The organism is Fictibacillus nanhaiensis, assembly GCF_042686385.1.
In the GTDB taxonomy this organism is placed as follows: Bacteria; Bacillota; Bacilli; order Bacillales; family Fictibacillaceae; genus Fictibacillus; species Fictibacillus nanhaiensis.
The window spans coordinates 2,477,497-2,590,896 of record NZ_JBHUPF010000006.1 but is presented as its reverse complement, the minus strand read 5'-3'; the positions used below and the strand labels follow the sequence as shown (position 1 = coordinate 2,590,896).

Below are 113,400 nucleotides of genomic sequence, written 5' to 3'. Positions count from 1 at the left end.
ATCTTCTTTTTCAACAAGGTGAGGTTGAACACTATAGATCTGTGGTGTTTCTTCACCGGCTACTTTTTGGTAGAGAAAGCGAACTTGTAATTTTCCAACATCAGCAGGATCTGTAGCTGCCGTTGACACCCATGGACTATCACTTTCTTGCATCAGTTGCAGATCTTCGTCACTAAGGTCGATTCCATATACTTTAATTTCCTCACGTCCTGCTTGTTGAATCGCACGTGTCACACCTTTAGCAAATTCGTCCCAAGGAGCGAACACCGCGTCAATGTCACCCTTTTTAGGATACTTTTGCAACAGGGCTTCCATTTGTGATTGTGTATCAAGCGCTGTATTCTGTGTTGCTGTACCAAAACGCGCGATCTCTTTGATCGAAGGATAACGTTTCTTGAAGGCTTCATACATAACGTTTCTTCTTTCCATTGGTGTGAAACCACCTACCCAAACGTATACGATCTCACCTTTTCCATTTAAGTCTTGCGCCATGCTTCGCAGAGCATTCCACGAAAGGCTATAATCATCCTGGTCGATAACGGTTACACCTGGTATGTTGATATCACTATCAAAAGCGACAACAGGAATTCCTGCTGCAACTGCTTTTTTTACACTTGGTGCGATCGCATCAGCACGACCATGATCAATTAAGATTCCATCTACTTGTTGGTTAACGGCTGTTTCTACATACGCTGCCATTTTTGAAAGGTCGTTATCAGCGTTATAGACCTGCACCTCACCACCGAACTCTTCCACTTGCTTCTTTACACCACTAATATATTGAGAGGAGAACGTCCCGATAGAGAACTGGTTGATTGAAGCGATTTTTAATGGCTTCTGAAGCTGTTCTGGAACTTTGCTTGACGTTGAAGCGGTATTTTTTTGTTTTGATTGCGACTCATTTGCGGCAGCTGGTTTGGATTCTGTCTTATTGGAAAGAGCATCTTGTTCATTTGTGCATCCTGTTAAGAACAAGGCAGTAGTAAGGCAAGCGGTTGCCAAGACTTTATAAGGTCTCAATGCTTTCATCCTCCTTAAGTGTAGATAGGGCTTCTTGATAATTACCGCTCACGATTCCTTTTTCTGTAATGATTGCTGATATGTATTCAGCGGGAGTTACATCGAAAGCTGGATTGAAGACTTTAATTCCTTCTGGAGCAATGCGAACTCCGTTTAGGTGCGTGACTTCTTCTTCAGGGCGTTCTTCGATCGGAATATCCTCGCCGCTAGATGTTTTGAGATCTAACGTAGATAGAGGACATGCTACATAAAAGGGAATTCCGAGTGCTCTCGCTTGAAGTGCAAGACCAAAAGTCCCGATTTTGTTAGCTGTATCCCCGTTTGCTGCCACGCGATCACATCCAACGATAACGGCTTTGATATTCTTTGTTTTTAAAGTGTGCGCTGCCATATTATCCGTAATTAGCGTCACAGCAATATCGTTTGCTTGAAGCTCCCATGCAGTTAAACGAGATCCTTGTAAGACAGGACGCGTTTCGTTCGCGTATACAGAAAGATTCCAACCCTGCTCTTTTGCAAGATGAAAAGGAGCTAAAGCTGTTCCGTATTTGCTTGTCGCGATAGCACCTGCATTACAGATCGTCATGACAGCATCTCCGTCTTGAAGAAGGGATAACGCGTACTCACCAATCTTTCTGCATGTATTTTCGTCTTCTTCTTGAATTAAAAGTGCTTCAGCTTCAATGTTTTTTTTCGCCTCTTCTACAGAAGCGGATCGTTTGGCAGATGCGACAACACGATCTAACGCCCAGAATAAATTAACAGCAGTAGGGCGAGAGGAGGCTAAATAATCTCTTTGTTTTTTCAATTTTGATAGAAATGAAAAATGATCAACCTCTTTTTCAGAATTACTCCAAAGTGCAAGTCCGAATGCAGCAGCGATTCCGATCGCAGGAGCGCCTCTAACTTTAAGCTTTGAAATGGCGTCCCATACGTGTTCAATCGTGGTTACATTTAAGTAAACCGTATGATGGGGAAGTTGTTGTTGATCTAATATAAGAAGGTGGTTACCTCTGTATCGAACAGAAGGAACCCACTTTTCAGCTACAGTCATAATTTAAGCACCTCTAATCCAGTCAGTAAGTTCTGTGATGTTTGTAAGTTTTCTCTGATTCTTAATCAGTTTTGCACCTAGCTCTAGGGCTGTTTTTTTATAAAAGAGCTCCACTTCTTTTTGGGGAATAGAGTCTAGATCAGCTACATGTGCAAGTCCGATCGTTCTTCGAATGATTTCACAACCAGCAAATCCAATCGCTTCTTGAAACGTTTTTTCTAAGAAATTTTCAAGAACACCCAAAATCTTGGCAAAAGGATCTGTCGCTTTCTCGTTCCAAAGCTGTGTGAATGTTTCACTGTATGTTTCCCAAGTTTTTTCGATGGTTTCTAAAAGATAAGTTTGTAAAGTCTCTCGATGAAACGGCTCTTTCGCATGAGCATTTTGAGAAAGGTGATTAAGAGCAAGGTTCGCTATGAAATGAGCGATATCAAATCCTGCTGGGCCATAGAACGCAAACTCAGGATCGATCACTTTAGTAGAATCGCTTTTCACAAAAATACTTCCAGAATGTAGATCACCATGAAGGAGGACTTCAGCTTTTGTTAAGAATGAAAGTCTGAGTTGAGCTACTTCTTTTAGAAGCTCTGTGTCGTTCCAAATGACATCAACTTCACTTTGAAGTTCAGCAGGGAAGTCGTTCGTTTCGATGTTGAAAAAAGGATCTGTGAACACTAAGTCTTCAGTGATCTTACACAGTTCAGGGTTTGAGAATCGTTTCACTTGTTCTTTCTTTTCAAACGGATGAAGATAAAAGTCGCTAGAATAAAAAGCTGTCTTAGCTGCAAACGTTCCAATGTCATTAGCAAGTTGTGGGTAGATCTGTCCTTCAATTAGCCCTTTTCGAAGAATGACATGATCAGATAAATCTTCCATAACCGTTACGGCAAGTGTTGAATCTGAATACAAAACTTTAGGAACTAAGTGAGGAACTGATTCGGCTTCTTTTAGTAAGGCTTCGCTCTCAATACGTGCACGGTCTAGTGTTAACGGCCAACTTTCGCCAACCACTTTTGCATATGGAAGTGCTTGTTTGACGATCACCGCTTTTTTAGAGAGTGCACTTTCTATATGAAAAACAAGGTTTAAGTTGCCATCTCCAATCTCTTTAACAAGCAGTTGGCTATGTTCGGATTCATCGAAAAATGCTAAAGGTTTTACCACATCAAGGACTGTCAGTTTATTTAACGGTTCATATGTAGGTTTTACTTGTACGCTCATTTTTGTTCCCCCCGGAAAGTTTTTTTACAAATAAAAAGAGCCTCTTTTCGTATAAGAAAAGAGGCTCGGAATGATGATTTCCCGCGCCTCTTATCTTAGCAAAACAAAATTGTTTCGCCGGAATTAGCACCGTGCCATACGCTGACTAAATCAGCGGCTCCCCATATAATGCGGGCGCCCCATCTTGCAATGGTATTACGGTCGGTTGCTGGGTTTCATCGGGCCATATCCCTCCACCTGCTCTTGATAAGAGACCAAAATTATTCGTTTTTTTAATGCGTAATAATATTCACGCAATTCATAATCGTTATACTACAACGTGATGTGAAGATCTGTCAACACAATTTTTCAAAAAGGTTTAATACAGGTCTGTTCGACGGTCGTTAAACACAGGAACCTTTTCGCGTACTTCGTCTACTAATTCAGGTGATATCTCTGCTGTAATGGTCTCCTCATCGTGTACAGATCCTTCAGCGATAATATCTCCCCAAGGGTCAATGATCAACGATTGACCGGCAAAGGTATTTTTAGGATCGCTTCCGACCCGATTGCATGCAACCACGTAGCATTGATTCTCTATAGCACGTGCGATAAGCAGAGCTCGCCAATGAGATTGTCTTTGAATGGGCCATTCTGCGGGAACGAATAAAACCTTAGCGCCGTTTAAGAAAGGAGCACGAATCCATTCAGGAAATCGAATGTCATAACAGATTGCAAGTGTGGAAAGGGTGCCATCGAGTGTAAACAGTGTACTGATATTCCCGGGAGAGATATACTTTTCTTCTTCCATCAATGTGATTAGATGAGCTTTTGAGTACGTAGAGATCGGTTCACCGTTTCGGCTGTAGGTGAGAGAAGTGTTAAATACTTCATCCTCATCACGGTAAGCGATAGAACCGCCAACAATATTGATATCAAGTTCTTTTGATAAGGAGCTTAACCAGTGCTTTGCTCTCTCGCCATTCTCATCGCTAATCTCATCTAAGCGTGTTAGGTCATATCCTGTATCCCATAGTTCTGGGAGAACAATCGTATCAGGTTGATGCTGAACAACTGCTTCACGAATTTTATTTTCAATGTGTTCATAGTTTTTTTTAGGATCGCCATAATGTATGTCGACTTGAATGCAGGCAATTTTCATGATTGTATCCTCCAGATTGTAAAAAAGTCTTTACAGAATTTCCTTAAGCGTATAACATAACTGATTAGAATTTCAAGAACATTCAAATTAGACTGGAAGTGATCGTCGTGAAACGTTTTGAACAGGCAGAAGTGATGGGGAAATTGCCAGAGCAATTTTTCGCCAAGCTTGTAAAAAAAGTATCTCACTATGTGGAGCAAGGCTATGACGTTATTAATCTAGGACAAGGAAATCCCGATCGACCAACGCCACAGCATATCGTTGAAGCATTGAAGGAAGGTGCAGAAAGACCTGACTTTCATAAATACTCCCCGTTTCGAGGACACGGATTCTTAAAGCAGGCTGCTGCCGATTTTTATCAAAGAGAGTATGGTGTGACCTTAGATCCTGATAAAGAAGTAGCTATTCTCTTTGGGGGAAAAGTGGGATTAGTAGAGTTATCACAGTGCTACTTAAACCCAGGAGATGTTGCCCTCGTTCCAGATCCAGGATACCCGGATTACTGGTCAGGTGTAGCAATGGCTGGTGCTTCGATGGAGACAATGCCTTTAAGAAAAGAAAATGAATTCCTCCCGAAGTACGATGATTTACATGAAACGGTCTTGAACAAAGCAAAGCTTATGTTCTTAAACTATCCGAACAATCCTACAGCAGGTGTTGCAACGGAATCATTTTTTAAAGAGACAGTAGAACTCGCTAACAAACATGATATTCTCGTTTGCCATGATTTTGCTTATGGAGCTATTGGATTTGAAGGACAGAAGCCGATCAGCTTTCTACAGACCGAAGGAGCAAAAGACGTAGGCATAGAGATCTATACCCTTTCTAAAACGTATAACATGGCAGGATGGCGCGTTGGTTTCGCGGTTGGAAATGAATCTGTCATCGAATCCATTAATCTACTTCAAGATCATTTTTATGTAAGCTTGTTTGGAGCGGTTCAGCATGCAGCAGCTGAGGCATTGAACGGCTCACAGCAATGTGTGGATGAACTGGTAGATACATATGAAAGACGCCGAAATGCATTCATCGGACGTTTGAATGAAAACGGATGGAACGTGGAATCGCCAAAAGGTTCCTTCTTCTGCTGGCTACCTGTACCTGAAGGGTATACATCAGAAACGTTCGCTGACTATTTGCTTGAGAAAGCACATGTCGTCGTCGCACCTGGCATCGGATTTGGAAGTGAAGGCGATCGATATGTACGTGCCGGCTTACTAACGTCAGAAGAACGTCTGATAGAGGCTGCTGATCGAATTACTAAATTGTTTTAGAAGTTTTATTTAATTCTTTATGCCTCTTTGATTAGTTGAATGGAGTGTAAGATGCGAGACTCCTACGGGACAGGCGGGCAGGTGAGACACTTAAGAGTGAAACGTACGAATGTGGCTCACCTTCTGCCCCGTGGAAAGCGAGTATCTGGAACGGAGATCAACATCTTTCAAAAACTTTAAAGCTTACTAATAAGATATTGAAGATTTTGGTTGACAGATCCTTCATACCCTGTCATAATCACAATTAAAATTATATTCTAACAATTTGCACTCTTATTAAGAGCAGGTGGAGGGACTAGCCCGATGAAACCCGGCAACCATTCAGTTAATTTTTCTTAACTGAAAACGGTGCTAATTCTTGCAGTCGAACGTTTGACTGAGAGATAAGAGGAAGCGGAACTGTCAATATGTAGACACCCCTTCCTCGTGAAGGGGTTTTTTGCGTTTTTGAAAGGAGAACTACGAACATGAGTAAAATTACAGCAACGTACTTGGTACATGATAAAAAAGAAAATCTATACAAAAAAGCGGAAGGCATTGCGCTAGGACTTACTGTAGGTTCATGGACTGATCTTCCTCAACTTGAGCAAGAACAGCTAAAAAAACATAAAGGTATCGTGGAAGAAGTCATTGAACTTCCTGAAGATCCACGTACAGATCAATTTTTAGGAAGTAAAAGAACTAGAGGCTTACTTAAGATTTCCTATCCATCAGCAAACTTTTCAAATGACATTCCCGCTATACTAACGACGGTTTTCGGTAAACTTTCGTTAGATGGTGAGATCAAACTCGTAGATTTAGAGTTTGATAAGAATCTAGAACAGCAATTTCCTGGTCCAAAGTTTGGGATAACTGGAATCCGAGATATCTTAGGCGTACATAACCGTCCACTTGTTATGAGTATTTTTAAAGGGGTGCTCGGAAAAGATCTATCATTCTTCAAACAACAATTATATGAGCAGGCTTTAGGCGGGGTAGATCTTGTGAAAGATGATGAAATTCTATTTGAGAACCCACTTACGCCTTTTGAAGAAAGAGTAAGAATCGCTAAAGAAGTTTTAAAGTCCGTTCATGAGCGAACTGGCGAAAAGACGCTCTACGCAGTTAACTTGACAGGCAGAACGAGTGGACTTCGAGATAAAGCGCGGCGCGCAGCAGAATTAGGTGCTAACGCATTATTGTTTAACGTACTATCCTATGGACCAGATGTATTACAAGAATTGGCAGAAGATAAAGAGATACCTCTTCCAATCATGGCGCATCCTGCACTATCTGGAGCTATAGGATCATCATCTCTCTACGGGATTGGTTATTCCGTTTTATTGGGTAAACTGCTTCGTTATGCAGGGGCAGATCTGGTGTTGTTCCCATCACCATATGGAAGCGTAGCCCTTGATCGTAACGAAACCCTAAGTATTGCGGGTGCCTTAACAACAGATAGCATCTCATTAAACAAGTCGTTCCCAGTTCCATCAGCAGGTATCCACCCAGGTTTAACACCGGTTTTATACAATGACTTCGGATTGGACAGTGTTATAAACGCAGGTGGAGGAATACATGGTCATCCAGATGGAGCAGCAGGTGGAGCACGTGCCTTCCGTCAAGCGATAGATGCCGTCGTTAAAGGGGAAGACTTTGAGAGTTTTGCAGAAAAACATCTAGAACTACAAAAAGCATTAGAGCTTTGGGGTGGTGTTCCAGTAAAATGACAACTCTACACCAATCGGTAATCTTTTGTGATTTTGATGGAACTGTAACTGAGAAAGATAATATCGTTGCGATCATGGAAGAATTTTCACCCGAGGGCTGGCAGCCGATCGTGAATGAAATCTTGAATGAAACCATCTCGATTCGAGAAGGAGTCGGTAAATTGTTTTCGAGAATCTCTTCGGACAAAAAGGAAGAGATCATTGAATTCGTTGTAACACGTTCTAAGATTAGAGACGGTTTTCAGGAATTTATCTCATTTACTCAAAGTGAGAGGATTCCACTTTACATCGTTAGCGGTGGTATTGATTTTTTTGTTCATCCTGTACTAGAGAACAAACTAGAAAAAGACTATGTTTTTTGTAACGCAAGTGATTTTACAAACGACATGATAAAAATCACTTGGCCGAATGTATGTGATGATCAATGTGACAATGATTGTGGATGTTGTAAACCGTCTGTTATAAGGCGGCTGGAAGAGAAGTTTCCCCGAGCTGAAAAGATTGTGATCGGGGATTCGATTACTGATCTTCAAGCTTCTAAGATGGCTGATGTTGTTTTCGCAAGAGATTATCTGATTGAAAAATGTGAAGAAAACCAAATACCATACACACCATTTGAAACCTTTCATGACATCATTCATGTCTTAGAGAAAAGAGGTGTAAAAAGTTGAGTAAACAACAGCGCTGGAATGAGCTTGCAGATGTTAAGGATGAACTGGCATCAAGAGACTGGTTTCCTGGAACCAGTGGTAACGTATCCATTAAAGTAAGCGATTCACCTCTCGCTTTTTACGTTTCTGCAAGCGGAAAAGATAAAACAAAACGTACCTCAGAAGACTTTCTTTTAGTGGATCAGTTCGGTGAACCGGTAGAAGAAACGCATTTGAAAGCTTCGGCAGAAACAGGTATTCATTGTGAAGTGTATCGGTTAACGAAAGCAGGCTGTTGTTTACACGTTCACACCGTGGATAATAACTTAATCTCTGAATTGTATGGTGATGCAGGAGAGATTACATTCCAAGGCCAAGAACTGATTAAAGCATTTGGGATATGGGAGGAAGAAGGCCGTATCACGGTTCCGATCGTTGAAAATTATGCTGATCTTTCGAAGCTGTCTGAAGCAGTGGGTACAGTAATCAAACAGGATACAAAAGCTGTCTTGATTCGCAATCATGGTATTACCGTATGGGGAAGAAATGCTTTTGAAGCGAAGAAACATTTAGAAGCTTTTGAGTTTCTTTTCTCTTACCACATCAAGTTACAAACTTTAAACGTTTTAAATAAAAATCAATCATTTGGAGGCGTTAAAAATGGCACAACTACGATTTCATGATAACAACGAAAGAATTGAAAAACAGAGTGAGGTAGAAGCGTATCTGAACTCTCAAGAAGTTATATACGAGAAATGGGACATTGAAAAACTTCCAGCGCATCTTCGTGAAAATTTCTCGTTAAGTGATAAGGACAAAGCAGAAGTGATTCAAACCTTCCGCAGTGAGATCGATGATATTTCTGAGCGCAGAGGATATGTGACAGAAGATGTTATCTCACTTTCTGATGCGACACCAAACTTAGATGAGCTATTGAAAAACTTCTTATCAGAACATCATCACACGGATGATGAAGTACGCTTTATCGTTTCTGGACATGGAATCTTTGCGATCGAAGGACCTAATGGAAGATTCTTCGATGTTGAACTTGAACCAGGAGACCTTATCTCTGTTCCAGAAAATTTCCGTCACTATTTCACGCTGCAAGAAGATCGTAAAGTAGTAGCGGTTCGCATCTTTAAATCAAAAGAAGGCTGGGTTCCAATCTACGATAAACAGCCCCAAGAAGCTCAATAATATACAGAGCACACCATTTCATTCGAACGAAATGGTGTGTTTTCTTTTGAAATAACAAGTTGGCGCTCGTCCGGTGGCTGACAAGCACGCTGGACGAGCGCTATACAGAAAATACGAGCAAAGAAAAAAGCATCAGACTTCAGTAGTCGATGCTTTTTTCCATTCCCTCATTATTCTTATAACTCTTTTGATTTTCTAAGATTGATTAAGCGATACGTGTGCAGGGCAATAACTTTTAACACCGCATATACTGGAACGGCTAGAATCAATCCAAGCAGACCACCTAGGCTTCCTGCAACAAGCAAGATCGAAATAATGGTAAGCGGGTGGATATCCAGCTTCTTACCCATAACTTGCGGAGAGATTACATTTCCTTCGATCTGCTGAGCGATAACCATAACGACTAGAACTTTGATCACCATCGCCGGTGAATCTACAATCGCTACGATCAATGCGGGAACGACTCCGATAATCGGTCCGAGGAACGGAATCACGTTTGTGAACATGGCGATTATAGCTAGAATCAGCGAGTAGTCGATTCCGATTACGAGATAACCGATATACAGCATTGTACCCACACAGACACTGACCAAGATCTGCCCTTGGATATAAGAACTAAGTGCGATGTCCATGTCTTTTAGAATTTTTGTTCCATTATTACGCTGTCTTTCAGGAAGTGTTTGAAGCACCATCTGTGGAGCTTTCTCACCTTCTTTAAGCATGTAATACAGTATAAAAGGTACGGTAACAAAAATCATAATAATGTTTGTAATGATTCCAATAAAGTTTGCGATGTTTGTACCAATTGTCTGAACACTAGTAGACAGATAAGCGGTTACTTTATCAGAGATTTCTTTTACATCAAACTGTTCACTTTCTTGGAAACGGCTTACCCATTCATTCTGCTGTAAATCATTCAGCTTAGATCGAATAGCATCGATTAAAGCAGGGGTATTCTCAATTAGATTACTAACCTGTCTTTGTAGAATCGGACCAATAGAATAGAACAGCAATACGAATAATCCGATCGCAAGCAGGTAGATGAGAAGGATGGATAATACCTTAGGAACTTTTCGTTTATGCAAAAACTGAACGACTGGCCGGAAAAGATAATAAAGAACACCGCCAAGCAAAAACGGAAAAAATAACGTTTGAACAAGAACGACGATCGGCCTGAAAATAAAATCAATCTTTGTTCCTACCAAAATAATTAGAAAAATGAGGAGAAATCCGTAACCGATACGAAAAAACTTCGACTGTGGCATTTAATGATCACCTTTATCTTCTGAAATATGTATTCATTATATACAACTTATAAGAACATACACAAATTTTTAAAAAACACCGGTACAAGGATAAAAGCATATGCTGAGTAATGGGCATACGTACTAGAAATGGAGTTTCTATAGAAAGGATGAAACCAATGTGCGGAATAACCGGTTGGGCAGATTGGAATCGTAACCTCACACATGAAAAAAATATATTAATCAAGATGGCCACACCTTTGTCAAAAAGAGGACCAGATGCACTCAATGTATGGAGTACCACACATGCAGGGTTTGGTCATGCTAGGTTAGCAGTAGTAGATATTGAAGGCGGCGTCCAGCCGATGACAAGAACAAAGAACCAGTGGAATTATACGCTTTGCTACAATGGAGAGCTTTACAACACAGAAGACCTACGAAAAGAACTTTTACAAAGAGGTTATACGTTTGAGGGACATTCCGATACAGAAGTTTTGCTTACTTCCTATATAGAGTGGGGAGAAAGCTGTATTGATAGGTTTAATGGTATATTCGCATTTGGAATTTGGGATGAAGAGAAGCAAAGTTTATTTGTAGCTCGAGATCGACTGGGAGTTAAGCCGTTCTTTTTTACGGAAAAAGGCGGAATGTTGTTATTTGGATCCGAAATAAAATCCATACTCGCTCATCCTGAAGTGAAGGCTGAAGTCGATCGTGAAGGATTACAAGAGGTGTTCGGACTAGGACCATCCCGTACACCTGGTAATGGTGTTTATAAAGGAATAAAAGAACTTCGCCCAGCACATGCTGCGACGTATTCTAAAAACGGTATGAAAATTTGGCGGTATTGGAACGTGGAAAGTAAACCACATCAAGACTCATTAGAAGACACGATTGAAAAAGTGAAGGTTCTTGTGACGGATGCAGTAACACGACAGCTGGTTGCGGACGTACCCGTGTGTACATTTCTTTCTGGAGGCCTCGATTCAAGTGCCATCACCTCAATCGCAGCTAAATATTTTAAAGAAGAAAACAAGGGTGAACTTCATACGTTCAGCATCGATTATGTTGATAATGAGAAGTACTTTAAAGCGAGTGATTATCAACCCAATTCAGATGCGTATTGGATCAATCAGATGGTTGAGGCTACAGGATCTGTTCATCATAGCTGCGTGATTGATAATGAACTGTTGATCAATCATTTGCGTGAAGCTGTCACAGTAAGGGATCTGCCAGGTATGGCTGATGTTGATTCTTCACTTTTATGGTTCTGTCGTCAGATCAAACCACAGTCAACCGTTGCTTTATCTGGAGAATGTGCAGACGAAATCTTTGGAGGGTATCCATGGTTTCATAAAGAAGAGCTCTTGAATCGTCCGATGTTTCCCTGGATGCGTTCAACGGAAGCGCGTCAGAACCTCTTGCAAGACTCGTGGGCTAGCAAACTGAATCTAGCTTCGTATGTGCAGCAACGATATGAAGAGACAGTGAACGAAACACCAACTTTAGAGGGAGAATCTAAAATAGAAGCGAGAAGAAGAGAGATCTTCTATTTAAATATGATTTGGTTCATGACGACTCTATTGGATCGCAAAGACCGTATGAGCATGGGAGCATCACTAGAAGTAAGGGTACCCTTTGCAGATCATAGAATTGTAGAATACGCATGGAACATTCCATGGGACATGAAAATGTTGGATGGGAGAGAGAAGGGAATACTTAGAAAAGCACTTACCGGTGTACTGCCGAATGATGTACTATATCGAAAAAAGAGTCCTTATCCGAAAACGTTCCATCCAGACTATACGAACGGTGTAAAAGATTGGTTAACGAGCATCGTCGCGAAAAAGAATTCACCTTTGTTTGAAGTGTTAAACCGAGCACGCGTTCAGGAAATCATTCAAACGAATGGAGAGACGTTTAAAGAACCTTGGTTCGGTCAGCTTATGACAGGCCCGCAATTAATGGCTCATCTTGCACAGATCGACAGTTGGTTAACTGATTATAATGTAAATATCATAGATTAAACACACAAAACCGGAAAACATATTGTTCTCCGGTTTTTGTATTTATGCAGTTGCTTCTTGTGGCACAATGAATTGTTTTTGCCACTTTCTCTTGCGCCATCTCGCCAACATAAATAGTCCACGAAGCCATTCATCTGCAGTGAAAGCTAGCCAAATTCCTATTAAGCCTAAGTCAAATGTTATTCCTAATAAGTAAGCAAGAGGAACACTTACACCCCACATAGAGATAACACCCATTATGACCGGAAACTTCACATCACCTGCAGCCCTCAAGCTTGATATGATAACAAGATTAAAAGATCGGCCAGGTTCTAGCAGCAAAGTTAAGTATAAGAGGATAGTACCTTCTTTAATAATCTCAGGATTGTCTGTAAAAATAGACAGCAGTGGCTTTGCGAATAGAGAAGCTACCCCTGCCATAAGAAAACTTATGATCATGGCATATGTCTGGCTTTTGAGACACATCTTATAAGCAGCGTCATATGATTTTGCACCTATCAAGTGACCGATTAATATTTGTGTACCTTGACCGATCGCTACAGCGAAAAGGAAGATAAACATCATGATATTAAACGTATACACTTTAGTCGTTAGTGCAGTTGTACCAAGTAGCGTAATAAAGAATGTGATCAGCATCTGAGATCCACTATATGAAAGGTGTTCTCCGGCTGATGGCAACCCGATTTTTAATACACTCTTAATATGAAGATGGAATAGTTTGAACGAGCTCGCAAAAGGCAGTGGTATAGAAGAACGCTTGAATAATAGATATAGAATGACAACTAAGCCTAAAAACCGACTAACAGAGGTTGAAATCGCAACACCTTCAACACCCAGTACTGGAAAACCGAAAGCTCCAAAGATAAATAAGTAGTTTCCAAATACATTTATGATGTTCATTCCAATCGTCACGTACATAGCATCTTTCGTAAAACCGTAGCTTCTAATCGCAGCCCCAATCGTCATGATGACCGATTGTATAAAAGAAAATCCTCCTACAATCATAAGATAACTCGATGCTTCCGCCATTAACTCAGATGGAGTATTCATCCATTTTAAAAACACATCTCCAAAGAGCAATAACGCCGCACTTAAGAGCAAGCCAAAAAGCAAGTTTGCTAAGATCGCAACGACAGCTACTTCAGCAGCAGTTCGTTCATGTTTAGCACCTATTGCCTGAGCAATAACAACACTTGCTCCTGTAGCAACAAACCCAAACATAACAATTACGATTGAAAGTAGTTGATTCGTAAGACCCACAGCGGCTACAGAGTGATCAGAATATTGACTGAGCATGAGAGTATCAGCGTTCCCCATTAACATATGAAGCATTATTTCAATAAATATTGGCCACGTTATGGCAAAAAGGGAAAGCTTAGCAGCTTTGTTGCCTTTCATGTAAATCCCTCTCCATCGTGTTTATATTGTATGGTTTTAACATTTACCTATTGTAACAGGTATGCGTACTTACTGAAATAAAATCCCCCCACTTTTTACAGTGAGGGGAAAACATTAATTTCTTCTATAGATACTGAAACCATATGCAGGAAGAGAGTCTGAGATGGATGACCCTAAAATAAGAGAGTAGCCTTCAGGAATCTCAATCGAAAGGTCCGCACTGTTTTCACTCGCATTCAAAAGAATCCAAATACTTTCTTCTTCTGTTGAACGTTCGTATACCAATGTTTGCTCAGTAGCATTAATAAACTTTATTTCTCCATCATTTGCTAGGACCTTATGATTTTGACGAAGTGTAAGCAAGGATTGGATGTGATTGAACAGATCTAGATCTTGTTTCGTTTCATCCCATTCCATACATTTTCTGCAACCAGGATCGTTACCACCCGTCATGCCGATCTCATCGCCATAATAGATACACGGAGTTCCTTTAAAGGTTAGCATTAATAAGAACAATAACTTCATCTTATCCTTATTCTCATCACAAAACGTTAGAACACGTTTTGTATCATGTGACCCTAAAAGATTGAACGCAGCTTCGTTAACATTTTCAGGATACATATGAAGAACAGCAGTGATCTTTTCAGCAAATACTTTTGCATCAATGGTTTCTTTTGCTACAAAATCAAGAGCTGCGTTTGTGAATGGATAGTTCATAACAGCATCGAACTGATCTCCTTGGAGCCAATTCATCGAATCATGCCAGATCTCACCTAAGATATAGGCATCTGGTTTGACAGACTTAACAGCTGTTCTGAATTCTCTCCAAAATGAATGATCCACTTCATTGGCAACATCTAATCTCCAACCGTCGATATCAAACTCTTCCACCCAATAGCGTGCAACCTTGAGCAAGTAATCTCGAACTTCAGGATTTTCAGTGTTCAGTTTCGGCATAGCTTTTTCGAAAGCAAAAGCATCATAATTAGGGCGTGGTTCAGTCTGGATCGGAAATTCTCTTAAATGGAACCAATTCTTATAAGAAGAGTTTTCTTGATTACTTAACACATCCTGAAACGGTTCAAAATAGTACCCGCTATGATTAAACACGGCATCAAGCATAACTTTAATGCCGTTTTCATGACAAACTTTCACTAGTTGCTTAAACGTTTCTTTATCACCGAATTGTGGATCGATCTCTAAATAGTCGATCGTATCGTACTTGTGATTAGATTTCGCTTTAAAGATAGGTGTGAAATAGATCCCTGTCACACCAAGTTTAACGAGGTGATCGATGTGATCGATCACACCTTGAAAATCTCCGCCAAAGAAATTATTAAACTTTGGTTCTTCACTTGCCCATGGAAGTGAACCTTCAGGATCGTTACTCTTATCTCCATTTGCAAACCGTTCAGGGAAAATTTGATACCAAACCGTGTCCTTCACCCAAGAAGGAGCACGAAATACATCTATGCCATTTAGAAATGGAAAACAGAAGTAATAAGCCGTGTCATCGAATGGAGCTTCATTATAGAAGCCTTTTTCGGTAAACACTAACGTTTCATCACCGCTTTTTAGTTCAAATCCATAGCGTAAACGGCGATAAGAAGGTTGAATCGCAATGAAATAGTAATCGAAATATTCGTCTGTACCCGAAAGTGTCATGAGCGATCGAGACGTCTGCCAGCCATCCTTTGTCCAGTCATAAGGATCACCGTGAATTAACGTTACAGAATCCACATCCCCTTTCTTTGTACGAAGACGGATGTGAAGGGTTTTCTCGTCATATGCATAAGCAAAGTTGTTGCCTGCTCTGTGGTATATTGCTTCTTTTAACATATTTTGATCTCCTCTCAGTTTTCGGCAACAAAAAAAATAGGGCACAACCTATAGAAACTAGGTTGTACCCCTAAGGAACGTACATTGCCTTCAACTTGTAATGGTGATAGTATAAACCGCTTTCACTAACAAAATCAAGGGAAATGAAAGCGAAACCAAAAATAATTAAAAAAGTATTGTAAAAATTCAAAGCATAGGTATAATGAAATTGAGCAGGTAATGCAATCGTTTTCATAAACAGCAGAAAACATGATAAGAAACAGAAAACATTTTTTTTGCTAATCTGTGCAAACGTTTGTATGCTTTGATCTTTTAACAATAATAGGGGGTACAATTGATGAAAAAGTTATTAGCATTGCCTTTAACTTTTGCTCTAGCTGCAAGTGCGTTAGCTGCTTGCGGACCGCAAGAAGATAGTTCTTCTACAGGCGGCAAGAAAGAATCGGCTGCAGACAAGCCTGAAAAATTAGTAATGTGGGAAGACCAAGAAAAAGGTGCTGGAACGAAAGACGCGATCAAAAAGTTCGAAGACAAATACGGCATCAAAGTTGATTTAAAAGAAATTCCGATGCTAGATCAACAAGAGAAGCTTCGTCTTGATGGACCAGCTAAAAAAGGACCGGATGTTATTACAACTCCGCATGACCGTATCGGGCCATTAGCGATCGAAGGTCTTATCGCACCAATTAAAGTTTCTGATGATGTTACAAAGCTTTACACTGAATCTTCAATTAACGCATTAACATATGATGGAAAGCTTTACGGACTTCCAAAATCAACTGAAACACCTGTATTCATCTACAACAAAAAATTAATGCCAGAAGCACCTGAATCTTTTGATGATGTACTTGCATTCTCTAAAGGTGACAAAGGTGGAGCACAGTATGGTTTCTTAGCTAACTGGACAGATTTCTACTTTGCAAACGGTGTACTTTCTGGGTATGGAAGCTATGTATTTAAAGACGACAACGGAACTTTAGATGCAAAAGACCTTGGTCTTTCTAACGAAGGTGCTGTTGAAGGATTAGATTATATCACTAGCTGGTACAAAGATGGCTTATTCCCTAAAGGAATCATCGGTGAAAAAGCTGGCCCTACGATCGACGGTCTTTTCCAAGAAGGTAAAGTTGCTTCTGTAATGAACGGACCATGGTCTTTCCAAGGCTACAAAGATGCTGGAATCGATATTGGTGTTTCACCAATGCCTAAACTTCCAAACGGTGAAGATGTAAAAACGTTTATCGGTGTTAAAGGTTACAACGTAAGCCAATTCTCTCCAAACCAAGAGTGGGCTGCGAAGCTTGTTGAGTTCATCACAAACGAAGAAAACGCTAAGACTCGTTTTGAGAAAACAGCAGAGATCCCTCCAATCGTATCTTTAATGGAGGACCCAATCATCGCAGACAACGAAGCAGCTAAAGCTGTAGCCGTTCAATCAGAACGTGGAGTTCCAATGCCAAACATTCCTGAAATGGCAGAAGTTTGGGCTCCAGCTGCAAACGCACTTCAATTATCTGCAACTGGCAAGTCTGAGCCAAAAGCTGCTCTAGAAAGCGCAGTTAAGACGATCGGACAAAACATTGAAGCGAACCATGGTAAAAAATAATAAGCAGTAACTGGAAAGCGGTACCCAGACGTCGCGGGTACTGCTTTCTCTAACTATTGTGTGTGTTGGAAAGATTTCACTTATAAATGGGTCCTAAAATCTTTCGAACAATACACAAAAGTGGGGAAAAGAAAGGGGAAACCTGTAATGACACACCGTAAGACCGCAGCTTTGCTGTCAATCATTCCAGGAATGGGGCAATTTTATAACAAGCAATTTGTTAAAGGTTTCGCATTCTTGTTTTTGGCAATTTGTTATTTTATAGCATTTCTTGATTTTCTAAACATTGGACTATGGGGAATTGTAACGCTTGGAACGGAAGTACCTAGAGATCACTCCATCTTCTTACTTGTTAACGGTGTAATCTCTATACTTGTAGTAGGCATTGGATTAGGATTTTACTACTTTAATATCTATGATGCTTTTCAAAACGGAAAAAAACGTGATAACGGCGTTAAACTTAACACACTAAAAGAGCAATACCACAATGTAGTAGATAAAGGGTTTCCTTATTTAATGGTTGGACCTGGATTCTTATTGTTGATCTTCGTTGTTATTTTTCCAATCATTTTTATGTTGTTGTTAGCCTTTACGAACTACAACTTATACAACTCACCCCCAGCAAAGCTTGTTGACTGGGTTGGATTCAAAAACTTTATTGAAATTTTCTCTTTAGACATTTGGCGTGAGACGTTTATCTCGGTATTTGCATGGACGATTATCTGGACATTTACAGCGACTACACTTCAAGTTTCTGTCGGTATTTTCTTAGCAGTTGTATTGAACCAGAAAGAGATTAAGTTTAAAGGGATCATTCGTACACTATTAATCTTGCCTTGGGCTGTACCGGCTTTCGTATCGATCTTAATTTTCTCAGGATTGTTCAATGATACATTCGGAGCGATCAACCAATCTATTTTAGCACCACTTGGAATCGATTCCATACCTTGGATGACTGATCCGTTCTATACAAAGGTGGCTTTGATCTTTATCCAATCATGGCTCGGTTTCCCGTTCATCATGGCGATGACAACAGGTGTGCTTCAGTCAATTCCTGGTGAACTTTATGAAGCTGCGACTGTGGATGGAGCATCGAACTGGGATAAATTCCGTAAGATCACCCTTCCGATGGTCTTATTTACAACAGCACCAATATTAATCACGCAATACACGTTTAACTTTAATAACTTTAACGTTATCTATCTATTTAACAATGGTGGACCTGCAGTAGCAGATCAAAATGCAGGTGGGACAGATATCTTGATCTCTTGGATCTACAACTTAACGATGACTTCAGCTCAATACAGCAAGGCTGCAGCTGTAACTGTATTATTATCGTTGATCATCGTGTCACTGGCATTGTGGCAGTTTAGAAAGACGAAATCATTTAAGGACGAAGGAATGATTTAATATGAGTATAAAAACAGCAAGAAGAATACGTTTAACTCTGTCCTATCTAGTATTATTATCAGCGATCGCAATCGTGATCTATCCCATCCTTTGGGTAATAGGTTCTTCTTTTAATCCTGGAAACACGTTATCAAGTTCTACGATCATTCCAAAAAATGCGACGCTCGCTCATTATAAAGAGCTATTTGCTGAAACGGATTATCTGATCTGGTATTGGAACACATTGAAGATTTGTTTTATTACGATGGTTCTTTCTGTTATCTTTATCGGCCTAACGGCTTATGCATTCTCAAGATATAAGTTCATAGGGCGTAAGAACGGATTACTTCTTTTCTTAATCTTACAGATGATCCCGCAATTCGTTGCGATTCTTGCAATCTACATCCTTGCTTACCAAGTAGGATTGCTAGATACACACTTTGCTTTAATCCTTGTTTATGTCGGTGGGTTGATTCCGATGAACACATATTTGGCAAAAAACTATTATGATACGATTCCAAAAGAACTAGACGAATCTGCGCGTATTGATGGCGCTGGTCACTTCCGTATCTTTTGGCAGATCATCCTGCCGCTTTCAAAGCCAATCTTAGCGGTAATCGCACTTTTTAGTTTCATCTCACCGTTCGCTGATTTTATCTTAGCGTCTATTCTGATCAGTTCGGATGAAAAGATGACACTTGCCGTTGGTCTGTTTAACATGATTAAGAATGAGTTCGGGAACAGTTTCACATTGTTTGCAGCGGGTTCTGTATTAGTAGCGATTCCAATTGGATTGCTTTTCTTATCACTGCAACGTTACTTTATCTCCGGCTTAACTGCTGGTGGTACAAAAGGTTAATCACAGCACCTTACTATAGGAGGAACGGCGATGGGCAAAAGAATGATATTCTTAGCTATGTCGTTTCTTCTTTTTTTATCTGTTCAAAATAAAGCGCTTGCAGAAAAAAAGGAAGAACGATCATGGAAAGACGAAACGATCTATTTTATCATGGTGGACCGGTTTAATAATGGAAACAAAGATAACGACTTTGATGTAGATCTTAATGACCCTTCAGCTTATCATGGGGGAGACTTCAAAGGGATCATGGATAAGCTTGATTATCTTGATGATCTTGGGGTTACGGCGATCTGGTTAACGCCTGTGGTTAAGAACGAACCCGGAGGCTATCACGGTTATTGGACGGAGGACTTCTATGAAACCGAAGAACATTTCGGTTCAAAGGATGAGTTAAAACAGCTTGTCAAAAAAGCACATGATCGAGATATAAAAGTCATATTAGATCTTGTCGTAAATCATACAGGGTATAAACATCCTTGGTTAGAAGACAAGTCAAAACAAGATTGGTTCCACCCAGAGATGGAAATCGGCAACTGGGATAACCAACAAGAAGTTGAGAACGGGTGGCTCGCTGGATTGCCCGATCTGAACACAGAGAACAATGAAACACGTAAGTACTTACTCGACATGGCTGAATATTGGATCAAAGAAACAGACATAGATGGCTATCGTTTAGATACGGTAAAACATGTGCCAAAAGATTTTTGGCAAGAGTTTTCTGAACGAGTAAATAAGGCTAAACCTGACTTTTATTTAATCGGTGAAGTTTGGCACAATGATCCAAGATATATTGCTGAGTACAATAATGCAGGCATTCAATCGTTTGTAGATTATCCATTGTTTAATGAGATGGTTCGAATCTTTAGACAAAGTGGACAATCGCTTTCAGAACTGAACGCTGTATGGGAGAGAAACAAGTTCTATTATAAAGATCCGTATACGTTAGGAAATTTTATAGATAATCATGATAACATTCGATTCGTGCGTGAAGCACTGCTGAAGCAAGAAGATCCGGAAAAGAGGCTAAAGCTCGCTCTTACTTACCTTTACTCGGCACCTGGTATTCCTATCCTCTATCAAGGAACAGAGCATATGATGGATGGGGCCAAAGATCCTGATAACCGCCGTATGATGGATTTTTCTCAAAATAAGGAGTTCGAAACATTCACATCAAAATTAGGAAAGCTTAGACAGAAACATCCTGCACTTAGACGTGGCGATTATTCGATGATTGTTGATAAAGATGGGAAAGCCGTGTTTAAACGAAAATATCAGGATGAAACAATCTATATCGCGTTTAACAATGATAAGAAGAAGTCTGCTATTTCTTTTTCGGATAAGAACCTTCATAATAAAAAACTTGTAAGTTTGTTATCAGACGAAGAGATAAAGGTGAACGATACTTCTGTCGAAATGAATATGGCTGGGGAATCAGCTGAAATATATGCTGTGAAAAAAGCAGATTCTGATTGGAAGTTCTATGTAATTGCTGCAGCATTAATAATAGCGGTGTTAAGTGTATTCTATTTATACAAAAGAAAAAAGACGTAAAAATGATTTGGATGCAATGTGAAATTGATGAAGAAGTTCGATTTACAAAAAAAGTAGAAACATTAAAAGTGGAAAGGAATTAATATTTCTTTTTTCCTACGAACGCTATACAATTATTGATGGAATAAGTAAGCGTATACACTATGCCAAATAGTCTGAAAGGAGGACTATAACATGTCAGTTACGATAAAAGACGTAGCAAAATTAGCTGATGTTGCCCCCTCAACCGTTTCAAGGGTAATCGCGAATAATCCTCGAATATCTGAAAAAACAAAGCGCAAAGTTAAAGAAGCAATGGACTATCTTGGCTATCATCCAAACTTCAATGCAAGAAGTCTGGCTAACCGAAGCACTCAGGCAATCGGTCTTGTCATGCCTAGTTCTGCAGACAAAGCTTTTCAAAATCCCTTTTTTCCAGAAGTCATCAGAGGAATCAGTACCATTGCACATGAACAAGAATACGCCCTATACATGTCCACAGGAAATACGGAAGATGAAATCTTCGAAGGGGTTGTGCGTATGGTACAAGGTCGTCGAGTGGATGGCATCGTTATGTTGTATTCACGTGTTGATGATCGTATCATGTGCTACTTGCAAGAACAGAAATTTCCTTTCACAGTAATCGGAAAGCCGTTTAAAAATGCTGAGACGATCACACATATAGATAACGATAACTTTAAAGCAGCTCAAGAAATGACTGAATATCTCATATCACTTGGTCACGAACGAATCGGTTTTGTAGGAGGAAATTTGAATTTAGTCGTAACCATCGACCGGTTATTAGGATATGAAAAGGCGATACGAAATGCGGGTCTGCCCTATAAAGATGAGTATATTGTTCATGAAGAGTTCTTAAAAGAAGGAGGGCAAGAAGCGGTAAAGGAACTTCTTGCATTAAAAGAGCCACCGTCAGCACTTCTTGTTATTGATGACGTTATGTCCTTCGGTGTGTTGAGCACGTTAAACGAGCTAGGAGTGAGCGTACCCGATGACATCTCGTTACTAAGTTTCAACAACGTTATGCTATCTGAACTCTCATCACCTTCACTAACATCTGTAGACATCAATATCTTTAAACTCGGTTATGAAGCCGCTAAAGGACTCCTGGAATGCATTCAATGTCCAGAAAAAGAAGCAAAACGAGTAGTCGTTCCCTTTCAGTTGATCGAAAGACAGACGTGCAGTAAGGTTAGTGGGAAGTAAGCTCATTAATACTGCATAATAAAAAGCCTCAAGAAGATAAGTTCAAATCTTCTTAGAGGCTTTTTTCCTTAAGAGCTTTAATTACAGGTAGGATCGGCTGCTTACTTTTACAAGAAAAAAAATCTTTAAACGGGTCGTCTACTTCTTTTATCCGATCCATGATTGATGTAAGTGGAAAATGTTCAGGCTTTAAGGAAGTATTCACTTCTTCCCAGTATAGAGGGGTAGCCACTAACGCATCATCATTTCCTCTTACTGAATAAGGACCGATAATGGTTTTCCCCTCGGCGTGCTGAATGTAATCCACATAACAACGGTTTCCACGATTCTTTTTTAGTCGTTCGATCGTAAACCATTTTGGCTCACGTTCGATTAAATAATGGGCTAGAAATTCTGTGAATAGACGTGAATCATCAAATGTAACGGATTGTTCAGGCAATGGAATATAGATCTGCATACCCTTATTACCGCTTGTTTTGATGAATGTGGTGAGATGTAACTTGTCACAGACTTCTTTTATCAAAAGTGCAGCTTCTACCGAAAGATGAAATTCCTTACGAGAGGGAGGATCTAAATCCATCACGATCTCTGAGGGGTGAACATTTTCAACGGTTCGATAAGGAATGTGAAACTCGAATGCAAGCTGGTTTCCTAACCAGAGCAATGTAGGTAAGTTATTACAAAGGATATAATTAATCTCTTCTTCCAGAGCCGTATGTACATAGTGTGGAGCATAATCTGGACAATTCTTTTGATAGAACTTTTCTTCACTCACTCCATGAGGATACCTGATGACCGTTAAAGCTCGATGCTGTAAAAAAGGCAGCATATATGGCGCTACTTGAGTCAAATAATTGATATATTCTACTTTAACAATATTGTGATCCGGCCAAAGTGGTTTGTTTGGGCTTGTTAACGTAACGATCTCGCCGTTTACATTAAGATCTATTTGTTCTTTTGAAGACTTTCCCATGTACATTCCTCCCAGCTTGTATCAAAACGAAATGAAACAAACCTTGGCTGTCTCAATTGATTTTTGTATAGTTCTAAATACGAAAGTTCTACACAGATCGAAGGCTCTATCATAATAAGCGTACCTTTCCTGCTTATCATATTTTTCTTTATGATTTGAATCAACGCTTCCTTCTCTTCTGGAGATATGCCATGAGAGAATAATCCGACAAACTCAACGGTCCCTTCATTCATTACACCAACATGGAAAAAACCGTTTTCCGTATCATAACCTAATACGATAAAGGGATGATATTTAAGATTTTTCACTTTGATCCATTCATTTGTCCGAATTCCTGGAGTCCATTTATTAGAAGTACTCTTTGCCACAATTCCTTCACTCTTGTCAACCTGAACTCTTTTCGTTATTTCCGATCTTGCCGAAGTAAATGGAATAAAATTAAGACGACTCTCGGGTGAAATTTTATTACTTTGAACACCTGCAAGCTGAAGAAGCCTCTGCAAGTTTTCTTTTCGTTCCAGAAAACCCCTTTGATAAATGTAATCATCCTTACTAGCTAGCAGATCGAATGCACAATACGACGATGGGTTATTTTTAGAAGCTTGTGCAATTTTATCGGGTTGTTTTAATCTGCCTCTTTTTTGAATGTGTTCAAAATCGGCTTTATTCTCGTTTTCTAGAATGCATAGTTCTCCATCTAAAAGAAGGGGAAACATGTGTTTAACACGATGCTCAATGCTTTTCAGATGATCTGCAATCTCAGGGAAAATACCATGCAGAGGATGACCATTTCTAGATGTCATGATCACAGTTGAATGATCCCAATAAAGTAAACATCTAAACCCGTCGTATTTCACTTCATATACCCATTGATCTCCTACGGGCAACTCATTTGAAAGAGAAGGGAGCATGGGTTTTAAAAAGGATTGAATCATGAACTAGCTTTCTTCTTTGCTGTTGATTTTTTCTTTTTAGGCTTCGTTTCTGTGGAATCTTTGCTTTTTTTCGAAGCAGCTTCTTTGGTCTTCTTACCTTTATCAGGGGTTTCTTTTCCCTTACTCTCATTGATAGAAGCTTGAAGTGCTTCCATTAGGTCTACAACATTCGTTTTCGGCCTTTCTTTAGCCACTTTTACTTCATCACCAGAAATTTTTGAGTTGATCAATTCGAGAACGGCTTCACGGTATTCGTCTTCATACTTTTCAGGCTCGAACGGAGCAGTTAACTGTTCGATAAGCTGCTTCGCCATCTCAACTTCTTTTTCGTTGAGTGAAACTTCATCTGTCAAACCAGGGACATGATCAACATTTCTAACTTCATCGGGATAAAAAATCGTTTCCAAAACTAGACCGTTCTTGTATACTCGAACGGCTGCAAGGTGTTCTTTTGATCGAAGTGTGAACTTGGCAAGTCCGATCTTCCCGGTGTCTTCCATTGCCTTTTTTAAGAGGGCAAAAGATTTTGTACCGTTTTCGCCAGGTCCAACGAAGTAAGAACGGTTATAAAAGATAGGATCAATTTCCTCTAACTTTATAAAATCGATGATCTCGATTGATTTATCAGAAACACCTGCTAGTTCATCAAGTTCTTCTTTTTCAACCACTACGAACTTACCTGGCTCATATTCATACCCTTTAACAATTTCTTTAGAATCAACTGTCTCTTCGCAGACAGGGCAAATTTTTTCATACTGAACCGGACTATGGCACTTCTCATGTAAATATCTCATTTTTATATCTTTATTTTCAGTTGCTGCAAACAGCTTGATTGGAATATTAACAAGACCAAAGCTGATTGCACCTTTCCACATCGTGTGCATGAAATCCATCCTTTCATAACTCGTTTACAGTTAGTTTCTCCATACGGATCAACATCATGTATATTTTTCCATAATTTAAACACATTTCGACAATGCATTGTAGAAACGTGCTATTTCATTCATAATGAGAATAGAGTTTTTTTCAACAAAAGGGTGATAACATTGGATAGCAGTACAAACACACAATCAAATACAGAACTTGCTCGATTTTTAAAGAACCAAAGAACAAGCATTGTTGAAAAATGGCTGGAACACGTACTGTTGCCTCAAAATGATCCTTTTTATGAAGAAGTTAAAAAGAACGGGCATCAAACGATAGTAGAATTGATCAACTTTTTGGAAACCGGTTCACTTGAAAGACTGAAAGCTTTAACAAGTAAGGTCGCAAAAGAAAGAATCGAAGCGAAAGCGAACGTAGGGGATTTTGTTCATAACATCAATGTTGGCCGAAGCATCGTATATGAACTTTTAATGTGTTCGCTCTTAAATGACCAATTAAAAGGCGATGGCGTTTTAAAGATGCAACTGTATTTTGATCAGCTCGTCTTCTTGAGTGTTCAGGAATACACAGCACTAAAGGATTCGATCATTGATCGGAAAAATCAGTTCATTCAAGAGATGCATCATGATCGGTTAACTATGCTTGGGCAGATTGCTGCCAGTTTTGCTCATGAATTTCGAAATCCCCTTACTTCTGTTAAAGGCTTTATCTATCTTCTTCAAAAAGAATTGAATAAGACGGACCAATCAGAGTATTATTTTGAAATTATACAAAACGAGATGCAGAGCCTTGAAGAAAAGATCACACAGTTTCTCTATTTATCAAAGATGAGGGGCTTGCAAGATAAGCTTGAGAAAATCTCGTTATCATCAATTTTGAAGGAAATGCTTAATTTTATGTATCCGCGTTTTACTGAAACGAATATTGTAACCTTATCACGAGTCGAAAATGACGTGTTTACAGAGGGTGACAGTTCACAGGTCAAACAAGTGTTATTAAACATCCTAGTGAACGCAGTCGAAGAATTAAGTGGCTGGAATGGTGAGAGAAAGATTAAAGTTTCTCTAAAGAAAAACGAAGAGAACATGGCAGAATTATCAATCTGTAATAATGGTAATCCGATTCCTGACTATTTACTTGAAAATGTCTTCGAGCCGTTTGTAACGACAAAGTCACTCGGAACAGGACTCGGGCTTTCGGTTTGTAAGCAGATCGTTGAAAAACATAACGGAACGATTTCAGTAAGTTCAACGAAAGACGATACTTGTTTTACGATAAGATTTCCACTCATCTAATTATGATAAACTAAATAATTGAAGATGAAAAAAGCTCCCTTATCTAGCATAAGGGGGCTTTTTTAGTGCTCTAGAGATGATCTGGCTTTTTTGAAAAAGGTTGCTTTCCTTTTTGTTTGCTCACAAGTTCTGCTTCATTTTTCAGTTGATTCATGGCCTGATTATCTTCAGGCCGCTTATTATTGTCTTTCGTATTACGATGTGTCATGAAAATCCCTCCTGTCTCTAACATCTGTCAGAAGTGGCCTCATTATTCATCATGTTTTAAGATACTTTTTTAGGTGTATTTAAGAAGAATAAGGCGATTGTCCCAGGACCTGCGTGAGCACCGATCGCACAACCGATCATCGTAACTAAAATGTTTTTGTTCCCTGTTTCTTCAATAATCAGTTCTTTTAAAGCTTTTGCCGTTTCTGTATCATCAGCATGACTGATTCCGATCGTGATGTCATCAAGAGATGAAGCTCTTTCTTTCATGATTTCTACCATTCGTCCGAGAACTTTTTTCTTTCCGCGCAGTTTCTCAAGTGGAAACAGTTTTCCATCTTCCATATGAAGAACGGGCTTGATCTTTAAGAGTGTGCCCATGACAGCGGCCGTTTTACTTACTCTTCCGCCGCGCAATAAATATTCAAGGTCATCAACGGTAAAAATATGTTCAAGGTGCTTCTGATAGTGTTGAAGGGTAATTAGGATCTCTTCAAAAGATTTTCCTTCCTTCGCTTCTTTAGCTGCTTCATAGACCATTAGACCATACCCTAATGACGCAGATTGGCTATCAAAAACTTCTATTTGAGCGTTCGGGTATTCTTCTAATACTTCATTTTTCATAAGAACAGCTGTCTGATAAGTCCCACTGATACCTGAGGATAAAGTGATATAGATGGCAGGTTGTCCGTTTCTTGCACATGAAGTTAAGGTTTCTTTGATGATCGATGGAGGAACTTGAGCTGTTTTGGGAACGGCGCCTTCCTTCATATATGTATATAGCTGCTTTGGTTCGATATTAGATCGATCTAAATATTCTTCATCATTAACCTGAACGATTAAAGGCAACATGATGATCTCGTATTCATCCAATAATTGTTTGGGTAGATCAGATCCTGTATCGGTTATTATGGTAGTCATTATTGTTCACCTGCTTGGCTTTTTTCTATAGTTTAACTTGTGATGGAATGAAAAGGCAATGATCATGTTTGAAAAATAGCTCTTATGACTATTGACGTGGGCTATCTTTATCTGTTAAAAATGAATCTTGGATTAATGAAAAAGGAGGGACTCTCACTTATGACAGAACGTTTTCGCTTAAATGATCTTGGCGTAACTGAACTAAAAAAAATATTTTTTATAATCGTAGGAGCCCTGCTTAATGCCGTCTCACTTAACATGTTCTTAATACCGGCAAAGGTTTATGCGAGTGGATTTACTGGCGTTTCTCAGCTGATCTCATCACTGCTCGTTAATACGGCTTTTCCGATCAGCACTGGTATTTTGTACTTATTATTTAATATTCCTGTTACGATTTTAGGCTGGCTGAAAGTAGGAAAGTCGTTTACGATATATAGTTTCTTAAGTGTTATTATGATCACGGCGTTTTTAGAAATCATACCTATCACAGTTGTTTCTTCAGACATACTCCTGAATGCGGTCTTCGGTGGTGTTATCGCAGCATTAGGTGTTGGAGTGACGTTAAAGTATGGAGCATCAACAGGAGGACTTGATATTATCGCCATGATCTTATCAAGAATGAAGAACAAACCGATCGGTGGTTATTTCTTTATCCTCAATGGATTGATCATACTTGCAGCAGGTTTCCTTTTCGGATGGGAGAAGGCGTTATATACGCTTGTTGCTCTTTACGTATCATCACGTGTTATTGACGCTGTACATACGCGTCACGAAAAGCTAACAGCGATGATTGTCACGAAGAAGGGGAACGAAATCCAAGAAGCGATACACGGAAAGATGGTTCGAGGTATTACGATTGTACCTGCAAAAGGCGCTTTCTCTAAGCAAGACAAAGAGATGCTCATCATCGTTATCACACGCTATGAACTGTACGATCTAGAGCAAGTGCTTAAAGAGGTAGATCCGAATGCCTTCACAAATATCGTACACACAACAGGCATCTATGGCTTCTTCAGAAATGACTAAGGGGTCTGACCCCACACAATTACAAAACCTTCATTTTTGTACACCAGGTATGGACAAGGTCCATACTTGGTGTTTTTTTATGAATGTTTTCAATAAATTCACCATATAAAGGTAAAAATGAAAGGGAGGTGAATGATAACATGAGGCCATTTAAAATTTCCGTTATAGTCTTTCTAACGGTTTGTTCGGTTCTATTCTTACTGTCAGCGTGTGGCAAAGAACAGGGTAAACTTAAAGGTAAGCAAGGCGAAGTTTCTTCTCAGCTAAATCCGGTTTTATCCATCCAACAAAGAAGTGATGGGATTGATGTTCTCGCAGTTCTTGAGAATCATAGCAATCATATGGTAACTTTATCTTTCAATAGCTCCAAGATGTTTGATGTGACTATTATGGATTCTTCGAATAAAGAAGTGTTTAGGCATTCTAAAGGAAAGAACTATGAGAAAAAACAAGAGGATGTACATATTAAAGCAGGTGCAAGCCACATTTGGAAAACAAAGTGGGAGCTTTCAGCTGCGAGCAGAAAAGCAGGGATTTATCGAGTCAGCGCAACTTTTCTACCTCATGAAATTTCACCAGGATCATTGAAGACTGAGCGTCTATCAGTAGAAGAAGTGCTTACTCTTCAAGGGGGCTCTGAGGAAAAGGAGAATAAATCTTTTCGAAATATACACTTTTCAGGAAAAGACGGTACTTATAAAGTATCTGGACAGGCAAGAGTGTTTGAAGGCACATTTGTCTACTCCGTTTCTGATGGCCATAACATCTTTGTTGAAAAGAATGAACAAATCGTGGAAGGTGGACCAGATTGGGCTCCATTTTTATTCGAAGTCCATTTGAAAAAAGAAGACCTGCCGATAAACGGTACCCTCATGCTAGAACTGTTTTACTACAGTCCAAAGAACGGGAAAAAATCAGATACACTGTCAGTGCCGCTTCAGACCTTTAAATAGAAAAATCTTAAAATGTCGCAACAAAAAAACCAGCCCTATCGTAAAGGCTGGCGTAAACCACTTAAGCGTTCTCTTCTAACGCTTTTTGAATCTCTGGCATCAATTCGTTCCAGTCACTGTCGTTTGTTTTATTTACTGTTATAAAGTTCTCAAAACCAAAAATTGAATCTACGCCATCAATGGATAATAGTGCTTTAGCAAGAGGGGAGTCTGAATCATCACCTACACGTGCAGAAAGTCTTCCTTCTAAAAATTTCTCTGAACCATCAAATTTAATTGCGTTAGGGTTCGGTGTTGGTTGGATCGAAAATTCTACTGCCATTACGAACACTCCTTCAAATAATAGTATTTAGTATCAAAAATGAAATGCATACCTTTTAGAGATGATATCATGAAAATCCAATGAATTGTATAGATGCTTCGTAACGGAGTTATTGATCCCTGTTTCAAGTTCGATGGATTTGATTCCATCTCTCTCAGCCCAATAGATCAAGTGTAGCAAAAGTTTACGGGCAATTCCTCTGTTTCGATGGTTCTCATGTACATAAAGCTCATTTAACCAAAGGTAAGGTCCACCGATTCGAAGGCTTACTCCTAAGTTAAAAAAGGCAAGTCCAATCACGGAGTTTTCTTCTTCTGCGATGATAATTCCGCTTTTATCTGGGTTTTCAAGCGCCATCTTAATACCAGCAAACGTTCTGGATCTCTCTTCTGGCTCACCGTCCATCGTACGCTGCTGTAAAAATAAATGGGCAATTTCTTCAATGATATGAGTTTCAGCTTCTTTCGTTACACGATATATTTTCATACAATGCCCCCAAAGTTACTCTAAAACATAAGATATCTTCTTCACATATCACATTATAACAAAAATAATGATGGTTTGACGTTTGATAAATGGTAATTTCTTTCGAATAGTCTAATTAGAGACATTCAAACAGAGGAGATGAGTAAGAAATGAAGACTCTTGTTTGTTTTGGAGACAGCATCACTTCAAAAGAAAAGAGTAAAGATGGCTCACTTAGGTTAACTTCCCGCTTAAGACAAGAATTAACCGAATGGGTAGTAATGAATGCTGGAATACCTGCAGAAACGACGAGAGCGGCACTTGTAAGGCTGCAAGATGACGTTCTGAGGCATCATCCTGATTTTGTTACTATACTTTTTGGGGCCAACGATTCAAGCGATCATAGACTTATTCCATTAAAAGAATACGAAAAGAACCTAACCTATATGGTGAATAAAATTGGAGCAGATAAAGTCATCTTGATCAGCCCAGCTCCTGTGTTTGAAGACCAACAGAAAGCACGGACGAACAATAGGATGAAACAATATGCACAAACCGTTAAAAAAGTGGCGAAACACGAGGGGACATCATATATACCATTGTTTGAAACATTGGTTGAAAAGAACATTCAAAAATACGTCATAGATGATGGTCTTCATTTTAATAAATATGGATATGAAGAACTTAGTGAACTTGTAATAAGAAAGATTAAAACATTGACTGCCATCACATTTCCAAAAAAACAGCTTTCTCCGTGAAAAGAGAAAGCTGTTTCTTCATTCTAATTAGTTGAGGCGATCGGGATTCTCTTCCAATAAGCTTTGGGCGTCTTCTAAACTTAAGCCGGTAGCTTGAGTAAAAGATTGAGGCTGTCCTGCATCCGAGTGCTGCTGGTTTTCTGCTGCATCAGAATTCATATGCGAGGAAACACCAGAGTGGCTATCCAATTCTTTTTGGAATTCAGCCAACTGTGCGCGCTCTGCATCAGAAGAATTTGCCATTGCAGAAGAGAGAGCATTCTGTGCGACTTCTTTGTCATGACTAGAAAGTTCGGCATGATTGGCATGTTCACTGTTAGAAATCTGGTTATTTAATTCATGTGTTGAATGTTGGACCTTTCCTACAGCTTGTTGAACGGCATTTCTCGCGATTTGAAATAATCTGTTTGCCATCGTTATATGCCTCCTAATGAATTTCTTTCTTCTTTTTCATTTTTGCGATTTTGTTGCTCATTTTTACTGAAAGCCATTGTGGTTTCTTGACTCACCATATCGGCACCTTGCTTGATAGAACGTTTGGATCGACTTTTTTTACTCAATGGAATTCCTCCTTTTCTCCCGTACGTTTAGTTTCTACCGTAAGAAGTACAATATGTAGATTGAAGCCTTAAACATATGGAAAAAGAAATGGAAAAAAGATCTCCTGCTGACACTCAGCTGAAGATCTTTATTAAGACTAAACAAGTTTTAAAATATTTTTCAAGTAATGAGCAATACCTTCTTCTTCATTTGTAAGGGTCACATAATTTGCACGTGCTTTAAGCTCATCAATAGCATTTCCCATCGCAACACCATGACCGGCATATTCAATCATTTCAAAGTCGTTGTCTTCATCTCCAAAAGCTACAATCCGTTCTTGTGGAATATTGTAGTATTCAGCAATTTTATTAAGTCCAGAAGCTTTGCTGATACCTGAACGAATAACTTCAATGATATTCCATGGAGCTGCCCAAACTCTCTGATCCACAACTTCAGCATGTTCTTTTTGAAGCATCGCTCTTAACTCAGCAATATGATGGTCTTCTGGATGAACTAAAATAGCCGTTGGATCGTCTTTTAAGGTTTTATGAAGATCACCAATCTGAAGAGGGTTTTCATTCATGATGAAAGTATTAACGATAACTTCATCAGGCTTTTTTAAATACACATCATCAAGAACCTCAACCATGATATTCTTGACTTTAAAGTTCTCACACGCTGAAATGATTCGTTTTGCAACGTCCAGTTCAAGTGGAGAATGGTGTATACCGAAATTTGCATCGTGTGGATGATGAACAAAAGCTCCGTTAAAATTCACAATCGGAGTGTTGAGTTCTAACTCCTCATAATACATGTTTGATGATCGAAAAGGACGACCTGTTGAAATACAAACATGATGGCCAAGATCGATCAGTTGAAAAAGTAAATCTTTTGTTTTTCTGGGTATTTTCTTCTCATCATTTAATAAAGTTCCATCAAGATCTAATGCAATTAAGTAAGGTTGTGTCACAAAAGTACCTGCCTTTTTTAGGATGCTTATTTAAAGTGTATTATTTTACTTACAAAAAGTCTATTCCTACAGGGCGTCTTTCATGAAAAAGAAACATGTATCATGATAAGATGGAAAAAAAGAGAAAGAGGAGATACACACATGGTTTCAATACAAAAAGGAACGATCGGCGATATTCCTTTCTTACTTGCAGAAAAAAAAGAGAATGCTGGAAAACCATTGCCCCTATTTATTTTCATACACGGCTACACAAGTGCTAAAGAACACAATTTACATTTTGCATACTCACTCGCTGAAAAAGATTTTCGAGTGATCTTACCTGATGCTTTACATCATGGTGAGCGAATCGTTGCAAATCCTCCTAAATCCATGGAATATGATTTCTGGAATATCGTTCAACAAGGCATTCAAGATGTGAACCTTATTATGGATTGGGCAAAAGAGAATGAATTTGTTCTAGAGAATCAAGTTGCTGTCGGTGGAACTTCAATGGGTGCTATTATCACTTACGGTTCACTCGTCAACAATCCAAAAATAATAGCAGGATGTGCACTCATGGGAACTCCAGCACACGAAAAATTTGCAAGATGGCAGATCGACAGAATTCAAAAGGCGGGTTATGAAATCCCTCTCACTGTGGAAGAGCTTGAGAATGCTATCTCTTCTACGAAAGATTACGATCTTACACGTAACCTTGATAAACTAAACAACCGTCCATTGTTCATCTGGCATAGTGAGGTTGATGCGGTCATTCCTTATGAGTTTGCAAAACCTTACGTGCAAACATTAACTGAGAAAAATAGTGCGTCTGTGTATATGAACGACAAAACGTCTGGTCACAAAGTGTCACGTGCTGCGTATTTAAACGCAGTTGAGTGGGTCGCACAACAATTAAAATCAAAAAAAGAAACGGTGTAAGGATTACCCCGTTTCTTCTAGTTTAAGCCTATATGTTCTTTTGGGCTGATACATATGATCGATTTCGTCAATTTGCTTTTGTAGAGAATGCATGATGCGTAGGGACCAAACTCCCTGTTCGTTAAATTCTTCTGGGATGTCGGTAATGGTTACTTTATAGCCAGAACGGTGGTAATATTCATAAGAAACCTTCATTCGATCAACATCCTTTCCATAATTTAAAAAAATAATATCAAAAATGCTTATAAAAGTAAACTGAAAAGTGTTTATATTCTGATAATTAAAGGAGTGGGAAGATTGGTAGTTACAAAACGTACACCACTACCTGTTGCTGAGGCAGTATATAAAATCATGGATCATACGAGGCTTTGGGGAACTGAAAAAATTTCAATCAACGAATGTGATAACCGGATTCTAGCAGAGGATCTGACTGCTACCCATGATGTTCCTCCTTTTGATCGTTCTCCTTATGATGGTTTCGCAATTCGTTCAGAGGATACCAAACATGCTTCACTCGATCATCCAATTATATTAAATGTAGTTGAAACAATAGGTGCAGGACAAGTAGCTGAGCAAGAAGTAAAAAGCGGAACGGCCGTTCGAATTATGACAGGTGCTAAAATTCCCGAGAGTGCTGATGCAGTTATCATGTTAGAACTAGTAAAAGAGCGGGTGACAGATAACAAAAACCAAATCATAATAAAGCGGTCTGTTAAAAAAGATGAAAACATTTCTTTTCAAGGTGAAGACACTAAAGAAGGCACACCATTAGTAAAAGCAGGAACTAAAATTACCCCAGGCATCGTGGCCATTCTTGCAACCTTTGGCTATCACAGAATTTCCGTGTACAAACAACCAGTCGTCGGAATCCTTTCAACAGGCACAGAACTTCTTGATGTAAATGAAGAATTGCAACCAGGAAAAATAAGAAATAGCAATGCATACATGTGTGCAGCTCAAGTAAGGGCGATGGGCGCAAAAGTAAAACTCTATCAACATCGTGAAGACAACTTTGATTCTTTGTACAAAAATATAAAGGAAGCACTACATGAAATAGATGTTTTGATCACGACTGGGGGAGTATCTGTTGGAGATTACGATTTCCTACCAGAGATATACAAAAAACTAGGTGCAGAAGTTCTTTTTAATAAGGTTGCCATGCGTCCAGGGAGTGTAACGACCGTTGCGATTTACGAAGATAAATGGCTCTTTGGTCTTTCCGGAAACCCGTCTGCATGCTTTGTAGGTGCTGAACTTTTTGTAAGGCCAGTTATTTTAAAAGGAATGAGTGTGTTAAAACCACACTGCAAGGTTACAAAAGCAATACTTTCAAAAGATTTTCCAAAACCAAATCCATTTACACGATTTGTTAGGGCTATTCTATCTGAAGATACTGATGGAAACGTTGTAACTCCTGCGGGGCTCGATAAGTCCAGTTCTGTTTCTTCTTTAATCGAAGCAAACTGTCTGATCGTATTGCCGGGAGGTACGAGGGGTTGGGAAACAGGTAGTGAAGTCGGCGTAATCACATGGCATGGGGAAGGGAGCGAATGGCCGTGGGATCACCCGTTATTCTCCAAGTCGTCGGCTATCAAAACAGTGGAAAAACAACGCTAATCAGAAAAATATTAAAAGAGTTAGCAAGTCGGCACATACAGGCAGGAGTCATCAAACATCATGGGCATGGAGATCGCGTAGATCAAAATGATTCTGGCAAAGATACAGAGCAACATCGAAGTGCTGGTGCTTATATAACATGTGTTACATCATCGAAGAACGCCATATTATCCATGAATTCGGAACTACCATTGTATAAAGCCATCGCCCTATATGAAACACTTGAAATGGATTGTATTCTAATAGAAGGATATAAAAATATTCAGTTTCCTCGAGTCGTCCTTTTGCGAAACGAGATGGAAGATAGAGAAATTCTGATGAATTCTCATGATGTCATTGCATCTATCCATTCTGATAAACCTAACAGAGTCAATTTTCAGGAATCGAAAAGCCCCCATTTCATGAGGGACGATGAAGAAGGATGGAAGGACTTTTTAATCACTCATATCACTCGTGAACATGGAAAGGAGAGGGAATTATGAAGAAGTATAAGATAACAACAGAACCAATAAACAATCAAGACGTTATTGATTCTGTCGTCCATCAAAATGCAGGAGCAATTTCCGTATTCATCGGTACGGTTAGAGAAATGACAGGACAAAAACAAACGAAGTTTCTTCATTATGAAGCATACGTTCCGATGGCCGAAAAACAACTTGAACGAATTGGAATGGAGATTCAAGAAAAATGGCCGAGTGCGATCACTGCGATTTCCCATCGAATCGGAACGCTGCAAATATCCGATATCGCAGTTGCGATCGCAGTTTCCACTCCTCATCGTCAAGATGCCTTTGAAGCAAGTCGATATGCGATTGAGCGCATCAAGGAGATCGTACCCATCTGGAAAAAAGAGCATTACACGGATGGAGAAGAATGGATAGGAAATCAACAAGGGACAAAAACCTATCCTGCTGGACATCCCGAGGAAGTAGTGAAATGATGATAAACATTTTATTGTTTGCAAATTTAGCACAGCAGGCCGAAACAGAAAAAGTTTCGATAGAAGTAAATTCTGCACTTAGCGTAAAAGAAGTAAGAACCTTGTTGCAACAGAAAGTTGGAAAATTAACTGGAATCGAAAATGCCCTACTTGCTGTAAATGAGGAGTATGTAGAGTTAACGGGTCAAGTGAAGGATGGCGATACCGTTGCTTTTATTCCACCTGTTAGTGGAGGTTAACAATTTGCAGATCGTTAAAAAACCTTTCAAAGCACATCCGATTAGAAGGAACCTGTCCGTTATTACTCTGCAGGTTCCTTTGTGTTTTGTTTAAAACAATGAAGACAGAAATTTTGATTATTGACGATATGACCCTGAAAAAAACCGTCGATACAATATAGATTTACACCACAAATCGCACAGGTCCCCACCAATTCCTTCATGTTCTTATCTCCTTCGTTTTAAACGGTTTGACTTTTTCATACGAGGTAGCGTTGAGGCTGGTTGTTTACGTAACCATTTTAAGAATTTTTTTAGTTCCGGAGCATCTCTTAACTTCTCAATCGAATCGTACAGTGATGCCAATTCGGAATTAGTATACAAAAAATGAATCTGTTTATGACAGGGAATACAAAGATTTGCTGTTTCAAAAAATCTGCCGCCTTCTTCTTTAGGAATTAAATGATGAACAGTTAATTCTACGGGTTCCCTTCTACACAATTCACATGTACCTTTCTCCACGGTATTATCATTCCCTTCAAGGTAGAATATCTGTCTATAGATAAATGTACCAACTTCTTTTTCTTTGAATAGGATGTGGTAGAAGGAGGGGGTAATATGTATCCACAACCATATCCATATGGAGCATCGCAAAATTTTGGTGGACAATCGGCAGGAATGGGTCGGTCTTCATTTAAAAAAATGTATAAAACATGTTTAAAAAACAGAAACCAGCATGTGCAATTAATGTTGATGGATGGTGCAACCTATACAGGATTTATTGAATATGTTGATCAGCAAAACGTATATTTTGCAATACCTTATGTAGAAGAATCTCAAGAAAATCGAAACTCAGAAGCGCAATATGATGTAAGAGGGTATCAGATCTATCGATGTATGTTTCCGCTTCAAGCTGTGGCAGGGGTAAACGGGGCATTTTAAGGGAAATTTTGATGGAATCCTTCTTTTTTTAGCAAGAGTTATCAATGAGAGCGCGGGTAACCTATAAAAGAAAGGAGGTACATCAACATATGGGGCAGCATAAACAATTTAAACATGGTCAGAAAGCACCAAATAACGGGATGTATGTAGAAATCGGTGAAACAGGAAGTATGGTAAATGATCCGCAACAGATTCATTTATCAGCCGGAGATCGATTTCCAGAAACAACGAATCATAACAGAGTTTGGACATATAAACGAAAGCCATAGCAAAAATAAAAACCCGGCATACAAACCGGGTTTTTATTTTATATCTCTTCGCTTTTTGCTGGCAATAATTCACCAAGAATAGAAATTATGACTGTAAACACTACTCCAAAAATACAAGCTTTTACGAAATCGAATGTTCCGCCTTGCATTGAAACGAGCACATAAAAAATCATATTGCTTAATAATAAAGACCAGATTAACGTCCAAATATAACGCATGCCACATTCACCTCTTTATGTAAACGAATTCTTTACCCTTCTGTATAGTAACAAAAGTTGAGATAAAGGGAAAGATTCTTTACGTAAATAATCGCCCATAAAGCGATAAATGTTAAAAATTTTCATAAATTGTTCAAGCTTAACAGGATAGGGGATCTATTGCGAAGAAAATGGTACTTACATAATACAGGTTTAAATGGAGGGATCTTTTAATATGGAAGAAAAGTTGGAAGAATTGAAAGCGTTGGAAGAACAGGAAGAGGCGAATTTAACGGTGGAAGGAAAACAAACGTTATAACAACTGAAAAAAGAACTAAATTCTTAGGCAGATAACTTTAGCTAATTTGTTTCCCCTGCATACATTAGTTAAGAAAAGCGAATTCGAGGGGAGAAATGTGAGTATAGACAAACGCACTTTCCAAATAGACAATCAATGGAATATCATTCACCTACCAAAGCAACCGAATGGTTTTGCCGTTATGATCATCGGTGATTGCAGTCATTATGTTGATGAGCATACGAGTCTTTGGAAACAAAACACTGAACGTGCAAACCTCATCCAATCCCTCAAAAATCAAGGATATACCATCTTTTATTCTAATCTATACGGAAGACATTGGGGCAGTCCGAAAGCAGTCGTCTTAGCCAAAAGACTATACCACTATGTGATGAAGCATGAAATTTTAAATCCGAATATACATTTGATCGCAGAGGGTATGGGATCACTTGTTGCACTACGGCTCATGGAGGATATGGAAAAAAATATTCGCTCAGCCTTATTTATTAATCCTTGCATTGACTTGCAGCACCATTTTAATCACGAAAGACAGAACCGTTTATTTTTCAAACGATTGATCAGAGAAATCATATCCGCTTACAATACTGAAGAAGATATTGAGTACTTAATGAATAATCTGCCATCAACAGAACAACTAAAAGCGACTACACCCGTTCAAATCTGGCATGCTGCTCGTGGTGTTGCATTTAATTTTAAAGATCACTCTAGACCTTATGAAAAGAGAAGACAAGAAATAGCGGCACCGATCTCTCTGTCTATTCATGTACCTGAAGCTACGTTTAATCCGGCTAGGGCCTTTCAAGAATATTTTAAGAAACATGAAAAAGTGTTATAGAAACCTCATTACGTGATTTGTGTGATGGGGTTTTTGTGTGCAAAAAAAGTATCGTATTCTAATGGGTAACACCATAGGATAGTAAGAGGAGAAAAATGGACTGGAGGCTCTTACATGAAAAAGGCATTTGTAACAGGAGCGGCAGGGTTTATCGGTTACCATTTGTGCAGCCGTTTGTTGGATGAAGAAGTGGACGTCGTCGGCATAGATATGGCAGAATCTCCAGACCGGATTGATTTCATTGCTCGTCATGCCGGATTTAAATATCTTCCATATGATATAAATGAAACGGATCTTGAACCTCATACAAACGGATGCGATGTTATTTTCCACCTCGCTTGTTCAGTCAAGCCAACAGCACCATGGGCTAATATAGAAGATGAAGTACAGCGTAACGTATCTGTTCTAAAAAAAGTTGCCTCTTTAGCTAACAGTGAAACAAAATTGATCTATGTATCTTCCTATGATGTATATGGTAAAAGACAAGGAGATGTGTTGGAAACTTCACCAAAAAATCCGGAATCGCTTTTTGGTCTTATAAAACTAACAGAAGAGAATATCGTGAAACAATTGGCTGAACAGCATGATTTTCCATTCGTTATCATGCGACTGCCTACAGTTTATGGGCCAGGTCAGCCTGAACATCATACGTACCAACAAGTGATTTCAATAGAACACCAAGACCAAAAAAGAAATGATTCAATTTCCAAGGATTCTGTTACGGAAGATGTTCTTTTTGTTGATGACGCCGCCGAAGCTTTATTTCTGGCAGGTAAATCGGCTGCAAAAAATGAAATCTATAACATTTCTAGCGGCAACCAGAACCAATGGCTTGAAGGATTAACAGAATTAAAAGCCGATCAATTAACATTCAAAGAAAAAAGAAAGATGCGGATTAAAGGTGAGAAAGCGGAGACTGAACTCGGGTTTCGTGCTAAGACCAAAATAAAAGAAGGTATCATGAAACAAATAATGCACTTTAGGAATAGAAATAAAAAATCAAAGCCGAATTCTAAAGAGATATAACAATTGAAAGTGATCCTGGAGATTTCTGGGGTCACTCTTTATTTGTATTGCAGTGGGCTAACATGAGGGTATAGATGAGGTTATCTTTGTCGTTGTATGTCGACTCGTCGATAAGCGAGGAAAACTCGGTGAATGATCGTAAAAACTCGTCAATATAAATTCGAAATTTCTCTAATTCCACCTAGAATTTTTCAAATTATTCATACTCATACCCTAGCCAGTATGTTGGAATCCAATAGCTAGATTGAAAATTAATCATAAAACGTTTATCCATCTCACATTTTTCTTTATAATAGGTAAGGGTTAATAACTCTGTACATATAGTAAGGGAGGATTATAAAGATGGATACAGAACGCAACATGAAATTTATGCAGATTGCGATGTCACATCTTCCTGAAGCACAAGCTTTTTTAGAGAAAAAAGGAATTGAGCTTGGGATGGAAGATGTTCAGCCGATGCTTCAGCTTTTAATGAACGTCATGAATGATGCTTACGAACTTGGAAAAGAAGAAAAATAAGAAGTAAACAAAGAAAAGCCAACCAGCTCAGGTTGGCTTTTTTTACTTCTTCTTAAACGCAGAAAAGATAGGGGTGATCTGTTGTGCGACTTTTACAGATTGGTCGATAACAGAAAAAATTTTATTGTAATCTAAAGAGCCTTCCTGCGTTCGAAAAGAATGTAGAAATGGTCGAGGCATCGGTTGATGAAACGGTGCCGGCATACCTCGGAATCCAGGGCCACCGAAATGTTGTGGTGGTGGAAAACCTTGCTGCATGTGCTGTTGGTTTTGGCCCATTGGAAAACGTCCAGGAAACTGCGGAGGATACATCGGTTGCTGTCTAGCTTGAGGATTATGCATGTTGAACCACTCCTAATATCAATTTCGCTAAACTTACATTTTTCTTCCATACAGGATATGCCCTATGGCTTATATTGGTGAAAGAAAAGAACTTTAACTAGACAAAATAAAAGAGATATCATAAAATTAGTACCAGGTCATAATATTTGATTATAAAATTAATTTTCAATTGTTTCGTAAATTCTTATTTCAAATTACTCGTCTCAGTGTGATCGAGTAACAAACTTTATTTAAAAATAAACGTAACCAAAGGGGTAATGTTATGAATGCAGGAATCATAGGGATGGGAAGCTATATCCCTGAAAAAATTCTAGCGAACTCCGACCTTGAAAAAATGGTTGATACAAGTGACGAGTGGATTCGAACTCGTACGGGAATCGTAGAACGCAGAATTGCAGAAGAATCAATGAAAACGTCTCATATGGCTAGATATGCTGCGGAAGAGGCAATAAAAGATGCAGGCATCTCTGCAGAGGAAATTGACCTTATCATTGTTGCAACTGTTACACCAGACAATCCATTTCCATCAGTCGCGTGTCAATTACAAGAATCTTTAGGTGCAAAGAACGCTGTAGGTATGGATGTAAGTGCTGCGTGTGCAGGGTTTATTTATGGTTTGGTCGTTGGAAAGCAGTTCATTGAAACAGGAACGTATAAGAATGTTCTAGTCGTTGGTGCTGAAAAGCTATCTAAGATAACAGATTGGAAAGATCGTAATACAGCTGTGCTTTTTGGAGACGGAGCTGGAGCGGCTATACTTTCTAATGTTAGTGAAGGTAGAGGGATTCTTTCGTTTGAACTTGGTTCAGACGGAACAGGCGCTAAACATTTGTATCAAAATGAATTCATCCATATGAACGGTAGAGAAGTTTTCAAATTTGCCGTGCGTCAGATGGGTGAATCTTCACTTAATGTGGTTCATAAAGCAGGGTTGTCTAAGGAAGATGTGGATTTCTTAATTCCGCATCAAGCGAATATTAGAATCATGGAAGCTTCTCGAGAACGGTTAGAGCTGCCAAAAGAAAAAATGGTCATGACGATCGACAAATTTGGTAATACCTCATCAGCTTCCATACCGATGGCATTAAAAGAAGCATTGAAAGATGGTAGAATACAAGAAGATCATACAATCGTACTTGTTGGATTTGGTGGAGGGTTAACATGGGGTGCTGTTGCACTTCGTTGGGGCCGATAAACATCAATTAAAGCAAATGTGTACAAAGGAGAGTTGGTTTTACAATGAAAAAAAGAGTAGTCGTAACTGGTCTAGGAGCCGTAACTCCTCTTGGAAACAGTGTAGAAGAAACATGGAAAAAAATTGTTGAAGGTCAAAGTGGTGTAGGACCACTCACAAGAAGAGATAAAGAGAAATTTCCTGTTAAAGTTGCTGCGGAAGCAACAGAATTTAATCCGGAAGATTTTATGGATAAAAGAGAAGCACGTCGTATGGATCGCTTCACGCAATTTGCGGTTGCCGCATCCATTATGGCTGTTAAAGATGCAAACTTAGATATCACGGAAGAAATTGCACCTCGCGTAGGGGTATGGATTGGTTCTGGAATCGGTGGTATGGATACTCATGAAGAACAATTCCGTATTTTTGAAGCAAAGGGTGTAAGACGTGTTAGCCCATTCTTCGTTCCGATGATGATTCCGGATATGGCATCTGGCCAGGTCTCGATCACGATTGGTGCGAAAGGTATGAACTCATGTACCGTGACAGCTTGTGCATCTGGTGCAAACTCAATCGGAGATGCATTCAAAGTGATTCAGCGCGGAGATGCAGATGTAATGGTTACAGGTGGAACAGAAGCACCGATCACAGACATGGCATTAGCAGGATTCTGCCAAGCAGGAGCCCTTTCGACTAATCCAGATCCAAAAACAGCTAGCCGTCCGTTTGATAAGGATAGAACAGGCTTTATCATCGGTGAAGGAGCTGGAATTCTAGTTCTAGAAGAATACGAATTTGCAAAAAAACGCGGAGCTAAGATTTACGCAGAGATCGTAGGTTACGGAGCAACAGGTGATGCGTATCATATCACTCAGCCTGCACCAGGCGGAGAAGGCGGAGCACGTGCGATGAGACAAGCTGTTGAAGATAGCGGTCTAGCTCCAGAAGAAATCTCTTACATTAACGCCCATGGAACTAGTACGGATTACAACGATAAGTTTGAAACAGCTGCGATTAAAGCTGTGTTTAACGAGCATGCTTATAAGATTCCGGTCAGCTCTACAAAATCAATGACAGGTCACTTGTTAGGTGCTGCTGGTGGAATCGAAGCCATCTTCTCAGTAAAAGCAATTCAAGAGAGTATTCTTCCTCCAACGATCAACTATGAAACACCTGATGAAGAGTGTGATCTCGACTATGTTCCGAATACAGCAAGAAAAGCAGAAGTGAAAGCTGTGCTTAGTAACTCACTAGGGTTCGGTGGACATAATGCATCGTTAGTGTTTAAAAAAATCGAAGAATAAGTCACGATCAAACCCCGTTTTCTTATGAAAGCGGGGTTTTGCATACTTCGAGTTAATTACCTTTATTTAGAATAAAAAAGACAACCTCTGACTATACTGATTTTAAATACAAATCGGCAAAAAAGTGAGGGGTACAGATGTTATATTTACGTGATGTTTGGGTCAACTGGTTTGAAGGAGAAGAGAACGGCTATAACGTTTGTGAGTTTCATGAATGGAGAAAAGACGATTATATTGAACTATTGGATCAGGTGCCAATTATTAAGATTGAATCTACACTTTTTCATTACATCGAAAATGATTTAAATGATCTGCCGGATTCTCTCCTTGAAGAGGTGCACCAGAAAGCTTATGTCAGAAAGAACAACCAACGGGTACAACTCGAACATTGTTTTATTATTACGGATGAAAAGAAATCTCTCATCATAGATACGATGGGTTATAGAATACCAATCCGCAAGAGCAGACTAATACCAAGACAAGAACAGCTCGTATTTGAGATGGCAGAACAGACGGAGACAAAAGTATATACGTTCAGTGAAAAACAGTTAAGTAAGGAATATCATATCCTCTCCCCAAATCCAGACAGCATGAGAGGGTTGACTCGCAAAGAGAGACAGCTGAAGCAACTTTTATTTATGGCCCTAGATCAGCTTCATTCAACGAAAAACGTTGCTGAGATGAGATACTGGTGTACTGAATGGATGCCAGAGCAATACGGAAGAATTCAGAGGATGGATTTTGACGAAGCATGGGACGCGTTATACTGTGAGTTGAAAAGCGGTTGGTCGAAACAACATATGGATATGTGTGAACGGTTAGTAAAAGGACAACCGTATTTTGAAAAGATCTGGGAGCTTGAGAACGGAACGCAAGTGAACTAAAAGCACTTAAATAAGCTGGCTCTCCAAAACGGAGAGCCAGCTTATTGCGGTTAAGGATGAGGGTCCTCAGATGGAAGAAAACAATATCCTCAAGAGTTGGATATAAGTCGCTGGAAACAAGGGATTCCCGAAGTTTATGAGCGATTCTCAAGGTTTATGAGCGATTCTCAAGGTTTATGAGCGATTCTCGAGGTTTATGAGCGATTCTCGAGGTTTATGAGCGATTCTCGAAGTTTATGAGCGATTCTCGAGGTTTATGAGCGATTCCATACGACCCTCTGCAATAAACAGTCTGAAATAAATAAGCCAGTGGAGAAGTGCAATGATTTTCTCCACTGGCTTATTGTTATTGACTGCTCCGTAGTCTATATAATTCTGTGAAAACTGCTCAGAATCAGTTATTAAATTCTTTTACGAGCTAATCCCATTGCACGCTCTGCTTTATTTAACGTCTTATTCGCTACAAAGTTAGCTTTTTCAGCACCACGATCAAGAATGTCATCTAACTCAGTTGATGCTAAATATTCGTGATAACGTTCTTGGATAGGTTTGAGAGCATTAATAACAGCTTCAGCCACACCTTGCTTGAAGTCTCCATACCCTTTACCTTCGTATTTCTCGACAAGTGAAGAGATACTTTCACCAGAAAGTTGAGAATAGATCGTCAACAAGTTTGAAATGCCTGGCTTATTTTCTTTGTCGTAAGCAACTACGCCTTCTGAATCGGTAGTAGCACGCTTAATTTTCTTTAAGATAACAGATTCATCATCAAGCATAGAGATAAATGAATTTTGATTCGGATCCGATTTACTCATCTTTTTCTCAGGATCCACGAGTGACATGATTCTGGCACCCTCAGTAGCAATGCGTGGCTCTGGAATCACAAAGATTTCGCGATATTTCTTATTAAAACGTTCAGCGATGTCTCGAGTTAGCTCTAGATGCTGTTTTTGATCATCTCCTACAGGAACGATACTCGTGTTATAAAGTAGAATATCTGCTGCCATAAGAGGGGGATAGGTTAGTAATCCAGCTGATACAGCTTCTTTACCTGAAGATTTATCTTTAAACTGTGTCATGCGTTCTAATTCCCCGATATAAGATACACATTGCATCATCCATCCCATCTTCGTGTGAGCAGGAACTTCAGATTGAATGAATATTGTCGATTTTTCAGGATCGATTCCTGCTGCTAAGTATAGTGCAGCTAGGTTTCGGCTGTTTCTTTTTAATTCAACGGGATCTTGAGCTACTGTAATGGCATGTTGGTTAACCACACAGAAATAGCACTCATGTTCATGTTGAAGTTCAACAAAATGCCTCATCGCTCCAATGTAGTTGCCGATTGTTAAATTTCCGCTCGGCTGAATGCCTGAGAAGATTACAGACATGGTTCATCTCTCCTTTGTTTTTAAAAATCAATATAAAAAGGCCCACTCGTCGCCTCATGCAAGGGACGAATGGACCGCGGTGCCACCCTTATAATTTTCAAACTTACAGAAAATCACTTTAACACGTACAGAAAAAATCCGATACGCCGTCCATTATATCGTGCGGACATCTACACGTCTGAGCCTACTATAAAGGGTTCGGTCAGAATGCTCAAAAGCCCATTCCATAATGGTTCACTACCTGTTCTCACCAACCACAGGCTCTCTGAAAGCTTCACATCATGTACTCTTCTTTCTCATCGCATATAACTTTTATTTTTTGTAGTATACACAAATTACAAAAGATATGCAACGGCTATCGTTATAAAGGATAAAAGTAAGCCACTGAACAGAAACGACTTCATATAAGAGACGTTAACTCGCTCTGATATTTGAAAGTTAGTCTTAAATGAAACAACATCATCGATCTCTGGATGTCTAGATAAGGTTCGAGCCACTTTTTTAAAGCTATACGTAATAAAATCAAAAAATCCGCCTTTTGCTACATACAAAGCTATGCCAATAAGCGCAATCGACAATGAAAAATAAAATAATGTATTTACGTATTTTTCAAGGGTAAAAGGTCCGGAAGATATCAAACTAATGCCAAATGCTATTACGATAGGGAACGCTGATATAATCAGGATTCTCTTAAAAAGTATGTTCATCAATAGAAGCCTCCATCTAGTAAGAATTACACCATAAACATAAAAAAATGTACCATATTTTTTGGGTTATACCGTCAGACTTTACTCCCATTGTAACAAATGAAATATAAAAGTGACGAATTATCTTACAAAATAAAGCATCTTCTACGTTCACGAAAAATCGAGAATGTAATATTCATGCTAGTTTACACATATTTTTGGTAAAATTTGTAGAATTATCAGAAAATAAACCCTTATCACCAATAGGTATTTATACCTATTTTTTGTTAAGAGAAAGTAAATATAATGGGCTTTTTGTAAAACTCTTAAAAAAAATAAATGCACAATTGTTTGAAAACTTGTATAATCGAACTTGTAGATGAAAATGTCTGATAATTCTTGATGCTTTTATCTGCTAACAATTTAACAGGATAAAAAGGGGAGGTCGACTCATGAAGAAGTCAAAATGGTCTTTGCTTCTTACATTAGTACTTGTACTAAGCATGTTCTTAGCTGCATGTAGTGGTGGAGACAAAGACAACACAAGCGATTCTAAAGGTGGCGAAGGCGAGAAAGCAACTGAAAAGCCAAATGAGCCACAAGTACTTAATCTTGTTGATTCATCTGAAATTCCTTCAATGGATTCTTCACAAGCAACAGACGCTGTTTCATTCGAAGTAATGAACAACGTATTCGAAGGACTATACCGTCTTGATAAAGACAACCAACCAACTGAAGGTGTAGCTGCTAGTCACACAGTTAGTGAAGACGGAACAGTATACACGTTTAAATTAAACCCAGACGCTAAATGGAGCGATGGTTCTCAAGTAGTTGCGAAAGATTTCGTTTACGCTTGGCAAAAAGCATTACACCCAGATACACTTTCTGAGTATGCTTACATCATGGGACCTGTAAAGAACGCTAACGCGATCCAAACTGATGGAGACCCATTATACGGTAAAGTTGACCAATTAGGTGTTAAAGCAGTTGACGACACTACTCTAGAAGTAACTCTTGAAGCTCCAGCTCCTTATTTCTTAGGACTAACTGGATTTGCAACGTTCTACCCACAAAAAGAAGAATATGTTAAGAAACAAGGCGACAAGTTCTCTCTTGAAGCTGACACAATGATCTACAACGGACCTTTCGTTCTTTCTGAGTGGAAGCATAACGAAGGATGGCAGTATAAGAAAAACGATCAATATTGGGACAAAGACACAGTAAAGCTTGACGAAATTAACGTAAAAATTGTTAAAGACGTAGCTACTGGTGTTAACTTATATGAGACAGGTCAAGTAGATTCAGTTGGATTAAACTCTGAGTTTGTTGATCAGTTCGAAGGTAACGAAGATATTACAAAGCGTGGAGAAGCAACAGTATTCTTCCTTCGTATCAACCAAAAGAAAGAAGAACTTAAAAACGTAAACATCCGTAAGGCAATCGATATGGCTTACGATAAAAAATCATTAGTTGATGTACTACTTAACAACGGATCTACTCCAGCATACTACCTAGTTCCTGGTGAGTTCACGTTCAGCCCTGAAGGAAATGAAGATTTCCGTAAAACAAACGGAGACTTCGGAAAATTCGATCCTAAAGAAGCGAAAAAGCTTTGGGAAAAAGGACTTGAAGAAATCGGGAAGAAAGAAGTTTCAATTGAATTCTTAAACTACGATTCTGACGGTGCTAAGAAAGATGGAGAATACATTAAGAACCAATTAGAAAAGAACCTTCCTGGTTTGAAAGTTTCAATCAAAGCTCAACCGTTTAAGCAAAAACTTGAGTTAGAGTCTAACGGAGAATATGATATTTCTTATGCTGGTTGGGGTCCTGACTATCAAGATCCAATGACTTTCATCGACATGTTCGTAACTGATGGAGCTCACAACCAAATGAACTACTCAAACCCTAAGTATGATGAGTTAGTAAACAATGCGAAAAAAGAAACTGACGTTAACAAGCGTTGGGAAATGATGCTTGAAGCTGAAAAAGTATTATTTGAAGATCAAGCAATTTCACCAATCTACCAAAGAGGCTTGACTGGCCTTCGTAAACCTTATGTTAAAGGCACAGTTAACCACTTATTCGGTGCAGATACTTCTTACAAGTGGATGTACATCGAAGGTAAACAAAAATAATTCTATTGAAAAATAGTAAATAGTTTTTCTCAGGAGAGTACATGTGTTCCTGACATGTACTCTCTTTTTTGCCATGAAAAAGGCAAATGGAAGAATTAACAAATAGCAAAAGAAATCAGAAAATGTCGAAAAAAGAATATTTTCTATTGATATAAAATATTTTGTCCCTTAAGATAGATATTACAGAAAGATTTCAAAATATTAAGGCTTGAAACATTTGGGGGAGGTGTTTGTAATGTTGCGTTATATTACACAGCGGATCTTATACATGCTTTTAACTTTGCTGGTCATTGCAACGATTACATTCTTTTTAATGAAGTTGTTACCTGGTTCTCCATTTAACAACCAAGATAAGTTAACAGAGACACAAAGGTATGCGTTAAATGAAAAATACGGGTTAAATGACCCGGTGCCTGTTCAATACATCAACTATATAACCAAATTGGCACAGGGTGATTTAGGATATACGTTTCAGTTTGATGGACGTACCGTCAATTCATTAATTGTCAATGGTATGGGACCATCAGCTACTGTGGGGTTTGAGGCACTTTTATTCGGTACGATAGTCGGATTGCTTTTAGGTATCTTGGCAGCGTTAAGACATAACACTTTTCTTGATTATGGTGCTATGGTCATAGCTGTGTTCGGGATAGCCATTCCATCTTTCGTATTTGCAGGTCTATTGCAATATTACATTGGTGTTAAGCTCGAATGGCTTCCAGTTGCGTTCTGGAATGGTCCAGAATATCACATCTTGCCTGCATTCTCTTTATCCGTAGGAGTTATAGCTACAGTAGCTCGTTTTATGAGAACTGAAATGCTTGAAATTTTAGGAACAGATTATATTCTAATGGCTCGATCAAAAGGAGTTAGTAAATCTTCAGTAATCTTCAAGCACTCTGTAAGAAATAGCTTAATACCGATTGTTACTATCCTTGGACCAATGGCTATTGGACTGATTACGGGTTCTTTAGTTATCGAAAATATTTTCGCGATTCCTGGAATTGGTGAGCAATTTGTAAAAGCGATACAGGTAAATGACTATCCAGTAATAATGGGTACAACAATTTTCTATAGTTTCTTAATCGTAGCGATTATCTTAATCGTAGATATTTTATACGGAATTATTGATCCACGTATTCGTGTAGCAGGAGGTAAATCATAATGAGCATGTCAGAACGCAAACTAACACCTGATTTATTCCGCCCAGCGAATCTTGATTCGAATAAAGCAGAAGAAATTTCTAAACCAAGCTTAAGTTTTTGGCAAGATGCCTTTAGACGTCTTAAACAAAACAAAGGGGCAATGCTGGGACTATTCGCTATCGTGTTTATTATCATTTTTTCTTTAATTGCACCAACACTTACTAAGTATGGTATTGATGATCAAGAACTAATGAGATCTAATCTACCACCTAAAGTTCCTGGTCTTGAGAAAATTGAATTTCTGGGAGTTAACGGTGTAGACATTCGTGGAGTTAATCAATATGAAATGAAGAGTGTGCCTAAAGACCAATACTTCTGGTTTGGAACTGACAACCTAGGACGAGACCAATGGACTCGAGTTTGGAAGGGTACTCAAATTTCTTTATATATCGCTTTTCTAGCTTCAGCTATCGAGTTGATCATAGGTGTTGCATACGGTGGAATCTCAGCATTCTACGGTGGAAGAACAGATGATGTGATGCAGCGTATCGTAGAAATTTTATATGGTATTCCTAACTTGGTGGTAATCATCTTGTTTATCATCATACTTGATCCTGGAATACTCTCAATAACACTCGCGCTTGTAATTACAGGGTGGATAGGTATGTCACGTATCGTTCGTGCGCAGATTATCTCATTAAAGAATCGTGAGTTCGTATTAGCATCCAGAACGCTTGGATCAACAAACGGAAGATTGATTTCCAAGCATCTTTTACCTAATACACTAGGTGCAATTATCGTAACAAGTACGTTTACTATTCCTGGGGCAATATTTTTTGAATCATTCTTAAGTTTTATCGGTTTAGGAATTCAGCCTCCAGTAGCATCATTAGGTTCGTTGATTGCGGATGGGTTTAGATCCATTAGAATCTATCCTCACTTAGCTATTTATCCTGCTTCAGTATTATGTATACTGATGATCAGCTTTAACCTTCTTGGTGATGGTCTTCGCGACGCGCTTGATCCTAAAATGAGAAGATAGGAAGGGGATTATATAAATGGAAAAACTATTAGAGCTAGATAACATACATGTCTCCTTCCAGACGTATGGGGGAGAAGTTAAGGCTGTTCGTGGCGTTAGCTTTACATTAGATAAAGGTGAATCACTTGCCATCGTTGGTGAATCTGGTTCAGGTAAATCTGTAACTTCAAAATCAATCATGAGACTTTTGCCAAATAAAATCGGCTCCATCAAGCAAGGATCGATTAAGTTTCAAGGTAAAGATCTTGCAAAAGCATCTGAGCGTGATATGGAAAAAATTCGTGGTGCTGAAATCTCAATGATTTTCCAAGATCCAATGACATCTCTCAACCCGACGATGACAATCGGGAAACAGATCATGGAAGGTCTTCGTAAGCACCAAAACATGAGCAAGAGTGAAGCAAAAGAACGTGCGGTTAACTTATTAAAACTTGTTGGTATTCCGAACCCAGAGCTTCGTGTGGATGAATACCCTCACCAATTCTCAGGTGGTATGCGTCAGCGTGTAGTTATTGCGATTGCACTTTCATGTAATCCAAAAGTACTAATTGCGGATGAACCTACAACAGCATTAGATGTTACCATCCAAGCACAGATTCTTGACTTGATGCGCGATTTACAAGATAAGACAGGAACGGCGATTATCTTGATTACACATGACCTTGGTGTTGTAGCTAACTTAGCTCAACGTGTGGCTGTTATGTATGGTGGTATGATCGTTGAAACTGGGACGGTTGATGAAATCTTTTATAAGCCAAAACACCCGTACACTTGGGGACTATTGGCTTCAATGCCTAAATTAAATGCAGAATCAAAAGAACTTTTAGCGATTCCGGGAACACCGCCTGATCTTATGAATCCTCCAAAAGGATGTCCGTTTGCAGCGCGTTGTCCATATGCGATGGAAGTTTGTTTGGAGAATATGCCTGAAGCTACAGATGTATCTTCTTCTCACAAAGCAGCTTGCTGGTTATTAGATGAGCGGGCGCCAAAAGTTGAACCGCCGGAAGAGGCATTAGTTGGGGGTGCTCGATAATGGCAGTAGTAGAAAGAGAAAAATTATTAGAAGTAAAGAATCTTAAAAAGTATTTCCCAGCTGGAAAAAAGGGCGTACTAAAAGCTGTAGATGATGTTTCCTTTGATATCTATAAAGGAGAAACACTTGGGCTTGTAGGTGAGTCAGGTTGCGGTAAATCTACAACTGGACGTACAATTATTCGTTTATATGATGCTACTGAGGGTGAAGTTCTTTACGAGGGCGATGATGTTCACGATAAAAAGTCTCGTTCTGAGTTAAAGAAATTTAACCGCAAAATGCAAATGATCTTCCAAGATCCATACGCTTCTCTTAATCCGCGTATGACGGTTAAGGATATCATTGCTGAAGGTATCGATATCCACGGATTGGCGAAAACAAAGAAAGACCGTGAAAATCGTGTTTACGAACTACTTGAAACAGTAGGTTTAAATAAAGAGCACGCAAACCGTTACCCGCATGAATTCTCAGGTGGACAGCGTCAGCGTATTGGGATTGCTCGTGCACTAGCAGTAGATCCAGACTTTATCATTGCAGATGAGCCAATTTCAGCGCTAGATGTATCCATTCAAGCGCAAGTTGTTAACTTGATGATGGAACTTCAAAAAGAGCGCGGACTTACTTACCTATTTATTGCCCATGATCTATCTATGGTTAAACATATTTCTGATCGTGTAGGTGTAATGTACCTAGGTAACATCGTAGAGCTTACAACAAGTGATGAGCTTTATGAAGAGCCGCTTCACCCTTATACGCAAGCTCTTTTATCAGCGATCCCGGTTCCAGATCCTGAACTTGAAAGAAGCCGTGAACGTATCATCTTAGAGGGAGATGTTCCGAGTCCGATCAATCCTCCAAGTGGCTGCCGTTTCCGTACACGTTGCCCACACGCGATGGATGTGTGTGCAGCTGTTAAGCCTAAATGGCAAGAAGCTAGAGAAGGTCATTGGGTAGCCTGTCACCTTTATGATGAAGAAGCAGTAAAGCAACAGAATTAACACATTTAAAACGATCTCCTATAATACAGGAGGTCGTTTTTATGTTAAACTATTAGAAGTGTGTAAAGCGTATACAATTCTTTATACATCCCTAATAATTGATCGAGAAGCAGAAATGGGGTAGAACAATATGAACCTTAGTTTTATAGTTGATAGCGCAAGTGACCTTAAAATAGATCTTGAGAAACTGGATTATTCTCTAACACTTGTACCATTAAATGTGCAATTTGGAGAAGATCATTATTTAGATGGTGTGAATATTACGGAAGATGAATTTTATAGACGTATGGGTCTGGAACCAGAACTGCCCAAAACAAGTCAGCCATCACCGCAGTCTTTTTATGAAGCGTTTCAAAAAGAAGTTGATAAAGGCCATGATGTCCTATACATCGGAATCTCATCAAATTTAAGTGGAACGGTTCAAAGTGCTACGATTGGAAAAAGCATGTTAAATGAAGAAGAACAGGAAAAAGTAATCATTCTTGATTCCGGCATCGCTTCAGGTGGTGTACAGATCTTATTAAATGAAGCGATTGAGATGGCACGTGAAGGTAAGGCGATCAATGAAATTGTGAATAGCTTAGAGAAGACGAAGTCGGGCATTAGAGCGTATGTACTGCTTGAAACGTTAGAGAACTTGAAAAAAGGTGGAAGAATATCTGCCGTACAAGGTGCTATTGCTGGTATGTTAAATATTAAACCCATGATTTCAATCATTGATGGAGTGGTTGAAACGATTGGTAAGTTTAGAGGAAGTAAGAAGGGTCTTTCGAAAATGAAAGAATATATCTCTGAATGGAGAGAAGAAAACCCTGAAAAGACACTTTACCTTATCCATAGTTTTCCTTCCACGGATGAAGTGATAAAAGAATTTGAAGAATTATTCGCACTATCTAGTTTTCCGAAAGTCATCTATACTCGTTTTGGAAGCACGATTGGAACGTATTCGAGTGAAAAAGCTATTGGGTTTGTAGCCTATTAAATCAAATCAATACAAAAATGTTAAAAACACTCTTTTCCTGCTTTAGGAAACAGAGTGTTTTACTTTTTCTTCTTCATGATATTCATCTACCATTTCATCTAATTTTTTGATCATGGTTTTAGCTTTTTTATCACTAATCGTACGGTAGTGGTGGCTTCCTCCTGGTTCTTCATCTGCTTCGTCAGCTAAAGCAACTACTTTTTGCAAGGGATTCAGGTTAAGTGAGCCAGCAGGTAGATAAGAATCGGTGTGAAGTAAAATGGCAAGAGCAATTTCTTTTGCATTTCTACGATCTTCACCTAAAGATACTAAAATTCGGTGTGCACGTTCTGCTCCTTTAATCGCGTGAATATCATTCTCTTTGTACATGTCATAGTCCCAATGGCCGTTCTTATACCAAGTATAGTGACCGATATCATGAAGAAAAGCAGCCTTCGTTGCTAAATCAGGATCTACACCATACTTTTGAGACAAACGATATGCATGATAAGCCGTTGAGATGGCATGAACCATTCCAGAGCGTTTTACATATTTTTGTACATGCGGATGATTATATAGATCGAGTAAGGTAATATTTCTCATGTGATTTCTCCCTTCTGTAAAAATGTATATTGTTATATACAATAACACCTATTGGACAATATATCAACAAAAATAAATCAAAAAAAGAAGCGAGAATTCGCTTCTTTTGAGATCTGATTTTGAAATTGGATTACTTTTTACTTTTTAAAGTACTCATTCCAACGATCTGTCACTAATCGATCTATATCTTCTCGAGTTTCAACAACATCTGGATAGAATGGCTTCATTCGTGCATCAATAATGATTGTTCCTTCATATTTAATGCGATTTCTGTCAATCGTACTCTTTGCGTATACATCATAGGCTGGATCGAATCGTGTAAAGGTTGTCCACAAAAATTCAGCCTGTGTTGCTGCAATGGATGCATCATCAACAAGGAAAACTAACGGCCAATCTTTGAAAGAATCGTGACCATTCTCAAGAAGTTTTTCTGCAAAGTCAGGTGCTTCTTCAAATGATGGTCCACTTACCGTTAAACAGCCACCACAAAATACGCCAACGTCATGAATGCCTGAAATAGTACCACCATCATAATTGCGTTTTAGTTCACGAACAGGTTCCCCGAGTCCGGTCATAATTGCTTTTGAACCTGTATTGAATTTACGCCCCGTATAATCAAGAGTATCCATAGAAGTATCATGGATAATCAAAAGGTCACGTTCAGGGAGAAATCGTTCTAGAACCCCTTCAGCAAGTTCAGCGAAATTTTGAAGATTTACAGGTTTATTCGTTACCATTAAGAACTTAGTGAGCGTCAGCTGTCCTTCGCCCATAATACGAAACGCGTGTGCCAAACCTTCTTTATAATATGATTCGCGAACAACAGCTCCTGCTAGCGCGTGAAAGCCTGTTTCTGCATACGTCCAAAGATCTCGTACACCGTTCATAACAACAGGGAAGAGGGGACTCATCAATCTTTGTAAATATTCTCCGATAAAATAATCTTCTTGCTTTGGTTTTCCGACTACTGTTGCAGGATAGATGGCATCTTTACGCTTCCACATCTTATCAACATTGAATACTGGGAAGTCATGTGCCCATGAATAATATCCATAATGGTCGCCAAATGGTCCTTCAGGTTCTCGAACATGCGGTGGAACGTTTCCTCCAAACGCGAACTCTGCTTCTGCGATTAAAGGATGAGGATGACCATCAACATGAGTAAGACTTAATTTTTCTCCCATTAACATAGAGGAAAACATCAGCTCAGGAACGGCTTCAGGAAGTGGAGCAATCGCTGAGATCATTAAGGATGGTGGTCCACCTAGAAACAGCGTCACAGGTAAGGGTTCATTCTTTTGTTCAGCGGCATAATGATGAAAGCCTCCACCTTTATGAATCTGCCAGTGAATCCCCGTTTTACTTTTTTCTTTGATCTCAATTCTGTACATCCCAAGGTTATGTTCATGTTTGTCTGGATGTTCTGTATATACGAGTGGCAGTGTTACGAATGGATTACTGTCTAAGTGCCAACCTGTTAATGCCGGTAGGTCCTGCATATTCACATTTGTCGTAAACGTTTCTAATAATGGTGCTTTATTTTTATTAACTGTTTTCGTACCGAGAGTTAATACATCCTTGATCATACCTTTTTTCTTCCATAATACAGACGGAGAGGGAGGCATTAACTCATCGATCGATCCTACGAGTTCTTTTACGAGTTGCTCGGGCTTCGGCCCGAAAGCCATATCTACACGCTTGATCGTTCCAAATAGATTTGTTACAACTGGAATATTCTTACCTTTAACATTTGTAAATAGAAGGGCTGGTCCTTCTTCAGAAATCACACGTCTATGGATTTCAGGAATTTCTAAATAAGGATCGACTTCTGTATGAATCTCTACAATTTCTTTTTCAGATCTTAACTGGTTGATAAACGTTCTAAGGTTTCTATGCATTTGTACACCTCTATTATGTATGCTACCCTTATATTATAAAGTAGTTCAGACTAGAAATGTAAAAAACAACCCAAAATTCACGGGTTGTTCGCATTTTATCTTCTTTTTACAGGACTCCAGTTTTCTTGAAAAGACTTCGATTTATCCACAAAATGAAAAACCTTTTTACCGCCGAACAATTTGACAGCGATGAATTGGGAGATGCTTCCCATCAGAGCTGTAATTCCAACCACACAAAGTGCCAGCAAAGTTAAATCGGTAAAGAATGAAATCAAATGAGGACTCCTCCTTTTCACAACGAGTTCAACACGAACTTCTTTCTTTATTGTATCTCATGATAACAAAGGAAGAAAGAGGGGAAACTATATATTATCACCAAATTTTTAAGGAGCTGATGGGGAAACCATGAACTGGTATGAGAAATTAAATCAATATTTTCCGATTGAAGAAATGAAATCTAAAGAGCACATGGAATTATTATTAGACGAAAAGAGTGACATCTATCATAAAGATGAAGGTCAACATCATGTATTGATGTATGTAGAACTCTCTGACTTTGTCTTTATTGATTATTTATTTGTGTCAAAAGATGCTAGAGGTCAGGGTCTCGGCCATAAACTGATCGAAAAGTTAAAAGCAAAAGGAAAACCGATCATCTTAGAAGTTGAGCCAGTCGATTATGAAGATACAGATACAGAAAAAAGGTTGCGTTTCTACACACGTGAAGGATTCGAACATGCATCAAGCATAGGATACAGAAGACGATCTCTTGCTACGAACGAAGTGAATGAGATGGAGATTCTTTACTGGTCACCAACAAAAGAATCGGAAGAAACTATTTATGAAAACATGAAAAAGACGTATAATGAAATACACACGTACAAAGATAGTGAATTGTACGGTAAGTCCTATCAGCCTGCAAGTGAAGTGTTAACTTTAGATACAGAGAATTCAGTACCTAAGCCTGAAGTCGTCGATGAAAAGTCAATAGATGCTTCAGGAAAACCTGTTTCAGAGTAATACGATTTTTCCTTTTTAAAGGAGGACGAGGCGTCATGAAACAAAAGGACAAGAAGAAAAAAACGAAACGAGAACTTTGGAAAGAAATGCTCAAAAAAAATCTTAAAAAATTTCATCCAAGCATCTCTAGAAAAGGCCCTGCATCACAAGTCAAGAAAACAATCGCATAAAGTTAGGCTGTTAGAACAAAGTCTAACAGCCCTTTTTTTTATCCACTTATTAAAGATATTCTTTTTTTATGTTTTATGAAACTTATTCTTGGGTAATACGTCTATATAAATGTAGATACGGAAAAGTTATGTAGAAACATTTGTTAATGTATTACATTTGTATGACAAATTCGTAAAAATGTACAAAAGTCTGTATAACCTCTACCGAAAATGTAAAATGTGTAGTATACTATGAATGATTTAATAACTTTTTTAAAGTGCCTAAATCAGAGAGAGGGGAAGGAGAGTTCCACTATGGTCACACTATTTACTTCGCCGAGCTGTACATCATGCCGTAAAGCAAAAGCATGGTTAAAAGAGAATGATATTCCTTATCAAGAAAGAAATATTTTTTCAGAACCTTTATCAATAGAAGAAGTTAAGCAAATCTTGAGAATGACAGAGGACGGTACTGACGAGATTATTTCAACTCGTTCTAAAACGTTCCAGGAACTTAACATCAATCTCGAATCCATGCCATTGCAAGACTTATACCAATTGATTGCAGACCATCCTGGATTATTACGTAGACCTATTATCTTGGATGAAAAACGCTTGCAAGTTGGTTATAATGAAGACGAAATTCGTCGTTTCTTACCAAGACGTGTACGTACATTTCAACTTATGGAAGCACAGCGTCTTGTCAATGAATAAAGAAAGAACTTCCGCTATCTAATAGCGGAAGTTTTTTTATTGGTTAAAAAAAGAAGGCTTGTACTAGTACATGGCCTTCTTTTAACTTGAACTGATATCTAGTTGGCACGTTTCTTTTTAAATGTATTTGTTAGAATACCTGCAAGTATAACGCCTACAACTAAAAATACGTATAAACCGTATTTTAGAAAGTCGTTTCCTTCAAATACAGAGTGGATCATGCGTTCTTCAACGATCATTCCAGCTGATGTGAAAGCAAGTACTCCGGCACCAATGTAAATTAAAACAGGGAATCTTTCCATAAAGTGCAATATTATCTTACTTCCCCATATAATAATTGGAACAGATACTAAAAGACCGATTACGACTAATACGATATTTCCGTGTGCAGCACCTGCAACAGCGAGTACGTTATCAAGTCCCATAGCAATATCAGCAAATACAATGGTTTTTACAGCGTCAGATAGGTTCTTGCCTGCTTTAACATCAAGCTCTTCGTCTTCTTCTAAGATTAGCTTATAAGCAATAATTAGAAGTAAAATTCCTCCTGCTAGATATAAGAAAGGAATATTTAATAAATATACAGCTACAATGGTTAGTACTACACGAAAAACAATAGCTAGTCCAGTTCCTAAGAAAATGGCTTTATTTCTTTGAGCTTCTGGTAAGTTTCTACTGGCAAGGGCAATTACAATAGCGTTGTCTCCGCCAAGAAGGATATCAATTGCGATGATCTGAAGCAATGATATCAGAAATTCTGTTTCCAAACGTAAACCCCCCGTAAATAATGAAATTTCACTTGTGTTATGGTACAATATGTTAACCTTAAAGACCATTTGAATTATAGTCTAGCTTGACCTGCTCCGTCAAGTTGAGAGCTTGATATTCAAAGTGTGTACAGGTGCAAAAAAGGGCAGTTTATACAGGCCTTTTTTATTTCCATATTTTCCGTTTTGTCATAGAATAAGGTACAAGAGGTTTAATAGTGATTGATGTAATTTTCAACGGAGAAAGATTTGAAAGAAGAATTGCTTTTTTCTAGGGGTATTTATCCCTTCACGAACAAACCGGAGAGAAGGGAGAGAAGCAGAAATGGAAATTGAAAGAGTGAATGAGTTCACCATTAAATTTTTCATTACGTACAGAGATATTGAAGATCGCGGTTTCGACCGTGAAGAAATATGGTCTGATCGCGAAAGAGGAGAAGAACTTTTTTGGGAAATGATGGACGAAGCACATCAGCAAGAGCAGTTTCCATTAGAAGGTCCACTGTGGATTCAAGTTCAGGCTCTGGATAAAGGTCTTGAAATTATTGTAACTCGTGCTCAAATGTCCAAAGACGGTAAAAAAATTGAGCTTCCTATAGGCGACGATAAATTGGATTTACCTGTTGATCAAAATATAGAACAAATATTAGATCAACAGTTTCAAGTTGAAGAAGATTTTGATGAATTAGAAGAAACAGAAGAAGACTATTTATCCTTCCTCATTTCTTTTGGTGACTTTGAAGACGTAATCTCTTTAAGTCACACGATTGATTCTTCTTCTTTTGAGAATTCTCTGTTTCATTTCGAGGGTAAATATTACTTGTATGTGACATTTAATGTGGAAACAACGGATCGAGAACAAGATGATCTGTTAGCCCAGCTGTTGGAATACGGTAACGATTCTGATCTATCCGTTTACCGCATCCAAGAGTATGGAAAAACGATTGTTTCAGAAGCAGCATTAGAGCATGTACAACAATATTTTAAATTATAAGAGATTACCGATTTCAGCTATTTTGAAATCGGTTTTTATTTTTTTAGTGAGAGTTTTGATGAAAAACCAATCTTTCTGATGGCGAAATAGAGAAAATGACGAAGTGACTTTTCCTTGTTCATCGTCCATGATATGAATTGTGGAGGTGAAAGAGATTGTTAGTCGCTCTCTTTAATGATCAGTTCGTTGATATGGTGGGAGAAACAACGAAAGAAGAATGGTATCTAAAAAATAAGTCTGGAAAGTTACGGTGCCCTGTCTGTCAAAATAGAGTGATACCGAAATGCGGAACCAAAAAGACATGGCATTTTGCACATCATTCTTTTGAAGAATGTGATGGTATTCATGAAGGAGAAACGGATTATCATCTGCTTGGAAAAAAAGGCTTATTTAGATGGGTCACACAGATGAAAGGAAAAACGATTCTGGAGTATTATATTCGTGATATTAAACAGCGTCCTGATTTGTTTCTTAAAGAAAATCAGCATGCCATTGAGTTTCAGTGTGCAACGATCACACCTGAAGATCTAAGTAAAAGAATATCAGGATATCAGTCTCAAAAGATCGCTTCCGACTGGATCTTTGGTATGAAGCGAATAAAGCAAAAAGGACCTGATCTATACGTTATGAATAGCTCCGATCTATCTGCAGCAAAAAAAGATAGCAATGGCCACTTATATCTTAATTATTATTGTCCGCTTAAAGAGCAGTTTTTTCTGCTAAGAAATATCATTCCTCTATCACAAAAGAAAGTTGCTGCCCATGGACATGCTTTTTCAGCGAAGCAATGTTGTGATGTACAATGGTTATCCAGGACGTTTTCGAATTTAGAGACCCATAACCTAAATCATATAATCTTATGGAAAAAGCAGAAAACCACGTGGAGAACGACAGCTTTTAAGAATATTTCTCCTGCAGTTATGTATATAAAAAAAGTTTTGTATTTCAACCACCATTCCTTAACATTGTTTCCTTCCATTGCGGGCATCCCCACAACTAACTTTTATCACATCGAAACTTCGCCTTACTTATGGCAGACATACATACTGTTTTTGATGGAAAAATTGCCATTATCATTATTCTCTACGTGTTTCATTGAAAAGGAATTTCAACGATTGCTGGATAAACGTATTTTTCAGACACGAGATTTTCCATATCTTAAAGAATCGTGGAGGGATGCTGTCGAGAACTATCTATCCTACTTAGTGGATCATCATCTGCTCGAAAAAGTTTCAGTGGGAACTTATAGAAAGCTCCAACACGTTCACTATCCAAAAACGTTAGATGAGGCACTAAAACTAGACGAAATTTTCAGTGAAAAGTCTTAATTTTTGACTTTGCATAAGCATTTTCTGGTAATATGTAGATATACATAAGGAGAAAGTATTCCTACTTTTCTCTTTAATCTACCTGGAGGTGTATGTATGTCTCAAACAAAAACAAAATCATTGCCAAAACGTAATGAAGTCCCTGTTTCAGATACATGGGATTTAGAAGCAATATATGCGTCAGACGATGTATGGGAAAAAGAATTCGATGAAACAAAAAACTTGTTGCCTGAATTAAAATCGTTCCAAGGAAGACTTGGTGAGTCTGCGGAAACCCTTTATTCCTATTTCCAAAAGCAAGATGAAGTGACCAAAAAGCTTGGTAAACTTTATACATACGCTCATATGAGATACGACCAAGATACAACGAATTCCTTCTACCAAGGACTGAATGATCGTGCTTCCAACTTGGCAACTCAAGTAAGCAGTACAGTATCTTTTGCAGTGCCAGAAATTCTCTCTTTATCTGAAGAAGCATTGGTTCAATTTTTACAAACTCATGAACCTTTAAAGTTGTACAAACAAGCTTTAGATGAGATTAACCGCCAGCGTCCTCATGTACTTTCGAAAGAGGAAGAAGCGCTATTAGCAGATGTTAGAGAAGTAGCGAATACCTCAAGCAATACATTTGGTATGCTGAATAATGCGGATCTCAAGTTCCCAACTATTAAAGATGAGAATGGGGAAGAAATCGAAGTAACTCACGGACGATATATCCGCTTTTTAGAGAGCTCAGATCGTAGAGTGAGAGAAGATGCTTTTAAAGCTGTATATGGCACATATGATTCTTACAAAAATACATTTGCAAGTACACTTGCTGGAACAGTAAAACGAGATAATTTCTTTGCAAAAACTAGAAAGTTTAGTTCAGCTCGTGAAGCAGCACTAAACAACAATAACATTCCTGAAGCTGTTTATGATAATTTAGTCAAAACCGTTAACGATAACCTAGGCTTATTGCATCGTTATGTTCGCTTACGTAAAAAGGCGCTTGGACTAGATGAACTTCATATGTATGATCTCTATACGCCACTTGTAAAGGATGCAAAGATGGAAGTTAGCTTTAAAGAGGCCCAGCAGCTTGTCTTAGACAGTTTAGATCCTATGGGCGACGAATATAAACAGATCGTAAAAGAAGGTTATGAGAAGCGTTGGATCGATGTACATGAGAATGCTGGTAAGCGTAGTGGTGCTTATTCATCAGGTGCTTATGGAACAATGCCTTATATCCTAATGAATTGGCAAGATAACGTAAACAACTTGTTTACACTCACTCATGAGATCGGACATTCGGTTCATAGTTACTATACACGTGAGAATCAGCCTTATCCTTATGCGGATTACTCGATCTTTGTTGCAGAAGTCGCATCAACATGTAACGAAGCTTTGTTGAATCATTACATGTTAGAGAAAACATCGGATAAGAAAGAGAAGTTGTACTTGTTAAATCACCATTTAGAAGGATTTAGAGGAACTGTTTTCCGTCAGACGATGTTCGCAGAGTTTGAACAAGAAATTCATGTTCGGGCAGCGAACGGTGAACCTTTAACTCCAGAACTGTTAACGAAGATCTATTACGATCTGAACGTTAAATATTTTGGTGAAGACCTTGTGATCGATAAAGAGATTGGTCTAGAATGGGCTAGAATTCCTCACTTCTATTACAATTTCTATGTTTATCAATACGCAACGGGCTTTAGCGCAGCAGCCTCCTTGTCGAAACAGATCTTGGATGAAGGGAAACCAGCTGTTGACCGTTACCTAGATTTCTTAAAAGCAGGAAGCTCTGATTATCCGATCGAAGTATTGAAAAAAGCTGGTGTTGATATGACTACACCAGAACCAATTGAAAATGCTCTTAAAGTTTTTGAATCAATTCTTGATGAGATGGAAGAACTGCTTTTTGAGAAATAAACACAAAAAATCCTGCCATAGTTTCTGGGCAGGATTTTGTTATGTTTTTTCTAGCCAATTCTCCTTAGTTTTGATCGATAGTTATAGCAGAGTGTTGTGAGTAGTACGGCGATAAAGAGGCCGGGTATTGCTAAAATTTTGGGTGCCATGTTTAACAGAGAGAGCACAAAGAAATAAAAACTCCCTGTAAGTGAAAGTAAGCTAAACAAAATCATAATCAAATACATAAAAAATCTCCCTCCCTTTGTACATGTGTATTCATGTAGGGACAGGATATGCCGCTGCTTCTCAGATGATAGCCATAATAAAAACCGCTGAAAAAAATCAGCGGTTTGGGAGGTATCTCCAAAATGTCCCGTACTTCACTGGTACACGTTCAACCTTTTGTTGCAGAACGAGACGTTTTAATCTTTTTTCTGCTTCTTCACAACTGATCTGATAGACCACTGAAACCTCTTTTGTCGCTACAAATGAGTAAGAAGAAAGGAATTCTTCTAGTTCAGGAAGTGGAGAAGGCTCTAGAGGAACGTCAGACATTTCTTTTAGGATTTCTACATACACATCATAGGAATAACAGCCAGATATCTTAATGCCATCATCATCTGTTTTGTCATTAAAAACAATAAGTGTTGGGATTTGAGTAACATCCATTTCTTGAGAAAACTTCAAATCACACCGTAGAGCTTTAATCGTTGCTTCAGATGAAAGATCACTTAAAAATTCATCTTCGTCCAAGTTTACAGAGCGAGCTATCTCTAACAACACATCATCATTTCCAATGTTTTGTTTATTCAAAAACAAGTTCTCTCTGAGTTTTCTTAAGAACTTCATACCTTGTTGTTTTCCTTGCAGCTCTGCAGCTTTTATAGCAAGTGTTGCTTTATGGGGAGCGGAAATTGGATTTTCCAACCATACATCTCCATCACAGCTCATACCAGATATGGATGCCGTTTTTTCCCACTTCTCAGCAATTTGTTCAGCTGTATTTATCCCCTTTTTGCGAGGAACGTACGTATTGAGTGATTCAAGGCTGCCACTAACAAAATGGCGTAATGTAAAATAGTGGCCGTATTGAACTTGTAATTTTTTTAGAACAGGCTCTAATGACCAGCACTCTGGGCATAGCGGATCGATGACAGAATAGATTTCCAATGGCTTTTGACAGGCATAGGGTTTATTGTTCTCTTGTTCGTCATAAAAGGAATTGGAATTAGACAGTGTCAGCATTCTCGCCCCTTTCTGAATCCTCTGTATTAACCATATGAAAAGCAGTCATTTTTAATCGGCTTAACAGTATGTTTTGTAAGTCAGGATCTATTTTTTGAATCGTCATGGCCTTTTCCATACAAGCTATCCAAGCTTTGGCATGAGAATTTGTTATTGGAAATGGCATGTGACGCGCTCTGAGCATAGGATGTCCATGTTCCTCAGTATAAAATGGCGGCCCGCCAAAAAACTGACTTAAAAATTGAGTTTGTTTATAGGCAGTCTCTGTTAGATCCTCAGGGAAAAGTGGAGAAAGCAATGAGTCTTGACTGACCAAGCTATAAAACGTAGTAACTAGTTTTGCGATTCCCTCTTTTTCTCCTAATAGATCGTATGGTGTTTTTGATTCGTCAAACATGGTCCAAAAGCTCCTTGCGTCAAATTGTAATTTTATTGTAGCAAGGTTTATGAAGGGTAAGCAAACAATATGAATAGACAACGTTTGTTTGTACCTTCCAAAGACTCTCTTACAAAGGGAAAAATAAGAGTGTAGAATGCAAAAAAAATAACCCTCAGCAGTTGAGGGTTATACGAGTGAGTGGTACGTATTCATTATCTTATTCACGTAAGAGATGGTTTCCTTAAAAGGAGGAATACCATTATATTTTGCAACGTTTCCGGGACCTGCATTATATGCGGCAAGAGCTAGCTTTTGATCTCCATCATATTTATCAAGCATCATCTTTAAATACTTTGTTCCTGCTTCAACGTTCTGTACCGGATCGAAAGGGTTTGTAACTCCTAACGATCTTGCTGTTGCAGGCATCAGTTGCATAAGTCCTTGAGCACCTGCATGACTTTCTGCGGTAGTTTTAAAGTTGGATTCATGTTTGATGACAGAACGGATCAGGTTAGGATCTACACCAAACTTTGTAGCTGTGTTTTCGATCAACTCATCCAAATTTTTTGATGGAATGTTTAATTTTTCTGTTGTAATCGGAACAGATGGTGTTACTGGTAAGGCATATTGAGCACCTGTATGAACAGTTAGAGGTTGAAACATGTGTGCATTAAAAGTAACTTCCGACTCTGATGAAGCCCCTACGTTAGAATAGGCTTCTTGCAATAATGCTGCAAAAGGACTTGAGACTGTATTTTGCATACTTGAAACAGAAGAAGATGAGGCATTTACATTCAACTGTTGCAGTGCTTGAATTTCCATTAGTGCTTTATACGATTGAATATTCAAGAGATATCCTCCTAAATGGATTAACATAATAAGAGATCAGATTACATATTTCTGCTGCTCTCATTAAAGAAACGAGCAATTTTGCTTTCTGTATCTCTAACCGGGATCTGTTTGATCGTTAGTAATTCATTAAAATTATTTAGTCCACTTGTATAATCGGCAGATTCGTATTCTATTTCATAGTCGATTTTACCTAAATAATGATTTTCATCTAAAACGAGTAGGCCATCTTTGTAAGGAAACTCAGCTCGAAATGTTGTTAATTCCCCTAAATATGTAATGTTCATCACATCGATATTCATCTTTTTAATTTGATCAGAAACCTCTCCAGAAGGTAAGGGGTCTCCTTTTAATAAACCTTCAAAAATTTCCTTGGAAACGGTCTGATGTGTCTCTAAAATGTGTTTATCCAATTTCTGTTTTAGCGTGAGCGTGAAACCGTTATTTTTCGTTCGAACTCGTAAAGCACTTCTGTGGTGTTTCAGGTCGAATTGTTGGGTATCAAAATAATAGTTGGTCTGTTTTTGAAAATCTTGTTGCTTTACATCAAATTCATCAATAAGTCTTAAAAATTCATGTTGTGTTAGCAAATTCTTAAATTCTATTTCAATTTCTTGTGACACTTGATTTATCCCCCTGTAGCTATAACTTTAGTAAACATATTATCTCATAGCGATTCCTGCATCTCAATTTCTTATTAAACGCCTATTTTGTGTTACACTAAAAAAGAAGAAACAGGAGGTTGTTAACATGATGCCACGACGATTGAATGTGCAGTCAACTGCATGGAAAGAAAATAAGCTCATCTTGCTTATTGAGGATGAACAAAACACAGAACTTACTGACTGGAAAGACAGTGAAAGAATGCTGGTCGATTCTGATGGGTTAGCATTCATCTATGTTCTTGAGGATGAAGAAGGATTCAATTATATATCAATTGGTCATAATCATTGGAACGAAGTGAAAAAAGCTCTTGTAGAAGATGCTGTTTTCGTTGTTCAGAATGAAAAAAGAGAAGAGCTTGAACTTACTGCTTTCTCTAGAGAAATGGACTTTTTAACTGACAACATACAAGGAAACGCTAACTATGGTCAACAGATGGAAGACGAAGTGATCAAGGTTTTTGGAACTGAGGAAAAAGCGCAATGAGCATGGACTGGGAAGCGCTATTAATTCCGTACAAGCAAGCTGTTGATGAGCTAAAGATTAAATTTAGAGGAATGCGTGAGCAATTCGAAAAATCAAATCAGCATTGTCCGATTGAGTTTGTTACTGGAAGAGTGAAACCCATCAAGTCAATCGTGAACAAAGCGTATCAAAAGAACATTCCCGATCAACATTTAGAAACGGAAATTCAAGATCTAGCGGGACTTCGAATCATGTGTCAGTTTACTGATGATATAAAAACAGTAATCAATCTTCTCAGGCAGCGTAATGATTTTACGATTGTTGAAGAACGCGACTATATTACACATAAAAAACCAAGTGGTTATCGTTCGTACCACATCGTTATCGAGTATCCCGTTCAAGTATTGGATGGGGAGAAGAAGATTCTTGTAGAAGTTCAAGTACGAACACTAGCTATGAATTTTTGGGCTACAATCGAACACTCTATGAACTATAAGTATCAGGGACAAATTCCTGAAGATATTCGTCAAAGGTTACAAAGAGCGGCAGAAGCTGCAAACCGATTAGACGAAGAGATGTCTCAGATCAAAGGGGAAATTCAAGAAGCTCAGCTTGTGTTTTTGGAACGCAATGATAAATCCAATGAAACTAATTTAGGATCATAAAGGATGGAGAGAGAGAATGAAATTTGCCATCGTATCAAAGGGAGATAATAAATCCAATATCTTAACTGAAAAAATCCGAGCATATCTGGAAGAATTCGAATTGGTTTATGAAGAAAAAGAGCCTGAGATTGTGATAACAGTTGGTGGTGATGGAACATTGCTTCATGCCTTCCACCATTATGTACACCGCATTGACAAAACCGCATTTGTTGGTGTTCATACCGGTCACCTTGGCTTTTTTGCAGACTGGTTGCCAGAAGAGGTGGAAAAGCTTGTTATACATATCGCGAAAACTCCTTTTCAGATTGTTGAATATCCATTACTTGAAGTTACGGTAAGGTATATTGATGGGTTAGATGAGAAGAGATATCTCGCTGTTAATGAATGTACAGTTAAAAGTGTGGAAGGATCTCTCGTTATGGATGTTGAGATCAAGGGAGAAAAATTTGAAACGTTCAGAGGCGATGGTCTTTGTATTTCAACTCCTTCAGGAAGTACAGCTTATAACAAAGCACTCGGTGGAGCGATCATCCATCCGTCTCTTGCATCCATACAATTATCAGAAATGGCTTCTATTAACAATAGAGTGTTCCGAACGATAGGGTCACCTCTCGTTCTGCCACAGCACCATACATGTATATTGAAACCGGTAAACGATGTGGATTTCCATATTACAATCGACCACCGATTCTTAGTACAGAAAAAAGTAAAGTCCATACAATACCGAGTAGCAGAAGAGAAAATTCGTTTTGCTCGCTTTCGTCCTTTTCCATTTTGGAAACGAGTTAAAGAATCTTTCGTCGGAGAATAATATGAATACATTCACATTTACATGGGTTGTACAAAATGAAGAAGCTCCCGTCCTTTTAAGGGAGTATTTAAAGTCGAAACAGATTTCTAAAGCAGCGCTGACCGATATTAAGTTTCACGGCGGCGCTCTTTTTGTGAACAAAAAAGAAGTAACTGTAAGGACGATGCTTAATAGTGGTGACGAGGTTACTGTATGGTTTCCGCCTGAAAAGAAAAGCTCTTCAATGGAAGCAGAAAATATCTCTTTAGATATTATTTATGAAGATCCTCATTTTATTGCAGTTCTTAAACCCGCCGGTATGCCAACCATACCATCCCTTTATCAACCGAATGGTTCACTGGCTTCAGCCATCCTATACCATTATCAAATAAACGATATACCTAGTACGTTTCATGCGGTAAACCGATTGGATAAAGATACTTCAGGTATCGTATTAATAGCAAAACATCGTTTCGCACATTCACTCATGTCTACACAGCAAAAAGATAAAGTCATAAAGAGGGAATATATTGCTTTTGTGCATGGTGAATTGAAGGAAGAAAGAGGAACGATCGACCAACCGATTGCTAGAAATCCAGAGAGCATCATTGAAAGAATGATAAGTGAGGATGGTCAACGCTCGATTACTCATTACGAAAAGCTGGATTTTGTAGAGCATTTAAACTTTTCTGTTGTCTCCTTACGATTAGAAACAGGAAGAACACATCAAATTCGAGTACATATGTCTTCGATTGGCCACCCTTTACTCGGAGATGATTTGTATGGCGGGAAATTAGAAATGATTGAGCGTCAGGCTTTGCATAGTGAGAAAACCTCATTCATCCACCCCTTTACAGGAGAACGCATCTTGTTAGTTGCAGATTTACCTACAGATATGCAACAACTTTGGAAACACCGATGAAATCAAATCAGAATCACGTAAATGAGGAGTGCGGCTTAAAGGCTGAGCACTCCTTTATTTTAATCGTGGAAAGTCCGGAATTTTTCAGGGACAAAGGGCAAGCTTGAAGGGACGCTTATTGTCTCCATTTCAGGATATCGAAGCGCGCTTAACTTTCCACCGAAGACGCATCCTGTATCAATGTTCCAAGTGTTATGAATATGACGAACTTCTTCAACAGGGGTATGGCCATAAACAATAGTGATTTTTCCAGAATGTTTTTTTGCCCAATCTCTTCGTACAGGGGTCCCATCAGGATTTGACTTCCCCGTAATATCTCCATATAAGACAAAAGTTTTCACTTTGTTATGATATTGCCCAACATAATCTTCTCTAATTCCAGCATGAGCAACGACTAACTTCCCGTGATCGAGATGCAGATAAAGTGGAGCATTTTCATAAAGGGTACAGAAATGTTCTCTGACACTTTGTCTTTCAGCAGGTGAGAGCGCGTTAAGTTCTGCAACTGTTGTTTCAAGTCCATGTTGAACCTGAACGTTACGCCCTAAAAAATATCGATACAGCTTGTTACAGTGATTGCCTGGTGAGTATAGGGCTAGATCATTTTGTACAAGTTCATAAACATGCTCCATCACTTTTAATGATTCTGGTCCTCTGTCCATCAAATCACCTAAAAATACGAGTTTTCGATCATCCTTATGTACAGGTAAATGGTTATTCCACTCATATCCTAATTGCTTTACAAGCTCTTTGTATTCCTCATAACATCCATGAATGTCACCTATAATATCAAATTTCAAATGGATCACCTCATAATCATTAGGATACTTCAAAGACAAAAGAAAAACACCTGATAATATCAGGTGCTATTCAAACATATATTTAGTGGTCCTCGACCGAACATTTAGAACGAGGCCAAAGGCGATCATGTAAGCAAGAATCGAACTTCCTCCGTAACTGATAAACGGTAGGGGAATACCTGTGATTGGCATAACTTGAATGTTCATACCAATGTTTTGAAACACCTGGAAAGTTAGCATGCCAATTACGCCTGCGCATAAATAACTTCCAAAAGCTTCATTACTCTCTAAAGCGGTATTGATCATTCTGTAAACCATCAAGAAGAATAGGGAGATAACGATACTTGTTCCGAAGAAACCAAATTCCTCACCAATGATGGAGAAGATAAAATCAGTCTGTGCTTCCGGAAGATAAACTGAACCTTCTGTAAAGCCTTTTCCGAAGAGCATCCCACTACCGATCGCAAGTAATGCATTTCTAGTATGATATCCTGCATCTTTATGTTCATAAGGCTCAAGCCAAGCATAGAAACGATTAAGCTGATATTGATCAAGAATGTGATCCACAAAAAATTGTGGAAAGGTAAAATATATCCAAACTAGGATTGATATGAACAAGATAAAGGAAAGAATAAGGATAACAATGATTCTCCATCTGATACCAGATACGAGTAAAAGACTACCTGTAATCGCCATAAATACAAGACTCGTACCTAAGTCAGGCTGCATCAAAACTAAAAGTGTAGGGAAACCAGCGATTAAAGCAATTTTTCCTAGCAATAAAAGGTCTTCATGCAAAGAACGAACGATATACTTCTCATTATGAGTAGCAATGGTATTGGCGATGGCAATAACAAGAGCTACTTTTACAAGTTCGGAAGGCTGCAATGCGAAAGGACCGAATCTGTACCAGCTCTGCGCACCATTGATATTTGGAACGATGCTCTCAGGAGCGACCAGAATACCAAGCAGTAAAAGGATACCAAATCCATATACGTACCAAGATAATTTTCTAAACTGATCGAAATCTAATACCATAACGCCTACTACAGCGATTCCACCGATAAAGTACCAAACGAGTTGCTTTATGACGAAGTTGCTGCCGTATTGATCCATCATCTGCGCGCTATAGATGGCAACACAGCTCGTGATGACCATTAAGAACAATAGAAACAAAAGATTGTAATCGAGTTGCTGCCATGGTGACTTGTGGTTATTTTGCATGTGGATCGACTCCTTAAAGTAAAACAATAACATGTATTATCTTACCTAAAAACAGTGGGTTTGCAAATCATTTTGAGTATAATCGTTTGACATTTCTTTTTCTGCTTTACTATAGTAAACCAATAATCTAAAGAAACGACGGAGGTTTTATGGAAGAACATGCATCGTTTACTTCATTAGTATTAGTCATTCTTACAGCATTTTTTGTTCCTATTCTGCTAAACAAATTTCGGTTGCGGGTCATACCCGTAGTCGTAGCTGAAATTATTGTAGGAATTATTCTAGGGAAGAGCGGTTTTGATGTCGTTCATTCTGACGCATGGCTTGAGATCTTATCCGTACTTGGCTTTATTTTCTTAATGTTTTTAAGTGGTCTTGAGATTGATTTTAGTATCTTTGCAGGTGAATCTAATTCTAAGAAAAAGAAAGAAAAGAAAGAACCGAATCGACTTGTTGTTTCAAGTATCATCTTTCTCTTCATACTCATCCTGTCGTATGGATTATCACTTCTATTTGTTTGGGGTGGGTTTACTGAGAGTGCGTTCTTTATGACACTTGTGATCTCGACCATCTCACTAGGAGTAGTCGTACCCACGTTAAAAGAAGAAAAGCTTTCTAAAACGACGATTGGTCAGATCATCTTACTTGTCGCAGTAATTGCAGATCTCGTAACCATGATTCTTCTTGCTCTCTTTGTTTCAATGGAATCGGGAGATCCGAGCAGAATGTGGTTGTTACTTATTCTGTTTGGAGCGGGTATTCTTTTGTACTTTATCGGAAAACAGATGAGGAATCGTTCGTTTTTAGATACGATGTCAAAAGGAACCATACAGTTAGATACAAGAGCGGTATTCACGTTGATTATCGTCTTGGTCGGACTTTCTGAATCCGTAGGAGCTGAGAACATATTAGGTGCTTTCTTAGCAGGCGTTCTCGTTTCTCTTCTTTCACCAAACAAACAACTTGTTCATAAACTCGATTCATTTGGTTATGGATTTTTAATTCCTATCTTTTTCGTAATGGTAGGGGTGGAGCTCGATATTCGTTCCATTTTCGCAGATCCTAAAGCATTAGCGCTCATCCCGTTATTATTGATCGCATTGCTTATTTCTAAGTTTCTACCTATTCTTTACCTTAGAAAATGGTACGACTGGAAAACGGTAACGGCTGCAGGGTTCTTATTAACATCTACACTTTCATTGGTGATTGCAGCTGCAAAGATTGGTGAACGAATCAATGTAATCGATGCCCGTACTTCATCCGCATTGATCTTAACTGCTGTTATTAGCGCAATCATTACACCTATTTTCTTTAAAAAGCTGTTTCCTAAAAAAGAGGAACAAGAAGCGGGGAAAGAACAGCTTGTATTTGTTGGAGCGAATCAGTTTACGCTACCGTTAATATCAGAGCTCGATCAATCACGGTTTGAGTATCGTTTATATCATACGAAACAAGAAGAAAAGGATCAAAAACAATTGGATAGCTTTAAAATTCAAGAATTGGATGATTACGAAACAACAACATTAATCGAAGAAAGAGTTTTTGATACAGATATTATTGTGCTGGCAACAGGAAGCGATGAAACAAATGAAAACCTTGCTTTGGTCGCAAAAGAGGAAGGTGTAGAACGAGTCGTCGCTCGAATTGAGAATCCATTAAAGAGAGATGCACTGAAAGACAAAGGAATTGAAGTATATTCTGTATACTTTTCTTCTCAAGTGTTACTAAAAGCGTTAATAGAGAATCCAGCGGTTGTGGATATCCTTACAACGTCAGATAATAGTCTAAATGAAATTCTTGTTGAAAACAGTGCCTACCACAGAACCGCTTTAAGAAACTTTCCTTTCCTTGGTGATAGCATTATCGTTCGGATCTACCGAGGAAAAGAGTCGATTGTTCCGCACGGTGACACGGAGATTCTATTAGGTGACAAAATGGTTGTCACGGGTAGTAAGGAACAAGTGCTGCAAATGAGGCAAATATTAGGTTAGATAAAAAAAGTACTGGCTGAGAGAGCCAGTACTTTTTTGTTTGCAATTAAAAGATTTAGCCTAATTTACTAGAAAAAAGAGCATGCTAAGAATAATAAAAATAGGGAGTTGAAACAATATGATGCCCGTTGTACATTGTCCAAAATGCGGAAAAGATCATGATTTAAACCAAGAGGTCTTAATCGCTCAGTCGAATCAAAATGTGATCTATCGCTGTGATTCATGCGGTTATGAAGTGAAAGATATCCAGACTAGTAAAGGTTAATAGTGAAAATCCTCTCTGCTTCTGTTATACTAATTAGGACTTGGTACTAATAACAAATACTAATAAATAAAAAATGAACAGAACGATGGGGAGGAATCTTTATATGTATCAACTTTCACTAGAAAACAAAACGTTTGTCGTAATGGGTGTTGCGAATAAGAGGAGTATTGCTTGGGGAATTGCGCAATCTCTTTCAAATGCAGGTGCCCGCCTAGTATTTACATATGCAGGCGAAAGATTAGAGAAGAACGTTCGCGATCTAGCAGAATCACTAGGAAGAAATGACTCAATCGTTCTTCCATGTGATATTACGAACGATGAGGAAATTAAAAAGACTTTTGCTACATTAAAAGAAGAGGTTGGCGTGATTCACGGTCTTGCTCATTGTATCGCTTTTGCTAACACAGAAGAGTTAAAAGGCGAATACTTAAACACAACGCGTGAAGGCTTCCTACTTGCACATAATATTTCATCGTATTCACTAACTGCAGTAGTAAAAGAAGCTCGTCCTCTTATGACAGAAGGCGGAAGCATCGTAACGCTAACATACCTTGGTGGAGAAAGAGTGGTTTCGAACTACAACGTTATGGGAGTGGCAAAAGCTTCACTAGACGCAAGTGTTAAGTATCTTGCAAGTGACGTTGGGAAAGATGGCATCCGTGTTAACGCCATTTCAGCTGGACCGATCCGTACGCTTGCTGCTAAAGGAATTGGTGACTTCAACTCTGTATTAAAAGAAATTGAAGAAAAATCACCACTCCGTAAAGCAAATACGCAAGAAGAAGTTGGCGATGCTGCATTGTTCTTGATGAGTGACTTAGCTCGTGGGATTACAGGTGAGATTCTTCACGTGGACAGTGGTTATAACACGATTGCACGCTAATAAAAATAAATAGACAAAACCCCGAATGCTCTCAATGGGATTCGGGGTTTTTTCATGTCTCGGACTGTATCCTATTCTCATCAGTCCTATTTTAAGTTGTGGCTGTATCCTTTACTCTTCAGCCTAGTGGAGAGTGAAGTGGATTACAGTGCTGTTGGTGCGCCGCCATTGCGTTCTGGAACACAAATGATTGCACAGATGCAACGACAATCTAGTACGATTGTGCGTGTTTCGTTACCAGTTTGACGGAATGAAAAGACTGCACAGCAAGTTTCAGGGTCGAAACTTACAACAGTAAAGTCAGTTGCTTGACCTGGTGCTACACTCAACGGTTCTGAAGCACCTTTTAGTACAAGTTGAACTACTTGCTGCTGTCCCATTGTACAGAAGTTACCGTTCATTCTAGCGTTAGCAAGCTGGTTCAAAAGTTCACACACACAGCCACCGCACTTAGATTTCGTTGTGCCAGCTGTATTGCCATTGCCACAACATGAGCCATTATTAAATAAACTCAATGTATTTCCTCCTTTGAAATAGATACATGTACCTGATTTCTCTCAGTTATCAGGTTACTATACTATATGGATGTTTGTACGAAATGGAATGGGGTATTAAACCATTTTTACTTTAAATGGGCATTTACTCGAATAGTCCATTTTTTAAAAGGAAGACGTTTGTCCAAACCAATATGAACGAAAAGAATATATTAAAGTAGGGCTTATTAAATGCCCAAAGTGTTAAAGGAGTGTTTATTAACAATGTCAAATTATTTTGGTCCTTACCGTTTTCTTTTTGTTCTGCTTTTAGAATCTCAACAATTGATTTCAGAAGTATTTCTGATTAATTCAAACCAACCAGCAGGTACACCTGATTTAACAGGCGTAAGAGTGCTAGAAGTTGGGGGAGACTTTGTAGTATTTACACAAGCAGGTTCAGCAGGTGCTACTCGTTCTTACGTATCATTAGACAAAATTCTATTGGTTGAGCTGTAGATTAAAATGTAACTCCACGCTTAAGCGTGGAGTTATTTAATTTGAAGGGAGAGAGAAATGAGGAAGATTAACCTCCTATTTATTACTAAGGACCGTTCACAGCAACTGGAACGAAGCAGTTTTTATTTAGAACAAGAACTCGCTAAACTTACTAATCTCATAACTTGGCAACATGATGGCGACATTAAATTTATACTAGATCAACTTTCTATTAAACCTGATTTCATTCTTTTAAATGATTATAAACCTGAGTATCGGCCATTTATAAGAGGATTAAAAAATTTGTCGATACCACATGGCACATTGATGCATGATCTTCATTATAAATTATCAAAAAGAAATGTTTTAATTCACGAAGAAAAACCTGCGCTGATTTTTTGCCATTACCGTGAGGCTTTTAATAGGTGGCTGCCAGACCATATCAACCGGTTTGTTTGGTTTCCGCATCATGTGCCTGAGGGGATATTCCAACCATATTCAATACCTAAAGAGATTCCGCTCTTACTAATGGGAGCTACATTTTCACACATCTATCCTTTTCGCCATTATCTTCTTCAACAATTAAAAAGTGATCCTAGGTTTGTTTATTATTCTCACCCAGGATACGGAATAGCAGGAAAGGGTATAGCTGGTGAAAGTTACGCTACAACCATAAGTAGAGCTAAAATCTTTCTAACTTGTGATTCTATTCATCATTTCCCTCTACTAAAGTACTTTGAAGTACTAGCTTGTGGAACATTGCTAGCTGCTCCAGCTTCAGATGAATTAATAGACCTAGGCTTTATTGATGGTCAAACTTTTGTGGCAATAGATGAAACAAATTTTAAAGAAAAGCTAGACTACTTCTTAATGAATGACAATCATCGTGAGCAAATCATCCAGAGCGGCTTACAACTAATACGTCAAAAACATACCACTGAAATTAGAGCGAAAGAAATGGTTCTCACTATTCAACAATTCTTACAAAATAGTACTCGGTAAGGAGGGTGTTCTTTTCATTGAACAACAAAGTAACTATAGTTATCCCATTTTTCAATTGCCCATTTATTGCACAAGCCATAGAAAGTGCCATAAATCAAACCTATCAGAACATAGAGATTATTGTAGTGAATGACGGATCTACTAAGCACCATGAGAAAATAATCCCATACTTAAATAGAATTACTTATATTAAAAAAGAAAATGGTGGTACAGCTTCAGCACTAAATTTTGGTATACAAAATTCCACTGGAGATTATTTTGCCTGGCTTAGTTCTGATGATACTTTTCAGCCAACTAAGATTGAAAAACAGCTTCATTTTATGTTGCAAAACAATGCAAAGGCCAGCTATTCAAACTTTTATTTAATTAATGATCAGGGATCCATTGTTTCTCCTCCTCAAGGTATGGGTTTTTCAAATAAAGTCCAATTTTTCAAACGGATGCGAAGAGGATGTGTGATAAACGGGTGTACGGTTATGTTAAATATGAACGTATTCAAAGATTTTGGTTTATTCGACGAAAGTTTACTTTACACACAAGATTATGATTTTTGGCTAAGGATCTTGCCTCACTATCATTTTTATTATTTTCCAGAAGCACTTGTTCATTATAGAGTGCATGAGAATATGGGAACAAAACAACACAGAATAGAGATAAGGAAAGAACTCCAATTAACGATTCAACGGCACTTAACAAAAATGAATGCTTTAGTAAAGTCTTTCCTTCATTAAAACAATATTAAAATAAAAAGGCCGCTATTTAGCAGCCTTTTTTATTTTAATATTTTAATGAATTCATTTGCATACGTTTCTAAATCAAAAAAAGACAGGTGATTTAATGCATGATAAATAATGTTATTTCTAAGCTCAAGATTATCTATTAGTTCAATTCCCTGTAAAACGGCTGATCCTATGTTTTCATTCTTATAAAATTTCCCAGTTATATTATGGGTGATAAATGCCTTTACGCCATCAGAATCTGAAGTGAGAACAGGGCATTTACAGCTCATCGCCTCTACAACAGCATAGCCAAAACCTTCAACCTTAGAAGTAGATAATAAAAATCCTCCACTATCTCCAATAATTGAAAGATAGTCCGCCATTTGTTTATGAGGAACATTGGCGTGAACGACTACAGCGTTTGTTAGTTTATATCTGTTTAACAATTTATTAAATCGTACTTTCTCATGGTGATTTCCAAGTGTATCATCAATAAACATCCAAAATTTTGTGTTAGGTTTCTGTTTTATGAAACGCATAGCAAACATAAGATATTCATCCCAGTTTTTATTTAGCTCTAATCTTCCAATCCAGCCAATTATCGGATATGACATACGAGTGATAGAACGGTATCCAAATTCTTTACTATCAAAACAGTTGTGAAAACAATGTTTTGGAGTAGAAGGATAAAGAGTATCCATTAATCTCATTAAGTGTGATGTCTTTGGATATAGGATGCCATTTGAATAATTTACTACAAACGGTACCGCTTGTGTTAAAATTTTTTCCGCAGTTTTCACACTACCTAATCCTTGAATTTCATAGATTAATTTTCCTTTGTAACCTAGATCACGAATTCTTTTTAGCATATACATGTCAGAGCTAACAAAGATTGCATCAAAGTTTTTGGATAGGATTTTCTTAATCTCAGCATCAGTATTAGTTACATAAGTAGGAATCAAAGAAATATTCTGCATGCCGGTTCCATTTTGTAAATAAAGCAGATGGCATTCAATATCATAGTTTTGTAGTGCTTTACAGCGTTGACGGTTTAGGGTTTCCATTCCGCCGCTTGGTAAATAAAAGACAAAGAGAATTTTTGATTTTGTCATTTGATAGCTCCTTTTTACCTTATAAGCCATCATATGAACATCCTGAAAAGTTGTTAAATAAGGTAGGTTAAATAGCCGCCTTTTTTTTATGAACAGGGTAGGGGTCTAGTCCACATCGGGAATACAATCATAATTTAATATAAAGTATTAATTTAATTATGGAAGGAGAGTTTCATTGAAAATAGTAACCATTCTTGGAACACGTCCAGAGATTATTCGGCTAAGTTTGATCATCAAAAAATTAGATCAATTAGCAGATCAACATGTTTTGATTCATACGGGACAAAATTTTACACCTTCATTAAATGATGTGTTTTTCCAAGAGTTTCAACTCAGAAAGCCAGACTATATTTTAATGAAACAACAATTTTCTTTCGGAAATCAAATTGCACATCTGTTTTCAGAGCTAGAGAAGATCTTGTTACACGAAAAGCCTGACAAGGTTTTGGTTCTAGGTGACACGAACAGCGCTCTTTCTTCTATTGTTACAGAAAGGTTGAACATACCGGTCGTTCATATGGAAGCGGGTAATCGATGTTTTGACCTAAATGTACCAGAAGAAAAAAACAGAAAAGTAATTGACGCCATCTCTAGCTTTAATCTGCCGTATACCAAATACAGCAGAGAGAACTTAATAAGAGAAGGTGTTCCTGTTAACCGGATCATGGTATCAGGTAACCCGATCTATGAAGTGTTAACTCAATTTGAAGAACAGATTGATAATAGCAAAATTCTAGAAAAATTAAATGTTTCAAAAGGAAAGTATATGTTAGTCACTGCCCATCGTGCTGAGAACGTGGACAATCATGTTCATTTAAAAGAAATATTAACAGGTTTAAATTTAGTTGCTGAACATTTTAACATGCCAATCATCTGTTCCATTCATCCACGTACGAAATCAAGAATTCTAGAGACCAGTACGTTACAGATGCATCCGTTCATACAGTTTCATGAACCCTTTGGATTTTTTGACTTTGTCAAGTTAGAAAAGCACGCATTTTGTGCACTAACAGATAGCGGGACCGTTCAAGAGGAGTGTTGTTTGTTCCAAGTACCGACTGTAACGATGAGAAATAGTACCGAACGGCCAGAAACCGTTGAGTGCGGCAGCAATTGTGTATCAGGTGTTTCAGCACAACAGATCTTGGCTTCTGTAAAAGTAATGACAAATCAGAAGAAGCAATGGTCCATCCCCGAAGGCTATGGAGATTTAGATGTTTCAGATCGAGTCGTAAAGTTTATTTTAGGAGGAAATAGTATTGTTTAATAAAAGAATTTTAATTACGGGGGGCACGGGATCTTGGGGTCATGAGCTAGTCAAACAGCTTCTGCCAAAAGAACCTAAAGAGATCATTGTTCTCTCGCGTAATGAGGCAAGTCAAGTAGCGATGCAAAGACAGTTTGATTATAATCCCAAGCTTACCTTTATGATTGGTGATATTAGAGATAAAGATTCCTTAATGAGAGCGAGTGAAGGTATAGATTATATCTATCATCTTGCAGCATTAAAGCATGTGCCGATCTGTGAGCTTCAACCTTATGAGGCATTAAAAAGTAATATTCAAGGAACACAAAACGTAATCGAAACAGCCATTCATCATAAGGTAACGAAAGTGATCTATATTTCAACTGACAAAGCAGCGAATCCTTCTAATCTTTACGGAATGACGAAAGCGATCGGTGAAAAATTAATCATCCATGCAAACCTTTTAAGTAAACATACACGATTTGTTTGTGTAAGAGGTGGAAATGTTTTAGGTACGAATGGCAGTGTTATTCATGTTTTTAAAAGTCAGATCAAGAACAAAGGACAAGTGGGCATCACTGACTTTGAAATGACACGTTTCTTTTTAACCTTAGAAGAAGCGATCAGTCTATTATTTAAAGCCACTTATGAAAGTGTTGGTGGTGAGATCTTTGTTATGAAGATGCCTACGTGCAAGATTACAGATCTAGCACAAGTTCTAATTGATGCTTCGGGAGAAAAAGGCGTAAAAATGATCGAACTTGGAAAACGTCCAGGAGAGAAGCTGCATGAGATCCTTTTATCTGAATACGAAAGTGCAACAACCGTACTCTTTGATAACGAATATTTCGTTATTCTACCTACAATTGATATTGAAGGATTAAATCAACACTATGCCTCATATGAAAAAGTAGAGCTTGAGAGTTATAGTTCCGAGACGGATCTCATGACGAAAGAAGAGATTCATAAGATGCTTGTTGAAGGTGGATTTCTGTCTTGAAAATCATGATATTAGGGGCGAATGGGATGGCTGGTCATATGATCGCCTCCTATTTCAAAACAAAGACAACACACAAGCTCCTTCTGACTTCTAGAGACGGGACGGAAGGTCATATTCAGCTTGACGCAACGAACTTAACGCAGATTGCTCAAGTTGTGCAGCGTCACAAGCCAAATCTAATTATTAACTGCATAGGTCTTTTAAATGAGTATGCTGCCATCCATCAAAGAGAAGCGATCCTGGTTAATAGTTTACTCCCACACGAGTTAGCAAATCAGCTCAATGTTTATGGAGGAAAACTGATTCATATTAGTACAGATTGTGTGTTCAGCGGACACCAAGGCAACTACAATGAGGAATCTGTACCAGATGGGTTGACGATGTACGCGAAAACGAAACAGCTCGGAGAAATAAAAACACAACCACATTTAACGATTCGAACCTCTATTATTGGTCCTGAGCTTAAGAATGGTATCGGTCTATTTCATTGGTTTATTCATCAGAAGGGAACCATCAAAGGTTTTACTCATGTGAAATGGAACGGTGTCACAACGCTAGAACTTGCTAAATTCATAGATCATACCATTAGTAATCCGATTACAGGGCTCTACCACCTAACCGCACCAGAGGTTCTTTCGAAGTATGAACTATTGAAGATTATCAAGGATGTCTATCAAAAGGATGACGTTGACATTATTCCGCATACCGAACCACGTTTAGATCGAACGCTCTTTAACACGAGGTTGGATTCTGAATTTAAAGTGGCATCTTACGAAAAACAGGTAAAAGATTTAAAAGATTGGTTGAAATGAAAAAAAGGATAGTAATTACGGGTGCAGCAGGATTTACAGGAATTCATGCGTGTCAACATTTTGTTGATAAAGGATATGAAGTAATAGGGATTTCAAGGAGTTCGGTATCTAATTTGAAGGTGCGTTCAGTAACATGTGATCTTCTAGACAAAGAAAAAGTTTGCGAGATCTTTAACACGTTTAAGCCTCACTTCTGTTTACATTTGGCAGGTGTGAATTCTGTACCCCAATCATGGAATGATCCTGTATCAACAATTGAAGCCAACGTACTCGGTACCCTTTATTTGCTAGAGGCAATGCGGAAAGCAGTTCCATCATGCCGAACAGTTATTGTAAGTTCAGCACTTTCAGGAATCAATCATCCGTATGGTGTGAGTAAAAAACATCAAGAAGAACTTGTGACGGAATGGGCACATCTATTCGATCTTCAAGTTATGGTTGCAAAACCATGTAATTTAATCGGACCAGGCAGATCACCTGGTTTCGTTTCTTTTTTAGCAAACCGTATTATTCAGATGGAATCGTCTGGTAATAACAGTGCTATCAGCATCAGCCATCTTGAAAACGAGCGGGAGTTCTTAGATGTTAGAGATGCCATATCTGCTTATGAAGTTCTTTTAAAGAAAGGGTCTAAGAAAATGACCTACGAAATGGGATCAGGTAAGATGACATCATTGTTAGAGGTCGCTGATATCTTTCAAACGCTAACGAAAGAAAAACTTATTATTTTAGAGACTGCCGCTTCTCCAGATAAAAGACCTGAAGTCATGAACTCGAAGCTGATGCAAGAACTTCATTGGAAAAGAAGTTACCCTTTAGAAATTTCAATTAAACAAATTCTTTCTTACTACAGATCAATTAGTTAATATAACAAATGAATCCACTAAAAACAGCGTCCCTAATTGTGATGGGGACGCTGTTTCTTTATCTTATTCGTTTATGGTATAGAGCCATATTCATCCAATACGTATTTCCAGGTTTAATATGCTGGCTATAAAAGTGTGTTTCAACTTGATCGTTTGAGACGCCACTCAAGCTTTTATGAAGAGAATTTAATCGATACATTATTGCGTATGGTTGAATGGTTTTGTCTAACGAAAAATGAACATACCGAGTACCTTTTATAATTGGTCCTGGAGACAATCGATTTCGACGTTCGTACCAAATTTTATGATTCGTTACCAACATATCTGTTTCAGAAGGTAAGGATTCCATCTTTAACACCATCTGTTCGAGCGCTTGTGGGTCAAGCCAGTCTTCACCGGTCATAAAAAGAATATATTCTCCGATGCAATAATCTAAAGCGATTTCAACGGATTCGGTTTTTCCTCGATGATTTAGCAGCAATGGAATCATTCTGTAGTCGTGAGTTATATGAATAGAATCAGGAGTTAAATCGGTTGAACCGTCATCCACTACAACTATCTGAAAATCGCTCAGGGTTTGTTGAAGAATGCTGTTTAATGCATGATCTATTGTTTTAACATGGTTATGTGAATAAAGAAGAATACTTACTTTTGGATTCCTTCCGATCCGTTTTTGAATATCAATACTGCTAGCCATACTTTCCATCGTTAGCTGTTCAGGTGGAATGTTCGTTGTAAGTGCAAAACGCCCATTAAAGCGATATTCCATAATATATTCACGAAGCAGTACAAAGTCGCCATGCTGAAGCAAACGAATCCAAAAATCATGATCTTGTACGTTAGGGAAATCTTGGCGATAGCCTCCAGCTTTTGAAAAAGCTTCACTCGTAAACAAGAAAGATGCTCCAATGAAACAATTCTGGAAAATCTCTTCTTTCTTTCTCGTCATAAAATGCTCAACGTATTCGTACCATGCTTTTGTATAAGTGATTGGAGTCCCATGTTGATCAATACGCCGATAAAATGAATACACCAAGACCGTTTCATTCGATGCTTGATCCATCGTATCGACTAACCGCTCTAAAAAATTTGGATCGTGTCTGTTATCACTGGATATCCATGTCAGATAAGGACAATGTTTAAGAAGTTCGAAGCCCTCGTTTAATGTAGGAGAGATTCCAAGATTGATTTTTCTATCAACGATCTCATATGGAATCGTTAAAAGCTTGCTAGCTTCTTTTATCGAGGCGACCGTTTCATCATTAGGTCCATCCAGTACGATTACAAGTTTATAATCACGGAATGTTTGTTTTTCCATAGATTCTATACATTCAAAAATATACTCCCTTTCCTGATGATATACGGGGAGTACAACGCCTACTTTCACTAAAGTTCCTCCTAAGTTCAATTGCTCTATGATTGATAATGTCATAGTGCGATACAAGCATTCTATTCATTTATGCAAGAAGTGGACTGGTTATTTTGGTAAATAATTTACTTCATTATTATTTGAAACTTTTAATTGTATTTAATAGTGTCTTCCCCATGAAAAGTTGATTGGATTGGAAGGTGCAAGACTCCTGCGGGATCAGGGTGACAGGTGAGACTCCTACGCCAAGGAGGCTCACCGCACCACCAAGAGGAAAGCGAAGTATCCGAAGTATCCTGGAATGGAAATCAACCGTATTCAAAAACATCTAATGTGAAATACACTCACAAAACTTGTCTTAATTTCATACACTAGTAATGATTAGCAAGAGCTAATTGATTAATAGTTGAGGTGAAATCGATGCTCCTTCTTCCTCATGGTGGAAATTTAGTCAATCGACAATTTATTAATGTCGAGTGCAATCAAAACCAAATAAAAATTGAATTAGATGCGATCAGTTTATCTGATTTAGAATGTCTTTCTAACGGTGCATTTAGTCCACTTGATTCGTTTATGAACAAAGCGGATTATGAAAGTGTTGTAAATGGGATGAGGTTGTCTAACGGACTTCCTTGGAGTGTTCCTATAACATTGCCTGTTACTGACGACAAGGCTAAACAATTAATAAAGCAGCAAGAAGCTTTACTGATTTATGAAAATACGGTCTATGGAAAAATAGAAATTACGGATATCTATAAACCTGACAAACTTATAGAAGTAAGACAGGTCTATCGTACGGAGGATCAAACGCATCCAGGGGTACACAATGTGATGAATAGAGGAAGCTGGTACGTAGGCGGACGAGTTACGTTGGTGAAAAAACCTCCTCGAAAAGTAGATTCTGCATATTATTTAGATCCTAAAGATACAAGGGAACAGTTTAAAAAGAACGGATGGGAAAAAATCGTTGGCTTTCAAACGAGAAATCCCATTCATCGTGCACATGAATATTTACAAAAAACTGCGCTAGAACAGATGGACGGGCTTTTATTACATCCTTTAGTGGGAGAAACAAAACAAGATGACATATCTGCAGAAGTTAGGATGAAATCCTATGTAACACTTCTCCAACATTATTATCCGAAAAATCGCGTTCTTTTGGGTGCCTTTCCTGGATCGATGAGATATGCAGGTCCGCGTGAAGCGATTTTTCATTCCATCATAAGAAAAAATTATGGATGCAGTCATATTATTATAGGAAGAGATCATGCAGGAGTAGGAAATTTTTATGGTCCTTATGAGGCTCAACATATTTTTACTCAGTTTGATAAGGAAGAGATAGGAATCACACCTATTTTCTTCGAGAATAGTTTTTATTGCACAAAATGTGGAGCGATGGCTACGGTCAAAACATGCCCGCATGACGAAAAAGACAGACTTACTTTATCAGGAACAAGAGTAAGAGAGATGCTGAGTAATAATGAGCCGATTCCAATTAATTTTAGCAGGAGTGAAGTCATTTCAATATTACGGGACTATTATGCTAAATAAATCGTTATGGAGGATAAACAATTGATTCAAGAAGAAAAGAATATAACATGGCAACAGCATAACGTAACAAAGGAAATGAGACAGAAACTTCATGGTCACAAGAGCTTCGTCCTTTGGTTTACAGGTCTATCTGGTTCTGGAAAATCAACAATAGCATCCGAAGTCGAGAAAATGTTATACAAAAGGAATCACAGTACCATGTTACTTGATGGAGATAATGTTAGACACGGATTAAATAAAGATCTATCTTTCTCAAAAGAAGCAAGGACGGAGAACATCAGAAGAATTGGCGAAGTCACAAAGTTGTTTGTGGAAAGTGGCTCGATCGTTTTAGTGGCATCTATTTCTCCTATTGCTGCAGATCGAGATGCAGTTAGAAGTTTATTGTCTAAGGAAGAATTTGTTGAGGTCTATATAGATTGCAGTCTTATAGAATGTGAAAAACGAGATCCAAAAGGGCTTTATAAAAAAGTGAGAGAAGGATTGATCACGAATTTTACAGGTATTTCTGATCCTTATGAAGCACCTGTTTCTCCTGAGATCATTGTAAAAACAGACCTTCTTGGAGTAAAAGAATGTGCTGAACAAGTCATTAATTACTTGGTGTCCAAAAAATATATCTCTTAAAGGAAAAGCTGCACCCTGAGGGTGACAGCTTTTTAGTTAGATTTATTAGGTTTCCACGTTACTTTGCCGCATGAACTGCAGCCTTTTTTTACAGGGGGATTAATTAAAGACTGATTCTTTCCTGCGTTGTTCAATTTCTTTGTTTTGATCTCAGCATAAAGCTTTTGTAAATCTTCTTTATTCACTTCTGATCTCTCCTCTTGATTGAATATTTTGGCCAATGCCAGTATATTCTTAATCGGAGGACGGGGTGTTTTTATTCGGCTGAAATGGACGAATGACTGAAGTTTTCTTTGAATCAGAAGCATTCCTATTAAAAGGTTGAATCGTTTTTTCCGTTGGGCTGTTAGATTTGAAAGGGCTGATTGGACTTGCATGTCTTGATAATATTTTGTTTTGCTCATAAGGTTTTGGAATTTGGTTTGTAATGAGCGAACCAGCTGATGAAAAAGGTCGAATTTGCGGAACAGTCGCTTTTGGAGCATCTAATCTTTTATTAACAGGCTTCTGTTCAGTTGCTTCATAAAAGAGATCTTGTTTCTTATTTTGTACAGGAGAAGAAGTATGTGGCTTCTGTTTAACTTCTGCATTTGGTCTTTCTTCAACTGTGTCTATTATTGGGATTTGAGCGGCTGCAAAGTAAGAATTAATAGGCTTTAAGACTTTGTTCGCACATGAAAAGAATGTGGATTCTGAAACGGAAGAAAGAGATTCAAATGAAACGCGTAGAAAGGTTTGAATGACCAAATAACTGATCCATTCTACAACTTTCTCTTCATAAGAAGGTTGGACCGCTAAGAAGAGAGGTCCATCTTTTCTTTTTAATGTGATTCCCTTGTGAATACCCGCTTGAACGGGCAACCTGAATGTAGGAGAAGGGTTTAAATAATACAGTTGTTTTTCAGGTGTATTCAGTGCCAGTGGCATAGGATGACCGCTATGGAAATCTACATAAAAACGGTGGTCACATTTAACATGGTCATCGGTTGTCATCCTGATCCCTGTATGACTTAATTGCTGATCTAGTTCTTTTACTTTCTTTTGTGATAGCCCCTGGATGCCAAACATAAATGTAGAAAGAGCGCCTGAAATCGTTTCTCCATCATCCGAGATCTGCAATCCCCAATAAGGCAATAAAAGACTTAAAGCCTCATATTCTATAGATGATAACTCACATACCTTCTGATCTTGATACCAGATTGGTCTCATGATACCTTCCTCCTTAACGCTTATCTATAAAAATAGGCTTTCGTTCTTGTGTCATAACCCACTCTATTTCCATAGTATGTATGGAATCTTCAGATCATGATGAGGAAAGGAAGGGAAACAATGGGAAATAATCATAAACACTTGCAGGATGAGTGTATCCGCGTTCAGAAAGTTTACGACTGGGTGACTGATACACTAAACGTAAGAAAGACCGTTTCTTTTACTCCTGAACAAATCGTAGCTATAGAAGAAGCATTGGATGATCCTTCACGCCGACCGTTAAGATTAGTTACGAAAGTACCTAAAACTCCTCCAGCATTCCCGCTAACAGGTGAAACAAGTGAAGCAGCATGCCCTGAACTTTATCTATGCGAGCAAGTTGGAGAAAAGAGAGATGTTACTGTAGCACTTCACGGAGGTTTTTCTGAAGCACAGCTAGTAGAGCTACTCTTTACCACAGATATCAAAGTTCAAGTTGTAGACCGTAACGGAGTAATCGTTGTAGAACAGTTGGTTAATGCATCAGTATTTGAATCTTTCGTCTTGTGTTATCCAGATGGAACAGACTTATATTGCCGCATAACTAAAATCTTTGCTCGCATCCCAACAGGAACGGTATTGTTGAATAGTCCATCTCCAACTTCATTCGTTGTAGACATTACATTCTGTGTGGATATCCAAGTTGAAGCAGAAGTGAAACTAGAGGTACTAGCGAAGTTCTGCTCACCTCGTGAAAATGACCTAAATGCAGAGGAAAGCGAGGGAGAAATGTGTCCAGAGGTAGTGTTTCCACAACAATGCCCGGACATATATCCCAGGCCAGGCTGCCTGTGTAGATCACGAGGAACTGCTAGCGGATTAACGTGTGAAGAGGATGGAGCTACAGAAGCCGGCAGAGTAACGATATCCGTTGAAATCTGCCCGAATTATAACCTGTCAGGAAGCAGATTCCAATTATCTTTAAACGATACAGGATATACAGCTACTGAATTCACTCAAGATACACTCAGCTGTGATGAATATGCTGGTGGACTAAGATTAACTGTTTCAGGAAGAGGAACGCTGGATGCTTCTGGTGAACAGTATAAGTTTAACCTAGCTATTGTCGAGACAGCAGATGGAAATCAATTTGAGGTAGAACTTATTGACAGAGCAGGAAATAAGGTATTTACTACGGGTGTTGTAAAAGCAGATTCTGGAGAAATCGCTATAGAAAATTGCTTGCAACATCAATAATGAATAGATCTGAAGAACAGAAAGACCTGAAGGCAATTGCCTCGGGTCTTTCTTGTTCATGAAAAAAAAGTGAACGAATAATAATAGCTTACATACAATAGGGAAAGAGCCTAATTATGCAAGGGGGAAGATGCATGGGGACGAAGGATAAAATAAGTTACGAGCGGCTCGTTTCTAGGGTGGACTATTATAAGGAAAAAGCACTTGATCTTGAAAAAAAGCTCGTATTCGCTGAAGAGACCATCGAAAGACTTGAAAAAGAGACGAACAATGATCGATCTCTTAAGATAATTGAAGAAAACGAAAAGGAACTTCTAGCACTAAGAAAACAAGTTGAAGAACTCACAAAGAAATTAAAGCGTTTAGAAGGGCATGAGATGGAAAAAAGGATGCAGAGCTACGAAGAATTATTAAAGAGCATTCAAGATGAAATGAACGATAAAGACCAACAGATCGACCTGTATCAACAACGTATCAAAAGTATGGAAAAGCGAATCAACATTAACCGCACATCTGAACCGGTCTTTGAAGAGCTCGATACGGACAATAAACATTCAGAACCTCAGAAAAAAGATGGATTCAATAGTGCGTGCTATTTCGACTATTCGGTAATTTTCACAAAAGATAAGAAGGGTTTTATTAGAGGTTCGTTCTTTATCGAGAATACTGGGACAGAGACATTGGAGAATCCTTATATTTGTTTCCGATTTCAACCTGCAGAGGCTTGTGCGTTAAAAGGGAAAATCATCTCTTTGATCGCATCACCTACACAGGAAGAGATGACACAGTCTATTTGGATGTACATGGATAATGAGTGGGCAGAAAAAGCTAAAGAACGGGGAGAAATGTGGATCTGCCCGTTACGTGAAACCACATTTAAAAGTGGTGATAAACTCTCTTTGGATGATTTCCAGATTCCCTTTAAGAGTGGTATCGATGATAACATTACGGTAGAAGCATTTGTTTATTTTCATAAACAAAACTACCGAACAAAAGCAGTTAATCATATAGCGATTAACTTTTAGTGAGACAGCCTATAACCAACTCGTCAGACTTGCATATGATGTACTATACGAGGAGGTTGTAACATGGAAGATTGTTATTATTGTAAAAGGAAGAAGAAGAAGAAGCATAAAAAACATAAGAAGGTTTATGCTGATAAAGTAATCATCAAAGCAGATAAAGTTATCATTCATGAAAAGAAGGTAGAGTGCGAATCAAGCTCTAGCAAATGGGAGTCTAGTCATAAACATGAGTCTAGCCACAAACATGAGTCATCTTCTAAACATGAATCTAGCTCAAAGCATGAATCTAGCTCGAAGCACGAATCTAGTTCAAAGCATGAATCTTCTTCAAAACATGAATCTTCTTCTAGCCCAAGCTCAAGTTCCAGCTCAAGCTCAAGCACAAGCTGCCACTATGATCCTTGGGTCTAAGCAATCCAAATGTTTCTTTAGAGTACTCTCAACGGAGTGCTCTTTTTTTATTACACTTGAAAAACATAGATTTAAAAGGAATAGGGTAAGAAATATAGAAGTAATGATAAAGGAGAGGATTTTGATGGGATATATCTTGCCGTACTTACCCATTCAGCAGATGCAATATGCCAGTAGGATGGAAAAAGCCGAAAGAGGATTACCTGTTGTTGCTAGTGTTCCTCCTATTCAAAATGAAGATGTACGTTCCTTTCAGCAAAAGAAGAGTTTAACTTTTGAAGAAAAAACCAGCTTTAATCAAATCTTAAGTGAAATAGAAGGTAAAGGACTCATGATCAACGAAACCATATGATGGTTTCTTTTTTTGTTCAGAACATAAAGACTTGGAGTGTTTTATAGTGGAATTCATCGAACTTTCAACAGGCTGTTATTATTTCAAGAGTGCTGTCAATATTGGGTATATCGTGACTGAAGATAAGAGTAAAGGTATGTTAATTGATGCTGGTCTTGAATCATCAGCAGCAAAAAAAGTGATAAAGCAACTTCGAAGTGAGGAGCTTCCGTTAACTCATCTTTTTATTACACATGCACATGCCGACCATTTTGGAGGAGCTTTTTATATACAACAAAACGTTGATGTACATACAATCGCCCCTGCACTAGAAGAAGCAATTATGAGAAATCCTATATTAGAACCGATCTACTTATCAAATGGAAATTCGCCGTTAAATGAAATGAGAAATAAATTTTTAGAAGCACCAGCTATACGTGTTGATGAAATTTGTTCAGAAGGATATTTAGAACCATTTCCAGAAGTACAAGTTATTCATCTTCCAGGTCATAGTTATAATCAACATGGTATCTTATTCCGCGGTATTTTATATGCAGCCGATGCTTTTTTAGGAAAAGATGTGCTCCAAAAGCATAAGATCCCTTTTATTGTTGATGCAAGTGAAAACATAGCAACGCTTCACAAGTTGAAGATGATAGATGTAGAAGGAATGGTCCCTGGTCATGGTAACTTTGTAACCGAGTATAAAAATGTAATTCAAGATAACATCCTAATCCATGAGCAAATTACTTTAGAAGTGCAAAATGTAATTAACCATTCAAGTGATTTTGGAATATCATTTGAGAATATCGTAGCGTCCATGCTAATGAAATACGAAGTTGAACCGGCAAATTTAGGTTCATATTCCTTGTTTCGAACGGCCATCTCTGCACATCTTATACAATTGCTAGAGAACGAAAGTGCAGTATATAAGATAATGGGTGGCAAACCTGTTATTTTTTCGGTTTCGTACAAGGCATAACTAACAGTTTACCTTCTGAAAATTCTGCATACACGACTTCTGTTATATCAGAATACCCATGTTTGTGTATTTGTTCTAAAAGTTTATTTTTTGATAGTCCCGCTGTTGATAGGTTATCGTGGTTAAGTTCACCATCTAATATGAGAGTAATGGGCAATTCCGGCTGCTCCTGACTTTGCAGGTTCAAATCCTGTCTGTTTGGTGGGCCGTATTGATATTTAGGCAATATACTTAATGATCCATTAGATTCTAAAATGGCATACTCAACTTCTCTTAAGCCGAAAAAACCTTTTTGTCTAACTAAGTTTTGAAGTTGGTTGATGTCTAGTTTGCTCTTTTTAAGCATATCACGATCGATTAGTCCGTTCCGTATGACAATAGTAGGTGCGCCTTCCAGAAATTTTCGTGTTCCCTTAAATTTCTGAGTAATAATTTCAACAATATAAACCATAGAGCCCCAAACCACAATCGCATACAAGATGACGAATATAGAAGTCTCATCATCATACATAGCATTACCAACTAATTCTCCCAAGAAAATAGACGATATAAAATCAAAGGGGGTTATTTGTGAGATCTGTGTTTTTCCTAAAATTTTTGTTAATAAAAAGAGAGCGATAAACCCTACGATTAGTTCTGTCGTCAATTGCCCAACATGAATGTCCATCAACCTATTCTCCTCAACGTACGTTTTATATAACAGTTTTGACGAGATTAGACGGGAATAAACAATAAAAGCATTGAAATCGCCACTACGACGATTTCAATGCTTTTTTCATTGCTACATGCGGAATGTTAGCATCAAGAAATGGTTCTTTTGAGGTTGTTACATACCCAAGTTTTTTATAAAAGTCTTCTGCCTGAGTTTGCGCATATAATATAAGGCTCGGTAAAGAACGTTTGATGGCTGCTGTTTCCATAGCTTTCATCAATTCTTCTCCTAGTCCTTTTTTTCGATGAGAAGACAAGATACAGACGCGTTCTACTTTACCTTCTCCATTCACTTCACGAAGTCTTGCCGCACCAATCGGTGTGTCTCCATCGTAAAGAACAAAGTGTAAGGACGCATCTTCATTGTTATCAATCTCTTCTTTTTCATCAATCTGCTGTTCGCGAACGAAAACATCTTTTCTTACAGCTAGTGCATCTTGAAAACCTTGCTCGTTCGTTGTATACGTTTTAATCAATCTTATTAAACTCCTTTTCCAAGTCGAAATGTTTCATAAACTGTCCATGATCCGTTATCCAGTTGATAGAGAAGTTGAAAACGATCGATTCGTTCTTCATGTTCGATGTCTATCATACGTAAGCGTTCTAAAACGTCTGAATGTTCTTCATCAGATAGCTTTTGTCCAAGTGTTAAATGCGGTACAAAATTGTATGGTTGTTGGTGTTCAAGCGGACCAGAATATAACTGCTCATGCAGTGATTTAATCTCATCAGCTTCATTAACTTTTAGAAAGATTACGTTGTTGACAGGATGGAAAGATCCTACTTTATTAATTAGAATAGAAAAAGGATCTATGTTCTTTGCAACAGAAGAAATATAAGAGATTTGTTCTTGAATTTCTTCTTCAGTTGCCTCATAAGGCTCCTTAAGAGTAATGTGAGGTGCGATAAGGGCATAATGCGGATCATACCGTTTTCGGTAGGAATTCACTTTATCTTGTAGATTTTTTGATGGAAAAATTGCAATGCCGTATTTCATATTTCTTCCTCCCTCATCTTTTGAACTAGTATACCAAATATTCTATTTATTTCCCACAGTTACTAGTCGCTGTAAATAAACTTTAACGCGGGAATTAAGTCTTTCTGCCAATTTACCCAGAGATGATTTCCTTGAAACTCGGCGTATTTATAATCGAGAGCCAAATTATTTAGAAGCTCACTCAGTTGTCTGTTTGGCGTTAAAAAATCTTTCGTTATTCCTTCAGGATTCGTAAATTGCTCTTCTTCATCACCTATTGAGTGATAAATGGTCAACGTTTGCATCTGTTCGATCGATTCTACGGTCTCAATAAGACTTTCAGGAACGTAAGGAGACTGGACGATTACTTTACCGAACGTGTTCGGATACAGAATGCTAAGCTTAAATGCTATGTAACCACCTAGAGAATCTCCGATTAAGCCCATACCCGCACCAAGTTGGAGTGTGTTAAACTTCTCATTTAAGTAAGAGGTAAGTTCAAAGGCCATAAATCGAATGTAATTTTCGTGTTTTTCTCCTGTTGGGTCGTATTTTGCTTTTCGATCTTCGATGCCTTTATGATTAACACCAACAATGATACAGCTCTGCAAGTTTTCTTCTTCCATTAAACGATCAGCGGTTTTAGCTAGTTTTCCTAACTGAAAGTAATCTCTGCCATCTTGGGCGATTAGGATCGGGTATTTAACGAGTGGAGTAAACTTTGCAGGCAAATAAATGAGCAAATCAATTTCTTCATCCAAGTAGTTGCTGTATATTGTATCATCTGTGATTGAACCTTTAAGTATGGCCATAAAAAGTACCTCCTGTGCTGACTGATCTTTAAATTATAAGCGTTTTCATTCAACTCGTATTATTGTATCACATAATGATATAATGAAAGAATCAATTCGTTTTGCCAAAAGAGATCGAACATTAAGAAGAGGTGAAGTCTGTTGAATAATAGAGTGCACAGTCGAGAAGTTGAAGCAGCTGCAAGAAGGCTGTTGAATGAAAGAGGCGTCACAATTCCTGAAATTGCTGAGATTGTATATGAAATGCAGATACCATTTTCACCTGGCTTAACGAAAGAAGAATGTATAGAGAGCGTCGATGCTGTTCTTATGAAGCGCGAGATCCAGCATGCCATTCTTGTTGGTGTAGAACTTGATATGCTAGCGGAACAAAGAAAATTGTCTGAACCCCTTCAAAGTATCGTTGAACAAGATGAAGGTTTGTTTGGGGTAGATGAAACAATCGCACTTGGAGCCGTTTTCGGATATGGATCGATAGCCGTTACAACTTTTGGGCACCTAGATAAATTTAAGATGGGTATTATTCAAAAATTAGATACAAAGATAGCAAATGGTAAAGTGCACACATTTTTAGATGACCTTGTTGCAAGTATTGCAGCTAACGCATCAAGTCGACTCGCACACAGACTTCGAGATAAGCAGGAGCGGCTTGATCTAGAAGAGATTAAGATTCGTGATGAAGAAGAGAAAATCGGATAACAAATCAAAAAAGACACTTCAAACATCATTGAAGATGTCTTTTTTGATTTACCATAAAGAAAAGTGTTGTCAAAACTCTTAAAAAGCATATATAATAATTTTTGTTGGACAAAGATATCGATTCGATAGCTCAGCTGGGAGAGCGCTACCTTGACAGGGTAGAGGTCGGGGGTTCGAACCCCTCTCGAGTCACCATACATAATAAGTAAACCTCCTTAGCGATAAGGAGGTTTTTTTGATCATTTTTTAGTTAAATTTTGTGTGTTATAGCAACAAAAACACGCCAGAGATGAAGACCCCTGTAATAATCATCATAACAAGTCCGTACCCCATGATGTCTTTTGCTTTTAATCCCGCAATAGCTAAAGCGGGAAGGGCATAGAATGGTTGAATCATGTTTGTCCATGCATCCCCCCAAGCTACTGCCATTGCTGTTTTTGATAGAGAAACACCTAAGTTTTGCGCTGCTTCTAACATAACAGGTCCTTGAACCGCCCATTGTCCACCGCCAGAAGGAACAAAAAAGTTAACAAGACCTGCACTCCATAATGTAAACAAATGAAAAGTATGTTCGTTTGAGAAGGAAATAAGCATATTGGACAGAACAGCCACTAATCCTGATGAAGTCACGATACCCATTAGTCCTGCATAAAAAGGAAACTGAATAATAATACCGCTTGCATTTTTGACAGCATCCGTAACCGCTTTCAAAAACAACCGTGGTGTTTTATGTAAGATGATACCGATAAATAGGAATAAAAAGTTAACAATATCCAGATTTAAGGTGAAGCCATTTTTTGTGAAATAATAGACGAGGTATGAAATTCCTAAAAGCCCGATGAGGATAGATAATAACTGACTATTCTCAAGTCGGTCAGCAGGTGTTTGAATTGTTTCTTCTTTACTTGCTGCTTCTAGAGACTCTTTTTCCTCTAACAATGCAGGATCGATTACAAACGCTTTTTCACTTGGAGGGACCATTAATCTATTAATAATCGGTACCAATAGGAATAGACCTGCAAGAATGATGAAGTTGAACGATGAAAAAATTGTCTCGCTCGTTGGAACAACGCCCATAATATTCTCTGTAAAGTGTCCAGGTGTAGCGATCGTTAAGACAACAGAGCCTGATAGACCTCCACTCCAAATGATAAAACCGCTATAAGCACTTGCGATTAATAACCGATAGTCCACACCTTTTACTTTTATTGCGATCTCTTTAGCGAAGAGAGCACCAATTATAAGACCGAATCCCCAATTGATCCAGCATGCGACGAGCGCGACCAATGTTACGAGAATAATAGCTTGTCCTGGTGTTTTAGGTAACTTTGCTAAAGAACCTAATAGTTTCTTAAATAGTGGGGAGCTTGCCATCACATGACCGGTTACTAATATTAAAACCATCTGCATGGAAAACGTTAATAAACTCCAAAAACCTGTACCCCAATAATTAACGATTTCTACAGGGGTGCTATCTGTCGCTAATAAAGCTAGGCCACATACGAAGAATGTCAGTAAGATGACTAACAAGAAGGGGTCAGGCATATACCTTTGCATCAATCTGTTTGAAAATGAAATTAAAAGTTTCAAATTTCTTCTTCCTCTCCACTTAAATGATATTTGAATAGTATATATTTCAAGTACAGTTCGATTAATTTCTACAAAATCCTTTTAATACTTATTGATAAATGGACGAACTTTTTAAGTCGTCCTACATAAAATATAGAGAAATAGGATATAAGGTTTTTGAAAGGAGAACATTTTTTTGGCTTTATTTAAACGCCCTGGCATTTTTGCCAAAAAGGGAATGGTTCCTAATATGGGTGCAATGGGACCTACGATGGGAGCAATGGGGCAGATGGCGCCTACGATGGGAGCTATGCAACAGATGCCACAGATGGGTGGATGTGGATACCCAGCAGTCTCACCATCTCAATACTACCCTCCTCAAGTTTTGCCTGCACAGTTCAGTCCAACGAATCAACAAGTTCAATATAACCAGCAAGATGTATATGTTCCGATGATTCATCCAACGCAAACGACTCAAGTCAATCAGATGAACTACAAATATGTACATTACTTCCCGCAGAACACGAACGTCGTAAACCAAGCAACGCAGCAAAACCTTTGTGGAACGGTACAACCAATCATGGCACCTTGTCCTCCACCATGCCCACCGCCATGTGGCCCATGTGGCCCTTGGAGAAAGAAGTAATAGTAAAGCTGTCGACTCTGTCGGCAGTTTTTCTATTCTATTTTTGTATGAATTTGTGTGAAAATTATACGGTATGGGGAATGAATAGATTAGTACATAAAAAAATTCTGGAGGTATGAAAAATGAGTAGTGATAAAAAGGTTGTAATCGTTACAGGAGCAGCTAAAGGGATAGGAAAACAGATCGCAATCGATTTTGCCAAAGCAGGCTATATCCCTTCATTAATTGACTTTGATAAAAATGAACTAGAATCAACCTTGTCTGAAGTTACATCGATTGAAAAGAGAGCAATCGCGGTAACATGTGACGTTAAGAATCCTGATGATATTATGCAAGCAGTTGCAGAAACACATGATAAATTAGGTGATATTCAGTGCCTAATCAACAATGCTGGTCTTTCGAAATGGAAATCTCCTTATGAATTATCTGTAGATGAATGGGATGATATTTTAAACACAAACTTAAGAAGCGTATTTCTTTTTTCAAGAGAAACAGCCAAGTACATGTCTCAATCAGGTGGAGGATCCATTATCAATATGGCTTCCACTCGTGCAGCAATGTCTGAGCCACATTCTGAAGCCTATGCGGCGACTAAGGGTGGAATCGTTGCTTTAACTCATGCTTTAGCAGCATCATTCTCTGAAGATTTTATTACCGTAAACTCTATAAGCCCTGGCTGGATTCACACAGGAGATTATAAGGAGTTGCGTGAAGTCGATCATGAACAGCATCTATCAAAGAGAGTAGGTATGCCAGCAGATATTTCAAGAGCATGCTTATTTTTAGCGCAGTCTGACAATAATTTTATTACAGGGGAAAATATTACGATCGATGGCGGGATGACTAGAAAAATGATCTATGAACATTAATGTTTCCTGTAGTGAAAAAGATTGCTCTAGACCCACCCGGAATCCATTCTTTATGATGTAAAAGGTATTATTTAACGAAGGAGAATAGAGAATGCAATCTGATCAGCAAAGAAGAGTGGAACGTGGTGTTTATCTTAGTTTAGGAGCTTATATTTTTCTATCCATTGTAAAATTAGTATCAGGCATTTTCTTTAATTCAGATGCATTAGTTGCAGACGGATTAAACAATGCTACAGATATAATCGCATCTATTGCCGTATTAATAGGGCTGAAAATTTCAAGAAAGCCAGCAGACGAGGACCATCCTTATGGTCATTTACGAGCAGAAACGATTGCATCGATGGTTGCATCGTTTATCATGGTTGTTATCGGAATAGAAGTATTAATATCTTCTATTAAAAAGATGTTTAACGGAGTGGAAACAGAGCCTTCCTTGACGGCAGCCTTAATCGCACTGTTTGGGGCGGCTGTTATGATCATCGTTTATTTGTATAATATTAAGGTAGCAAAAGAAACAGACAGTCAAGGGCTAAAAGCAGCCGCTCTAGATAATCGTTCAGACGCGTTTGTAAGTATTGGAGCTGCAGTGGGAATCTTTGGTGCACAGATCGGTTTACCGTGGCTAGATCCTGCCGCAGCCGTTCTTGTGGGTCTTATCATCATTAAAACAGGTTGGGAGATTTTCACTGAAACCTCCCATAACCTATCAGATGGCTTTGATTATGAAGAAGGCAAAGAAATGGAACACAAGATTCTAGATGTTGAAGGTGTAGAGAACGTGGGAGACCTGAAAGCTCGTAAACACGGTAATCGAGCGATTATCGATGTAACGATTAAAGTCGATCCTTCCCTTAACGTGGTGGAAAGTCATGAGATCACAGAAAAGATCGAAGACACCATCAAAGAAGCTTATAATGTGGAGAGTATACAAGTTCACGTTGAACCAGAGGATGGGAAAGACAAAGATAATTTATTAAACTAAAGAAGGCTGAATAAATTCGATCCGATTCCCAAAGGGATCTCTTATCGTAAATCGAGAAAATCCTGGAATGGGAAGTTCTTCTTGGATCTGAATGTGGTGGAGAGAAAGGTGTTCCTTGAAGCTAGAGAGGTTATCAACGAAAAAAGCGGGATGGTGTTTACCTTTATAAACCTGTTCTTCCACTCCGATGTGAAGTTGTTGATGTCCGATTTGAAACCACATCCCACCATTTTTTCGAAGCGCCTCTGGTTTCGGAATTTCTTTAAGCTGTAACATACTTTCATAAAAAGCTCTAGCTTCCTCTTCTTTACCACGAGGAATACATAATTGGACATGATGAATACCAGTTATTTTCATATTCGATTACCTCCATTGAATAATTAATTGAAGAATAAGTACAACAGTTACAGTCCTCATAAGGATTGTAACTTGTTTTGTTTTTAAACGAGGTGCTAGTTTTACAGCAGCCTGCGCTCCACAGATGCTTCCGATCGTAAGCGGTATAGCTACGTTCCACATGTAGTGACCCGTATATAAGTAGGTGAACACAGCTCCCGTACAGCTTAAGAACGTATTAAAACGCGTAAACGAAAGGGTCCGAATATATGTAAAGCCGTTTCGTAAAAAAAGCTGCATCTGCAGGGTTCCTTGACCCGGACCAAATAAACCGTCGTAGGCTCCGATACCAAAAAGATAAGGATATTTACTAGGTGGGAGCTGTTTTATTTCGTGTTCAGGATCTGCTTCTCTTTTTGATTTTAGAAAAGTTAAAAACAGAGCACCTGTGAGTAAGAAAAGAGCGATGATGGTTAAGTTTTCTCTAGATATCGCAGAAGCAGTCAAACCGCCGGCAACGCCTCCTAGTAGACTAATAGCACCTGAAATGAGATAAGGAGAAAGCTTCGTATCATTTTTTCGTAAAAGAACAAAAAAGCTGGAAAAAGAACTGAACATATTGGCGAATTTATTCGCTGCGATCGCAGAGTGGACGGGAACACCTAATAATAACATGATCGGAAAATTGATCATGCCGCCACTTCCAGATAGGGTGCCGATAAAAGTAGCGATAAAACCCACGAATATAAGGATATACAATGTTTTCACATCCCTTCATTTCTCTTTACATATCTATCCTATGTTAAGGTATACTTAAAATAAATTACATAAATTCGATAATTTTCAATAAGAAAAACTTATGGATGCTAAGAGGAGAAATAATGCAGTTATCTGAGTTTCGTATTTTAAAAGTTCTTGCTGAAGAATTAAATATGAGGAAAGCTTCTGAGCGGCTATATGTGTCTCAACCTGCTCTGAGTCAAAGGCTTCAAACCATTGAGAACAATTGGGGAACCATTATTTTTGTTCGTTCTCAAAAAGGATTGAATCTAACACCTTCTGGAGAAAAGATTCTAGCTTTTGTTACGGAAGTGCTTCAAAAAGAGGAGCTTGTAAAAGAAGAGCTTCAATCCCTGTCAGAGCATGTTCACGGTACATTGAAGCTTGCGGTGGCTTCCATCATCGGTCAATATTGGTTGCCCCACGTGTTAAAAGAGTATGTGAATCTTTATCCTCATGTAAATATTTCACTTATAACGGGTTGGAGTTCCGAGATCATCAAGCACCTTTATGAAGATAAGATTCATCTTGGAATCGTAAGGGGAAATCCAGAATGGAGAGGAAGTAAAGAACATATTTTGTCAGACCATTTATATTTGGTCGATACGACGATCTCATCTCTTGACGAACTTTCCGATACGACTAAACCATTTATTCAATTTAAGAGCCATTCAACGTATTATCAAGAGATACAAGATTGGTGGCATACTCATTTTAAAACGACGCCGCAAAAAACGATTGTTGTTGACCAGATTGAAACATGTAAGCAGATGGCTCTAAATGGTATTGGCTATGCGATTCTACCATCGATTAGTCTTCAGCCAGAGGACGATTTCTATAAGATTCCACTAACAGATAAAAAGGGGAATGCCATTAAACGCGATACGTGGCTCATTCATCACGGCACAGGATCGGAGCTCAAACAAGTGAATGTGTTTATGGATTTGATTCGAAAACTAACGAATGAATAACGTTTGAATCTTTCTATATTTAGTGGTTTAATACAATACAGAATGACTTTTAAGGAGGAACTACCAAACATGAAAATGATGGATGCAAACGAAATTATCTCATTTATCCAAAACGCAACAAAATCTACACCAGTAAAAGTATATGTAAAAGGTAATCTTGAAAATATCGATTTTGGGAAAGAAACAAAAGTTTTCCCTTCAGGTAACACAGCTGTCCTATTCGGTGAGTGGAAAGATATTGAAGCTGCGCTAAAAGCAAATGAAAGTAACATTGAAGACTTCGTGATTGAAAATGACCGTCGCAACTCAGCGATTCCTTTGTTAGATATGAAGAACATCAAAGCTCGTATTGAACCAGGTGCTATCATTCGTGACCAGGTTGAGATCGGTGACAATGCTGTAATCATGATGGGCGCTTCTATTAACATCGGAGCTGTAATCGGTGAAGGAACGATGATCGACATGAACGTTGTTCTTGGTGGACGAGCTACAGTTGGTAAGAACTGTCACATCGGTGCAGGAACTGTGCTTGCGGGTGTAATCGAACCACCTTCTGCAAAACCAGTTGTTGTAGAAGATGATGTAGTCATTGGAGCGAACGCAGTCGTACTTGAGGGCGTAACAGTAGGTAAGGGTGCAGTCGTTGCTGCAGGTGCAATTGTAATCGAAGACGTAGAACCATACACAGTGGTCGGTGGAACTCCTGCACGTGTACTTAAAAAAATCGACGAGAAAACAAAATCAAAAACAGAAATCAGACAAGAGCTTCGTCAGTTAAACGACTAATTATAGTGTAGGGGATGAGAGAAGATGAAATCGTTACTTGAGATTAGAAAAGACTTGCACCGTATACCGGAGCCGGGATTTTTAGAGTTTAAAACTCAGAGATATATCCTTGATCTCATCTCTACTTTTCCTCAGAATCATCTTGAAGTTTATACGTGGGAAACGGGCATATATGTAAAAGTGATTGGAAGAAATCCATCTAAAACGATCGCTTATCGAACAGATATGGATGGACTGCCTATTGTCGAAGAAACCGGCTATGAATTCTCATCTGTTCATGAAGGAATGATGCATGCCTGCGGACACGATCTTCATATGACGATTGCGATCGGCTTATTGTCTCATTTTGCACAGAACCCAATAGATGATCATCTGTTGTTTATTTTTCAGCCTGCAGAAGAAGGACCAGGGGGGGCTCTCCCCATGAGAGAGAGTGAGCTGTTTCAACAGTTGAAACCTGACATGATCACAGCGCTTCACATTGCTCCGGAGTATCCGGTCGGTACGATTGCTGTAAAAGAAGGATTATTATTTGCGAATACATCCGAACTTTTCATCGATCTGATCGGAAAAGGCGGTCATGCAGCTTATCCACACTTAAGCAATGACATGGTAGTCGCTGCAAGCCATTTGGTTACTCAGATGCAGTCGGTCGTTTCACGTAATATTGACCCACTGGATTCAGCGGTTGTTACTATAGGGAAGATAACTGGTGGAACGAAACAGAATATCATCGCTGAAAAATCAAGACTCGAAGGCACCATTCGAACGTTATCTCCAGAAGCGATGGATAAGGTGAAAAAACGGATTGAATCACTAGTTGATGGTATTTCTCACGGGTTTGAATGTGAAACGGCGATTGATTATGGTTCGAATTATCGACAAGTAGATAACGAACCGACCTTAACTAGAGAATTCATGGAATTTGCTAAACAGCAGGAAACTGTGAATGTATTTGAATGTAAAGAAGCTATGACAGGAGAAGATTACGGATATTTCTTAGAGAAGATTCCTGGTTTCATGTTCTGGCTTGGGGTTGATACCCCGTATGGTCTTCATCATTCAAAGTTAAAGCCGCAAGAAGAAGCGATTGGGCATGCGGTAAATCTGTTAGTTAAATATTTTATCTTCAAAGGGAATAGAGATTAGGAAAACGGCCACTTCGGCCGTTTTTTTCTTGCTCTTTTCCCTAGTCTCAGTCTCCTAATGTTACTCAATCCACGAATGTTTACTTTCAATCCAGAAATTTCAACCTCCAATCCAAAAGTTTTAATACACAATCCACAAGTTTCGGTGCTCAATCCAAAAGTTTTTATGATTTATCCACGAGTCGACACGTAACGTTTATATCGACATACGTGTCCTTCTAGCAACACTTCATTGTTCCATTACATATTCCCAATAGGAGTTGGAAACATTAAGAAAGGTAAGGAGGTGGGAATATGGCTAGAATTGGTGTTGAACAATCGTTATCAAATGTCTCAGATGCTTTGCGATCTAAGGGTTATGACGTTGTAGAACTTCGTCAAGAACAAGACGCGAATGGCTGTGATTGCTGTGTAATTTCCGGCCAGGATCAAAACGTTATGGGCATTCAAAATGCAGTAACACAAGGTTCTGTGTTGAACGCTCATGGTATGTCAGCAGATGAAGTATGTCAGGCTGTTGAAAGCAGATTACAATCATAACACTCCTGGGGACAGCCATGCTGCCCCTTTATTTCTGTTTAATGCACGTTTTATAAGGGAATTAATTCATCAACCATAAAAAAATATGTTGTTTAGCAGCAGATGGGGAGGTCCATATGCCAATCGTAAATGTAATCATGATTATTCTACTAATTGTATTAACTGCATTTTTTGTAGTCACTGAATTTGCTATTGTTAAAGTCCGTAGGACGAGAATCGACCATTTAGCAGCCGAAGGAAATAGTAAAGCGATCGCTGCACAAAAAGTAATTGGAAATCTAGATGGTTACTTGTCAGCCTGTCAGTTGGGGATCACCATAACAGCACTAGGTCTTGGTTGGTTAGGTGAGCCGACGGTTGAAATCTTTTTAAGGCCCTTATTTGAAAACGCTGGATTGAATGAAGGACTTACGCATACGCTCTCATTTTCAATCGCATTTTTTTTAATTACGTTCTTACATGTTGTTCTTGGGGAACTGGCGCCTAAAACAGTTGCGATTCAAAAAGCTGAGACAGTCTCTTTAGCTACAGCAAAACCAATTATCGTGTTTTATAAGGTCATGTACCCTTTTATCTTTTTACTAAATGGATCAGCGAATCTTTTAACACGCGTCTTTGGTATTAGCCCAGCTAGCGAACATGAGGTAGTACATACAGAAGAAGAGTTGCGTCTTATTCTTTCAGAGAGTCTACAGGGCGGGGAGATTAATCAATCAGAATACCGTTATGTAAACAGAATTTTTGAATTCGATGATCGTGTAGCAAAAGAAATCATGATTCCTCGTACAGAAATGGTTTGCTTATTCTTAGAGAATACGAGTGAACAGAACATGGCAATCATGCGTGAAGAAAAGTTCACGAGATATCCTGTTGGACACGATGACAAAGATCATATTGTAGGAATCGTAAACATTAAAGAATTCTTTAACGAACACTTTAGTAGAGAAAATTTTGACTTGAATGATTATATTCGTCCCATCATTACTGTCCATGAATCAATACCGATTCAAAAACTACTCGTCAAAATGCAAAAAGATCGGACACATATGGCCGTACTCGTAGATGAATACGGTGGAACGGCTGGAATTGTCACGGTTGAAGATATCTTGGAAGAAATTGTAGGAGAGATCAGAGATGAGTTTGATATTGATGAAGAGCCAGAAATACAACAAGTGGATCAAAATCAAACCGTAGTTGACGGCAAGGTCCTCATCTCACAAATCAATGAATTATTTGCACTCGATATTGATAACAGTGAAATAGATACGATTGGTGGATGGGTTCTCACAAGATCTATTGATTTAGAAACAAACCATGCTTTTAATTACGAAAGTTATCGCTTTACGATTTTAGAGCTGGATGGCAGACAGATTAAAAAAATAGGAATTGAAAAGATTTCAGAAGATAAGGAAACGGAAACGAGTAAAGACTCCTGAACGATGTTCAGGAGTCTTTACTTTTCCATTGTCCATTTTCAGTTTTTTCATATTTATGTTTTACGGCGCTCCATGCTACTTTATGGGCTGTTTCTTCTTCTTTGTATTCTTTAAGTGCAGAATTGAATGCTTCTTTATAGATCTCCTGACCGTGATGAGGAAGGTGATCTCTTACTCCCTCAGGCAGATCTTTAAGTGAATCATATGGCATTTCTAATCCCTCCTATAGCACAAAGAGTTCCCGAGAAATCCTCAATGTAAACTCTTTATTGAGAATGAATCGCATGTAAAATGAGCGGATAATTTCACATTTTTAGTTTAAGTTGCTATGATTAAGGAGAAATTAAGACGTGGGAACAACTTTCCTTATTTAAATTAATTATTATTTAACATTGACTAAAAATAAGGACTGTACTATAATTACCCATGTAAATAAAACAGTTTTTTTGGAGGGATTTACACCTATGGCAGAACGTATGGTAGCAAAACAAGCACCTAGATTTGAAATGGATGCAGTATTACCAAACAAAGAATTTGGAAAAGTTAGCTTAGAAGAAAATATGAAGAATGACAAATGGACGGTTCTTTTCTTCTATCCGATGGATTTCACTTTCGTTTGTCCTACAGAAATTACATCACTTAGCGACCGTTTTGACGAGTTCGAAGATTTAGATGCTGATGTAATTGGTGTTTCTACAGATACTATCCACACTCACAAAGCTTGGATCAACACGCCACGTGACATGAATGGTCTAGGTGAGTTAAAATATTCTCTAGCAGCTGATACGAACCACACTGTAGCTCGTGATTACGGTGTCCTAATCGAAGAGGAAGGTATTGCACTTCGTGGATTATTCATCATCTCTCCTGAGGGAGAATTGATGTACTCTGTTGTTAACCATAACAACATTGGTCGTGATGTTGATGAAACATTACGTGTTCTTCAAGCACTTCAAACAGGTGGACTTTGCCCAGCAAACTGGAAACCTGGTCAAAAGACTCTTTAATTTTCATAATAGAGCACATTTCATAACCCAAGACTTTGTTCTTGGGTTATTTTTGTAATGAGATATGAAAACGCGAACATATTCTGCGGTTTTTACATAAGTGGTAATAGTTAGATATGGATTTTGTGGTAAAATAAGGCTATACCCCTAGAGATTGGAGTGAGGGACTTTGAAAAAGCAATATGCTGTTATCGGACTAGGTCGATTTGGCGGTAGTATGTGTAAAGCATTAGCCGATCAAGGAATGGAAGTCCTAGCGATTGATATTGATGAAGATCGAGTGAATGAGTTCTCTAACGTGGTTACGCACGCTGTAATTGCTGATTCTACAGATGAGGGTGTATTGAAAAGTCTTGGAATAAGAAATTTTCAGCATGTTGTGGTCGCAATCGGTGACAATCTTCAATCGTCCATTCTTACAACACTAATTCTTAAAGAAATGGGTGTAGAAAAAATCACGGTTAAAGCTCAAAATGATTACCATGAAAAGGTATTAAGAAAGATTGGAGCAGATAAAATCATTCACCCAGAGCGAGATATGGGGATAAGAATAGCTCATCAAATCGTTTCAAACAATGTTTTAGACTATCTAGAGCTTTCCGATGAACATAGCATCGTTGAATTGGTCGCTACAAAAAAGATGAATAATAAATCTTTGATCGAGTTAGACATTCGAGCAAAGTATGGGTGTAATGTTGTAGCTGTTAAAAGAGGTAAAGACATCTATGTTTCACCACAGGCTGACCAATCCATCCATCAAGGAGATGTATTGATCGTAATCGGTGGTGATAAAGACATCAATCGCTTAGAAAAACAAATGGCTAATGAAGAATAAAAAAACCGTTGCCCTTAAATAGGGAACGGTTTTTATTATGAAGAACTATATTTCCATGATAATGGGTAGAATCATTGGGCGTCTCTTCGTCTTTTCATATAAGAATGGCGCTAATGTGTCTGTAATCTCGTTCTTGATCTCAGACCACTGAGTGGTTCTTTTTTCGTTCATGATCGTTTCTAGATGTTTGCTAAGAAGACTTTGAGCATCATGAATCAAATCTCCAGACTCTCGCATATATACAAAACCTCGAGAGATGATATCAGGTCCTGCTTCAATTTTAAACTCTTTCATGTCCATACTTACGACTACGACTACTAGACCCTCTTCAGAGAGAATTTTACGATCTCGAAGTACGATGTTTCCGATATCACCAATTCCACTTCCATCTACATAGACGGAACCAGAAGGGATTTTCCCGGCTACCATTGCCTCGTTAGAAGATAGGGCTAATACTTCGCCATTATCCATTACAAATGAATTCTGAGTAGGAACATCACAATCAGAAGCAAGCTTCGTGTGCATCTTAAGCATACGATATTCACCATGAATCGGCATAAAGAACTTAGGTTTCATAAGACGTAGCATAAGCTTTTGTTCTTGTTGTCCACCATGACCGGAAGTATGGATATCGTTTAGGGATCCGTGAATGACTTCTGCTCCTGCACGGAACAACTGGTTGATCGTCTTACTTACACTTAATGCATTTCCTGGAATAGGTGAGGATGAGAATACAACAGTATCTCCAGGAATGATTTGAATCTGTCTATGTGTGCCGTTAGCAATTCTGGATAGAGCAGCCATAGGTTCCCCTTGGCTACCTGTACATAGAATCGTAACTTGATTATCAGGCAGACGGTTGATCTGGTTTGCATCAACAAACGTATTTTTAGGTGCTTTAATAAATCCAAGTTCTTGTCCAACAGTAATCGCTGAATCCATACTACGACCAAACACAGCTATCTTTCTATTATTTGCAACAGAAGCTTCAACGACTTGCTGCAATCTGTGGATGTTCGAAGCGAAAGTAGCGAAGATCACTCGACCTTCCATTTTTCTAAAGATGTCTTGGATGCTTTCCCCGACACGTCTCTCAGATAGAGTGAAGCCAGGAACTTCACTGTTTGTTGAATCAGAAAGTAAGCAGAGAACGCCTTCTTTTCCGATTTCAGCCATCTTTGTTAAGTTTGCTGGTTCACCAACAGGCGTGAAATCGAATTTAAAGTCACCCGTATGAACGATATTTCCTGGTGGCGTTTTCACTACAAGTCCATAGGAATCTGGGATACTGTGAGTGGTCCTAAAGAAACTTACAGATGTTTTACGGAATTTGATCACGTCGTCTTCAGTAATTTCATGTAACTGTGCACGACGAAGCAATCCGTGTTCTTCTAATTTGTTCTTGATGAGAGCAAGTGCGAGTTTGCCACCATAAATCGGAATGTTCACTTGTCTTAGGAGATAAGGAATACCGCCGATATGATCTTCGTGACCATGTGTGATAAACAAGCCCTTGATCTTTTCTTCATTCTTTACAAGATACGTATAATCGGGAATGACGTAATCAATTCCTAAGAGTTCATCTTCAGGGAATTTAATACCTGCATCAATAAGGATGATCTCATCTTGAAATTGGACGGCATACGTATTCTTACCGATTTCTCCTAGACCGCCAAGCGCGAAAACGGCGGCTTGATGATTTTTTACAAATTTCATAAATTATACATTCTCCAATTCCAATGAATTTGTGTCTTTTTCATACTCAAGAAATTTACCGTTAATTTCTTGTATGTATTCAATGTTGTATTTGCGGTCAGCAAGTTTTTTACGTACGTCGTTAATCGTTTCTGCTTCTACGTACACTGATTGAGTGTGTTCACGAACAGGAACCTCAGTTAAGCTAGTTTGAAAAAATACTTTAAAAATCATGTTTCATGTCTCCTTACCGGTCTGTAGTTTTTGAGTTTCTTCGTCCTATTATAAAGGAAAGTGACATGTTTTTCATGTTTTTTCATAATGCATCATTGGAAAACCATAAAAATATAAAAATAATAACTGTTAAGCTATAGGGAATTTCCTATATAATTACCTTAGTTAAAAGAGAAACTTAACTTAGTTAAGAATTAGTTTACCGTTATTATTTTGTTGTCTTACCCATTTCCTAAGTTTTTTTAATAAGCGCGTTCTCATCTTCATTTATTACCCTCCACGACTGTTTTTATTACTAGTATGTGTCGTTGAATGGATATTTTTTAGAGGGAAATTGTTACATTTCATGATTGCTATTTTCATTTTAAGTAAGGGGTTGAACGAATGAAGTTATACTCGGCGCTTTTTGTTTTAAGTTTGATATGGGGAATGTCTTTCATGTTCATAAAAGTCCTTCTTGAGATATTCGATCCTTGGCAGATCGTATTTCTTCGTTGTTTGCTAGGAATAGTCACGATTATTCCTCTATTCCTGATAACCCGACAGAGAGTTGATTGGAAAAGACTTCCCATCAAAAAGTTACTTTTCGTTGGCTTCTTAAACGCTGGCCTTCCTTGGGGACTTATCGCATGGAGCGAAACGTTCTTAGACAGTGGGTATACGGCTATATTAAACGCAACTACTCCGATCTGGACGACAATGATGGGTGTGTTCTTTTTTTCCGTCTCATTGCAATGGAAACAATGGGTGGGGGTAATGATCGGCTTTATAGGGATTATGTTACTAATGGACGTAGATGCTCCTGGATTGAGCAAGAATCAATTGTTGTTAGGTATTGTTTTGATGCTTGTAGCTACTTGTTGTTATGGATATAGTTCACAATATGCCAAAAAACATCTTCAGCATACAACGGTTTGGATCACTGCTTCGTCTACACTATTTGCAGGAATGCTATTAAGTGCGTTGATGATGTTTTTGACGGATGGTTGGGCAGTTCCTGAAAATCCTATTCACTACAATTCTGTACTATCACTTATCGGTCTTGGAGTCTTTGGCTCAGGAATAGCCTATTTGCTTTATTATTATATGATATCTGCAGGTTCAGCCGAGTTTGCAACTCTAGTTACTTATTTAGTTCCTGTATCAGCTGTCATGTGGGGTAGCGTTCTATTAGATGAGATGATACATAGAAGTGCATATTGGGGATTGATGCTTATTTTTGCTGGCGTCTACCTAACAGGTAAGAGAGGAACGAAAAAGAACGTATTAAACTTAGAACACGACAGATCAGCATGAGAACAAAAAACTCACTAAGTCCCAAAAGGCTTAGTGAGTTTTTCTTGATGTATATTATCTAATTACAACTGAATTCGCGGGAGGTTCGAATGGCTGTTTTTCATTAATTCGGTCATAGAACATGATACCGTCTAAATGATCAAGTTCATGTTGAAAACAGATACCAGGAAGTCCTTTTAGCTTTAAATTAACTTCTGAGCCATCAGGTGTGAAGCCTTTTACAGTAACTTTCGCATAGCGAGGAACAAGACCAGGCACATCTCTGTCTACAGACAGACATCCTTCTCCTCCATCTAGATATGTCATTTGTACAGAATGACTCATAATTTTCGGATTTAGTAGTGCATAACTGTATAAATTTCCGTTTTCATCTGATACATGGAAAGCAAAAATTCGCTTCGAGATTCCAATCTGAGGAGCGGCTATTCCGATACCAGGTCTTAGATTGTATTTTGCAGCAATCTCTGGATCTTGGCTGTTCTTTACAAATTCAAGAAGCTCGTTAGCTGTCTTAATATCTTCATCTGAAAATGGAAAAGGTACTTCGACCGCTTTTTTTCTGAGTACAGGGTTACCTTCTCTTATTACATCTTTCATTGTTAACACAAGCAAAACCTCCGTGCAGATATACTTTTAAGTTCATTTAATTTCCTCTTATCATAACATAGAGGATTTTTAATAAAAAAGAACGGGAATAAAATATTTTATGTCATCCTCTAGTAATAACTTATGTTGTAAGTTGTACTTGTTAACGTAAAAAATGACTGATACAGCAGAAAAAATAATATGAAACAGTTGAGCAGATGAGGCTTAGTAAACGTTTGTTGAACAAGCCCGTAAATATGTGATAACTATATGCAACCTATAGATTGACTGTATATCAGCAGTGGTGTAAACTAATTTACGTGAAAAGGATTGTTGTGTTACTCTATTTTTATAAGTTAGTAATACAGTTAGGGTGCCGTAAGAGGGTTTAGCTCTTGAATTCAAGGGAAAACTTCAGATGGGTACACAAAGGCATACCTAAAAAGCCTTTTAAAAATATAAACCTGTCTTAAAAATGTTTCACTTTGGGCAACCTGATAAATATGTGCATGTTTTTAAGATTAGGGAAAATTGACAGGGTAAAAGAAAGGAAGAGGTGACTTTTCATGACGAAAACAATTGATGCAGTTCAAGATCAATTTGAAACGTTCCAGATTCTTTCTGAAGACGGAGAAGTTGTTAACGAATCGGCAATGCCGAATTTGTCTGATGAAGATCTGCAAGAATTAATGCGCCGCATGGTTTACACTCGTATTTGGGATCAGCGTGCGATCTCTTTAAACAGACAAGGACGCCTAGGTTTCTATGCGCCACTAGCTGGACAAGAAGCTTCCATGCTAGGAACTCACTATGCGTTAGATAAAGAAGATTGGATTCTTCCAGGATACCGTGATATCCCTCAAATGGTTTTCCATGGTTTCCCATTAACACAAGCATTCCTATGGTCTCGTGGTCACTTCCAAGGTGGACAGATTCCTGAAGGCGTAAATGTATTGATGCCTCAAATCATCATCGGTGCTCAAATCATTCAAGCAGCGGGTGTTGGTTTCGGACTGAAAAAACAAGGTAAAAATAACGTATGTATCACTTACACAGGTGACGGTGGAGCATCACAAGGTGACTTCTACGAAGGATTAAACTTCGCAGGAGCTTACCGTGCAAACACGATTTTCGTTGTTCAAAATAACCGTTTTGCGATCTCAGTTCCAGTTGAGAAGCAATCTGCTGCAAAAACGATCGCTCAAAAAGCAGTTGCAGCTGGTATTGAAGGAATTCAAGTTGATGGGATGGACGTCCTTGCCGTTTATGCAGCGACTCAACAAGCTCGTGAGCGTGCAGTTTCTGGTGAAGGTCCTACATTGATTGAAACACTTACTTACCGTTATGGACCACATACGATGGCAGGAGACGATCCTACTCGTTACCGTACAAAAGATCTTGATAATGAATGGGAAAAGAAAGATCCACTTGTTCGTTTCCGTAAGTTCTTGGAGAAAAAGAACCTTTGGTCTGAAGAGCAAGAAAACAAAGTTGTAGAAGAAGCAAAAGAAGATATTAAAGCTGCGATTAAGAAAGCAGACGGAGCGCCTAAGCAAAAGGTTACTGACCTAATCGGGTTCATGTTCGAGAACCTTCCGTTCAACCTTCGTGAGCAGTTAGAAGAATACACAGCAAAGGAGTCGAAATAATATGGCTCAAATGACTATGATTCAAGCGATTACAGATGCTATGCGCAATGAATTAAAAAACAATGAACAAGTTCTTGTTTTCGGTGAAGACGTTGGTCAAAACGGTGGAGTTTTCCGTGCTACTGAAGGACTTCAAAAGGAATTTGGAGAAGACCGCGTTTTTGATACTCCGCTAGCTGAGTCTGGAATTGGGGGACTTGCAATAGGTCTTGGGCTTACAGGTTTCCGTCCAGTAATGGAGATTCAATTCTTTGGTTTTGTGTTTGAAGTATTTGATTCAGTTGCAGCACAAATGGGCCGTATGAGATACCGTTCAGGTGGAGTTTACACATCTCCAGTAACAATCCGTTCACCATTTGGTGGAGGCGTTAAAACGCCTGAGCTTCATGCGGACAGCCTTGAAGGTTTAATGTACCAAACTCCTGGTATTAAAGTTGTTATACCTTCAACTCCATATGACGCAAAAGGTCTATTAATCTCTGCGATTCGTGATAACGATCCAGTAGTTTACCTAGAGCATATGAAATTATACCGTTCTTTCCGTGGCGAAGTGCCAGAAGAAGAATACACGATCGAACTTGGTAAAGCAGACGTGAAGCGTGAAGGTAAGGATGTATCTATCATTACTTACGGTGCTATGGTTCACGCTTCATTAAAAGCTGCTGAAGAATTAGAAAAAGAAGGAATCTCAGCTGAAGTGATCGACCTTCGTACGATCAGCCCGCTTGATATCGAAACAATCATGGGATCTGTTGAAAAAACAGGTAGAGCGATTGTTGTACAAGAAGCACAAAAACAAGCTGGTATTGGAGCGTTCGTTGTAGCTGAAATCAACGATCGTGCAATCCTTCACTTAGAAGCACCTGTATTGCGCGTAACTGCACCAGATACAGTGTTCCCATATGCTTCTGCTGAAGATGTTTGGATTCCAGATCATCGTGATATTGTAGACAAAGCTAAGAAAGTCTACAATTTCTAAGAAAAAATGAATGTTAGCTGAAAGAGACGTCCGTTCGTGACTGTTTCTTTCAGCTCTTTCACATCATTGACGAAAAAGATTGTTATAAAATAGGAGGCGTTAATCGTGGCATTTGAATTTAAGCTTCCCGATATTGGAGAAGGAATTCACGAAGGTGAAATTGTAAAGTGGTTTGTAAAAGCAGGGGACGAAGTTAAAGAAGACGATATCCTGCTTGAAGTACAAAACGATAAAGCTGTAGTAGAAATCCCATCTCCTGTAGACGGTAAAATTCTTGAACTTAAAGTAGACGAAGGAACAGTATCTGTAGTTGGTGATGTTCTAGTAACAATTGAAGCAGAAGGTGAAATTCCTGCTGATGCTCATGGCGGTGGCGATGAAGCTCCAGAACAACCTAAAGCTGAAGAAGAAAAGAACGTAACTGCTGATCAAGCTCAAGCAGATAAATCAGAAGCAAAAACTGAGGATACTGCTAAAGAAGAACCTGCAGACGAATCTAAGCGTGTAATCGCAATGCCTTCTGTTCGTAAATATGCGCGTGAAAAAGAAGTTGATATTCGTAAAGTACAAGGTTCTGGAGATAACGGACGTGTACTTAAAGAAGACATCGATAAATTCGTAAGTGGCGGAGGAGCAGCTGAAGCAGCACCACAAGCAACTGAAGATGCGCCAAAAGCTGAAGCGAAGAAAGAAGCTCCTAAAGCAATTCCTGCTGGAGAAATGGAAACTCGTGAAAAGATCAAAGGAATTAGAAAAGCGATCTCAAAAGCGATGGTTAATTCCAAACATACAGCTCCACATGTTACACTTATGGATGAAGTGGACGTTACTGATCTTGTTGCACACCGTAAGAAGTTCAAGCAAGTTGCTGCAGATAAAGGCATCAAGCTTACTTATCTTCCATACGTGGTAAAAGCATTAACTTCTGCACTACGTGAATACCCTGTGCTTAATGCATCTATCGACGATGCAAACGAAGAAATCGTATACAAGCACTATTACAACATCGGTATTGCAGCAGATACAGATAACGGTCTTATGGTACCAGTTGTTAAAGATGCTGATCGTAAATCCATCTTCAAAATCTCTTCTGAAATCAATGAGCTAGCTACTAAAGCGCGTGATGGTAAGCTTTCTGGTGAAGAGATGAAGGGCGGATCTTGTACGATTACGAATATTGGTTCTGCAGGCGGTCAATGGTTCACACCAGTAATCAACCACCCAGAAGTAGCGATCTTAGGTATCGGCCGTATTGCTGAAAAAGCAGTTGTTAAAGATGGAGAAGTGGTAGTAGCTCCTGTTTTAGCTTTATCTCTTAGCTTTGACCACCGTCTGATCGATGGTGCA

Annotated in this window: 126 protein-coding genes, 1 tRNA gene, 2 riboswitches and 1 other annotated feature (2 of these 130 cut by a window edge); of the genes, 78 read left to right on the top strand and 49 right to left on the bottom strand. The window is 38.5% G+C overall.

Annotation, left to right across the window (positions count from 1 at the left end; genetic code table 11):
- From ACFS5O_RS16920 to ACFS5O_RS16905, 4 genes are all read right to left on the bottom strand, one after another.
- Positions 1–1,029, bottom strand: partial view of a sugar ABC transporter substrate-binding protein gene (locus ACFS5O_RS16920; RefSeq protein ID WP_205725906.1) — the 5' portion only. The gene continues 117 nt to the left of window position 1, outside the view; the window shows 1,029 of its 1,146 coding nt (coding positions 1–1,029); it begins with the start codon at positions 1,027–1,029; its stop codon lies off the left edge, out of view.
- Positions 1,007–2,074: an S-methyl-5-thioribose-1-phosphate isomerase gene (mtnA, locus tag ACFS5O_RS16915; RefSeq protein WP_205725907.1), complete on the bottom strand. Its 1,068-nt coding sequence runs from the start codon at positions 2,072–2,074 to the stop codon at positions 1,007–1,009. Before mtnA ends, ACFS5O_RS16920 begins: the two co-directional genes overlap by 23 nt.
- Positions 2,075–2,077: 3 nt before the next feature.
- The gene (gene mtnK, locus ACFS5O_RS16910) at positions 2,078–3,295 is read right to left on the bottom strand and encodes an S-methyl-5-thioribose kinase (RefSeq protein WP_205725908.1); all 1,218 of its coding nucleotides are present in this window, start codon (positions 3,293–3,295) and stop codon (positions 2,078–2,080) included.
- Positions 3,296–3,382: 87 nt separating this feature from the next.
- Positions 3,383–3,548: riboswitch (SAM riboswitch) on the bottom strand.
- A gap of 105 nt (positions 3,549–3,653) precedes the next feature.
- Entirely contained in the window at positions 3,654–4,436 is a 783-nt protein-coding gene (locus ACFS5O_RS16905) for a carbon-nitrogen family hydrolase (RefSeq protein WP_205725909.1), read from the bottom strand.
- Between the two features lie 107 nt (positions 4,437–4,543).
- Here ACFS5O_RS16905 and ACFS5O_RS16900 point away from each other — a divergent pair, with 107 nt between their 5' ends.
- From ACFS5O_RS16900 to ACFS5O_RS16875, 6 genes are all read left to right on the top strand, one after another.
- Positions 4,544–5,710 carry a pyridoxal phosphate-dependent aminotransferase gene (locus ACFS5O_RS16900; protein ID WP_205725910.1) on the top strand — a complete coding sequence of 389 codons (1,167 nt, stop codon included), beginning with the start codon at positions 4,544–4,546 and terminating at the stop codon, positions 5,708–5,710.
- Between the two features lie 51 nt (positions 5,711–5,761).
- Positions 5,762–5,890, top strand: coding sequence for a hypothetical protein (locus ACFS5O_RS16895; protein WP_318300192.1), 129 nt, complete (start codon positions 5,762–5,764; stop codon positions 5,888–5,890).
- Between the two features lie 90 nt (positions 5,891–5,980).
- A riboswitch (SAM riboswitch) is annotated at positions 5,981–6,100 on the top strand.
- Positions 6,101–6,177: 77 nt separating this feature from the next.
- Positions 6,178–7,419 carry a 2,3-diketo-5-methylthiopentyl-1-phosphate enolase gene (locus tag ACFS5O_RS16890; RefSeq protein ID WP_205725911.1) on the top strand — a complete coding sequence of 414 codons (1,242 nt, stop codon included), beginning with the start codon at positions 6,178–6,180 and terminating at the stop codon, positions 7,417–7,419.
- Positions 7,416–8,090 (top strand): 2-hydroxy-3-keto-5-methylthiopentenyl-1-phosphate phosphatase, encoded by a 675-nt coding sequence (locus ACFS5O_RS16885; protein WP_205725912.1) that lies wholly within the window; start codon positions 7,416–7,418, stop codon positions 8,088–8,090. Before ACFS5O_RS16890 ends, ACFS5O_RS16885 begins: the two co-directional genes overlap by 4 nt.
- On the top strand, positions 8,087–8,752 hold the full coding sequence (locus ACFS5O_RS16880) for a methylthioribulose 1-phosphate dehydratase (RefSeq protein WP_205725913.1): 666 nt from the start codon (positions 8,087–8,089) through the stop codon (positions 8,750–8,752). The genes ACFS5O_RS16885 and ACFS5O_RS16880 overlap by 4 nt, the downstream gene beginning before the upstream one ends.
- Complete coding sequence (locus tag ACFS5O_RS16875; RefSeq protein ID WP_205725914.1) at positions 8,730–9,266, top strand: 1,2-dihydroxy-3-keto-5-methylthiopentene dioxygenase; 537 nt, start codon at positions 8,730–8,732, stop codon at positions 9,264–9,266. Before ACFS5O_RS16880 ends, ACFS5O_RS16875 begins: the two co-directional genes overlap by 23 nt.
- A 176-nt stretch (positions 9,267–9,442) precedes the next feature.
- On the opposite strand, the gene ACFS5O_RS16870 is transcribed toward ACFS5O_RS16875, so the two are convergent.
- Entirely contained in the window at positions 9,443–10,531 is a 1,089-nt protein-coding gene (locus ACFS5O_RS16870; RefSeq protein ID WP_066393011.1) for an AI-2E family transporter, read from the bottom strand.
- A 158-nt stretch (positions 10,532–10,689) separates the two neighbouring features.
- On the opposite strand from ACFS5O_RS16870, the gene asnB reads away from it, so the two are divergent.
- Positions 10,690–12,537 (top strand): asparagine synthase (glutamine-hydrolyzing), encoded by a 1,848-nt coding sequence (asnB, locus tag ACFS5O_RS16865; protein ID WP_205725915.1) that lies wholly within the window; start codon positions 10,690–10,692, stop codon positions 12,535–12,537.
- Positions 12,538–12,579: 42 nt separating this feature from the next.
- Here asnB and ACFS5O_RS16860 read toward each other — a convergent pair whose 3' ends face one another.
- Complete coding sequence (locus ACFS5O_RS16860) at positions 12,580–13,935, bottom strand: MATE family efflux transporter (RefSeq protein WP_205725916.1); 1,356 nt, start codon at positions 13,933–13,935, stop codon at positions 12,580–12,582.
- Between the two features lie 114 nt (positions 13,936–14,049).
- Entirely contained in the window at positions 14,050–15,774 is a 1,725-nt protein-coding gene (locus ACFS5O_RS16855; RefSeq protein ID WP_205725917.1) for a glycoside hydrolase family 13 protein, read from the bottom strand.
- A 337-nt stretch (positions 15,775–16,111) separates the two neighbouring features.
- Between ACFS5O_RS16855 and ACFS5O_RS16850 the strand changes: the two genes are divergently transcribed.
- The 5 genes from ACFS5O_RS16850 (at position 16,112) to ACFS5O_RS16830 (ending at position 22,382) form a co-directional block, all read left to right on the top strand.
- Positions 16,112–17,380 carry an extracellular solute-binding protein gene (locus ACFS5O_RS16850; RefSeq protein ID WP_205725918.1) on the top strand — a complete coding sequence of 423 codons (1,269 nt, stop codon included), beginning with the start codon at positions 16,112–16,114 and terminating at the stop codon, positions 17,378–17,380.
- A 147-nt stretch (positions 17,381–17,527) separates the two neighbouring features.
- On the top strand, positions 17,528–18,790 hold the full coding sequence (locus ACFS5O_RS16845) for a carbohydrate ABC transporter permease (RefSeq protein WP_066393023.1): 1,263 nt from the start codon (positions 17,528–17,530) through the stop codon (positions 18,788–18,790).
- A 1-nt stretch (position 18,791) separates the two neighbouring features.
- Positions 18,792–19,628, top strand: a complete 837-nt coding sequence (locus ACFS5O_RS16840; protein WP_066393025.1) for a sugar ABC transporter permease — start codon at positions 18,792–18,794, stop codon at positions 19,626–19,628.
- A 30-nt stretch (positions 19,629–19,658) separates the two neighbouring features.
- A complete protein-coding gene (locus ACFS5O_RS16835; RefSeq protein WP_205725919.1) occupies positions 19,659–21,179 on the top strand; it encodes an alpha-amylase family glycosyl hydrolase in 1,521 nt (506 codons plus the stop codon).
- A gap of 174 nt (positions 21,180–21,353) precedes the next feature.
- Positions 21,354–22,382: a LacI family DNA-binding transcriptional regulator gene (locus ACFS5O_RS16830; protein WP_205725920.1), complete on the top strand. Its 1,029-nt coding sequence runs from the start codon at positions 21,354–21,356 to the stop codon at positions 22,380–22,382.
- Positions 22,383–22,434: 52 nt separating this feature from the next.
- Here ACFS5O_RS16830 and ligD read toward each other — a convergent pair whose 3' ends face one another.
- From ligD to ku, 3 genes are read right to left on the bottom strand one after another with little or no spacing between them, the layout of a single operon-like run.
- Positions 22,435–23,355, bottom strand: a complete 921-nt coding sequence (gene ligD, locus ACFS5O_RS16825) for a non-homologous end-joining DNA ligase (RefSeq protein WP_318300193.1) — start codon at positions 23,353–23,355, stop codon at positions 22,435–22,437.
- Positions 23,328–24,290 carry an ATP-dependent DNA ligase gene (locus ACFS5O_RS16820; RefSeq protein WP_318300194.1) on the bottom strand — a complete coding sequence of 321 codons (963 nt, stop codon included), beginning with the start codon at positions 24,288–24,290 and terminating at the stop codon, positions 23,328–23,330. Before ACFS5O_RS16820 ends, ligD begins: the two co-directional genes overlap by 28 nt.
- Positions 24,287–25,174 (bottom strand): non-homologous end joining protein Ku, encoded by an 888-nt coding sequence (gene ku, locus ACFS5O_RS16815; RefSeq protein ID WP_205725921.1) that lies wholly within the window; start codon positions 25,172–25,174, stop codon positions 24,287–24,289. Before ku ends, ACFS5O_RS16820 begins: the two co-directional genes overlap by 4 nt.
- 162 nt (positions 25,175–25,336) lie before the next feature.
- Here ku and ACFS5O_RS16810 point away from each other — a divergent pair, with 162 nt between their 5' ends.
- Entirely contained in the window at positions 25,337–26,470 is a 1,134-nt protein-coding gene (locus tag ACFS5O_RS16810; protein WP_205725922.1) for a histidine kinase N-terminal domain-containing protein, read from the top strand.
- A gap of 70 nt (positions 26,471–26,540) precedes the next feature.
- On the opposite strand, the gene ACFS5O_RS16805 is transcribed toward ACFS5O_RS16810, so the two are convergent.
- Both ACFS5O_RS16805 and ACFS5O_RS16800 read right to left on the bottom strand, forming a co-directional pair.
- A complete protein-coding gene (locus tag ACFS5O_RS16805) occupies positions 26,541–26,678 on the bottom strand; it encodes a hypothetical protein (protein ID WP_205725923.1) in 138 nt (45 codons plus the stop codon).
- 56 nt (positions 26,679–26,734) lie between these two features.
- Positions 26,735–27,598, bottom strand: coding sequence for a DegV family protein (locus ACFS5O_RS16800; protein ID WP_318300195.1), 864 nt, complete (start codon positions 27,596–27,598; stop codon positions 26,735–26,737).
- 159 nt (positions 27,599–27,757) lie between these two features.
- Here ACFS5O_RS16800 and ACFS5O_RS16795 point away from each other — a divergent pair, with 159 nt between their 5' ends.
- Both ACFS5O_RS16795 and ACFS5O_RS16790 read left to right on the top strand, forming a co-directional pair.
- Entirely contained in the window at positions 27,758–28,624 is an 867-nt protein-coding gene (locus ACFS5O_RS16795; RefSeq protein WP_205725924.1) for a YitT family protein, read from the top strand.
- Positions 28,625–28,764: 140 nt separating this feature from the next.
- Positions 28,765–29,577 (top strand): BsuPI-related putative proteinase inhibitor, encoded by an 813-nt coding sequence (locus tag ACFS5O_RS16790; RefSeq protein ID WP_205725925.1) that lies wholly within the window; start codon positions 28,765–28,767, stop codon positions 29,575–29,577.
- A gap of 61 nt (positions 29,578–29,638) precedes the next feature.
- Here the strand turns inward: ACFS5O_RS16790 and ACFS5O_RS16785 are convergent, their stop codons facing one another.
- Together ACFS5O_RS16785 and ACFS5O_RS16780 are read right to left on the bottom strand one after the other, a co-directional pair.
- Positions 29,639–29,899, bottom strand: a complete 261-nt coding sequence (locus ACFS5O_RS16785) for a NifU N-terminal domain-containing protein (protein WP_205725926.1) — start codon at positions 29,897–29,899, stop codon at positions 29,639–29,641.
- A gap of 33 nt (positions 29,900–29,932) precedes the next feature.
- Positions 29,933–30,385, bottom strand: coding sequence for a GNAT family N-acetyltransferase (locus ACFS5O_RS16780; protein WP_205725927.1), 453 nt, complete (start codon positions 30,383–30,385; stop codon positions 29,933–29,935).
- Between the two features lie 149 nt (positions 30,386–30,534).
- Here ACFS5O_RS16780 and ACFS5O_RS16775 point away from each other — a divergent pair, with 149 nt between their 5' ends.
- Entirely contained in the window at positions 30,535–31,122 is a 588-nt protein-coding gene (locus ACFS5O_RS16775) for a GDSL-type esterase/lipase family protein (protein ID WP_066393048.1), read from the top strand.
- Between the two features lie 27 nt (positions 31,123–31,149).
- Here the strand turns inward: ACFS5O_RS16775 and ACFS5O_RS16770 are convergent, their stop codons facing one another.
- The 3 genes from ACFS5O_RS16770 to ACFS5O_RS16760 form a co-directional block, all read right to left on the bottom strand.
- Positions 31,150–31,536 (bottom strand): DUF3813 domain-containing protein, encoded by a 387-nt coding sequence (locus ACFS5O_RS16770; RefSeq protein WP_205725928.1) that lies wholly within the window; start codon positions 31,534–31,536, stop codon positions 31,150–31,152.
- Positions 31,537–31,538: 2 nt separating this feature from the next.
- The gene (locus ACFS5O_RS16765) at positions 31,539–31,682 is read right to left on the bottom strand and encodes a hypothetical protein (RefSeq protein WP_205725929.1); all 144 of its coding nucleotides are present in this window, start codon (positions 31,680–31,682) and stop codon (positions 31,539–31,541) included.
- Positions 31,683–31,819: 137 nt separating this feature from the next.
- A complete protein-coding gene (locus tag ACFS5O_RS16760; protein ID WP_205725930.1) occupies positions 31,820–32,632 on the bottom strand; it encodes a Cof-type HAD-IIB family hydrolase in 813 nt (270 codons plus the stop codon).
- 141 nt (positions 32,633–32,773) lie between these two features.
- Between ACFS5O_RS16760 and ACFS5O_RS16755 the strand changes: the two genes are divergently transcribed.
- Complete coding sequence (locus tag ACFS5O_RS16755; protein WP_205725931.1) at positions 32,774–33,550, top strand: alpha/beta fold hydrolase; 777 nt, start codon at positions 32,774–32,776, stop codon at positions 33,548–33,550.
- A gap of 3 nt (positions 33,551–33,553) precedes the next feature.
- On the opposite strand, the gene ACFS5O_RS16750 is transcribed toward ACFS5O_RS16755, so the two are convergent.
- Complete coding sequence (locus ACFS5O_RS16750; protein WP_153238689.1) at positions 33,554–33,745, bottom strand: hypothetical protein; 192 nt, start codon at positions 33,743–33,745, stop codon at positions 33,554–33,556.
- Positions 33,746–33,847: 102 nt separating this feature from the next.
- Here ACFS5O_RS16750 and ACFS5O_RS16745 point away from each other — a divergent pair, with 102 nt between their 5' ends.
- Genes ACFS5O_RS16745 through moaD form a run of 4 tightly spaced genes read left to right on the top strand, consistent with a single transcriptional unit; the run spans position 33,848 to position 36,346 of the window.
- Positions 33,848–35,167: a molybdopterin molybdotransferase MoeA gene (locus ACFS5O_RS16745; RefSeq protein WP_318300196.1), complete on the top strand. Its 1,320-nt coding sequence runs from the start codon at positions 33,848–33,850 to the stop codon at positions 35,165–35,167.
- On the top strand, positions 35,101–35,649 hold the full coding sequence (mobB, locus tag ACFS5O_RS16740) for a molybdopterin-guanine dinucleotide biosynthesis protein B (protein WP_205725932.1): 549 nt from the start codon (positions 35,101–35,103) through the stop codon (positions 35,647–35,649). The genes ACFS5O_RS16745 and mobB overlap by 67 nt, the downstream gene beginning before the upstream one ends.
- A complete protein-coding gene (locus tag ACFS5O_RS16735) occupies positions 35,646–36,107 on the top strand; it encodes a molybdenum cofactor biosynthesis protein MoaE (protein WP_205725933.1) in 462 nt (153 codons plus the stop codon). Before mobB ends, ACFS5O_RS16735 begins: the two co-directional genes overlap by 4 nt.
- Positions 36,107–36,346, top strand: a complete 240-nt coding sequence (gene moaD, locus ACFS5O_RS16730; RefSeq protein WP_205727249.1) for a molybdopterin converting factor subunit 1 — start codon at positions 36,107–36,109, stop codon at positions 36,344–36,346. The genes ACFS5O_RS16735 and moaD overlap by 1 nt, the downstream gene beginning before the upstream one ends.
- A 207-nt stretch (positions 36,347–36,553) precedes the next feature.
- On the opposite strand, the gene ACFS5O_RS16725 is transcribed toward moaD, so the two are convergent.
- Positions 36,554–36,847 carry an HNH endonuclease gene (locus tag ACFS5O_RS16725; protein ID WP_205725934.1) on the bottom strand — a complete coding sequence of 98 codons (294 nt, stop codon included), beginning with the start codon at positions 36,845–36,847 and terminating at the stop codon, positions 36,554–36,556.
- 96 nt (positions 36,848–36,943) lie between these two features.
- Here ACFS5O_RS16725 and ACFS5O_RS16720 point away from each other — a divergent pair, with 96 nt between their 5' ends.
- The gene (locus ACFS5O_RS16720) at positions 36,944–37,267 is read left to right on the top strand and encodes a hypothetical protein (RefSeq protein WP_205725935.1); all 324 of its coding nucleotides are present in this window, start codon (positions 36,944–36,946) and stop codon (positions 37,265–37,267) included.
- Positions 37,268–37,356: 89 nt separating this feature from the next.
- Positions 37,357–37,536 carry a YjzC family protein gene (locus ACFS5O_RS16715; RefSeq protein ID WP_066393073.1) on the top strand — a complete coding sequence of 60 codons (180 nt, stop codon included), beginning with the start codon at positions 37,357–37,359 and terminating at the stop codon, positions 37,534–37,536.
- Positions 37,537–37,574: 38 nt separating this feature from the next.
- On the opposite strand, the gene ACFS5O_RS16710 is transcribed toward ACFS5O_RS16715, so the two are convergent.
- Positions 37,575–37,754: a YjzD family protein gene (locus ACFS5O_RS16710; protein ID WP_066393075.1), complete on the bottom strand. Its 180-nt coding sequence runs from the start codon at positions 37,752–37,754 to the stop codon at positions 37,575–37,577.
- A 395-nt stretch (positions 37,755–38,149) separates the two neighbouring features.
- On the opposite strand from ACFS5O_RS16710, the gene ACFS5O_RS16705 reads away from it, so the two are divergent.
- From ACFS5O_RS16705 to ACFS5O_RS16695, 3 genes are all read left to right on the top strand, one after another.
- Positions 38,150–38,887, top strand: coding sequence for an alpha/beta hydrolase (locus ACFS5O_RS16705; RefSeq protein ID WP_205725936.1), 738 nt, complete (start codon positions 38,150–38,152; stop codon positions 38,885–38,887).
- 114 nt (positions 38,888–39,001) lie between these two features.
- Positions 39,002–39,913, top strand: a complete 912-nt coding sequence (locus ACFS5O_RS16700) for an NAD-dependent epimerase/dehydratase family protein (protein ID WP_205725937.1) — start codon at positions 39,002–39,004, stop codon at positions 39,911–39,913.
- A gap of 342 nt (positions 39,914–40,255) precedes the next feature.
- Positions 40,256–40,432: a ComZ family protein gene (locus tag ACFS5O_RS16695; RefSeq protein ID WP_144701156.1), complete on the top strand. Its 177-nt coding sequence runs from the start codon at positions 40,256–40,258 to the stop codon at positions 40,430–40,432.
- 42 nt (positions 40,433–40,474) lie between these two features.
- Here the strand turns inward: ACFS5O_RS16695 and ACFS5O_RS16690 are convergent, their stop codons facing one another.
- The gene (locus ACFS5O_RS16690; protein WP_205725938.1) at positions 40,475–40,774 is read right to left on the bottom strand and encodes a YppG family protein; all 300 of its coding nucleotides are present in this window, start codon (positions 40,772–40,774) and stop codon (positions 40,475–40,477) included.
- A gap of 262 nt (positions 40,775–41,036) precedes the next feature.
- Here ACFS5O_RS16690 and ACFS5O_RS16685 point away from each other — a divergent pair, with 262 nt between their 5' ends.
- From ACFS5O_RS16685 to ACFS5O_RS16675, 3 genes are all read left to right on the top strand, one after another.
- Entirely contained in the window at positions 41,037–41,969 is a 933-nt protein-coding gene (locus tag ACFS5O_RS16685; protein WP_205725939.1) for a beta-ketoacyl-ACP synthase III, read from the top strand.
- 44 nt (positions 41,970–42,013) lie between these two features.
- Positions 42,014–43,252, top strand: coding sequence for a beta-ketoacyl-ACP synthase II (gene fabF / locus ACFS5O_RS16680; protein ID WP_205725940.1), 1,239 nt, complete (start codon positions 42,014–42,016; stop codon positions 43,250–43,252).
- Positions 43,253–43,389: 137 nt separating this feature from the next.
- Entirely contained in the window at positions 43,390–44,136 is a 747-nt protein-coding gene (locus ACFS5O_RS16675; RefSeq protein ID WP_066393092.1) for a YjbA family protein, read from the top strand.
- Between the two features lie 401 nt (positions 44,137–44,537).
- Here the strand turns inward: ACFS5O_RS16675 and trpS are convergent, their stop codons facing one another.
- Complete coding sequence (gene trpS / locus ACFS5O_RS16670; RefSeq protein ID WP_205725941.1) at positions 44,538–45,527, bottom strand: tryptophan--tRNA ligase; 990 nt, start codon at positions 45,525–45,527, stop codon at positions 44,538–44,540.
- A gap of 58 nt (positions 45,528–45,585) precedes the next feature.
- Positions 45,586–45,836: a binding site (T-box leader), on the bottom strand.
- 26 nt (positions 45,837–45,862) lie between these two features.
- Positions 45,863–46,234, bottom strand: coding sequence for a DUF3899 domain-containing protein (locus ACFS5O_RS16665; protein ID WP_205725942.1), 372 nt, complete (start codon positions 46,232–46,234; stop codon positions 45,863–45,865).
- Positions 46,235–46,665: 431 nt separating this feature from the next.
- Here ACFS5O_RS16665 and ACFS5O_RS16660 point away from each other — a divergent pair, with 431 nt between their 5' ends.
- From ACFS5O_RS16660 to ACFS5O_RS16635, 6 genes are all read left to right on the top strand, one after another.
- Positions 46,666–48,351 (top strand): peptide ABC transporter substrate-binding protein, encoded by a 1,686-nt coding sequence (locus ACFS5O_RS16660; protein ID WP_205725944.1) that lies wholly within the window; start codon positions 46,666–46,668, stop codon positions 48,349–48,351.
- 235 nt (positions 48,352–48,586) lie between these two features.
- Complete coding sequence (gene opp3b, locus ACFS5O_RS16655) at positions 48,587–49,516, top strand: oligopeptide ABC transporter permease (protein WP_205725945.1); 930 nt, start codon at positions 48,587–48,589, stop codon at positions 49,514–49,516.
- Positions 49,516–50,538: an oligopeptide ABC transporter permease gene (gene opp3C, locus ACFS5O_RS16650; RefSeq protein ID WP_205725947.1), complete on the top strand. Its 1,023-nt coding sequence runs from the start codon at positions 49,516–49,518 to the stop codon at positions 50,536–50,538. The genes opp3b and opp3C overlap by 1 nt, the downstream gene beginning before the upstream one ends.
- Before the next feature lie 16 nt (positions 50,539–50,554).
- Complete coding sequence (locus ACFS5O_RS16645) at positions 50,555–51,574, top strand: ABC transporter ATP-binding protein (protein WP_205725948.1); 1,020 nt, start codon at positions 50,555–50,557, stop codon at positions 51,572–51,574.
- Positions 51,574–52,572: an ABC transporter ATP-binding protein gene (locus ACFS5O_RS16640; protein ID WP_144701136.1), complete on the top strand. Its 999-nt coding sequence runs from the start codon at positions 51,574–51,576 to the stop codon at positions 52,570–52,572. Before ACFS5O_RS16645 ends, ACFS5O_RS16640 begins: the two co-directional genes overlap by 1 nt.
- Before the next feature lie 130 nt (positions 52,573–52,702).
- Positions 52,703–53,554 carry a DegV family protein gene (locus ACFS5O_RS16635; protein ID WP_205725949.1) on the top strand — a complete coding sequence of 284 codons (852 nt, stop codon included), beginning with the start codon at positions 52,703–52,705 and terminating at the stop codon, positions 53,552–53,554.
- Between the two features lie 42 nt (positions 53,555–53,596).
- On the opposite strand, the gene ACFS5O_RS16630 is transcribed toward ACFS5O_RS16635, so the two are convergent.
- From ACFS5O_RS16630 to ACFS5O_RS16620, 3 genes are all read right to left on the bottom strand, one after another.
- The gene (locus ACFS5O_RS16630; RefSeq protein ID WP_205725950.1) at positions 53,597–54,136 is read right to left on the bottom strand and encodes an HD domain-containing protein; all 540 of its coding nucleotides are present in this window, start codon (positions 54,134–54,136) and stop codon (positions 53,597–53,599) included.
- Between the two features lie 137 nt (positions 54,137–54,273).
- On the bottom strand, positions 54,274–56,034 hold the full coding sequence (locus ACFS5O_RS16625) for a UbiD family decarboxylase (RefSeq protein ID WP_205725952.1): 1,761 nt from the start codon (positions 56,032–56,034) through the stop codon (positions 54,274–54,276).
- A gap of 95 nt (positions 56,035–56,129) precedes the next feature.
- On the bottom strand, positions 56,130–56,309 hold the full coding sequence (locus ACFS5O_RS16620) for a hypothetical protein (RefSeq protein WP_066393124.1): 180 nt from the start codon (positions 56,307–56,309) through the stop codon (positions 56,130–56,132).
- Between the two features lie 130 nt (positions 56,310–56,439).
- Between ACFS5O_RS16620 and ACFS5O_RS16615 the strand changes: the two genes are divergently transcribed.
- The 3 genes from ACFS5O_RS16615 (at position 56,440) to spxA (ending at position 57,917) form a co-directional block, all read left to right on the top strand.
- A complete protein-coding gene (locus ACFS5O_RS16615; protein ID WP_205725953.1) occupies positions 56,440–57,054 on the top strand; it encodes a GNAT family N-acetyltransferase in 615 nt (204 codons plus the stop codon).
- Between the two features lie 35 nt (positions 57,055–57,089).
- Positions 57,090–57,224: a hypothetical protein gene (locus ACFS5O_RS16610; protein WP_318300198.1), complete on the top strand. Its 135-nt coding sequence runs from the start codon at positions 57,090–57,092 to the stop codon at positions 57,222–57,224.
- A 294-nt stretch (positions 57,225–57,518) separates the two neighbouring features.
- Complete coding sequence (spxA, locus tag ACFS5O_RS16605) at positions 57,519–57,917, top strand: transcriptional regulator SpxA (RefSeq protein WP_066245987.1); 399 nt, start codon at positions 57,519–57,521, stop codon at positions 57,915–57,917.
- Positions 57,918–58,015: 98 nt separating this feature from the next.
- On the opposite strand, the gene ACFS5O_RS16600 is transcribed toward spxA, so the two are convergent.
- Complete coding sequence (locus ACFS5O_RS16600; RefSeq protein WP_205725954.1) at positions 58,016–58,684, bottom strand: TerC family protein; 669 nt, start codon at positions 58,682–58,684, stop codon at positions 58,016–58,018.
- A 325-nt stretch (positions 58,685–59,009) separates the two neighbouring features.
- On the opposite strand from ACFS5O_RS16600, the gene mecA reads away from it, so the two are divergent.
- From mecA to pepF, 3 genes are all read left to right on the top strand, one after another.
- Positions 59,010–59,678 carry an adaptor protein MecA gene (mecA, locus tag ACFS5O_RS16595; protein WP_066399900.1) on the top strand — a complete coding sequence of 223 codons (669 nt, stop codon included), beginning with the start codon at positions 59,010–59,012 and terminating at the stop codon, positions 59,676–59,678.
- 155 nt (positions 59,679–59,833) lie between these two features.
- A complete protein-coding gene (locus tag ACFS5O_RS16590) occupies positions 59,834–61,006 on the top strand; it encodes a competence protein CoiA (protein WP_205725955.1) in 1,173 nt (390 codons plus the stop codon).
- Between the two features lie 96 nt (positions 61,007–61,102).
- A complete protein-coding gene (gene pepF / locus ACFS5O_RS16585; protein WP_205725959.1) occupies positions 61,103–62,920 on the top strand; it encodes an oligoendopeptidase F in 1,818 nt (605 codons plus the stop codon).
- A gap of 324 nt (positions 62,921–63,244) precedes the next feature.
- Here the strand turns inward: pepF and ACFS5O_RS16580 are convergent, their stop codons facing one another.
- From ACFS5O_RS16580 to ACFS5O_RS16565, 4 genes are all read right to left on the bottom strand, one after another.
- Positions 63,245–64,147 carry a ClpXP adapter SpxH family protein gene (locus ACFS5O_RS16580; RefSeq protein ID WP_205725960.1) on the bottom strand — a complete coding sequence of 301 codons (903 nt, stop codon included), beginning with the start codon at positions 64,145–64,147 and terminating at the stop codon, positions 63,245–63,247.
- Positions 64,131–64,544, bottom strand: a complete 414-nt coding sequence (locus tag ACFS5O_RS16575) for a globin domain-containing protein (protein WP_153238667.1) — start codon at positions 64,542–64,544, stop codon at positions 64,131–64,133. The genes ACFS5O_RS16580 and ACFS5O_RS16575 overlap by 17 nt, the downstream gene beginning before the upstream one ends.
- 168 nt (positions 64,545–64,712) lie before the next feature.
- Positions 64,713–65,375: a lytic transglycosylase domain-containing protein gene (locus ACFS5O_RS16570; protein ID WP_318300199.1), complete on the bottom strand. Its 663-nt coding sequence runs from the start codon at positions 65,373–65,375 to the stop codon at positions 64,713–64,715.
- 41 nt (positions 65,376–65,416) lie between these two features.
- A complete protein-coding gene (locus ACFS5O_RS16565; protein WP_205725961.1) occupies positions 65,417–65,998 on the bottom strand; it encodes a CYTH domain-containing protein in 582 nt (193 codons plus the stop codon).
- A gap of 127 nt (positions 65,999–66,125) precedes the next feature.
- Between ACFS5O_RS16565 and ACFS5O_RS16560 the strand changes: the two genes are divergently transcribed.
- From ACFS5O_RS16560 to ACFS5O_RS16545, 4 genes are read left to right on the top strand one after another with little or no spacing between them, the layout of a single operon-like run.
- Positions 66,126–66,524: a UPF0738 family protein gene (locus ACFS5O_RS16560; protein WP_082861345.1), complete on the top strand. Its 399-nt coding sequence runs from the start codon at positions 66,126–66,128 to the stop codon at positions 66,522–66,524.
- Entirely contained in the window at positions 66,521–67,168 is a 648-nt protein-coding gene (gene yjbM, locus ACFS5O_RS16555) for a GTP diphosphokinase (RefSeq protein WP_066393151.1), read from the top strand. The genes ACFS5O_RS16560 and yjbM overlap by 4 nt, the downstream gene beginning before the upstream one ends.
- 16 nt (positions 67,169–67,184) lie before the next feature.
- Positions 67,185–67,979, top strand: a complete 795-nt coding sequence (locus ACFS5O_RS16550) for an NAD kinase (protein ID WP_197127543.1) — start codon at positions 67,185–67,187, stop codon at positions 67,977–67,979.
- Position 67,980: 1 nt separating this feature from the next.
- A complete protein-coding gene (locus tag ACFS5O_RS16545) occupies positions 67,981–68,880 on the top strand; it encodes an RluA family pseudouridine synthase (protein WP_205725962.1) in 900 nt (299 codons plus the stop codon).
- Positions 68,881–68,939: 59 nt separating this feature from the next.
- On the opposite strand, the gene prpE is transcribed toward ACFS5O_RS16545, so the two are convergent.
- Both prpE and ACFS5O_RS16535 read right to left on the bottom strand, forming a co-directional pair.
- Positions 68,940–69,680, bottom strand: a complete 741-nt coding sequence (prpE, locus tag ACFS5O_RS16540) for a bis(5'-nucleosyl)-tetraphosphatase PrpE (protein ID WP_205725963.1) — start codon at positions 69,678–69,680, stop codon at positions 68,940–68,942.
- Positions 69,681–69,746: 66 nt separating this feature from the next.
- Positions 69,747–70,904, bottom strand: coding sequence for an FtsW/RodA/SpoVE family cell cycle protein (locus tag ACFS5O_RS16535; RefSeq protein ID WP_137789844.1), 1,158 nt, complete (start codon positions 70,902–70,904; stop codon positions 69,747–69,749).
- 149 nt (positions 70,905–71,053) lie between these two features.
- Here ACFS5O_RS16535 and ACFS5O_RS16530 point away from each other — a divergent pair, with 149 nt between their 5' ends.
- From ACFS5O_RS16530 to fabI, 3 genes are all read left to right on the top strand, one after another.
- On the top strand, positions 71,054–72,895 hold the full coding sequence (locus ACFS5O_RS16530; protein ID WP_205725964.1) for a monovalent cation:proton antiporter family protein: 1,842 nt from the start codon (positions 71,054–71,056) through the stop codon (positions 72,893–72,895).
- Between the two features lie 118 nt (positions 72,896–73,013).
- Positions 73,014–73,160 (top strand): hypothetical protein, encoded by a 147-nt coding sequence (locus tag ACFS5O_RS16525; protein ID WP_205725965.1) that lies wholly within the window; start codon positions 73,014–73,016, stop codon positions 73,158–73,160.
- Positions 73,161–73,263: 103 nt separating this feature from the next.
- Entirely contained in the window at positions 73,264–74,043 is a 780-nt protein-coding gene (fabI, locus tag ACFS5O_RS16520) for an enoyl-ACP reductase FabI (protein WP_066393169.1), read from the top strand.
- A 143-nt stretch (positions 74,044–74,186) separates the two neighbouring features.
- Here the strand turns inward: fabI and ACFS5O_RS16515 are convergent, their stop codons facing one another.
- A complete protein-coding gene (locus ACFS5O_RS16515) occupies positions 74,187–74,558 on the bottom strand; it encodes a hypothetical protein (RefSeq protein ID WP_205725966.1) in 372 nt (123 codons plus the stop codon).
- Positions 74,559–74,801: 243 nt separating this feature from the next.
- Between ACFS5O_RS16515 and ACFS5O_RS16510 the strand changes: the two genes are divergently transcribed.
- Genes ACFS5O_RS16510 through ACFS5O_RS16500 form a run of 3 tightly spaced genes read left to right on the top strand, consistent with a single transcriptional unit; the run spans position 74,802 to position 76,747 of the window.
- Entirely contained in the window at positions 74,802–75,035 is a 234-nt protein-coding gene (locus ACFS5O_RS16510; protein WP_205725967.1) for a hypothetical protein, read from the top strand.
- A gap of 57 nt (positions 75,036–75,092) precedes the next feature.
- Positions 75,093–76,016 carry a glycosyltransferase gene (locus tag ACFS5O_RS16505; protein ID WP_205725968.1) on the top strand — a complete coding sequence of 308 codons (924 nt, stop codon included), beginning with the start codon at positions 75,093–75,095 and terminating at the stop codon, positions 76,014–76,016.
- A gap of 17 nt (positions 76,017–76,033) precedes the next feature.
- Positions 76,034–76,747, top strand: coding sequence for a glycosyltransferase (locus tag ACFS5O_RS16500; RefSeq protein ID WP_205725969.1), 714 nt, complete (start codon positions 76,034–76,036; stop codon positions 76,745–76,747).
- Positions 76,748–76,788: 41 nt separating this feature from the next.
- On the opposite strand, the gene ACFS5O_RS16495 is transcribed toward ACFS5O_RS16500, so the two are convergent.
- Positions 76,789–77,847, bottom strand: coding sequence for a glycosyltransferase family 4 protein (locus ACFS5O_RS16495; protein ID WP_205725970.1), 1,059 nt, complete (start codon positions 77,845–77,847; stop codon positions 76,789–76,791).
- Between the two features lie 175 nt (positions 77,848–78,022).
- Here ACFS5O_RS16495 and wecB point away from each other — a divergent pair, with 175 nt between their 5' ends.
- From wecB to ACFS5O_RS16475, 4 genes are read left to right on the top strand one after another with little or no spacing between them, the layout of a single operon-like run.
- Positions 78,023–79,114 carry a non-hydrolyzing UDP-N-acetylglucosamine 2-epimerase gene (wecB, locus tag ACFS5O_RS16490; RefSeq protein WP_205725971.1) on the top strand — a complete coding sequence of 364 codons (1,092 nt, stop codon included), beginning with the start codon at positions 78,023–78,025 and terminating at the stop codon, positions 79,112–79,114.
- On the top strand, positions 79,107–80,093 hold the full coding sequence (locus ACFS5O_RS16485; protein WP_137789835.1) for a polysaccharide biosynthesis protein: 987 nt from the start codon (positions 79,107–79,109) through the stop codon (positions 80,091–80,093). Before wecB ends, ACFS5O_RS16485 begins: the two co-directional genes overlap by 8 nt.
- Before the next feature lie 5 nt (positions 80,094–80,098).
- The gene (locus ACFS5O_RS16480; RefSeq protein ID WP_318300272.1) at positions 80,099–80,905 is read left to right on the top strand and encodes a dTDP-4-dehydrorhamnose reductase family protein; all 807 of its coding nucleotides are present in this window, start codon (positions 80,099–80,101) and stop codon (positions 80,903–80,905) included.
- Entirely contained in the window at positions 80,902–81,771 is an 870-nt protein-coding gene (locus ACFS5O_RS16475; RefSeq protein ID WP_205725973.1) for an NAD-dependent epimerase/dehydratase family protein, read from the top strand. The genes ACFS5O_RS16480 and ACFS5O_RS16475 overlap by 4 nt, the downstream gene beginning before the upstream one ends.
- 58 nt (positions 81,772–81,829) lie before the next feature.
- Here the strand turns inward: ACFS5O_RS16475 and ACFS5O_RS16470 are convergent, their stop codons facing one another.
- Positions 81,830–83,158, bottom strand: coding sequence for a glycosyltransferase family 2 protein (locus tag ACFS5O_RS16470; RefSeq protein ID WP_205725974.1), 1,329 nt, complete (start codon positions 83,156–83,158; stop codon positions 81,830–81,832).
- Between the two features lie 402 nt (positions 83,159–83,560).
- Between ACFS5O_RS16470 and sat the strand changes: the two genes are divergently transcribed.
- Positions 83,561–84,691 carry a sulfate adenylyltransferase gene (gene sat, locus ACFS5O_RS16465; RefSeq protein WP_205725975.1) on the top strand — a complete coding sequence of 377 codons (1,131 nt, stop codon included), beginning with the start codon at positions 83,561–83,563 and terminating at the stop codon, positions 84,689–84,691.
- 24 nt (positions 84,692–84,715) lie between these two features.
- A complete protein-coding gene (gene cysC, locus ACFS5O_RS16460) occupies positions 84,716–85,318 on the top strand; it encodes an adenylyl-sulfate kinase (RefSeq protein ID WP_318300273.1) in 603 nt (200 codons plus the stop codon).
- A gap of 32 nt (positions 85,319–85,350) precedes the next feature.
- On the opposite strand, the gene ACFS5O_RS16455 is transcribed toward cysC, so the two are convergent.
- Entirely contained in the window at positions 85,351–85,503 is a 153-nt protein-coding gene (locus tag ACFS5O_RS16455; RefSeq protein ID WP_153238649.1) for a hypothetical protein, read from the bottom strand.
- Positions 85,504–85,552: 49 nt separating this feature from the next.
- A complete protein-coding gene (locus tag ACFS5O_RS16450; protein ID WP_205725977.1) occupies positions 85,553–86,527 on the bottom strand; it encodes a hypothetical protein in 975 nt (324 codons plus the stop codon).
- Positions 86,528–86,647: 120 nt separating this feature from the next.
- Here ACFS5O_RS16450 and ACFS5O_RS16445 point away from each other — a divergent pair, with 120 nt between their 5' ends.
- From ACFS5O_RS16445 to ACFS5O_RS16425, 5 genes are all read left to right on the top strand, one after another.
- Positions 86,648–87,763 carry a BMQ_0737 family morphogenetic spore coat protein gene (locus tag ACFS5O_RS16445; protein WP_205725978.1) on the top strand — a complete coding sequence of 372 codons (1,116 nt, stop codon included), beginning with the start codon at positions 86,648–86,650 and terminating at the stop codon, positions 87,761–87,763.
- 134 nt (positions 87,764–87,897) lie between these two features.
- Positions 87,898–88,788, top strand: coding sequence for a hypothetical protein (locus ACFS5O_RS16440; RefSeq protein WP_205725979.1), 891 nt, complete (start codon positions 87,898–87,900; stop codon positions 88,786–88,788).
- A 63-nt stretch (positions 88,789–88,851) separates the two neighbouring features.
- The gene (locus ACFS5O_RS16435) at positions 88,852–89,199 is read left to right on the top strand and encodes a hypothetical protein (RefSeq protein WP_205725980.1); all 348 of its coding nucleotides are present in this window, start codon (positions 88,852–88,854) and stop codon (positions 89,197–89,199) included.
- A gap of 124 nt (positions 89,200–89,323) precedes the next feature.
- Positions 89,324–89,551 carry a hypothetical protein gene (locus ACFS5O_RS16430; RefSeq protein ID WP_205725981.1) on the top strand — a complete coding sequence of 76 codons (228 nt, stop codon included), beginning with the start codon at positions 89,324–89,326 and terminating at the stop codon, positions 89,549–89,551.
- Positions 89,552–89,597: 46 nt separating this feature from the next.
- Positions 89,598–90,512: an MBL fold metallo-hydrolase gene (locus ACFS5O_RS16425; RefSeq protein ID WP_205725982.1), complete on the top strand. Its 915-nt coding sequence runs from the start codon at positions 89,598–89,600 to the stop codon at positions 90,510–90,512.
- Here ACFS5O_RS16425 and ACFS5O_RS16420 read toward each other — a convergent pair.
- The 4 genes from ACFS5O_RS16420 to ACFS5O_RS16405 form a co-directional block, all read right to left on the bottom strand.
- Positions 90,484–91,179, bottom strand: coding sequence for a YetF domain-containing protein (locus ACFS5O_RS16420; protein WP_205725983.1), 696 nt, complete (start codon positions 91,177–91,179; stop codon positions 90,484–90,486). The two genes, ACFS5O_RS16425 and ACFS5O_RS16420, sit on opposite strands and share 29 nt — an antisense overlap.
- A gap of 85 nt (positions 91,180–91,264) precedes the next feature.
- On the bottom strand, positions 91,265–91,699 hold the full coding sequence (locus ACFS5O_RS16415) for a GNAT family N-acetyltransferase (RefSeq protein WP_205725984.1): 435 nt from the start codon (positions 91,697–91,699) through the stop codon (positions 91,265–91,267).
- Between the two features lie 5 nt (positions 91,700–91,704).
- Positions 91,705–92,220, bottom strand: coding sequence for a YjcG family protein (locus ACFS5O_RS16410; RefSeq protein WP_066393216.1), 516 nt, complete (start codon positions 92,218–92,220; stop codon positions 91,705–91,707).
- Between the two features lie 62 nt (positions 92,221–92,282).
- Positions 92,283–93,011: an alpha/beta hydrolase gene (locus ACFS5O_RS16405; protein ID WP_205725985.1), complete on the bottom strand. Its 729-nt coding sequence runs from the start codon at positions 93,009–93,011 to the stop codon at positions 92,283–92,285.
- A 141-nt stretch (positions 93,012–93,152) separates the two neighbouring features.
- Here ACFS5O_RS16405 and ACFS5O_RS16400 point away from each other — a divergent pair, with 141 nt between their 5' ends.
- Together ACFS5O_RS16400 and ACFS5O_RS16395 are read left to right on the top strand one after the other, a co-directional pair.
- Positions 93,153–93,710 carry a phosphatidylglycerophosphatase A family protein gene (locus tag ACFS5O_RS16400; RefSeq protein ID WP_198766905.1) on the top strand — a complete coding sequence of 186 codons (558 nt, stop codon included), beginning with the start codon at positions 93,153–93,155 and terminating at the stop codon, positions 93,708–93,710.
- A gap of 119 nt (positions 93,711–93,829) precedes the next feature.
- A tRNA-Val gene (locus ACFS5O_RS16395) sits at positions 93,830–93,905 on the top strand.
- A gap of 69 nt (positions 93,906–93,974) precedes the next feature.
- On the opposite strand, the gene ACFS5O_RS16390 is transcribed toward ACFS5O_RS16395, so the two are convergent.
- A complete protein-coding gene (locus ACFS5O_RS16390) occupies positions 93,975–95,300 on the bottom strand; it encodes a short-chain fatty acid transporter (protein ID WP_205725986.1) in 1,326 nt (441 codons plus the stop codon).
- Between the two features lie 175 nt (positions 95,301–95,475).
- Between ACFS5O_RS16390 and ACFS5O_RS16385 the strand changes: the two genes are divergently transcribed.
- The 3 genes from ACFS5O_RS16385 to ACFS5O_RS16375 all read left to right on the top strand — a co-directional run bounded on the left by ACFS5O_RS16385 (position 95,476) and on the right by ACFS5O_RS16375 (position 97,776).
- Entirely contained in the window at positions 95,476–95,925 is a 450-nt protein-coding gene (locus ACFS5O_RS16385; RefSeq protein WP_318300200.1) for a CotD family spore coat protein, read from the top strand.
- A 122-nt stretch (positions 95,926–96,047) separates the two neighbouring features.
- Positions 96,048–96,794, top strand: a complete 747-nt coding sequence (locus ACFS5O_RS16380; RefSeq protein ID WP_205725987.1) for an SDR family NAD(P)-dependent oxidoreductase — start codon at positions 96,048–96,050, stop codon at positions 96,792–96,794.
- A 91-nt stretch (positions 96,795–96,885) separates the two neighbouring features.
- Positions 96,886–97,776, top strand: coding sequence for a cation diffusion facilitator family transporter (locus ACFS5O_RS16375; RefSeq protein ID WP_205725988.1), 891 nt, complete (start codon positions 96,886–96,888; stop codon positions 97,774–97,776).
- Here the strand turns inward: ACFS5O_RS16375 and ACFS5O_RS16370 are convergent.
- Positions 97,768–98,133 carry a VOC family protein gene (locus tag ACFS5O_RS16370; RefSeq protein ID WP_205725989.1) on the bottom strand — a complete coding sequence of 122 codons (366 nt, stop codon included), beginning with the start codon at positions 98,131–98,133 and terminating at the stop codon, positions 97,768–97,770. The genes ACFS5O_RS16375 and ACFS5O_RS16370 overlap by 9 nt on opposite strands.
- A gap of 6 nt (positions 98,134–98,139) precedes the next feature.
- On the bottom strand, positions 98,140–98,871 hold the full coding sequence (locus ACFS5O_RS16365; protein ID WP_205725990.1) for a sulfite exporter TauE/SafE family protein: 732 nt from the start codon (positions 98,869–98,871) through the stop codon (positions 98,140–98,142).
- 122 nt (positions 98,872–98,993) lie between these two features.
- Here ACFS5O_RS16365 and ccpC point away from each other — a divergent pair, with 122 nt between their 5' ends.
- The 5 genes from ccpC (at position 98,994) to ACFS5O_RS16340 (ending at position 103,773) form a co-directional block, all read left to right on the top strand.
- Positions 98,994–99,863: a transcriptional regulator CcpC gene (gene ccpC / locus ACFS5O_RS16360; protein WP_205725991.1), complete on the top strand. Its 870-nt coding sequence runs from the start codon at positions 98,994–98,996 to the stop codon at positions 99,861–99,863.
- A gap of 69 nt (positions 99,864–99,932) precedes the next feature.
- Positions 99,933–100,649, top strand: coding sequence for a 2,3,4,5-tetrahydropyridine-2,6-dicarboxylate N-acetyltransferase (gene dapD / locus ACFS5O_RS16355; RefSeq protein ID WP_066393246.1), 717 nt, complete (start codon positions 99,933–99,935; stop codon positions 100,647–100,649).
- A gap of 24 nt (positions 100,650–100,673) precedes the next feature.
- Positions 100,674–101,798 (top strand): N-acetyldiaminopimelate deacetylase, encoded by a 1,125-nt coding sequence (locus tag ACFS5O_RS16350; RefSeq protein WP_205725992.1) that lies wholly within the window; start codon positions 100,674–100,676, stop codon positions 101,796–101,798.
- 293 nt (positions 101,799–102,091) lie between these two features.
- Positions 102,092–102,337, top strand: coding sequence for a YkuS family protein (locus tag ACFS5O_RS16345; RefSeq protein WP_205725993.1), 246 nt, complete (start codon positions 102,092–102,094; stop codon positions 102,335–102,337).
- Positions 102,338–102,453: 116 nt separating this feature from the next.
- Entirely contained in the window at positions 102,454–103,773 is a 1,320-nt protein-coding gene (locus tag ACFS5O_RS16340) for a hemolysin family protein (protein WP_205725994.1), read from the top strand.
- A 7-nt stretch (positions 103,774–103,780) separates the two neighbouring features.
- On the opposite strand, the gene ACFS5O_RS16335 is transcribed toward ACFS5O_RS16340, so the two are convergent.
- Complete coding sequence (locus ACFS5O_RS16335) at positions 103,781–103,984, bottom strand: ChaB family protein (RefSeq protein WP_205725995.1); 204 nt, start codon at positions 103,982–103,984, stop codon at positions 103,781–103,783.
- A 253-nt stretch (positions 103,985–104,237) separates the two neighbouring features.
- On the opposite strand from ACFS5O_RS16335, the gene ACFS5O_RS16330 reads away from it, so the two are divergent.
- Positions 104,238–104,780 carry a peroxiredoxin gene (locus ACFS5O_RS16330; RefSeq protein WP_066393264.1) on the top strand — a complete coding sequence of 181 codons (543 nt, stop codon included), beginning with the start codon at positions 104,238–104,240 and terminating at the stop codon, positions 104,778–104,780.
- 169 nt (positions 104,781–104,949) lie between these two features.
- Complete coding sequence (locus ACFS5O_RS16325; protein WP_205725996.1) at positions 104,950–105,615, top strand: potassium channel family protein; 666 nt, start codon at positions 104,950–104,952, stop codon at positions 105,613–105,615.
- Positions 105,616–105,660: 45 nt separating this feature from the next.
- On the opposite strand, the gene rnjA is transcribed toward ACFS5O_RS16325, so the two are convergent.
- Positions 105,661–107,331, bottom strand: a complete 1,671-nt coding sequence (rnjA, locus tag ACFS5O_RS16320) for a ribonuclease J1 (protein ID WP_066393269.1) — start codon at positions 107,329–107,331, stop codon at positions 105,661–105,663.
- Between the two features lie 3 nt (positions 107,332–107,334).
- Entirely contained in the window at positions 107,335–107,544 is a 210-nt protein-coding gene (locus ACFS5O_RS16315; RefSeq protein WP_137789793.1) for a DNA-dependent RNA polymerase subunit epsilon, read from the bottom strand.
- A gap of 384 nt (positions 107,545–107,928) precedes the next feature.
- Between ACFS5O_RS16315 and ACFS5O_RS16310 the strand changes: the two genes are divergently transcribed.
- Entirely contained in the window at positions 107,929–108,840 is a 912-nt protein-coding gene (locus tag ACFS5O_RS16310; protein WP_205725997.1) for a DMT family transporter, read from the top strand.
- A 54-nt stretch (positions 108,841–108,894) separates the two neighbouring features.
- Here the strand turns inward: ACFS5O_RS16310 and def are convergent, their stop codons facing one another.
- A complete protein-coding gene (gene def, locus ACFS5O_RS16305; protein WP_205725998.1) occupies positions 108,895–109,446 on the bottom strand; it encodes a peptide deformylase in 552 nt (183 codons plus the stop codon).
- Positions 109,447–109,991: 545 nt separating this feature from the next.
- On the opposite strand from def, the gene pdhA reads away from it, so the two are divergent.
- The 3 genes from pdhA to ACFS5O_RS16290 form a co-directional block, all read left to right on the top strand.
- The gene (gene pdhA / locus ACFS5O_RS16300) at positions 109,992–111,074 is read left to right on the top strand and encodes a pyruvate dehydrogenase (acetyl-transferring) E1 component subunit alpha (protein WP_205725999.1); all 1,083 of its coding nucleotides are present in this window, start codon (positions 109,992–109,994) and stop codon (positions 111,072–111,074) included.
- A 1-nt stretch (position 111,075) separates the two neighbouring features.
- Positions 111,076–112,053 carry an alpha-ketoacid dehydrogenase subunit beta gene (locus tag ACFS5O_RS16295; protein WP_205726000.1) on the top strand — a complete coding sequence of 326 codons (978 nt, stop codon included), beginning with the start codon at positions 111,076–111,078 and terminating at the stop codon, positions 112,051–112,053.
- A 105-nt stretch (positions 112,054–112,158) separates the two neighbouring features.
- Positions 112,159–113,400, top strand: partial view of a dihydrolipoamide acetyltransferase family protein gene (locus ACFS5O_RS16290; protein WP_205726001.1) — the 5' portion only. Its footprint extends 72 nt past the window's final position; only the first 1,242 of its 1,314 coding nucleotides appear in the window; it begins with the start codon at positions 112,159–112,161; the stop codon falls past the right edge of the window.

Excerpts from the sequence above, each read along its gene's own strand:
- dapD (WP_066393246.1), top strand. The coding sequence starts at position 99,933 with ATGAAAATGATGGATGCAAACGAAATTATCTCATTTATCCAAAACGCA.
- ACFS5O_RS16310 (WP_205725997.1), top strand. The coding sequence starts at position 107,929 with ATGAAGTTATACTCGGCGCTTTTTGTTTTAAGTTTGATATGGGGAATG.
- ACFS5O_RS16375 (WP_205725988.1), top strand. The coding sequence starts at position 96,886 with ATGCAATCTGATCAGCAAAGAAGAGTGGAACGTGGTGTTTATCTTAGT.
- ACFS5O_RS16775 (WP_066393048.1), top strand. The coding sequence starts at position 30,535 with ATGAAGACTCTTGTTTGTTTTGGAGACAGCATCACTTCAAAAGAAAAG.
- ccpC (WP_205725991.1), top strand. The coding sequence starts at position 98,994 with ATGCAGTTATCTGAGTTTCGTATTTTAAAAGTTCTTGCTGAAGAATTA.
- ACFS5O_RS16610 (WP_318300198.1), top strand. The coding sequence starts at position 57,090 with ATGAAACAAAAGGACAAGAAGAAAAAAACGAAACGAGAACTTTGGAAA.
- ACFS5O_RS16785 (WP_205725926.1), bottom strand. The coding sequence starts at position 29,899 with ATGGCAGTAGAATTTTCGATCCAACCAACACCGAACCCTAACGCAATT.
- ACFS5O_RS16855 (WP_205725917.1), bottom strand. The coding sequence starts at position 15,774 with ATGTTAAAAGAAGCAATATACCACAGAGCAGGCAACAACTTTGCTTAT.
- rnjA (WP_066393269.1), bottom strand. The coding sequence starts at position 107,331 with ATGAAATTTGTAAAAAATCATCAAGCCGCCGTTTTCGCGCTTGGCGGT.
- ACFS5O_RS16630 (WP_205725950.1), bottom strand. The coding sequence starts at position 54,136 with ATGAGAAATATTACCTTACTCGATCTATATAATCATCCGCATGTACAA.
- ACFS5O_RS16885 (WP_205725912.1), top strand. The coding sequence starts at position 7,416 with ATGACAACTCTACACCAATCGGTAATCTTTTGTGATTTTGATGGAACT.
- ACFS5O_RS16340 (WP_205725994.1), top strand. The coding sequence starts at position 102,454 with ATGCCAATCGTAAATGTAATCATGATTATTCTACTAATTGTATTAACT.
- ACFS5O_RS16755 (WP_205725931.1), top strand. The coding sequence starts at position 32,774 with ATGGTTTCAATACAAAAAGGAACGATCGGCGATATTCCTTTCTTACTT.
- fabI (WP_066393169.1), top strand. The coding sequence starts at position 73,264 with ATGTATCAACTTTCACTAGAAAACAAAACGTTTGTCGTAATGGGTGTT.
- yjbM (WP_066393151.1), top strand. The coding sequence starts at position 66,521 with ATGAGCATGGACTGGGAAGCGCTATTAATTCCGTACAAGCAAGCTGTT.
- sat (WP_205725975.1), top strand. The coding sequence starts at position 83,561 with ATGCTCCTTCTTCCTCATGGTGGAAATTTAGTCAATCGACAATTTATT.
- ACFS5O_RS16710 (WP_066393075.1), bottom strand. The coding sequence starts at position 37,754 with ATGCGTTATATTTGGACGTTAATCTGGTCTTTATTATTAAGCAATATG.
- ACFS5O_RS16625 (WP_205725952.1), bottom strand. The coding sequence starts at position 56,034 with ATGCATAGAAACCTTAGAACGTTTATCAACCAGTTAAGATCTGAAAAA.
- ACFS5O_RS16510 (WP_205725967.1), top strand. The coding sequence starts at position 74,802 with ATGTCAAATTATTTTGGTCCTTACCGTTTTCTTTTTGTTCTGCTTTTA.
- ACFS5O_RS16295 (WP_205726000.1), top strand. The coding sequence starts at position 111,076 with ATGGCTCAAATGACTATGATTCAAGCGATTACAGATGCTATGCGCAAT.
- ACFS5O_RS16345 (WP_205725993.1), top strand. The coding sequence starts at position 102,092 with ATGGCTAGAATTGGTGTTGAACAATCGTTATCAAATGTCTCAGATGCT.
- ACFS5O_RS16405 (WP_205725985.1), bottom strand. The coding sequence starts at position 93,011 with ATGGCCATACTTAAAGGTTCAATCACAGATGATACAATATACAGCAAC.
- ACFS5O_RS16505 (WP_205725968.1), top strand. The coding sequence starts at position 75,093 with ATGAGGAAGATTAACCTCCTATTTATTACTAAGGACCGTTCACAGCAA.
- ACFS5O_RS16695 (WP_144701156.1), top strand. The coding sequence starts at position 40,256 with ATGGATACAGAACGCAACATGAAATTTATGCAGATTGCGATGTCACAT.
- ACFS5O_RS16875 (WP_205725914.1), top strand. The coding sequence starts at position 8,730 with ATGGCACAACTACGATTTCATGATAACAACGAAAGAATTGAAAAACAG.
- fabF (WP_205725940.1), top strand. The coding sequence starts at position 42,014 with ATGAAAAAAAGAGTAGTCGTAACTGGTCTAGGAGCCGTAACTCCTCTT.
- ACFS5O_RS16790 (WP_205725925.1), top strand. The coding sequence starts at position 28,765 with ATGAGGCCATTTAAAATTTCCGTTATAGTCTTTCTAACGGTTTGTTCG.
- ACFS5O_RS16445 (WP_205725978.1), top strand. The coding sequence starts at position 86,648 with ATGGGAAATAATCATAAACACTTGCAGGATGAGTGTATCCGCGTTCAG.
- ACFS5O_RS16475 (WP_205725973.1), top strand. The coding sequence starts at position 80,902 with ATGAAAAAAAGGATAGTAATTACGGGTGCAGCAGGATTTACAGGAATT.
- ACFS5O_RS16805 (WP_205725923.1), bottom strand. The coding sequence starts at position 26,678 with ATGACACATCGTAATACGAAAGACAATAATAAGCGGCCTGAAGATAAT.
- ACFS5O_RS16830 (WP_205725920.1), top strand. The coding sequence starts at position 21,354 with ATGTCAGTTACGATAAAAGACGTAGCAAAATTAGCTGATGTTGCCCCC.
- mtnA (WP_205725907.1), bottom strand. The coding sequence starts at position 2,074 with ATGACTGTAGCTGAAAAGTGGGTTCCTTCTGTTCGATACAGAGGTAAC.
- ACFS5O_RS16700 (WP_205725937.1), top strand. The coding sequence starts at position 39,002 with ATGAAAAAGGCATTTGTAACAGGAGCGGCAGGGTTTATCGGTTACCAT.
- ACFS5O_RS16430 (WP_205725981.1), top strand. The coding sequence starts at position 89,324 with ATGGGATATATCTTGCCGTACTTACCCATTCAGCAGATGCAATATGCC.
- ACFS5O_RS16820 (WP_318300194.1), bottom strand. The coding sequence starts at position 24,290 with ATGATTCAATCCTTTTTAAAACCCATGCTCCCTTCTCTTTCAAATGAG.
- ACFS5O_RS16545 (WP_205725962.1), top strand. The coding sequence starts at position 67,981 with ATGAATACATTCACATTTACATGGGTTGTACAAAATGAAGAAGCTCCC.
- ACFS5O_RS16800 (WP_318300195.1), bottom strand. The coding sequence starts at position 27,598 with ATGACTACCATAATAACCGATACAGGATCTGATCTACCCAAACAATTA.
- ACFS5O_RS16530 (WP_205725964.1), top strand. The coding sequence starts at position 71,054 with ATGGAAGAACATGCATCGTTTACTTCATTAGTATTAGTCATTCTTACA.
- ACFS5O_RS16840 (WP_066393025.1), top strand. The coding sequence starts at position 18,792 with ATGAGTATAAAAACAGCAAGAAGAATACGTTTAACTCTGTCCTATCTA.
- mtnK (WP_205725908.1), bottom strand. The coding sequence starts at position 3,295 with ATGAGCGTACAAGTAAAACCTACATATGAACCGTTAAATAAACTGACA.
- ACFS5O_RS16835 (WP_205725919.1), top strand. The coding sequence starts at position 19,659 with ATGGGCAAAAGAATGATATTCTTAGCTATGTCGTTTCTTCTTTTTTTA.
- opp3b (WP_205725945.1), top strand. The coding sequence starts at position 48,587 with ATGTTGCGTTATATTACACAGCGGATCTTATACATGCTTTTAACTTTG.
- pepF (WP_205725959.1), top strand. The coding sequence starts at position 61,103 with ATGTCTCAAACAAAAACAAAATCATTGCCAAAACGTAATGAAGTCCCT.
- ACFS5O_RS16660 (WP_205725944.1), top strand. The coding sequence starts at position 46,666 with ATGAAGAAGTCAAAATGGTCTTTGCTTCTTACATTAGTACTTGTACTA.
- ACFS5O_RS16645 (WP_205725948.1), top strand. The coding sequence starts at position 50,555 with ATGGAAAAACTATTAGAGCTAGATAACATACATGTCTCCTTCCAGACG.
- ACFS5O_RS16870 (WP_066393011.1), bottom strand. The coding sequence starts at position 10,531 with ATGCCACAGTCGAAGTTTTTTCGTATCGGTTACGGATTTCTCCTCATT.
- ACFS5O_RS16350 (WP_205725992.1), top strand. The coding sequence starts at position 100,674 with ATGAAATCGTTACTTGAGATTAGAAAAGACTTGCACCGTATACCGGAG.
- ACFS5O_RS16560 (WP_082861345.1), top strand. The coding sequence starts at position 66,126 with ATGATGCCACGACGATTGAATGTGCAGTCAACTGCATGGAAAGAAAAT.
- ACFS5O_RS16370 (WP_205725989.1), bottom strand. The coding sequence starts at position 98,133 with ATGAAAATAACTGGTATTCATCATGTCCAATTATGTATTCCTCGTGGT.
- ACFS5O_RS16675 (WP_066393092.1), top strand. The coding sequence starts at position 43,390 with ATGTTATATTTACGTGATGTTTGGGTCAACTGGTTTGAAGGAGAAGAG.
- ACFS5O_RS16750 (WP_153238689.1), bottom strand. The coding sequence starts at position 33,745 with ATGAAGGTTTCTTATGAATATTACCACCGTTCTGGCTATAAAGTAACC.
- ACFS5O_RS16780 (WP_205725927.1), bottom strand. The coding sequence starts at position 30,385 with ATGAAAATATATCGTGTAACGAAAGAAGCTGAAACTCATATCATTGAA.
- ACFS5O_RS16615 (WP_205725953.1), top strand. The coding sequence starts at position 56,440 with ATGAACTGGTATGAGAAATTAAATCAATATTTTCCGATTGAAGAAATG.
- ACFS5O_RS16380 (WP_205725987.1), top strand. The coding sequence starts at position 96,048 with ATGAGTAGTGATAAAAAGGTTGTAATCGTTACAGGAGCAGCTAAAGGG.
- ACFS5O_RS16315 (WP_137789793.1), bottom strand. The coding sequence starts at position 107,544 with ATGATTTTTAAAGTATTTTTTCAAACTAGCTTAACTGAGGTTCCTGTT.
- ACFS5O_RS16480 (WP_318300272.1), top strand. The coding sequence starts at position 80,099 with ATGATATTAGGGGCGAATGGGATGGCTGGTCATATGATCGCCTCCTAT.
- ACFS5O_RS16715 (WP_066393073.1), top strand. The coding sequence starts at position 37,357 with ATGGGGCAGCATAAACAATTTAAACATGGTCAGAAAGCACCAAATAAC.
- ACFS5O_RS16580 (WP_205725960.1), bottom strand. The coding sequence starts at position 64,147 with ATGCTGACACTGTCTAATTCCAATTCCTTTTATGACGAACAAGAGAAC.
- ku (WP_205725921.1), bottom strand. The coding sequence starts at position 25,174 with ATGCACACGATGTGGAAAGGTGCAATCAGCTTTGGTCTTGTTAATATT.
- ACFS5O_RS16850 (WP_205725918.1), top strand. The coding sequence starts at position 16,112 with ATGAAAAAGTTATTAGCATTGCCTTTAACTTTTGCTCTAGCTGCAAGT.
- ACFS5O_RS16890 (WP_205725911.1), top strand. The coding sequence starts at position 6,178 with ATGAGTAAAATTACAGCAACGTACTTGGTACATGATAAAAAAGAAAAT.
- ACFS5O_RS16895 (WP_318300192.1), top strand. The coding sequence starts at position 5,762 with ATGCGAGACTCCTACGGGACAGGCGGGCAGGTGAGACACTTAAGAGTG.
- ACFS5O_RS16575 (WP_153238667.1), bottom strand. The coding sequence starts at position 64,544 with ATGTTTGACGAATCAAAAACACCATACGATCTATTAGGAGAAAAAGAG.
- ACFS5O_RS16640 (WP_144701136.1), top strand. The coding sequence starts at position 51,574 with ATGGCAGTAGTAGAAAGAGAAAAATTATTAGAAGTAAAGAATCTTAAA.
- ACFS5O_RS16410 (WP_066393216.1), bottom strand. The coding sequence starts at position 92,220 with ATGAAATACGGCATTGCAATTTTTCCATCAAAAAATCTACAAGATAAA.
- ACFS5O_RS16335 (WP_205725995.1), bottom strand. The coding sequence starts at position 103,984 with ATGCCATATGATTCACTTAAAGATCTGCCTGAGGGAGTAAGAGATCAC.
- moaD (WP_205727249.1), top strand. The coding sequence starts at position 36,107 with ATGATAAACATTTTATTGTTTGCAAATTTAGCACAGCAGGCCGAAACA.
- mecA (WP_066399900.1), top strand. The coding sequence starts at position 59,010 with ATGGAAATTGAAAGAGTGAATGAGTTCACCATTAAATTTTTCATTACG.
- ACFS5O_RS16720 (WP_205725935.1), top strand. The coding sequence starts at position 36,944 with ATGTATCCACAACCATATCCATATGGAGCATCGCAAAATTTTGGTGGA.
- ACFS5O_RS16860 (WP_205725916.1), bottom strand. The coding sequence starts at position 13,935 with ATGAAAGGCAACAAAGCTGCTAAGCTTTCCCTTTTTGCCATAACGTGG.
- ACFS5O_RS16635 (WP_205725949.1), top strand. The coding sequence starts at position 52,703 with ATGAACCTTAGTTTTATAGTTGATAGCGCAAGTGACCTTAAAATAGAT.
- ACFS5O_RS16495 (WP_205725970.1), bottom strand. The coding sequence starts at position 77,847 with ATGACAAAATCAAAAATTCTCTTTGTCTTTTATTTACCAAGCGGCGGA.
- ligD (WP_318300193.1), bottom strand. The coding sequence starts at position 23,355 with ATGGGAAAGTCTTCAAAAGAACAAATAGATCTTAATGTAAACGGCGAG.
- opp3C (WP_205725947.1), top strand. The coding sequence starts at position 49,516 with ATGAGCATGTCAGAACGCAAACTAACACCTGATTTATTCCGCCCAGCG.
- ACFS5O_RS16770 (WP_205725928.1), bottom strand. The coding sequence starts at position 31,536 with ATGGCAAACAGATTATTTCAAATCGCGAGAAATGCCGTTCAACAAGCT.
- ACFS5O_RS16735 (WP_205725933.1), top strand. The coding sequence starts at position 35,646 with ATGAAGAAGTATAAGATAACAACAGAACCAATAAACAATCAAGACGTT.
- ACFS5O_RS16690 (WP_205725938.1), bottom strand. The coding sequence starts at position 40,774 with ATGCATAATCCTCAAGCTAGACAGCAACCGATGTATCCTCCGCAGTTT.
- ACFS5O_RS16685 (WP_205725939.1), top strand. The coding sequence starts at position 41,037 with ATGAATGCAGGAATCATAGGGATGGGAAGCTATATCCCTGAAAAAATT.
- ACFS5O_RS16550 (WP_197127543.1), top strand. The coding sequence starts at position 67,185 with ATGAAATTTGCCATCGTATCAAAGGGAGATAATAAATCCAATATCTTA.
- ACFS5O_RS16420 (WP_205725983.1), bottom strand. The coding sequence starts at position 91,179 with ATGGACATTCATGTTGGGCAATTGACGACAGAACTAATCGTAGGGTTT.
- trpS (WP_205725941.1), bottom strand. The coding sequence starts at position 45,527 with ATGTCTGTAATCTTCTCAGGCATTCAGCCGAGCGGAAATTTAACAATC.
- spxA (WP_066245987.1), top strand. The coding sequence starts at position 57,519 with ATGGTCACACTATTTACTTCGCCGAGCTGTACATCATGCCGTAAAGCA.
- ACFS5O_RS16535 (WP_137789844.1), bottom strand. The coding sequence starts at position 70,904 with ATGCAAAATAACCACAAGTCACCATGGCAGCAACTCGATTACAATCTT.
- ACFS5O_RS16525 (WP_205725965.1), top strand. The coding sequence starts at position 73,014 with ATGATGCCCGTTGTACATTGTCCAAAATGCGGAAAAGATCATGATTTA.
- ACFS5O_RS16845 (WP_066393023.1), top strand. The coding sequence starts at position 17,528 with ATGACACACCGTAAGACCGCAGCTTTGCTGTCAATCATTCCAGGAATG.
- ACFS5O_RS16905 (WP_205725909.1), bottom strand. The coding sequence starts at position 4,436 with ATGAAAATTGCCTGCATTCAAGTCGACATACATTATGGCGATCCTAAA.
- asnB (WP_205725915.1), top strand. The coding sequence starts at position 10,690 with ATGTGCGGAATAACCGGTTGGGCAGATTGGAATCGTAACCTCACACAT.
- ACFS5O_RS16795 (WP_205725924.1), top strand. The coding sequence starts at position 27,758 with ATGACAGAACGTTTTCGCTTAAATGATCTTGGCGTAACTGAACTAAAA.
- mobB (WP_205725932.1), top strand. The coding sequence starts at position 35,101 with ATGGCCGTGGGATCACCCGTTATTCTCCAAGTCGTCGGCTATCAAAAC.
- pdhA (WP_205725999.1), top strand. The coding sequence starts at position 109,992 with ATGACGAAAACAATTGATGCAGTTCAAGATCAATTTGAAACGTTCCAG.
- ACFS5O_RS16440 (WP_205725979.1), top strand. The coding sequence starts at position 87,898 with ATGGGGACGAAGGATAAAATAAGTTACGAGCGGCTCGTTTCTAGGGTG.
- ACFS5O_RS16435 (WP_205725980.1), top strand. The coding sequence starts at position 88,852 with ATGGAAGATTGTTATTATTGTAAAAGGAAGAAGAAGAAGAAGCATAAA.
- ACFS5O_RS16450 (WP_205725977.1), bottom strand. The coding sequence starts at position 86,527 with ATGAGACCAATCTGGTATCAAGATCAGAAGGTATGTGAGTTATCATCT.
- ACFS5O_RS16665 (WP_205725942.1), bottom strand. The coding sequence starts at position 46,234 with ATGAACATACTTTTTAAGAGAATCCTGATTATATCAGCGTTCCCTATC.
- ACFS5O_RS16330 (WP_066393264.1), top strand. The coding sequence starts at position 104,238 with ATGGCAGAACGTATGGTAGCAAAACAAGCACCTAGATTTGAAATGGAT.